Origin of the sequence: Phyllobacterium sp. 1468, assembly GCF_031455525.1 — a bacterium.
GTDB lineage: Bacteria > Pseudomonadota > Alphaproteobacteria > Rhizobiales > Rhizobiaceae > Phyllobacterium.
The window spans coordinates 1-115343 of the sequence record NZ_JAVDSX010000011.1 but is presented as its reverse complement, the minus strand read 5'-3'; the positions used below and the strand labels follow the sequence as shown (position 1 = coordinate 115343).

The following is a 115343-nucleotide window of genomic DNA, read 5'->3' as shown; positions in this document are numbered from 1 at the left end:
ACGTTGCGTTGTCAATCGGCAGGCGTTGGCATTTGGTTGTCGTTGTGACAGATGATTTTGCACGAGGCCACAGGCATGAGCGCGGGTGCTGTAACTGAAGGATATTGCTTGACTAGAGGAGGCTTCGTAACACCTCAGCCGTGCCCTCGGCACCACTGAGATCAAGCATATGCGATGATGGTTTTGGCTGTGCCAATGCGGCTTCAAGGGCATTGCCGAGAATATCCGCGTTGAGACCGTTTTCAGGCAAGGCGATGGCGAGACCGAGGGCTTCCAGCCGTGCGGCCCGTACACTCTGTTCCGTTTCGCCACCGGCCGCGAAAGGGACAAGGATGGAACGGCACTGCGCGCGCAGAATATCGCATACCGTGTTGTATCCTGCCTGCGAAATCGAAAGCTGGGCTGCCTTGAGCAATGATGGAAAATCCTGGCGGAAACGGACAACGCTCACATTGCCGGGCGCTTTTGCCAACAAGGCAGCGAAATCGCGGTCCGGAAGATTGGGTCCGGTGATTAGGCACCATGATCCACGGAATGCCGATTGCATTGCCACCTCCAGACTTGACCGGATTAGATCGAATCCCACGGCGCCACCACCGGCAGACACAACGACATCAAAGACTTCCGTTGGTTCGACTGGGTTAGGACCCGCAACCAGACCGGTATAGATGACCTTGTCGGCGATCTCCCTTGCCAGCGGAAATGTATCGGCAAGAGTTGCAAATGACGGGTCTCCATGAACCAGGATATGGTCGAAGTGTCCCTTGATGATGCCGACCGTCTCTTCATCACGCCCCGGCTTCGTGCGCTCCTGCAGGATATCACGGACCGAACTCAGAAGCTTCGGCCGCGGCGACATCGCCTCGATGGCTCCCAGCAATGGCAATAGTTCGAATCGCATCTGCCTGCGTCCAAAAGGGAACGCTTCGATGATGACGACAGACGGGTTGATTTGGTGAAACGCCTCGAGCAAGAGATCGCGGCGGCGAGCCAGAAATTCATCGTCAACCGAATTACCAAACTCATCTGCCAAGCCGGAAAACCCGGAATTGCCCGCAAGCACTGTGGGCAATGCGACAGATTTAACATCCGATCCTGGAAAACCGGAAACCTTCGATCCACCTGTCACAACCGTCACATCGAACTTGTCTGCGGCCAGCGCCGAGGCTACGCGGCTGGCGCGGGCGAGATGACCTATGCCAAGAAGATGCTGGACGTAAAAAAGGACGCGCGGTTCATTCACGGTTTTTGCCATTCGCTCTCAAAAAGGCGGGTCAACTGGCGGATACTCGCATTATGATCGAAGTGTTCACGTACACGTTTCTCGGCGGCCTTTCCCAAGCTGTATCGAAGATCAGGTTCGCGGATCGCGCGTTCAAGCGCAACCGCCAGCAGTCGTGGATCTTCCGGAGGGACGACGAAACCGTTTTCTCCGCCAGTCAGAAGCTCGGGTATGCCGGAAATATTTGTTGAAATGCAGACAAGGTTTTGACTGGAAGCTTCAAAAAGGACATTCGGTAAGCCGTCGCGGTCTCCATCCGTTGCCACCCGGCAAGCGAGGGCAAATATATCGGCGCTGCGATAGTGGCCAAGGACATCCTCCTGCGCAAGCGCGCCTTTCCAGGTGATGCGGTTTGCGATGCCTAGCTTTTCGGCAAGGGGCCTTAATCGCGCCAGTTCGTCGCCCCCGCCAATATGAACAAACTTCCAGTGTAGACGGGCTGGCAGAAGCGCCAGTGCTTGCAAAAGGATGTCGTAGCCCTTCTTCGGCACGGCACGGCCGACGCTCAATATCTGCACGGGATCCGAGCTGTCCGAACCGTCGCGGCTCGGACGGACACCAGTGAAATATCCGAAGCGGTCAAGATCGAGACCATGATAGCTCAGATGCACCTGTTCCTTTCGATTTGTCAGCTCACGCATGTGTTCGAAGCCAGCGCGCGTACACGTGACGCTCCAGCGAGCCGCGCCGAGTTTCTCGATCAGTTCCCAATCTGGGGAGGTCCATATGTCTTTAGCATGTGCCGAACAGGTCCAAGGCACATCAGTCATAATGCTGGCATAGCGTGCGACGGAAGCCGGCGTATGAATGAAATGGGCATGCAGCCATTCGCCCGCGTCGGGCCATTCATGGGCAAGGACAAGTGCTTGGCCGAGACGACGGATGCGGTTGCGCGAAATATCGCGACGCAGGTCTTTCCAGAACCGCTGGAGAAGCGGCTTGAAATTAGGCTTTTTCCGCGCTGCCATGAGGGCACGAAAGACTCGGACTGGTTCCTCGTGAAGATACTCGGGTAGGTAGACGACACGCGCCTTGATCTCATCGTGGATAGGATGACGTTTCTTGTCCGTCGGCTTTCGCATGGAGATCAATGTCAGGTCGAAGCCGGCGCGCTCCAGTCCGAGCAGTTCCTGCGCGATGAATGTCTCAGAAAGGCGCGGATAACCCTTCAGAATCACCAATGTCTTGAGGCGTACTGACAAGTTAATTCTCTTATTCCGCGACTGCGGGCAATGGCTGTTCGCGCTCGTCCAGCCAGTCGCCGACGATCTCGGAAATATGCACGAGACCCTCCAGCCGCATGCCTTCACCCTTGCCGGTTTGCGATGGCGGCGGACGGTCCGGCAAACGCTTGAGCACCTCTGCAAAGCGCAGAGGGTCCTCGGCTTCCTCTGGCAGCAGCATTTCGATAAGACCAAGTTCGGCGGCGCGTGTGGCCCGGATCAGTTGCTCTTCGCGTGGCAGGACGCGGGGGACGATGAGTGCCGGCTTGTCGAAAGACAGAATCTCGCAGTAGGTGTTATAGCCGCCCATTGCCACCACAGCCTTTGCGCCCGCGATCAATTCCTCCATGCGATTGTCGAATTCGATAACCTGGATGTAGGGAATTTTGCCACCCTTTTTTACCAGTTTAGCTCGCTGCTTCGCTGGCATATAGGGGCCGAGCACGATGAATGCCTTGTGCTGGAGGGTCGGATCTTGTTGATAGGCGTGGATGACGTTATGCACGAGGTCAGCCCCGTCGCCGCCGCCGCCGGTAGTCACCAAAATATAGTCGCCTTCGGGAACATGGGTTGGGGTGTTGTCGTTCGACAGGCTGCGTTGCAGAAACCCGACAAATTTCATCTTGTCGCGTACGGTGACCGGCACGTCCAGATCGACGAGGGGATCGTAGAAATCCGGCGGACCGTAGACCCAAACCGTGTCGTAGAACTGATCGATCTTTCGCATCACATTGTTGTTCTTCCACTCGGCCTCGAGCAGATGCGGCGCATCCATGACCTCACGCAGACCCAGGACAAGTGTCGTGCCGCGAGATTTTAGATAGGCGAGGGTCTCCTCCACTTCACCTTTCAGCCCCATCGGTTCTTTATCGACAATGAAGATATCGGGTTGAAAAGTCTCAGCCGTATGCCGGATGATCGACTGGCGCATCTTGAGTGTTTCATGCAAATCGATGTGGCGTGCAAGGGAGGTGTATTCCCCGTTGCGAAGCTTGATCACACTAGGCACCTTCACAAAATCGACGCGGGCGCGATAGTCGAATGCGCCGGCGATAGTTGCGCCGGATATAATCAGGATATTGAGCCCCCGGTAGTCCTCGACAAGAGAATGGGCGATGGTCCTGCACCGCCGCAAATGACCTAGGCCGAAAGTGTCGTGGCTATACATCAAGATCCGGGCATCGTCGAAACGCCGCATCATGGTCAAAACCCCTTGTTTTGCGGGTTGACCCGCGCAGTGCATTCGAAACGATCGTGAGAATACGCACTCATCGGATTCTCACTTCCCTTATCTGTAGGGATCGGCAGCGTCACGCAAGCCATCTCCCAAGAAATTGAACGCCAGGATAACAAGTATGACAGGAATCATTGGAAACAGCAGCCAGGGATAAAAAGCGATGACACTGACGCTGCGAGCCTCGGTCAAGAGAATACCCCAACTGGTGATCGGGGGTCTGAGGCCAAGCCCAAGGAAACTCAGTGCGGTTTCTCCGAGGATCATCCCGGGTATCGAAATTGTGGCCGTGGCTATCAGGTGCGACATAAAGCCAGGCACCAGGTGCCGCCCGATAATACGGCCGCTCTTGGCACCCATCAACTGCGCCGCGAGCACGTAGTCTTCCTCACGCAGCGAAAGGAGTTTGGAGCGCACGGAACGAGCAAGCCCGGTCCAGTCCAGCATGCCGAGGATGATGGTGATGCCGAAATAGATCAGGATAGGACTCCACGTCACCGGCATAATAGCCGCCAACGCCATCCATAGCGGCAGGCTAGGCAATGATTGCAACACTTCGATGACGCGCTGCACCAGCAGATCGAACAGACCTCCATGATAGCCTGCAAGTCCGCCGATCACGATGCCGAGAACGAAACTGATGGTTATGCCGATGAGCCCGATAGTCAGCGATATGCGCGCACCGTAGATGATTCGGGATAATACATCACGGCCAAGACGATCAGTGCCGAGCAAGAACATCTGGCCATCCTTCGCCGGGCAGACGAGATGGACATTACTCTCGAACAGGCCCCAGAACCGGTAACTGTCACCACGACAAAAGAAACGAAGCGGTTCAACATCGTTGCGATCGTTTGTGTAGATACGCTTAAGCGACTCCATATCAAGTTTCATTTGCCGGCCATAAACAAACGGTCCAACAAATTTTCCGTCGTGGAACAGATGCACCCGCTGTGGGGGCGAATGGATAAAGTCGACGTTACGCGTGTGCAAATTGTAAGGTGCAAGGAATTCCGCAATAATGATCATGCCGTAAAGCAAGAGCAAAAATATGCCTGACGCCAAAGCGAGCTTGTGCCGCTTGAATTTCCACCACATCAAACGCGCCTGCGATGCAAGATGGATTTTCGCCTGCGCGTCCGTCATTACCTCGACCGACATTGGATCGAACGGGGCAGTGGAAACGTAATGTTGCAGGGGCGCGCCGGGCGGGGGAAGCGGTGCCGTCACTTGGTACTCCTGCCTTGCAAGCGGATGCGCGGATCAAGAAACGCGAGCGCAATGTCGGATATGAGCACGCCGATGACCGTCAGGAGCGCGAGAAACATCAGAAAGGAGCCTGCAAGATACATGTCCTGACTTTGCAGAGCCTTGATGAGCATCGGACCGGTTGTTTCCAGTGAAAGAACGATTGCGGTTATTTCAGCGCCGGAGATGATCGAGGGCAAAATGGAACCGATATCGGAAACGAAGAAGTTCAGCGCCATTCGAAGCGGGTACTTGACCAGCGTGCGGAACGGGTGAAGCCCTTTGGCGCGCGCCGTCATCACATATTGCTTTTGTAACTCGTCCAAGAGGTTAGCGCGCAAACGCCGGATCATGCCGGCTGTGCCCGCTGTGCCAACAATAATGACTGGAATCCATAGATGGGAAAGAATAGACCGCGCTTTTTCCCAACTCATGGGTTCGTTTAGAAATTTCTGATCCATCAGATGGCCAATCGATGTGCCGAACCAGATATTGGCGAAGTACATCAGTATAAGCGCCAGCATGAAATTGGGTATAGCAATGCCGAGAAGCCCGAAGAAAGTAAGGCCGTAATCACTCCAGCTATATTGATGTGTTGCTGAGTACATGCCGATAGGAAAGGCGATTACCCAAGTGAACAAGATAGTGACAAAAGAGACGAGGATTGTCAGCCACATCCGTTCTCCTACCACCTCGCTTACGGGCAATTGGTACTCGAAGGAATAGCCGAAATCACCCTGAAGCATGCCGCCAAGCCAATGGAAATAACGCAGCACTGGCGGCTGGTCGAAACCGTATTGATGGCGCAGTTCTTCAATCTCCTGTAGATTGACGGTTTCGCCCTGGGCTCGAAGCTCCGCAATCTGGCTTTCGAAGAAATTGCCCGGTGGCAACTCGATAATGGTAAAGACCAGGGCCGAGATGACCAATAGGGTGGGGATCATCGCGGCAATACGCCAAAGGATATAACGCAGCATTTCTTTAGACCTGCTCCCCGCTCAGCCAGAAAGTATCAGGCATGTAAATGCCAAGATAGGATGTGGGATCAAATCCATAGAGGCCCTTTTCGGGAACGTTCTGCAAACGTGATGTACGCACGATCGGTTGCAGCGTGCCATTCACAAGCCCAATCGAAAATACCTGCTGGGTATAGATGGCCAACATCTGGTGCCAGATTTCAGTGCGCTCCGCCAGGTGACCGGACCGCTGCCAGCGCCCCAAAAGCTCGGTAAGCTCAATCGCTTCAGGAAGATCCGCTGCTTTGCCCTGGCTGCCATGCGACAGGTAATACATTCCCCAGAGCGGCCATTGCAGCTGATCGTCCATCGTTGGCGCCAGCTGTCCCGGGTTCATGTCGGCAGTTGCCACGCCGTTGTCCATGCCATACCAAATCGACATCATGATGCGCCCGCCCATAGCACGGCTGCGGAAAATGTCGCGCTGGGATGTGCGGACGAACAGCGCGATTCCGATCTTGCGCCAGTGATCCGTGACGAGTTCAAGCACATCCGTATCCACGGAGCTCTCGCCCGGCGTTTCGATTGTGATCTCGGCTAGCCGACCGTCCGGGAGCAGGCGAATGCCATCCTCATCCCGATTTTGCAGTCCGGCCTCGTCAAGAAGCGCGTTGGCCTGTTCCGTATCGTGATCGATCCACGCATTAGCGTACTCGGGCTTGAACAGAGGACTTTCGGGCAAAAGTGTATCAGCACTGGGAACGCCGAGACCGTAAAACACCGCCATGTTGATTTCATGCCGGTCGATGGCAAGCGACAAAGCCCGTCGCACCCGCACGTCGCGAAACAACCCACGCCAAACGTCATCGCCGCAATTGAGATTCGGCAGGATTGCGACGCGCGAGCCGCGAGTCATTTTCCACAAATCAACCTTCACAGGATAGCGGTCTTCCGCGTCCTTCAGAAAGGTGTAATCAGCAAAATCGATGCCGGTTGCCTGCAGGTCACTTTCTCCCGCGCCCGTTTTTGCCGGAATGATAGACGACGAACTGACATTGAGCACGAAGCGGTCGATATAGGGCAATTGACGACCGTTCTCGTCGACGCGGTGGAAGAACGGATTGCGTTCGAAGATGAATTGCTCCGCCGGTGGTGCTGTCATGTTTCGCCAAGGATCAAGTGTTGGCAGCTTGGGATTCTCCGGCCGGTACGTTCGTGACATTTTGATATGAAGGTCCGCCCACTTCTTCACTCGCTGTTCCTGCATCAAGGCGGAAAGCCTGAATTGGTCCTGATAGTCTTTGTGAAACTGCTTGAGGTAGGCCGATGGCCCGACGAGAACCAGAGGCTGCGGCCCGGCGAGATTTGGCAAGAAGTCCGGATTTGGCTTGTCCCAAGAGTAGCGGATGGTCCATTCGTCGAGAACTTCAAAGCGGGGCAGATTTCCATCGACACGCAGTACCATCGAGCCACCGCCAGGTGTTAAATCCTTATTGAGCAGGACGTCCTCCCACCAATAGCGGAAATCATCGACGGTAAACGGAGACCCGTCCGACCATTTGTGCCCTTCGCGGAGCGTGAAAGTGAACACGGTGTCGTTTTCGGACTGAAAGCCCGCAAGAATATCAGGCTGGAAAACCAGACGTTCGTCATAGCCAATCAGCCGCGCATAACCATAAATGGTCATGAACCGTATATCTTTGGCACTGCCGATAATCGTGCGGACCGTTCCGCCATATTGCCCGGGGGTTCGCCCCATTGCCTTGAGATTGACAATGCGCGGCCGCTTTGGCAATCGTTGGGAAAGAGGGGGCAAACTGCGGGCGCGCAATTGATCCGCAAGGTATTCCGGCTCAATATCGCGGTCGGCGGCACTTGCCAGCCTCGGCAACACCGCGCAACCCAGAGCACCGAGGCCAAAAGTACCAAGGACAGTGCGGCGCGTTACCACGAACGTAACTCACTTGCATCGACATTGCGACGCGCCAAGACGAGATGGCCGCCACCAAGATCGGCTGGAGCCAGTGTCTCACTGTCGCCATCACCGGCGAACTGGGCACCCCAGGAGTGTTGGTCCGAAGCGCCACTCATCTTCAATGTTTCGAAGTCAAGCGGCCTATCCAGATCGGGAAAAGGCACAGCCGCCAGCAGCGAGCGAGTGTAGGGATGAACCGGGTCACGCAGTATTATTTCGCGCGGTGCTATTTCGACGATCCTTCCTCCACACATGACGGCAATACGGTCCGCCATATAATCGACAACGGCAAGATTGTGGGAAATAAAGAGATAAGTTAGCCCGAGTTCCTTTTGCAGGTCCTTGAGAAGATTGAGGATCTGCGCCTGAACCGAAACGTCCAGTGCTGAGACGGGTTCGTCGCAAATCAGCAGTTGCGGCCCGAGCGCAAGAGCACGGGCGATACCTATGCGCTGGCGCTGACCGCCGGAAAAACTGTGTGGATAGCGGTTGAGATAGCGCTGGTCGAGGCCGATGGCCTGCATGAGCGCGCGCACCTTCTCCAGACGGTAAGCATTGTCGCCGAGTCCATGGATCTCCAGCGGTTCGCTAAGGATGTTCTGCACTGTCATGCGCGGTGAGAGCGATGAGACCGGATCCTGAAACACCATCTGGATGCGGGTGCGCAACTCCATAAGCTCGTCGCCCTCCGCCTTGAGAACATCGATCTTGCCCCTGCCGTCATCAAAGGTGACGGCGCCGCTGTCGGGTGTGATAGCGCGCATCAATATTTTGCTGACCGTGGTTTTGCCGCTGCCGCTCTCGCCGACAAGACCGAGGCATTCGCCGCGCCTGATATCGAAGCTGATGCCGTCCACCGCTCTGACCAAGGTCTTGTCCTGCTTGCCAAACAAGCCCGATTTGCGGATGCGATAGGATTTAACCAGGTCGCGAACGGAAAGAAGAATTTCCGGCGCGTTTTCGATCTGCTTTTTCTTGGCCCACAATGTGTTCGAATTGACTGGGACTTCGCGTAGTGCCTTCAAGCGTTCACCAGGCTTCATGTCAAAATGGGGGACGGCAGCCATGAGGCCTTTCAGATAGGGATGCTGCGGCTTACGGAAGATTGCGTCCACCGGTCCGGCCTCCATGATCTCACCGTGATAGATGACCACCACCTCGTCGGCCATATTGGCGACGACACCGAGATCATGGGTGATGAGCAGCATTGCCATGTTCAGCTTGTGCTGGAGATCGCGCAACAGCTCGAGGATCTGTGCCTGGATAGTCACATCGAGCGCCGTCGTCGGCTCATCGGCGATGAGGAGGGCAGGGCGGCAGATGAGCGCCATAGCAATCATGGCACGCTGGCGCATACCACCAGAAAGCTCGAACGGATACATGTCATATGTGCGACTTGGCTTGGCAAAGCCGACGAGGCCAAGCATTTCTTCGGTTTTAGCCCGACGCTCGTCTTTTGTCGCGTCGGTGTGGATCGCTAGAACTTCGCTGATCTGATTGCCGACGGTGTGCAGCGGAGACAGCGATGTCATCGGCTCCTGAAAAATTTTCGCCATGCGGCTGCCGCGTAATGCCCGAATTTCAGGCCCATCCCGTGACAATTGCAGAATATCCGTGCTTCTGCCGTCGATTGGATCAGTGAACAGTATTTTGCCGGTGACCTTTGCCGTATTGGGCAGGATTCCCATAACTGACTGACTGATAACAGACTTTCCCGAACCGGATTCACCGACGAGAGCAGTTACTTTTCCGGGCAGAACCCGCAGGTTGGCGCCCTTGACGACTTGCAAACGTCCGCCAAGCATCGAAAACGAAATGCCCAGATTTTCGATACGCAACAGATCAGATTCCGACTTCATTCCAGCCAATTGTTCCCTCGGAGCCTTGTTCGTTGCTCACTTAAAATTGAACCTATCGCACGGCCTTGGGGGAGTCTAGCTGGCTCTATGTGCCGATGGCATCGCATACCTTTGGAGGAGGCATTGCGATGACCAGCTTTGCACGCAATTCAAAGCGATATGGCGTCTGGGAGATTCGAGTTCCGATAACAACAATCAAGATGCGGGACAAATGCCCGGCCCAAGCACGTCCTCACAGCGGGGCGATCGGCGGAAATTATCGTAATACAGGGTCCAAACAGTCTTATCGGCAGCTCTGTAAGGGCCAAATTTGAAATACTGATTTTTACCAAGGCCGTTGTCGCCGTGGCCGATATGCCCTTTGACCGTCACAATCCATTTCTTGTTGGCGAAAATCTCGATGTGGCCGGACCCGTCAGGACCGGGCTTCGTGTAAATGGCGAAATCAATCCAGCCGGAATCTGGCGAAGGCAGTTTGTTGCCATGATCGGTCACGGTGATCGCATCGGTGCAACTGTTGAACTGGCTACCGTCCTGGGGTGTCCAGGTCCCGTCAGTCGCTATGAGCGCGCGCATTTGGTCTGTGTCCGGCCGGAACCAAACCGGCGTTTTATTGTTTCCGCAGGCCTGGGTGGAACCTGCCCCTTCCGCTGTGGAAGGCGCGACATAATTGGTTTCGACGGTCGCGAACAACTTACCTTGGTTCAGGCGCAGCGCCAGGAAGGGACTGAAATCACCAACTGCGTCGGGCCCGATCTCACGCTTCCATTGCGCGATAAGATAGCGATGGTCGCCTTTTGGAATTGGATCGGCAAACTTGACGGCAAAACCATACCAAACACCTTCGGTATAGGGCACACGACGGTCGGTTTTCTCCCATATCTCAGCGCGTTCACTGCAGTTCTGTTTGACGTTTGGGCAGAATGGCTTGACGCTCAGCTTCAGCGCGCCAGTTCCGGTCTGCTTGACGTCGGACTGGAACTCGAACGTACCCGCGCGCTGCTCGAAATTCTTGCGGTAGTAAAGTCCGCTGCTTGCCGCAAAATCCTTGCCGTCGAAACCATCAAAAAGCGTATCACCTGGCTCTGCTGCCGCATCAGAAAGGTTAAGGGTTGCGGCAAGGAGAGCCATCGCGACGATCTTTCCTGTCATTGCATGAATTTGTCTATCATGGGCCGCCGTTCCTGAGTCTTGCCATCGCGATGTAACAGCATAACCTGCTCTGCATCTGACAGGCCATCATAGGTGACCTGATCATAAGCATCGTCAAGCTGCGCTGTTTGTTCGAAAGATTTGGGCAAGAGAACCGTCACTTTCTGTCCGATACCGCGCAATTTTTCCTCGCCCAAGGTGACCCAATCGCCACCACAATAGGTGGCAAATGCCTGACTGGCGATAACCTCGCGCGAATATTTTTTTGTGAGTCCCTGCAAGCGCTGCACTTCGTTTACGGCAGAGCCGAAAGCCGAGAAGGTCAAGCGGTCTTTAAGACCGACATTGCCAAACATGACGTTACCGACGTGCAGGCCAATACCATAGCGGATATCGCCTAGACCGTCCTTGCGCCGCTCCTTGTTGAGTTCTGCAACACGTGCCTGTGCCTTGGACACCGCATTCAGAGCGGTTTGGCAAGCAATCTTCGACGGATCCTTATGACGACCGCAGGGATAGACTGCCAAAAAGCCGTCACCCATAAAGCTGAGAATTTCCCCGCCACCCCGATTGAACGGGGCCGCAATAGCATCAAAAAAATGATTGAGTGTATCTATATAGGCCTGTCGGCCCTCTTTTTCGGCCAGGACGGTAGATTCGCGCATGTCACCCATGACGAGCGCGGCCCGGATAGTGTCGCCATCGCCACGTCGTATCTGGCCGTTCAGGACGCGCTTACCGGCATTGCCACCGAGATATGTGGTCAGCATGTTATCGGCGAGTTTGCCGAGGACAGCCATTTTAGCGGCAACCGCCAGATGGTTCTGCAATCGCAGGAGCGCCGCGATCATGGCATCGCTAAACCCTTCCTTGCTGTCGGTTGACCAGGAACCCATCATGCCTTGCGTCGACTGGCCGCCAAAAGGCTGCAAGAAAGCGAGGTAATCGGTGACGCCTTCCTGTTTTAACTCGTCGAGGACCGGGAATTCGAGCTGTCCATCGATGTCGATGCGTCGCCGCAAATGTTCCAGATTGTTGCTGAGAAGATAGAAGTAGGGGCTCAACAGGAAGCGTTCAGGCTTTCCGGCTGGGTCATGCCGGTAACCTTCGACACTCATGCCACTCGCGCGTTTCCAGGTGAATCCTAACGCATCGTAGAGCGGATGCAGCATTGAAAACGAGAGATTGACGCGGGCGATCGGGAGGCCCGCCGCTGCGATACGTTCGCAAAAGCCGCGTACGATAGTCTCCAGATTTTCCCCGGCAAGCGACGTTTGTGTGAGCCAATCGGCTACCTTGTCGAGAAGTATGCTGGATACGTCAAATTCGGTCGTGCTCATCCGTCGTCGTCCTTGCAAATGCGAGCCACGTCCACTTTCCCGCACCCAGTCGTTGCTCCTAAGCAAGCGTGATCAATCGCACGAACTTGTCAGAGAACGGGAGGAAGATGAGCGAATCGGATAGTGGTGTCAACGTCGGCGACAGGTGTGATAACACGCAATCTCGCCGGTCCGATAGAGCTCAGGCGGGTAGTTCGGCGGGAGGTCCTCTGTCAGTCGTTGTTTCCATTTTCTCAAATGGGCATGTTGCCCAATCGAAACAATAGGCAATTGTCACTTGATCGTGAGCTACATGTCGACAGACATGTGGGTTGATTTCTTGAAAAATCTTCGAGACCGTTCGCGACCGTCCACGCTTGACAGCCAACTTCGTAGCGGCCATCTACAACTGACCCGATAGCCGGCAGCGGCGCTTGTACAAGAAAGAACATATTGGCTTCGTCCCCTTTTTCCGACCTCTCCGGTAAGATCTCAACGCGGCAGGCCCACGCCGGTGTTATAGGGCTTGGCTACGTGGGATTGCCGCTTGCGATCACTCTGGCGCACAGCGGTTTTACCGTTACCGGTTTCGATATCGATCCGGGTAAGAAAGTCTCGCTCGATGCGGGGCGCTCCTATATCGAAGCGGTAACGGACGAGGCTCTAAAAACCGAGGTGGCGGCGAAACGGTTTGGTGCGACAAGTGACTTTTCCGAACTTGCAAAGTGCGACGTCATCATCATCTGCGTGCCGACGCCCCTGACGAAGCATCGGGATCCAGATCTTTCTTTTGTCGAGGCGACTTGCCGCTCGATCGCGGCGGCCTTGCGACCCGGGCAACTGGTCGTACTGGAGTCGACGACCTATCCCGGCACGACTGACGAGGTGGTCAAGACGATCCTGGAAAAAACCGGTCTCAAATCCGGCACGGACTTTTTCCTCGGATTTTCGCCGGAGCGCGAGGATCCTGGCAATCGGGACTTCCAGACTGCCACGATTCCGAAAATCGTTGCGGGCGACGGCGAGGAAGCGCGCGAGTTGATGCAGGCATTTTATGGTGCGGCGGTAAAAACCGTGGTGCCGGTTTCGTCCAATGCGACGGCGGAAGCTGTCAAGCTCACGGAAAACATCTTTAGATCGGTCAACATCGCGCTCGTCAACGAACTTAAAACAGTCTACGCGGCGATGGGTATTGATGTCTGGGAGGTCATCGAAGCAGCGAAGACCAAACCTTTTGGCTATATGCCCTTCTATCCTGGGCCAGGACTCGGCGGCCATTGCATTCCCATCGATCCGTTTTATCTGACGTGGAAGTCGCGGGAATATGAGTTACCGACACGGTTCATCGAGCTGGCTGGCGAAATCAATTCCGCCATGCCGCGCCATGTCATAAGCAAGCTTGCAGAGGCACTTGATGTTCGGGCAGGCAAGGCGCTCAGCCGTTCTCGTATCCTTGTCTTGGGACTGGCTTACAAGAAGAACGTGCCGGATATCCGCGAGAGCCCGTCTTTGCGGCTGATCGAGATCATCGAGGAACGTGGTGGAATGGCGGATTATCATGATCCTTTCGTTGCCGAAATCCCGACAACGCGTGAATACATGGCATTGAAAGGTCGCAGGTCGGTGATCTTGGACGAGACTTCAATCAGGTCCTACGACGCTATTCTGATCTCGACCGATCACGACAGCGTTGACTACGCCGCGCTCGCGAGATGGGCACCTCTCATCCTTGACACGCGGAATGTCTTCACCAGGCTGGGACTAATGGCCGACCATGTTGTGAAGGCGTAGCCAGTTGACGTTCTAAGACATTTTTGCTTTCAGATTACTTGCTGCCATAGCATAGCCACCCATGGCGCCATCGATGAAGTGAAGGTGGTCGTGGGCGCGTGGCGTCGGCACGAAACAGGTGATCAGCGCGGCATCCTGCCGGTGCAGGCCATATTGAGCGATGCCCGCTTTTGAAGCGTTTTCGAGCAGCATTTCGATGCGGTGCGAACGCTGACCATCGACATCGATGGTCATCTTTAGCCCGTCGTCAAATTTGCGGAAATCGGAGTTTTGCGACAATTCGATTTTGTAGCGCTTGGGATCGAAGCCGCCCGCAGTAAGTCCGAGCCTGTCGAGCAGAAAAGTCAAAATAATCTGTCCGATAATCGCGAGTTTCCGGGAAATGCGTTTACCCATCGGGGCGGTGGCTCGTGCTTCCACATCGACACCCTTGATGAGCAATTTTATGGGCGGGCCTTCGGCGGGAAGAGGGTGGGCGCCGCGGCTTTGCTCGGCTGTAACGGCAATGATATCGCTGACGAGCGTCTGGAATTCCTTGCTGGCGCCTGATGGCCCCGGCACTGCGATGATGGACACGATTTCACCGTTGCGTGCCTCAATCGGATTCCAGCGGCAGGAAAGGCCGGTCAGGTCAGGTCTCGTACCGGAAGGAGCGGGTTCGATCGCGTAGGCGCCTGCCTTCATCTGCGCTTCCGCCCAGCTCGCCCCACCTCCGGCAAACATCGCGTAAGAAACGTCGGGGCTCACCCTAAAGCGCGCGACGCGCACATCAAGGCCCTCTGCTCGGATATCGCGTATAGGGACAAGGGCGGCACGTAGACTCAACTGCAGTTCGTCGGCAACCCAGGACTGTACAGCTGCCAGCGCTTCACGAGCGAGCGGAATGGTGAGTGCCGGTAGTGCCACCAATGCTCCATCGCCACCGAAAACAAAGGGATAGTTTTTCCTGTCGAGCACGTTGAGGAGAGCAGAGATGACACTCACGCCGGCCATGTTTACGGCCTTGTAGCGTCCCGCCTTAATGGCGAGGGTCGAATCAACAATATCGGCCGTTGCCAACACCCAGTCATCCGGGAGCGGCTTATAGTTGCCGGGGTCGGAAACGCCCTCGAAATGTTCGAAGACAGGGAGCGTTTCGAAGAAGTCGCCAGATGTTTTTGTGATCATGCCTAAGGGTTAGCACAATCCAAGGTGGTGAGCGATGGGGGAACTGTATAGTGCGATGTCTGGAGTTATAACGGAAAAAAATGGCCCTCCTAAACAAGAGAGTAGGAAAGCGACTATTAAGGGTAGATTGCTGTTGCGTTGTAAAAATGTGACAAGAAAGAATACAATAGTTCATCGGCTTGTGCCTCAGGCAAAGGTAGTGCAACCATATACACGTTATTGATTCTGTGACTTTTCAACCAGTTCGAATTTTTAAATTTTAACGAGGATACTGGCAGATTTTGCTGCCAAGAGGAATGGTTCACTCCCACGATGCATTTTGATCTGGCCCACTTTCCGGATTTCGAAGAAGGATTTATCAGTGGGGCCGTCAAGCACGACACACTTGAAATGCTTGTTGGAATCAAACAGCAGCTGCATTGCCGACACATCACGCATGTTGGGCATAGCGATCAGCCAGGCCCTTATCGCGGTCCTGCTCCCGATATATCTGTGCTCACCACTGTGCCGACGAAATGGGTGATTCGTTATGCAGCCAAGAACTACTTCTCGATTGATCCAATCATGCATGCCGTAAAGGCATCTCAACAACACGGAATTGCACCTGGCACCATCCGCAACCTCTCAGCAGAAGATGGATTGCCGATAGAGGTGAGGCACTTTTTGCGCGATTGCGAGTTGCGTGGGTTGGGTAATCTCTACCTAATGGTCAATGTTTGGAATGCACATGGTTTTCGCGGAGTAACGCTTTTTACTTTCGACATTGAACCGGCACATGAAGTTGCGTTCGTGGATGGGATGCGAAAGAGATTAGCAACGGTTTCGACGCGCCTGCACAATGTACTTCACGGCAATCGTAATCCAGGTCTTGCAGCAGCCGTCGCGAAGCTGTTGACGAAACGCGAATTGGATTGTTTGTACTGGGCGGCCAACGGTAAAACCGACGGTGAGATTGGCGAGATTCTCAACATCGCCCGCTGGACCGTAGTGACCTATCTGCAGAACGCCAAAAACAAGCTTGGTTGCTCCAATCGCACATCAACAGTGGCGACAGCGCTGGCCTTGGGCGTCATTGAGATGCCAGCCATTGCCAGCAGATTCTAGAACTTAGTGGGTATGGTCAATTGTGGCAGCCGCGCGTTGTCGAACGCTGCCGCCAGCAGAGCCGTATTATCGGCCGGACTTTTGCCCGCTTCGGAGAACCGAACATGGTGCAAGTCGATCTCCGTGGAATTGGATGACAGGGTCAATCTGAAATAAGCATTCACGCCCATATTGCTGAATTCCAAATCGAGCATCACTTTTGGCGTTGAATTCCAGTCGAGTATATACTCGCCACCAAGGCCGAAGGTAAGCGTATTCGGGTAAAAGGTCAGTTCCGTCGCAGAATTGACGATGTCGGCAATATTGCCGAATAGCTCGCAACGAATGAAGGCGATATAATCTGCGACATCCACCAGGCAAAGATCGTGTATGACTTCCTGCAACTGCGCGGAGATGATCTCGACGCGGGCAACGGAATATTGGGTTCTCTTCATATATTGATCCGCTTGAATTTACGCAGCTATTTACGGCGTCCATTAACAAATTGAATGAGTTCGGCCACCGCCTTATAAAATTCCGGAGCTATCACGTGATTGACCTGGACCTGCTTATAAAGTGACCGCGCCAATTGGATATTCTCGAATATGGGTATGTCATGCGCCTCGGCGATCTCCCTGATCTTGAGAGCGATGATATCTTGACCCTTTGCCACAACTACGGGTGCCCCATCCTTGGCAGGATTGTAACGGAGAGCAACCGAGAAGTGTGTCGGATTTGCGACGATCAGTGTGGCAGTCGGTACTGAAGCAATCATGCGCTGACGGGCCCGGTCCCGGCCGAGTGAACGCAAGCGCGATTTGAGCAGCGGGTCGCCTTCTGCCTGTTTGTGTTCATCTTTGATTTCCTGCCGTGTCATGCGGAGTTCGCTGCGCCAATGGATACGGGTCCAGGCAAGATCGAACGCTGCAAGCACTGTGACGGCAATCGCTACGGAGGAAAGCAGACGCACGATATGCGTGCGGATGAGTTCGGGCAACTGGCTAGGCTCGGTGATGATAGCGTCGACGAAGAAATGGCTGTCCTCGAAGAAGATCATGAAGACGATGATGCTCGCGGCGGCAAATTTTAACGTGGATTTGAGAAATTCGATGCGACCCGCTGAACCGAAAAGACGGGACCAGCCTTTTACAATGGAAACACGCGACGCCTCCGGCTGGATGCGGTCGAAGACAATGCGCGGTGCGTTTTGCAGGACAGATGCGAGGATACCCGCGCCAGGGACAATGATGAGGACAGGCAGCAAGGCCAAGCCGACGGCTGAGCCGATAATGCCAAACAATTCTCGCGCATCGTCGGCACTGTTGAGCCGCCAATCGTCCGATTTATCTAGCAGTTCGGAAAGAAACGAAGAAAGTTTTGCGCCGCTGGGTACAACGACGAACACCATTATGATGAGAAAAGCGATGATCGAAGCGAGGATTGGCGCCTCCCGGGAGAAAGGGAGATTGCCTTTGTCGATTGCATCACTGATTTTTTTCTCAGTGGCATCCTCGGTTTTGCTTTCCTTGTCGGTCGTATCCGACATTGGCTAGCGAACTCGCCTCACGCTGCAGGCTCTTCAGGTTCGAGTTTGAGGTCGCCACGGTCTGCAAGCGCAATAGCCGTTCGCGCGATTGTACGCCGTGCTTCTGTCACCGCATTGGCGTTGATGTTGGTTTGGCTGGAAAGTTCGGTTTCCACCATGCGCCGCCCACGGGTGGATAGCGACTGCAAGATGAGTTCCTGCAACTGCGGTTCGCAGCCGTGCAAGGCTGTCGTGACCACGTCGGTCTGGATTTCGTCAAAAAGAACGAGCCGGGCGCGCTGCGATATGCGGACGATATCCTCGAAGGTGAACAGCCTGGCTTTGATCTTGGCGAGATCATCGGCGCCGAGATCGGTTAGGCCCGCGAGCAATTCGTCGATCTCGGATTTTTCCAGCTGGTTGATGATATTGGCGATCGTTCCATGATGACTCTTTTCGGTACTTGTGTTGTCCTTGCCGGTGACCTCGCGCTGCAGGATGCCCTCCAGCATGGTTGCAACGGCGGGACCGACCTTACGTATATGCAAAGTGCGCTGTACGATGGCACTCCGCTCCGTTGCATCGAAACGAATCAGGAGTTTTGCAGCAATATCGGACGGCAGGCGGGAAATGACATAGGCGCTCACCTGTGAATGCTGTGCGGTCAGATAGGCATGAAGCACGTCGGTTGGAACGCGTGGCAGCTGATCCCACACCGATTCCTGCGTCACCAATTCCGGACGGCGGTTCTCGATGACAGCGCTGGCCTCATCGGCTGAGAGCGTTTCGCGTAACAATCCTTCGAAGCGCATTCCGGCCTCCGATACCGGCGCGCCGTCGGCGAAGGCGTTTTCGAACTGCTTGACCAGCTCTTCGAAATCACCCGGCGTGATCGGTTCGAGCTTGCGCGCGTGGCCGGCTAGCGAACGCAGATCATCGGCGGTGAAGTGCTTGAGAAGCCGCGATGCGGATGGTCGCCCGATGGCGACGAGCAATGCCGCCACCTTTTCAGGACCTGACAGATCCATGATGGCGCTTGAACTTTGAGGTATTTCTTGATCGCTCATGCGGCCCGGCTTCCAAGGGTTGTGGTGTGAGATTTGGATCAGATGCCGCTGCCGATGACCTCGGTCAGGCTGACGCCGAAGCGAGAGGAATCGTCCTCAAGAACGATTACTTCCCCGCGGGCGATAACCCTGCCATTGACGACGATATCGACCGGATCGCCGATCTGCTTGTCCAGGGTGACGACGGCGCCACGGCCAAGCTTCATAAGATTGGCAACGGGCATCGATGTACTGCCGAGCACGACCTGGACATCCACCGGGATGCCCATAATGAGATCGATGTTGGGCTTCGTACTTCCCGATTTGCGGTTTGGCTGTGGATCGTCACGCTTCAAATCTTCGATCGCTTCGTTGAGTTCGTCTTCAATGGAGTTCTTGTCGGATATGGCCATGATTTGGAGAGCCCAGAGTTAGAGGACGGCGCTCGCCACATCGGCACTGCGCACGATGCGGTTAACGAATACAGGGAGATTCTTGGCTGGAGCCACAGGTGCAGCCTTTGCAACGGGCGCGGTCGTTGCTGGGGCAATATCTGATTGCTGGACAGGTGTCGGCATGACCCTGACATTACCCTTGAGATCATTTTTGGCACGTTCGACGAGGTCGATGGCGCGGGCGATTTCGGTACGCACACGATCCGAATCCTTCAGCCTGGCCTCAAGCCGAACGCTCTCGTCGCGGCAGGTTTCTCGCTCCGCTTGGAGGATCGCGAGTGCCTGCTGCAAGTTTGCGGCAGAGCTGGCAACTTGATGCGCCATAATGCGGCTCATAGTTGTGAGGCGGTTGGCCCTGCGCAGCGCCGCAAAGAAGACAACGAGCGATACCGCCGTCAGCGCGATCGAAATGAAGTTAATCAGCGGCAAGCTCATCGAGGAGATCCTCTTCTTCATTGACGGAATCGGTGATCCGTACGGTGAATGCGCTGCCCGCTTTGCCAAGCCGACATTTGTAGAGCGCCTGTTTACCGCTGCGTAGGCGGACCTGGTCGATTGCGTCCTTCGGCAAATTCAGCACCTGCCCGGGCTGCAACAAAGCGATTTGTTCGAGCGTCATCGAGCCTTGCTGCAGATAAGCTTCAACATCGATGCGGGCACGGCTTACTTCGAGCCGCAGTTTCTTGGCCCATGAAGGATCGGAATGATGTGCAGGCTGCCGAAGCAACCGGGCAATTGCGTCCTGCATCGGCTTGAAACTGGACCGCGGCAAAAGGATCGAGATCTGACCGGAGCGGCCAGCAGCCTTCAAAGCGATGGTGCAGCAGATCATGCGCGTTTCCGTGACCGCACCTGGTGCAAGATGCACGGTCTCGACGAGGTCGCCGATCTGGAAGAGCGGCTCACCGCCGGCCGAAAAGATGTGATCGAGCGAAGCGGTAACATCGCTAAAAATTTGTCCGGCGATGCCAAGGTCGACGGAAGTCAGCGGGCGCGCCGCAGCGCCAATGTCGGGACTCGCGCCGGAACCAAACAAAGCTTCAATACCGCAATCGATAAAGTTGCGATCTGCAGCGAGCATCAGGCGTGATCCCCACTTGGCAACCGGAACCATACCGACAAGGCCGGCTCGAAGGAGGTTCTCGCCGATCGCATCCTTCTCGAGCGTTTCAATGCGGATGAATTCCGCACCTATTGCGACATCAGTTTGAGCTGCAACCCTAGAACCGAATGAGCCCGCGAGATCGCGGAAGACCGCTTCCAGCGATTTAAGGTCATCCACCGAGAGGCCCGCCGCCCGCAGAATGTTCTCTGCGAGTGCGTCCGGTCGTCTCTGTTCGACTTCAACCTCCATGATCGTCTTACGCCGCTTGCTGTAACGGGGCAGGGGCGGATGGCGTCAGCGTTTCCTGCTCGACAACATCGATGGACGGGCGGTCATAGGCGGAAATTGTCTTGCGACCGTACTCCAGCGCAATTTGCGGCAGTGCGCCATTCATATAAGCAAGCAATGTCTGCTTGACGATCATGTAGAGACGGTTTTGCTTCTCACGGGTTGTCTTGATCTTGGTGGCGATCGGGCCGACGACGCCATAAGAAAGGAAAATACCGGCGAAGGTTCCTACCAATGCCGCGCCTATCAAATGACCGAGCACCTCCGGCGATTCGTTTAGCGCACCCATGGCCTTGATCACACCGAGTACCGCCGCGACGATGCCCAGTGCTGGGAGGCCCTCGGAGACGCTGATCATGGCATTATAGGGTTTAAGCTTATCACGGGCGATGGTGTGAATTTCTTCGTCCATCAGGGCTTCGATCTCATGCGAGCGTGCATTGCCGATGATAATGAGGCGGCAATAATCGCAGATGAAATGCGTCAGATCGTGGTTCTTGAGGACGCTTGGAAAGGTTTGAAAAATTGTTGATTCAGTTGGGTTGTCGATGTGAACCTCAACCTCGTTGCGCGACTTGGCACGCAATTCCCGCATCAGGGCGTAAAGCACCCCGAGCACATCAAGGTAATCTCGCTGCTTGGGGATCTTGTTGGTGAAGGCTTCCATGCAAGCCCGACCTGTGTCTTTGACCGCCGAAAACGGATTTGCCACGAGGAAGGTGCCGAGTGCAGAGCCTCCGATGATGACGAATTCCCAAGGTTGCATGAGCACGGCAACATGGCCTCCCATGGCGATAAATCCGCCGAGCAGACATCCCATCGTCACGACGAGTCCAACAAGAATACCCAAGACGCTCTCCTGCACGTTTATCGCTAGAGCGCTAACAGCGTCGGCTTGCGTGAACCTTGCAGCGATGGGAGCTTGCCCTGGGGCGCGCGAGGATCAGGTACCGCCAGCTTCAGGCAAGCTTGATTTGACACATATGAGCCAAACGTTTTCAGGAAAGGCGCATCATGATCAATACGATGACGGGCTACAGGCTCATTGCCGCCGATTTGCCGCGCTCACTCGCCCGCGTCTCCAAGGAGCCGGTCGTTCAGCGTGAGAGCGATTACTATCTGAAAAATATTGGCAATGTGAAATCCATCGACGATTTCATGAAAGATACGAAGCTGTATAATTATGCTTTGAAGGCGTTCGGGCTTGAAGATATGGCCTATGCCAAAGCCTTCATTCGCAAGGTGCTTACCGAAGGCATCGATAATCCCGACAGTTTCGCCAACAAGCTTACGGACCCCCGTTACAAGGAACTCGCGACGACGTTCAATTTCGTCAAGCTTGGCGACAAGACAACTGCCCAACCTGGAGTGAAGCAGCCGATCGTCGACAAATATGTGCGCCAGACCCTGGAGGTCGAGACGGGCCAGCAGAATGAAGGCGTGCGGCTGGCGCTATATTTCGCTCGCAAGGCGCCAACCATTACCAATGCTTTCGAGATACTTGGTGACAAGGCGCTTCTGCAGGTCTTCCAGGCTACCTTCAACATGCCGGCGCAGATGTCCAATCTCGATATCGATCGGCAGGCTAAGCTAATCGAGGACAAACTTGATCTGAAGGATCTCAAGGACCCCGCCAAACTCGACAAGCTGCTGACGCGGTTCACTGCCATGTACGAGATGAAGAATCCCTCCACACCGGCGAGCGCACCATCCCTCTTGCTCGGAGGGACCCCCACCATCGGGATCTCAGCGAGTATTCTAGCGACCTTGCAATCCTTCAAGCTGGGTGGTCGTTGATGGAAAATTCGATCTATGTTGGGCTTTCGGCACAAATCTCGCTGGAGCGCCGGCTGGATGCGCTGGCTCACAACGTCGCCAACATGTCGACGCCTGGCTTTCGCGCCACGGGCATGAAGTTCGAGGCAATGGTGTCGAAAGCCGCGGAAAACTCAAGTTTCGTCACGGCCGGTGAGAGCTACATCAAGACCGAAGCCGGTCCGATCACTCAAACGGGCAATCCACTGGATGTGGCTGCAAAAGGCGACGTTTGGTTCTCTGTCCAGTCGCCGGCCGGCCAGGTCTATACGCGCGATGGTCGTATGCAGATGTCGACCACGGGGGAACTCCTTTCCGTGAAGGGCTATCCGATTCTCGATGCGGGTGGGCAGCCGTTGACGATCGATCCAAATGGAGGACCACCTGATATCTCATCGGATGGCGCGGTCTACCAGAACGGCAAGCAACTGGGCGCGATCGGTCTTTTTACCATTAGCCCGAACGCCAAGCTGACCTATTTCGACAATTCCTCGGTCATTCCGAGCGTGGCAGCCCAGCCTGCCATCGACAATCCTAATGCCGGTGTAATTCAGGGTTCGATCGAAGGGTCGAACGTAGACGCAATCAGCGAAATGACGCGGTTGATGAGCGTTTCACGCGCTTTCGAACGCGTTGACGCTTTGCTTCGCGGCAGTGAGAATACTTTCTCCGAAGCCATAAAGACGCTCGGATCGAAGACGTGATCGCCGTTTGACCATGCAGTCATTTGAAGCAGCCTTGCCTACGATACGCCAACGGACGGGCAGCCTGGAGACGCTGGCAAGGATTGTGTCGCAGATTGTCCAGGAGCGAAATCCTGTTGTTGTCGGCGGCTATGTCAATGAGGTATCGCGCTCCGCCATCGGAGTTCGTGGGATATCGGACAAGGTTCAACTCGGCGACATTGTGGCAATCCGCACTGACAGCCAGCTCCACCCGGCAGAGGTCGTCCGGCTCGAACAGACAAGAGTGCTGATCAAGCCGTTCGATGACCGCATCGTACCATCGCTTGGAACACCGGTCTTTCCAGAAGGTCCGCTGCGTATCGCCCCCGCATCCGACTGGAAGGGCAGGGTAATCAGTGCTCTGGGATATCCTCTGGACAAAAAGGGACCGCTATCGGCGGGAACCGATCCGAAACCTGTGGATTGCCCGGCACCGTCAGCGATGAATCGTGGCCGGGTGGAAGGGGGTCTGCGCACCGGCGTCAATGTCGTCGACGTCTTCATGCCGATGTGCTTCGGCCAGCGCATGGGCGTTTTCGCCGGGTCTGGCGTTGGCAAATCCACATTGCTCGCCATGATGACGAAAGCCGCCGACTTCGATACCGTCGTGCTGGCTCTGACAGGCGAACGGGGGCGCGAAGTGCGGGACATGCTTGAAGACACGATGGCTGGGAAGCTCGAAAAGACCATCGCTGTCATCGCCACGGGCGACGAAAGCCCTATGATGCGCCGGCTTGCACCCAACACGGCAACGGCGATTGCGGAATATTTCCGTGATCGTGGCGAGAATGTTCTGCTGATCGTTGATTCCATCACCCGCTTTGCCCATGCGGCGCGGGAAATCGCCATCGCGGCGGGCGAGCCACCGGTATCGCGCGGTTATCCACCAAGCGTCTTCAGTCAGTTGCCGCGCCTGCTCGAACGCGCCGGACCTGGTCTCGAAAGCGGCGGCACCATTACCGGCATCTATGCGGTTCTTGTCGACGGCGACGACCACAATGATCCCATCTCCGATGCCATTCGCGGCACGCTTGACGGTCACATCGTCCTTGACCGTGGCATCGCGGCGCGGGGACGGTTCCCTGCAGTCGATATTCTCGGTTCCATCTCTCGTCTGGCACAGCATAACTGGACCACAGAACAACAGAAATTGGTGACCAGTCTGCGCGGCCTCGTCGCACGCTATGAGGAAACGCGCGATCTGCGCATGATCGGCGCGTATCAGGCGGGTAGCGATCCACTCATCGATCAGGCCGTCAATCTTGTCCCTCTCATCTATGACGCAATGCAGCAAACGCCGACGTCGCCACTCTCGCAAGATCCTTACAACGACCTTGCTGCATCGCTGCGACCAAAGGAGCCATCATGACGAAACAACAGGCGCCCCTCGTAAAATCGGCAGCGGCAGAGCCCAGGGTGGTTCGTCCGCGCGATAAACGCTTTGACGGCTATTTGAAGAGTGCCGGGTTCGTGCTGGCGGTCGGCAGTTTCGTGCTGCCCTTCGTAATGTATTTCGACGTTCTGGACGCGCGTCCGAGGCTTGTATCCTCGGGCCAAAAGGTCAATGATCCGCTCAACCGGACCAATCAGAAGGTCGTACGTGAGACCCATGGCAGAAACGGAGCCTCGCCGGGTACGCCGAGCGAGGAACTTGATCCCATGACAACCGCCACGACTGCGGATCTGAAGGAAGACCGGACGACCAGCATTGATGAGGCTGGCAAGCAGCCGTTTCCCCGCAAACCGGTTTTTCTGTTACGCGAAATCGTCGGTGGATTGGTTATGATCGAAGACGATACGGGCTACTGGTTCGTCGAAAAAGGTGCAACCCTGCCGGATGGAAGCAAGCTTGTCGCCATTGAACGGGGTGATGGCAAGGACAGTTGGCAGATCAAGACGTCTGACGGCGATGTGATCAGTCGCACCAACTAGTGAATGCCGTTTTGAACATAAGTTCCTGGCGGATCGGGCCGCAAGTCTCACGCAAGTTTGAAAGCATAGGTTAAGCCAAGATTAACCGGGTCAGACGTGCGAGGGAAGACATGCAGGGCATCCATCTGTTCGAGCTGGCGTCACGTCAGGCCGAATGGCTCTCGGTGAGGCAGGCGGCGATCTCCGGAAACGTGGCCAATGCGAATACGCCAGGTTTCAAGGCACGCGATGTCGAGCCATTCAAGGATGTGTTGGAACAAACGCAGCTGACCATGGCTGCGACCAATCCCAAACATCTTGAGATCGACGCGTCTGGCATCAGCGCGACAGCGCTGCGCAAGGATGCGGTGACCGAGCAAAATCACTCTAAAAATACGGTCAGCCTCGAGGACGAAATGGTGAAATCCGGCGAGATTAACCGCCAGTTCTCTCTCAACACCAGCATCGTGAAAGCATTTCATCGCATGATGCTGTCAGCGGTAAAGAGCTAAGATGTCAGATCCATTGCAAGCTGCCCTCAAAGTCGCCGCATCCGGTCTTTCCGCCCAATCGACGCGCCTGCGCATTGTTTCGGAAAACCTCGCCAATGCACAGTCGACAGGCAAGACCGCAGGCAGCGACCCCTATCGACGGAAGACGGTTTCCTTTGCGACAGAGCTTGATCGCGCCACCGGCGTCGAAACAGTACGCATTGCAGAGGTCGGTAAGGATACCTCCGCCTTTACCGAAGAATATGACCCGAGCCATCCGGCAGCCGATGCCAATGGCTATGTGAAATTGCCCAATGTCAGCATGGTCGTTGAAATGGCGGACATGCGTGAAGCCAATCGCTCCTATGAAGCCAATCTCCAAGTCGTCAAGCAAGCACGTGAACTGATTGCCATGACTGTCGACCTTTTGAGGAATTCCTGATGATAGACCAACTTCTCAGTGTTTCCACGCGTAACGCCCTCTCGAATTTGACGGAGACCGTAGCCCCAGGCGCAGCGCCTGCAGCCACGGGCCAGTCTTCATTCGGCAATGTTCTGTCACAACTGGCAGGATCGGTCAGTAACAAGCTTGAAGGTGCCGAAGCGGTTTCGATGAAGAGTATGACTAGTGACGTGCCGACCCGCGACGTCGTGAATGCGGTCATGGATGCGGAACAGTCGCTGCAAACGGCCATCGCCATTCGTGACAAGATTGTCCAGGCCTATCTCGAAATCAGCCGCATGCCTATCTAAGGATTAAGAATGAAAGCGCTTACTATTGCTGCAACCGGCATGAATGCTCAGCAGCTCAATCTGGAAGTGATTGCCAATAACATCGCCAACATTAACACAACGGGATTCAAGCGTGCCAAGGCGGAATTTTCGGATCTGCTGTATCAAGCGGAACGTACGGCAGGCGTCCCCAATGCGGCAAACCAAAGTATTATTCCAGAAGGGGCAATGGTCGGGCTCGGCGTTCAGACTTCGGCGGTTCGCAATCTGCATATTCAGGGCGGGCTCAACCAAACCGGCAATCCGTTCGATGTGGCGCTGGTCGGTCGCGGATGGTTCCAAATCCAGAACCCGGCCGGCGAGACGTTGTATAGCCGCGCTGGCACATTCAACACAAATAGTACCGGCCAACTCGTGACACTCGATGGAAATCTGGTCGAACCGAACATCATCGTCCCGACGGATGCGATCGAGGTCAAAATTACCGATACGGGCCAGGTGTTTGCAAAAATGGCCGATCAGACGGCACTTGTCGATCTCGGCCAGCTGACGATCGCGAACTTTGCCAACGAAGCTGGATTGGAGCCGCTTGGCGACAATCTTTACAAGCAGACAGATGCTTCAGGTGATGCGGTTGTCGGTGTTCCGGGCGATCCCGGATTTGCGACATTGAAACAGGCCTATCTGGAGAATTCAAATGTCGATCCGGTAAAGGAAATCACTGATTTGATTACGGCGCAGCGCGCTTATGAGATGAATTCGAAGGTGATTCAGGCTGCCGATGAAATGGCTCAAGTCGTTTCAAAGAACCTGCGCTAAGGAGAATTATGAAGGTGGTGGCAACTTACTCGGCCAAAAATATCATTCGGGTAGTGGCCTTGGCCAGCTGCGTTTGGCCGTTTGCGTTTACCGCCTATGCCGACCGCATAGCGTTTCTCGTTCCATCGCAGATTATCTATCCGGGCGAAATAATCGGCGGTACAGGACTTCACGAAAAATACTTTACTATCAGAGCGAGTGCGGCGGGCCAATATGTCGTGTCTTCGCAACAGCTTGTCGGCAAGGTGGCACGCCGTACTCTGCTGCCGGGACAGCCGATTCTGGTCAATGCATTGAATGAGCCTGATCTGGTCGAGCGCGGTGTTCCGGTAGCTCTGGTGTACAGCACGGGCACATTGGTCATCACGGCCAAAGGCTCGCCCATGGAAGCCGGACACGCTGGCGACTTCATCAAAGTCCGTAATATGGACAGCGGCATCATCGTCTCCGGCACGGTGTTGGCTGACGGCAGCATCCAGGTCGGGATGCAATGATGCGTTTTGCAGCCGCTCTCCTTGTGGGGATACTGGCAGGTACTGTTGTCGTGAAGGCAGCTGAGCCGTCGCCGAACGCCAAGCTTTATGGCACACCCGGCGAAGCCAAGGCTGCATGGCGAAAGGCTGAAGCACAGGCCGCACTGCAGAGGGGCGACGATGGGAACTGGGGCGGTGCCGCTTCGCCTTTGGGGGAAGGCGGGGCGATCGCCCGCTTGAAGGATATCGCCAACATTCAGGGTGTGCGCGAAAATCAGCTCGTCGGCTATGGTCTTGTCATAGGCTTGAATGGGACGGGCGACAGTCTGCGCAGCGCACCCTTCACCGAACAATCCTTACGAGCGATGCTCGACAATCTCGGTATCAGCCCGCCTCCGGGCTCCTCGCGCGTAAAGAACGTCGCGGCGGTTATCGTCACCGCCAATCTGCCACCCTTTGCCGGACGTGGCTCACGCATCGATATTACAGTTTCCTCCCTCGGTGACGCGACATCGCTTGCCGGCGGAACACTCGTAATGACGCCGCTGGCCGCGGCCGATGGCCAGACCTATGCGGTTGCACAGGGCAATATGGTCGTCTCTGGATTCGTGGCTTCGGGACAGGCTGAAACCTTGACCCAAGGCGTCCCTACCAGTGGCCGCATTCCGAACGGCGCGCTCGTTGAAAAGGAAGTGACCGGCAATTTCGGCCAAGACGAACTTGTGGTGGAATTACGCGAGCCGGACTTCACGACAGCCGTACGCATTACCGATACGATCAATGCCTTTGCCAAGCGGCGTTACAACCAGCCGGTTGCCAAAGAACGTGACTCAAAGACGATCCGCCTGCGCAGGCCAAAGAACATCTCAGCAACGCGGTTCCTTGCCGAGATCGAGGGTCTCCCGGTCGTGACCGATGAGGTCGCGCGCGTTGTCGTCGATGAGCGAACCGGCACGGTGGTGATCGGTGAGAAAGTGCGCATTTCACGTGTCGCGATCAGTCATGGCAGCTTGTCGGTGCGCGTCACCGAGACACCGACGATCGTTCAGCCTGAACCTTTTTCCGATGGCGTGACAGCAGTAGAGCCAAACACAACCATTGATGCAACACAGACGTCAAAGCTGGGGATTCTCGGGGGTACCGATCTTGAAAGTCTCGTTAAAGGGCTGAACCAGATCGGCGTCAAACCACAGGGAATTATCGCAATCCTGCAGGGTATCAAGACGGCCGGCGCATTGCATGCGGAGCTGGTGGTTCAATGACTGTAATGTCACCTATGAAGAAATCGGTCAGATCGAGCATTGCTGCACTCGTCTTCAGCTCGGCGCTGTTGCTGCCTATTAGCTATGGTATGTCGCAGGAGCCGGCGGGCAAGGAAGAGAGCGGTCAAGAGATTGACCGCTATTGCACCAACATCAGCGACAGGGCGGCCGATGAACGATATGCAATGCAGACACGCGAATTGGCACAGCTTCGCGCCGATATAGATAGCCGTATCGCGCAGCTCGACGCCAAGCGCAAGGAATATGAAGTCTGGCTGAAGCGACGCGACGAGTTTATCGACAAGGCCGAAGATTCCCTCGTAGGCATCATCTCCAAGATGCGGCCAGACGCAGCGGCAGCGCAAATGGCGCTGCTTGGCGACGAGGCCGCCGCCGCGCTTCTCCTCAAGCTGAATCCTCGGGTCTCCAGCGTCATTTTAAATGAAATGCCTGCGGAAAAATCATCGAAGCTTGCCCGGGTTATCGTCGGGTCACGCGTTGTTCCAGCTGGAGAAAGAACCGCCCAATGAAAAAAGCGGCCCAATCAATCACCCTTGTCGGTGTTCTATGTCTTGCAGGCTGCGCGAACAACCTACGCGATTTCAATCGCGCGCCCGAAATGTCGCCAGTCGGCACAGGCGTTGGCCAAGGCTTCAACGTTACTGACCCGGCTTATTATCCGTCACAACCGCGGCCACAAAAATATTCACTCTGGCGGGATAGTCAGGCCAGCTTCTTCCGTGATCCGCGGGCGACCAATCCCGGTGACGTGCTGACCGTTGATATCACGATTGACGACAAGGCGAAGCTGGACAACAAATCTGATCGATCGCGTGTAGCATCCTCAGGCTATGGATTGTCCGCTGACATAGGCGGTAGCGGAGTGTCGCCGAGCAATATCAGCGGCAATCTTGACCTGAATTCCGACAGCCGCTCCAAGGGCGAAGGCAAGATCGACCGGTCGGAAAAGATCAATCTGCAGGTCGCAGCGATCGTGACCGCTATTCTACCGAACGGAAATATGGTTATCCGGGGCTCCCAGGAAATCGGCGTGAATAATGAGCTGCGCGTTCTCAATGTCGCCGGCGTGGTCCGTCCCCGGGACATCACGAATCTGAATAGAATTCCATATGACAAGATTGCCGAGGCGCGGATTTTCTATGGTGGTCGTGGACGCCAGAGCGAAGTGCAACAGCCGCCTTGGGGCCAGCAGATCCTCGACACCTTCTCCCCGATCTAGGATTGATGATGAGCGTTTCTGACGATCCCCCATCCCCGCCGAAAGGCCCTTCGATCGTCGCATTGATCGGCGTCGTTGCGGTGCTGACGCTTGTCGCAGCGGGTGGTGGATGGTTTCTTGGTGGTCAACTCGGGCTTGCAGAAGCAGCCAGGCCTGAGGGTGAAAAACAACCCGCCGCAGCGGAAATGCCTACCGGCAGCGTCGTTCCGCTGAAACCAATACTTACCAACATCAAGATACCGCAGGACGTGTGGATCAGGCTCGAAGCCGGCGTTGTGGCGCGGCCCGGTGAAAAAGTTTCCGACGAGCTTGCCGCCACGGTCGCCGGCGATTTCACGGCTTTCATGAGAACTGTCAATTTGATGCAGCTGCGTGGCCCCGCAGGTATCGAGTATCTGAGGACTGATTTGCAGGAGCGGGCGGTGATGCGCTCCGAAGGCAAGATCGAAAAAGTCTATATCTGGGCGCTGGTGATGGAATGAAAAGACGCTATTTGACGCCTGCGCTACTCCTGGTTCTCACCGGGACCGCGACGGCGCAGACCTCGCTGCTCGAAGGTTTGCTCCCGCCCGGCAGTGGATCGACCAGCGGTCAGATCATGCAGATGCTGGCGGCGCTTACGGTTCTGTCGATCGCACCGGGCATCTTGATCATGGTGACCAGCTTTACCCGCTTCGCCATTGCCTTTTCGATGCTGCGCTCAGGCTTGGGTCTGCAGACAACGCCGGCTAATCTGGTGATGATCAGTCTTGCCTTGTTCATGACATTCTATGTCATGGCGCCTGTATTCGATCGAGCGTGGCAGAATGGCGTCCAGCCGCTGGTTAACAATCAGATTACACAGGACGTGGCTATCAACGAGATCGCCACCCCGTTCCGCGAGTTCATGCTGCGACAGGTGCGCGACAAGGATCTGCGTCTCTTCGAAGACCTGGCCGACGAGTCATTTCGCACCAAAGCTAATGATGTAGTCGACATGCGCATCCTCATTCCGGCCTTCATGATCTCTGAACTGCGCCGCGGTTTCGAGATCGGTTTCCTGATCGTATTGCCCTTTCTCGTCATAGATCTCATCGTTGCGACGCTGACCATGTCGATGGGCATGATGATGCTGCCGCCAACGGTTTTGTCACTCCCCTTCAAGATCCTGTTTTTCGTGCTCATCGATGGCTGGAATATCCTCGTCGGCAGCCTGATCCGCTCGTTCACCTGAGTATAGACTTAAGTATAATTGAATATTCGGCGCTTCAGGCGCAACATCGGCGCATAACGGGTCGCGATTTTTGAAGGCGACTGGCATCATGCCGCTCCGTTATACCGGTCGATCCGGTATGTCCCTGCCATTTTCAAGAAGGGATTTTTTCCATGTCCAGTATTTTGACCAATGCATCGGCAATGACCGCGCTACAGACACTTGCACAAACCAGCAAAAATCTTGCAACGACCCAAAACCGTATTTCGACGGGTCTGCGTGTTGCCGAGGCTTCGGACAATGCCGCCTACTGGTCGATTGCGACCGGCATGCGGACCCAGAATTCCGTTCTTTCTGCCGTAAAGGACAGTCTTGGTTTGGGTAAGTCAATCGTTGATACGGCTTATACAGCTTTAGAAAAGGCAATTAGCCTCGCCCAAGACATTCAGGCAAAATACGTCACGAAAGAAACGCCCGGGACGGACGCTACTATCATTGACGCAGAAATTAAGGATAAAAAGGACCAGATCATAGAGATTGCCAAAAGTGCAAATTTTCAGGGCGTTAATTTATTGAAGACTGGCGGCACTACGCAGAATGTGGTTACGGGTTATTCAAACGATGCCACCTCGCCTGCCGTTACGACAATGAGTGTTGCCGCCTATGATCTTGAAGCTGCTTTGACGAACGCAACTAAATCGGGAGATGTTGGCACAGCAATTACTGCGATGAAATCCGCCGCCGCTGCACTTGGTTCTTCCAAGGCGCGCATTGTCTCGCAGATGGAGTACACCAGTGATCTGGTCGACGCGCTCAATCGAGGCATCGGCACGCTGGTGGACGCGGATATGAATGCCGAATCTGCCCGCCTGTCGGCGCTGCAGGTTCAGCAGCAGCTCGGTGTCCAGGGCCTGTCCATCGCCAATTCCAGCGCTCAGAGTATCCTGTCGCTGTTCCGCAACTAAGTGGCCTGATCGTCGACAAAAAGGAGGGCCACGCAATGCGGGGCCCTTTCTCATATTTCTAGAGGGCGATCATCTTAAGTTTGCTCGTCATAATGGTGGTCTTGAACGTTACCATGCATTGCAGTGAATCAGGAGAGACGGCAATTCTGTCGCGCTCGTAGCAAGCGGGAGATGTACATTTCCAGACTCCTACACCGGCAAAATTTTCCGTCGTTCAAAAGAATGATCTCAAGGACCAGGTTCGTTCTTTTTCTGCATGGCATAACATATATCCCTGATGAGGATCCGGGATGGGAATTATCGATCATCGCTTTTGGAGAGGGCCACGCGTAACGCGTGGCCTTTTTCATTTTCTCATCTGCAATCGCAGAATTATCCAGAGCGGAGCCCCTTGTTATTCAAACGGTAATACTTTAGTCGTACCCATCACAACCATGACGGGTTGTCGTTGTGACAACAGGCATCATGCCGCTCCGTCATGCCGGTGAGAACCCGGTATGTCCCCACCATTCATATCTCATCAGGGGCTTCATCCTATGACCAGCATTCTTACAAACGCATCAGCAATGACTGCGCTGCAGACACTCAATACCACCAACAAGAACCTTGCTACCACGCAGGATCGCATTGCCACCGGCCAGCGCGTTTCTACCGCTTCCGACAATGCCGCTTACTGGTCAATCGCGACCGGCATGCGCACTCAGAATTCCGCTCTTTCCGCAGTCAAGGACGGTCTGGGTCTCGGCGCTTCGATCGTCGACACTGCTTACACCGCATTGACGAGTGCCATCGACCTCGCCAGCAAGATTCAGGCGAAGTATGTTGCCAAGGAAACGCCTGGCACTGACGGCACGATCATTGACGCCGACATCGCTGAAATGAAGGCTCAGATCGTCGAGATGGCGAAGGGTGCAACATTCCAGGGTGTAAACCTGCTGGAGACCGGTGGTACGGCTCAGAACATCGTGACCGGCTACACATCTGGTACTGGCGTAACAACGATGAGCGTTGCGGCCTATGACCTTGAGGCAGCGTTGACGGCTGCAACATCTTCATCGACGGTTGAAACCGCCGTCAATGCCATGAAGGCTGCTGCTGCTGGCCTTGGCTCTGCCAAGACTCGTATTGATACACAGCAGACATTCACGGGCAATCTGATGGATGCAATCGATCGCGGCGTTGGCCAGCTCGTGGACGCTGACATGAATGCTGAATCAGCACGTTTGTCGGCTCTTCAGGTTCAGCAGCAGTTGGGTATCCAGGCCCTCTCCATTGCCAATTCCAGCAACCAGAGCATCCTGTCGCTGTTCCGCGGCTAATAACGATAATTCTTCTAATTTTAGATTTGGGCCACGCTTCGTGCGTGGCCCTTTTTGTTTTGCAACGATGTTCCGACACGAGGCTCTAACTTCGCGCAAGCTTCGCGCTCTATGGTTCCATCACGCGACGGTGGTGGGAATTGATGGAAAAGAACATAAGACAGACATTTGCGCAGCTCGGCACGGCGATGCAGAAGCTTGGCGCAAGGCGGCTCATTGCTCTTGGTATCATTGGCGTCACGCTGTTCAGCGCCATCCTTGTATCAAGCCTTTACCTCAACCGGCCGCAATACGAGACCCTGTATGTAGGTCTCAGCCGCGACGATGTTAACCGTATGGGCATGGCGCTTGGCGAGGCCGGCATTCCCTTCGATGTGAAATCGGACGGCACTTCCATTCTGGTGGCCTTTGGCAAGGCGGATCAGGCACGCATGTACCTTGCGGAAAAGGGTTTGCCCACCAGCAACAATGCCGGTTACGAGCTGTTCGACAATATGGGCTCGCTAGGCCTCACATCGTTCATGCAGGAGATTACCCGGGTTCGAGCGCTTGAAGGTGAAATTTCCCGCACCATTCAGGCAATTCGCGGTATCAAGGCCGCGCGTGTCCATATCGTCTTGCCGGAAAAGGGAAGCTTCCGTCGTGGCGATCAGGCGCCATCTGCCTCGGTTGTCATTCGTACGGAAGGTGACTTCGCCGTCGAATCAGCACAGTCGATCCGCCAGCTCGTTGCTGCTGCGGTGCCGCAGCTCACCGCTGCGGAAGTCACCATTCTCGATACCAATGGCCGTCTTCTTGCCTCGAAGGATGACGGCACGAATGCGGGTGCCGTGATGTCGGCGACGCTCGAACAAAATGTTTCCGCGTCGGTGGATGAGAGCATCCGCAAGGCTCTTGCGCCCTACCTTGGCGTTGGTCATTTCCAGACGAGTGTTCAGGTGGCGCTCGATACGGATCGCCGGCAGACCAATGAGACGGTATTTGATCCGGAATCACGCGTGGAACGTTCGGTGCGGGTGGTACGCGAAAGCGGCGATTCAAAGAATTCGACCAGCGATAATGCGACGGGTGTCGAACAGAATATTCCGCAAGAAGAAATCGCCAGCAAGAACGGCGATAGTTCTTCAGAAAAGACCGACAAGCGAGAAGAACTGACCAACTACGAGTTGAACTCGAAGACAGTCTCGACGACCAGCGACAGTTATCAGATCAAGCGGCTCTCGATCGCAGTCGTCATTGATCAGGCGCGCCTGCTGGCGACGGCCGGGGTGACGCCGGCGCCGGATAAATTCCTTGAGCAGCAGATAGCAAAAATCACCGAACTTGTCGCAACGGCGGCGGGTCTCGACCAGAAGCGTGGCGACGTCATTAATGTGACTGCAGTCAATTTCATGGAGGCTTCAGACGAACAGCTGGCGCCCGCTTCAACACCGGTATCTGAGATGATCTTCCGCCAAGCCGGCAGTTTCATCAACGCTGCCGCTCTTATAGCGGCAGTCGGGCTTGTGCTTTGGTTCGGGGTCCGCCCCCTGATGCGGGAGATGAACAAGCCCCAAGAGGCTCTGCAACTCGCCGCAAGTGCGAACCTTCCGGTTCCAGGTTTGGCACCCGCAACTAGTCTTCCAGTCGTGGCTCAAGTTCGTGCGGAACATAGCCTGCCGTACGATGATCTGAGCGAACTCAGACGACGCATGCGTGTGCCCGCGCAAAATCGTCTAGAGCAGATGATCGACATGGATGAAGAGCGGGTCGCGGCTATCCTGAAACAATGGGTGCACGAGGCAGCCTGATGGTCGCTCGCTCTGTCGCCAGTGTACTGACTGATTTCACACCGAAGCACGTGCCAGCGGACCGCGTCACCGTCTTTGCGGCCGCGAGCAAGGAACGAGCCGACTCTTTGGCGGAGATCGAGGAGCCATCGGAGGACGTTGTCGAACTTATCGATTACGAGTTGAAGATCCAGGAGGCGTTTGTTGCGGGTCGCGAATCTGGCCAAGCAGAGGCCGCGGTGCTGTTCGAGGCCGAGAAAATCCGGCTTGAGAGGGAGTTCCAGGATCAGCTGGCGGCCGCGGAAGTGCTCTTCATGCAACAAACTGGCGCACGCATGGCGGAGCAGATCGGGGACGGGCTGCTCGCAATCTCATCGGACCTTTCGGGATCGCTCGCTGCTGTCCTCACGCCTTTGGTTGAAGAGCGCTTGCGTGAACGTGCCGTCGAGGCATTTGCTCACGAGGTGAAACGGATGACGAAGGAATTCGCCGCTATTAGCATGGAAATTTCCGGTCCATCCCATCTTCTCGACGTGCTTCGGATGCGACCGGAGATCGATCAGATGCGTTGCACCTTCTGGGAATCGAGCCAATCGGAATTGTCGATGAAACTGGATGATGCAGTGGTCGAGACGCGGCTTGGCCGCCTCATCGACGCGTTGAGAGATACCGCCGATGAACATTGATCCGGAAACGCACCGTGAAATCGTAATTGTGCGGCGCGGCCGTGAACATGAGGAAGGTCATCACGGAGGGGTCTGGAAAATCGCCTATGCGGATTTTATGACCGCGATGATGGCTTTCTTCCTTGTCATGTGGCTCATAAATGCGGCCAATGAAGAAACGAAGGCCGCCGTTGCCGCCTATTTCAATCCGGTCAAACTGATGGATCGGCAATCGAGGCCGAAGGGCATCGAGGAAACCGACAATCAGGAGGGCAAGGTTCGCTTTGAAAGCCTGGATGCGACCGATGCCGAGACCAAAAGCGCGCGCAACGAAAAACAGGTTCAATCACCACCTGCAACAGAAGAACGTCAGATTTTCAAAGATCCGTATGCCGTGCTTGCCGAGATTGCCACCGAGTCCGGTGTGTTGCAAAATCGTTCTGCAGCGGGGGAGGGCGGATCTAATCGGGCGGGTCCATCGACAGGTGCCGAGGGGGGAGACGCCTATAGGGACCCATTTAATCCCAACTACTGGTCGACCCATGTAGAGGATGAGATTTTCCCTCTAACGGACAGTCCGGTAACTCCACCTCCATCCCAGGAAAAGGCGATAGCGCCAAAGCGGAATGAGGCTTCTGATGCAGACGTGCAAGCGAAGCAGGTGGCGCTGGAGAAACGAATGGCCGCTGGCGAGCCGCTGGCCGAAGCGAAAGCTGCTACACCCAATGATGTCAAGCCGACGAACGCGGGAAAAACAGCGGCCGTGAAAGACGAAAAGCCCGGCGCGGTTGAGATCGATGCTGCCCGTGAACTTGCAGCGGAGATTTCGAAGAAAACAGGCGCGAGCTCAGATGAAAAAGCGCCTGACATTTCGGTCGTTCCCACTAAAGACGGCCTCATGATCCAGCTCACCGACAAGGTTGATTATGGCATGTTTGCCATCGGATCGGCCAAGCCTGACAAGCGCGTGGTGCAGGTGCTCGATGAAATCGCCAAGATCATTGCCACGCGCAAGGGCGACGTCGTCATTAGCGGGCATACCGATGCGCGACCGTTCAAAAGCGAAACCTACGACAATTGGCGCCTGTCATCTGCGCGTGCCCATATGGCCTATTATATGCTGACGCGTGGTGGCCTTAACGCCAAACGTATCCTGCGCGTTGAAGGCTATGCCGATCGCGACCCAAAAATCCCAGCAGATCCTTACGCCGCCCAGAACCGGCGCATTGATATCTTTTTGAAGACAGCTTCCAGATGATCACACGGCAAACCATCGGCTGGCTGTTGTTCGGCCTGATCAGTATGCCGCTGACAACGGCGCATGCTGCCATGCCATCACCTGAGCCTTATATGCTGGTGCGATCCATGCGCATGCTGCAGGATCAGGTCGCGTCCGGAAAGCCGGAAGCATTGCCGATGCTTAATCGTGTGCTCGGCCATATTGCTGAACAGCTGCAGGCTGCCAAACCGGAGGTCTGGTCGAAACCGGCAAATGTCTACGCCATATTCATTTATCTCCTTAATGGAGGCAATCCAGAGGTTGTTCGCACTATATTGACCTCGGCCAATCTGGGTGAGGTCGATCCCAAACTTGTAGCGGGGTCGCTGGCTTACGCCGATGGCGATACGCTGCGCATTATCGAAAATTTCCAGGAACTGCCGCCTAATGTTCCCATCGAGCTTGTCGCATCGATCTATCTGGTCACAGCGACACAGCTCGCGGGACTCGATGCAGGAACCGCACTCAAGCGGCTGGATTATATACGCCTCAACGCACCGGGAACACTGCTGGAAGAGGCGGCGCTGCGGCGTGGGCTGATGATCGCGGCGCGACTTGGAGACAAGGACAAGGTCAGGTTATTGGCGCGCAATTATCTTCAGCGTTTCGCCCTTTCCCCCTATTCGGAGGACTTCTTTCGCCAGCTTGTCGACGCCTTGAAGGTGATCAAGGGTAAGATCAGCAATGAGGAGATCCAAGAGGTGGCCTCTTTGGCATGGCCCGGTGCTCGCTTGCCATTCTACCTGCGCATTGCCCGAGGTGCGATCGTGGATGGTGATATGCAGCGCGCAAGATTTGCGTCGGAACAGGCTGACGCCCTTTCAGCGGTGCTCAAGACAGACGACACGCAAGCCAAGCTCTATCTGGCGGTCAGCAAAGTCGGATCCGACAAGACTGGAGACGCCAAGTTCATGCTTTCGAACCTGCCGAAAGACCGTCTGCATGGTCGTGACATCAACCTGCTGGAGGCTGCAATCGCGATGGCAAACAAGATTCTTGCACAACCAATTCCGGGCGTGGAGGGACAGCAGAAAATTCCTGTCGCAGGCAGTGCCAGTGAAATCGCCGAGCCTGGCAGTGCGAAGGCAACTCCGGTCGCCCCCGTCGATCCGATGATAGATGAAACACGCAAGAAACTCGACGCTGTCGACGCGCTTCTCGGGAAGGCTAGGAAATGACCATTGGAGCTCAGATGCCTCTTAAGACGATGCTTGAAGTGATTGTTCGCGACAAGGGCAAGGACGGTACGCCTGACCATAAGCCGGAGAAGGATGCCTCTTCGGATTTCGGTTCATTGGTAAGGGCGGTTGGCTCGAAGCTGAAGCTCGACAAGGAGAATTCAAAACCGGACAAGAGCTTGGCGGAATCGCGGGATACAGAGCCGGATGAGAAGGACAGGGATGTTCCCGAGGCTCCCGCTCAAGCTATCTTCGGGCAGGCGATTCTTGCTTTCGAACAAATGCTCGACCGGCAGCAGCACAAGAATGGCGAACAGCCACAATCCGTCGCCAAAGCCAGGGCGTCATCCAGAGCCGATATTGTTGCAGAACCCATGCAAATCGTCGAGGCGGATCAGGGAAGCGACAGGCCGGCCGAAATGTCCGTGCTCGATGGAATGCCCGGGAAGGCTGCTTTGAAAGCCACAACGGAAACGCAGGTGGCCGCTGCTGTGCAAGACAAACAGGAACCCGGCAAATTAGTCGCGCAAGCGGGGCAAGACCTTGCGCCAGCGCCTCAGGCACTTGAGGCACCGAAACCTAAGGTGAGCACCAGGGCCTCACCGGTAGAATCCGCCGGGCCTGTCGAGCCAGCTGCGCCCGCACTGGCCCCGCCGATTCAGGCCGAGGCAAAACTTGGTGCGACTGCGTCGAATAATTCGGTTCCAGTACAAACCTCGCGCCTGCCGATAACCGATGTTCAGGTTCTTTCGGATCGCAGCATGCCGGGGGCCAGAACGCTGGTGATCCAGCTTCAGCCCATCGAACTTGGAACGGTAACGGCGCGCATGCGTCTGACGCCTGACGGCATGCATATCCAGTTGATGGCGGAAAACCCGGCGATGGCAAAACATCTGGCCAAGGACCATGACATGCTCACTAAGGCCCTGGAGCGGGCGGGCGTGGCGGATGATGCCTCGTCTGTCACCATCTCGGTGATTGATCGCTCCGGCGCTTCCTCGAGCACGCAGGCGGGACAGCAGAACCCGTCCGCGCAGGATCAGCCCGGCGCGCGAGCCAGCGGTCAAGGTCAATCTGGGTTCGACGGCTCGCCCGGTGACCGTTCCGGCAATCGATGGCCCTTTGGAGAGATGCGATCTGATGAGCGTGTGGAAACGGCAACTGATCCGGATTTTGAGTATGGCCGTTCCCGCGGGTTGGTTGTTTAGCCTCTTACTCGGGCTGCAGACAGCTTCGGCGGAAAACCTCTGCGAGCGGCAGATGCACCGTGCGTCGACGAGGTACGATATTCCTATCGGTATTCTCTACGCGGTAGGTTTGACTGAAACCGGGCACAAGGACTCACTCCAGCCCTATGCAATGAATATAGAAGGAAAAGCGTTTTTTATGCCGTCAGCAGCAGCTGCCCTGGCCAAATTCAACGAGGCGCATTCGCGGGGAGCGAAGCTCATCGACATCGGATGCATGCAGATCAATCACTATTTTCACGCCGACAAGTTCCCGTCTGTAGAGGCAATGTTAAACCCTGCCGCCAATGTGGACTACGCCGCGCGATTTCTGAAAGAGCTTAGAACACGCGAAGGAGACTGGACCATGGCGGTTGCGCGCTATCACGCGGGACCCAACAACGACCCTGCCCAGAAGCAATATGTTTGCCGGGTAATTGAGAATATGGTGGCTACCGGTTTCGGTAACTGGACGCCAAAGGCGCGAATGTTTTGCGATAAGTGATTGTGTTAATACTTGGTAATAAAACGTGAATTTGTCCCAGCTGTCCTATTTTGTAGAATTCAAATGGGTCGTGATCCTGCCCGCGCGGGAGCTGCCACCTCCCCCAAGAATTCATCTAATCCGAATTATTTAGGTCTCCCAATAAATTAGGTACAATATATTGGGAATTGTCGCCGAGTCATCGACCCCGCTAGTTGTGTGTTGCTTGGGGCAAAATAAATGATTCGGAAGGTGGGGCAGTGATTGTAGTCGTCGACGAACGAAGTCTGGTGACGAGTGGGTATTCGGCGTGGTTCGCCCGTGAGGGCATAACAACAACAGGTTTTACTCCGGACGATTTCGGCGATTGGGTCGCCACCGTTCAGAAAAACGACATTATGGCGGTCGAGGCATTTCTCATAGGAGAATGTGTCAATCGCAGCCAGTTTCCACAAAAAATTCGAGAGCGTTGTTCAGCGCCAGTCATCGCTGTCAATGAGACCCAGTCATTGGAACATACGCTGGAACTTTTTCAGGCGGGTGTCGACGATGTGGTTCGCAAGCCGATGCATGTGCGAGAGATATTGGCGCGAATCAATGCCATTCGCCGCCGCTATGGTACTGGGGATGCGGGAACCCAGGTGGGTCCGATTCGGGTATTTTCTGACGGCCGCGATCCGCAGGTCAATGGGTTTGATTTTTCCCTGCCGCGGCGAGAACGTCGAATACTTGAATATTTGATCGCCAATCGCGGGCGCCGGCTAAACAAGGCGCAGCTATTCAGCGCGATCTACGGCATTTTCGACAGCGATGTCGAGGAAAGCGTTGTCGAGAGTCACATTAGTAAGCTGCGCAAGAAGCTGCGTGAGCAACTTGGTTATGATCCGATCGATTCCAAGCGCTTTCTCGGCTACTGCATCAATCTGGACTAACTTGCCAGAGCAATTTTGACCGCCGCCGGCGGTCAAGTCGAAATTCAAGTATTCACCAGTGACACCATCTGAACGTCAGCTTCGCGCAAGTATTGCGCGCTAACGATTCTGAACTGAATCACGGTGCAAGGAGACGGAAATGAGCCTCTATGGAATGATGCGAACCGGTGTGTCGGGCATGAATGCTCAGGCCAACAGGCTGTCGACCGTGGCGGACAACATCGCCAACTCCAGCACGACCGGTTACAAGCGCGCCAGCACGCAGTTCGCATCGCTGGTGTTGCCAAGTTCTGGCGGGGCTTATAATTCCGGTGGTGTCGAAACGGTCATTCGCCACCATATTTCGGATGACGGCTCGCAACGCTTTACGACTTCGTCGACCGACCTTGCGCTGAAAGGCAATGGCTTCTTCATCGTCGGCAATGCCGATGATACGCCCTATCTGACGCGTGCCGGTTCATTCGTACCTGATGCGCAAGGCAATCTCGTAAATTCGGCCGGCTACTATCTGATGGGTTATCCCGTGGTCAATGGCAACGTCAATCCGGTTGCCAACGGCTTTCAGGGCCTCGAAAAGGTCAACATCGCTCAAAATGACCTGATCGCTGATCCAAGCAAGACCGGCATATTCACGGCCAATCTTCCGGCCGGCGCTTCGATTGTTGCCGCGGCTGACCGCCCTCCAACAAATACCACCGCGTCAGCTCAATATACGGCCAAGACATCCGTGCAGACATTTGACAATCTCGGTAACGTTGTCGTCGTCGATCTCTACTTCACCAAGACTGCAGACAATACCTGGGAGGTTGCCGCCTATAATCATGCCAATGCATCGGCCGCCGGTGGGTTTCCCTATACTCCTGCCGCTCCGTTGACGACGGAAAATTATACGTTTGATGCCGTCACCGGCAAGCTCACCTCTGCCGACAAGTCGATTTCGATCCCTGTACCAAACGGACAGGCGCTGGAGATCGACTTTTCCGCGACGAAACAGCTGGCAGGCGATTACACGCCTATTGAGGTAAAGATTGACGGCAACACCCCAAGCCCAATCGAAAATGTCAGCATCGCCGACGATGGTACCGTAACCGCCATCTACAAGAACGGTGCGAAGCGGGCGATTTACCAGATTGCGCTGGCCGATGTTCCAAGTCCCGACAACCTGCTTGTCATGACAGGCAATGTGTTCTCGCCAAGCGCAGAATCCGGCGACGTCCAACTCGGCTTTGCCGGTAGTGGCAGCTTTGGCACGTTGACATCCGGGGCACTGGAAGAATCGAATGCCGACATCGCGCAGGAACTGACGGAAATGATTGAATCTCAGAGAAGCTATACCGCAAATTCCAAGGTCTTTCAGACCGGCGCGGATTTGATGGACGTGCTGGTGAATCTGAAAAGATAGCTGAACTCCTAATGGCGAATGGACACAGGGCATGTCACTAACTTCGGCGCTCCTTACTGCTCAGAGTGCTCTCAATACCGTATCGAAACAGACAGCGCTGGTCTCCCGTAACATTGCGGGCGCCAACGATCCTGATTTTACGCGGCGGATTGGTTCCGTCGTCAGCGGGCCAAATGGATCGACCTATCTTTCCATGACCCGCTCCGCCGACTCCGCACTGCTGTCCAAGTTCATTGAAAGTAACAGCCAGTATAACGCTTCCAACACGCTGCAGGCCGGCCTTGACCGGCTTTCCGGAATTTATTCGGCCGATGATGCATCGGGATCACCAAGTTCGCTCCTTGGGGATTTGCGCGATTCATTGCAGCTCTACGCCTCGCAGCCCGGCAACACGTCAGTTGGGGAATCCGCGGTCACCAAGGCGACAGAACTCGCCAACGCCCTGAACAAGGGCACGGAAGAAACGCAGAAGCTGCGCCAGGATGCTGACAACGACATCGGCGATTCAGTAAAGAATCTGAACTCGCTGCTGGCGCAATTCGAGACCGTAAACAACAGGATCATCAACGGCACGCGTTCCGGCACAGACGTCTCGGATTATCTCGACCAGCGCGATGGCCTGCTGAAACAGATGTCGGGCGAGATCGGCATCACGACGCTGGTTCGCGGCGATAATGACATGGTGGTGTTTGCCGAATCCGGTGTGACTCTTTTCGAAGGTTCACCGCGCGCGGTCAGCTTCACACCGACCAGCGCATTCAGCGCGGGTACGGGCGGCAATGATATCTATGTCGATGGCGTGCCGCTATCGCATGGAACATTTCAGCAGCCCTATGGTACCGGCCGCCTCAGCGGTTTGTTGCAACTGCGCGATGACACGGCGCCGGCCTATCAAAACCAACTCGACGAGATAGCGCGCAGCCTCGTCAGCATGTTTGCGGAAAAGGACCAGAAGACACCAGCGACGCTACCGACGGTGCCCGGCCTCTTCACGTATTCAGGGGCGCCGACAATGCCGGCGGACGCGGCGATTCTTCCGGGCATTGCCGGCACAATCAAGGTTTCTGCCGCCTTCATTCTGACCGAAGGTGGCAATCCCGCACTTTTGCGAGATGGCGGGGCGGCCGGTGCAGATTACGTCCAGAATCCCGACGGCTCGGCAGGATTTTCAGCGCGGCTTCAGGGTTTTATCAGCTCTATCTCAGCGCCTCGCAACTACGATCCGGACGCGGCCACCGGTGATGGGAGAAGTCTTCTTGATTTTTCTGCGGCCACTATCAGTTCGCTTGAGACCAAGCGCAAATCGGTAACCCAGACCAACGAGTACAACACCGTTCTGGCATCCCGTGCCGAGGACGCAATTTCCAATACCAGTGGCGTGAATATCGACACGGAAATGGCGTCGATGCTCGATCTCGAACATTCCTATAAGGCATCGGCGCAGATCATCTCCGCTGTCGACGCCATGTTGAACGAACTCTTTCAGGCGGTGAGATAGATATGAAGACCCAGTCGGTTTCATCCTATATGCTATCCAACTCGACACGTAATATCATCGCCAAGGCGCAGGCAGAACTGGTCAAGGCGAATCAGGAAGCCACAACGGGCTTTGTTTTCGACACAGGGCTTACCCTTGGAAGCCGCACAGGCCAGTCGATTTCATTGCGCAAAGAGCACGATCGGCTGACGGTTTTGACCCAGACCAATGGGCTGATCTCCGAACGGATGACGGCCTCTCAAGATGCCTTGAGCAATGTCATCAAGGGATCGCAGGATTTTCTCGGCAATGTGACGGCGATGCGCGGGGCGAGCGAGGGCCGTTCGATTATCGTCGACAAAGCGAAGGGTCTTTTGCAGACTGCCACCGACCTGATCAACACCAGCTACAATGGTGAGTATATTTTCGCGGGTGAGAACACTGACGTTAAGCCGCTTGGTGATTACGGCTCCGCAGGAGATCCAGCGAAGGCCGCCGTTCTGCAGTCGTTTCAGGATTACTTCGGCTTTCCGACCACTGACCCCCAGGTAGCAAATATCAGCGCGGCAGATATGAAAACCTACCTGGACACGTCGCTTGCGGCCGAATTCGATTCCGCTTCGTGGTCGGCCAATTGGTCTTCGGCGTCGGATACGCTCGTCAAGAGCCGGATTGCGCCAACTGAGCTGGCGGAGACGTCGATTAGCGCCAACAATGCGGGATTCCGCCAGCTCGCAATGAGCTATACAATGATGGCGGAACTCGGTGATATCGGTCTCAACCAGGCAGCATTTGACACGGTGATCGACAAGGTCGCGGAGACCACCAACCAGAATTCCACTTTGCTGGCGGGTGCTCAGTCCTTCCTGGGCAATGCCCAAGCCCGGACAAAGGACGCGACCGACCGGCTGACAGTACAGATCAAGGTTCTCAATAGCTCGGTTCTCGATCTGGAAGCGGTAGACCCATATGAGGCCGCCAACCGGGTAGAGGCCTTGAGGACTCAGATTGATGCTTCCTACGCCTTGACCGTGAAGATCCAGAGCCTGAGCCTGCTCAATTACTTGAAGTAACACAACGAACGCGATAGCCGCGTTTGTTAAAAGCCGGAAAAGCACATGTACCAGGCCCGATACGACGACATCATGAACGATGGTGCTGACGAAGCCAAGGAACGGGAACGCTCCTTGTTTGATCAGTCGATCGTGATGCTGGAAGCGGCTCGCGATGAAATCGGCTATTCATATAAAGGTGTTGAGGCCGTGTATTTTACGTCGCGTCTGTGGATGATCGTGATCGAAGACGTTGCTAGTCCCGCCAATGGATTGCCCCAGCAATTGCGCGCGTCACTGATTTCGATCGGTCTGTTCATTTTGAAGGAACTGGAAAAAATTAGGCAGGAGACCTCGCGAGACTACGACAGCATCATTGATATCACCAAAACCATTCGCGATGGGCTTTAATCATGAAACTCTCGTTGCGTGCCGGTGAAAAAGTCTACGTGAATGGGGCTGTCTTGCGCGTTGACCGCAAGGTTTCCATCGAATTCATGAATGATGTCAGCTTTCTTCTCGAAAGCCACGTCATTCAGGCCGATCAGACGACGACGCCTCTACGACAGCTCTATTTCGCCGCACAGATCATGCTGATCAATCCTGCAATGAAGGAGGAGGCCAACCGCACTTTCAAACGTATGTTGGCGTCGCTGCTCGCAACGTTTGAAAACCAGCAGATGTTGAAAGAATTGAAGCTGATAGATGAGATGATGTGCAACGAACGTGTGTTCGACGCTCTGAAATCGATCCGACTACTCTACGCGCTGGAAGCGCAGATTCTTTTTGGTTCAGCCGACCCGACTATTTCCTCTCAAACACAACAGGCCGTCAGGCCGGAGGCAAACGCATGACCACGATCCCTCCCGTAGGTACACAGAGCGATACGACAGATACGTCTAAGGCTACCGGACCTGGCGTCGACTATCAGGCCTTCTTGAAACTTCTGGTTGCAGAAATGAAAAACCAGGATCCGACCGAGCCGATGGATGCGACGCAGCAAATCTCGCAGCTCGCACAGTTTTCAAGCGTTGAACAAGCGGTTCAGACGAACACCAAGCTGGACCAGTTGCTTGCGAGTTCGTCTTTGTCACAGGCCGATGGTATCATCGGCCGGACCGTCACAAGCGCTGACGGTACCGTCAAGGGCGTTGTTGAGTCCGTGCGCATCTACAGCGACGGCATGATTGCAACACTCGTGGGTGGCGCCCAGCTTCCAATCACCGCCGGCATCGTCATTTCGGCCGGCAATGAATGAGGCAGACGCACTCGATATCGTTAATCAGGCTATCTGGACGGTAATCGTTGCCTCTGGCCCGGCAGTCGGAGCTGCGATGTTGGCTGGGGTCTGCATTGCACTGTTTCAGGCACTGACGCAAATACAGGAAATCACACTCACGTTCGTCCCCAAGATCCTTGTGATCCTGGCGGTTCTTGCATTGACCGCTCCGTTTGTTGGCTCACAGATCAACACGCTGACGCTCTTGACCTATTCTCGGATCGAGAAGGGTTTCTAACGCGTTTGCCGCCGGCACTCACGTTGGCTTCGCACAAGCTTCGGTATCTATTGTCCCGGTGACAACAGGAGAATGCCGTGCAGCAAGCCGCAGTAAAACGATTAGGCGACAAGGGCTATCTGACGGGCAGCGATGTTGGCCTTGCTCTCGGCATCGTCATCATCCTGACGGTTCTTTTCCTGCCCGTTTCTCCAATCATTCTTGATATTGGTCTCGCATTCTCCATTGCCCTTTCAGTGCTCATCCTGATGGTGTCGCTGTGGATCCAGCGCCCTCTCGATTTCTCAGCCTTTCCCACGGTGCTTCTGATTGCGACAATGATGCGCCTGTCGCTTAATATTGCGACGACGCGTGTCATCCTGACCCATGGCGATGAAGGGTATGCCGCAGCTGGCCAGGTCATCCATGGCTTTTCGCAGTTTGTCATGGGCGGTGATTTCGTCATCGGTTTGGTGGTCTTCGCCATTCTTATTATCGTCAATTTTCTCGTCATTACGAAGGGCGCCACGCGTATCGCCGAAGTTGGTGCACGCTTCACGCTCGACGCCATTCCCGGCAAGCAGATGGCCATTGATGCGGACCTTTCGTCCGGCCTGATCGACGAGAAGGAAGCGCAGCACCGGCGGCGCGAGCTCGAAGAAGAAAGCGCCTTCTTTGGATCGATGGACGGGGCCTCAAAATTCGTGCGTGGTGATGCCATTGCCGGACTCATCATTACCGCCGTCAACATCTTTGGTGGTATTATCATCGGTGTGACGCGGCATGGCATGGAAGTCGGCGAAGCTGCGGATGTCTTTACAAAGCTCTCTGTCGGCGATGGTCTCGTCACCCAAATCCCGGCACTGATCGTATCTCTGGCAGCCGGTCTTCTTGTCTCTAAAGGCGGGACGCGCGGTTCAACCGACAAGGCCGTCTTTGGTCAGCTTGGTGCTTATCCCAAAGCGCTCTTCGTCGCTGCCGTGTTACTATTCGTGCTCGGCATCTTGCCTGGGCTGCCTGCATTTCCGTTTTTCGTGCTTGCGGCTGGACTTGTCGCGATTGGCGTTGCTGTCCCGCGCAACATCGCCCGGGTGGCCGCTGCCGCGCAAGCCGAAATCGCGCTGAGGCAGCAACATGCGGAACAGGAAGACCGGGATTCTGTCAGGGCCTCGCTTGAAACCGCGCAGATAGAGCTCTGTCTTGGCAAGCAAATTTCGGCAAGACTGCTCGCGTCGCAGCTTGAACTTGCGCATCGCGTCAACAAGATGCGCAAGAAATTTGCGGTTGAGTACGGTTTTGTAGTCCCGGAAATCAAAGTCACGGACGATTTTCTCCTGCCTCCCAAGACCTACCGGATCAAAATCCACGGGACAGTTGTGGCTTCGCATGAGCTGCGGGTCGGTGAAATCCTGGTTATTCCGGGTGACCGGCCACCCCCGCATGTACCGGGCGAAGAGGTGAGGGAACCAGCCTTCGGCATGAAGGCATACTCCGTTCCGGAAATCTTCGCGGCGGACCTCAAGCGCGACAACTACATGACGGTCGATAATCTCTCCGTATTGCTGACGCATCTCAGCGAGATAGTCCGCAACAATCTGGCGCAGCTGCTTTCCTACAAGGACATGCGTGCACTGTTGGACCGTCTTGGACCCGAATACCGCAAGTTGCTTGACGATATTTGCCCTGCGCATCTTTCCTATTCTGGCCTGCAGGCGGTTCTCAAGCTGCTGCTGACGGAACGGGTATCGATCCGCAATTTGAATCTCATCCTCGAAGCAATAGCGGAGGTGGCACCGCATATCCGCCGCTCGGAAATGATCGTGGAACATGTGCGGATGCGAATGGCCCAGCAGATCTGCGGCGACCTTGCCGACAATGGCGTTCTTTCGGTTTTACGTCTCGGCAACCGTTGGGATTTGGTTTTCCACCAGAGCCTCAAACGTGATGCCAAGGGCGAGATTACGGAATTCGATATAGATCCGCGTCTGCTGGAGCAGTTCGGCAATGAGGCTAGTGTCGCGATCCGCAAACACCTAGACGGGGGAGAGCGCTTCGTTCTCGTCGCTTCGCCTGAAGCGCGGCCTTACATTAGAATGATCATCGAGCGCCTGTTCGCGACACTATCGGTCCTGTCGCATGTCGAGATCGCGCGGGGCGTAGAGGTGCGTTCCCTCGGCACCATTTCGTGAGGCTCCCAGCGTGCCGCCACTGAGCGATAGCATCATTGCGGCACTGCTTGTTTTTGCCCGCGTAGGAGCCTGCCTGATGATCATGCCGGGCATCTCCAGTCCACGCATTCCCATGCAAATACGCCTTTTCCTGGCGCTCGCCTGCTCTCTTATGGTCGTGCCGCTGGTACTGCCGCAGGTCACTCCGGCGGCAAAGGCAGCACCGTTGATGCTGATGAGAATAATTGTAATCGAGGCGATCGTTGGCGCGTTCATCGGAATTTTGTCGCGCCTCTATTTTTGGGCACTGCAATTTATGGCCAATGCCATGGCCATGGCTACTGGATACTCGGGCGCACCGGAGCGCGCCATTGAATCGGAAGAACCGCAGGCAGCCATCGCAAGTCTGGTCACGCTCTCCGCGCTGTGTCTGTTCTTCGTCTCAGACCTGCATCTGGAGGTGTTGCGTGCGCTGCTTTCATCCTATTCGACAATTCCGGTGGATGGGATCTTCCAGCCCGCAACGGCGATGGTCAATCTGACCGACACACTGTCCAAGGCGTTCATGAGCACCATACGCATCGCGGCGCCTTTCATCGTCTTTGCCGTCGTGGTCAATATTGCGGTGGGCCTGATTAACAAGCTGACGCCCTCGATTCCTGTTTATTTCATTTCATTGCCCTTCGTCCTCGCGGGCGGGCTGATGCTGCTCTATTTCAGCATGTCCGACCTTCTGCGTTTTTTCAGCAATGAGGCAGGAATGTATCTGAGGAACTTTTGAGCGATGGCAACGAATGACGCAACCCGGGCATCCTATCTCGGATTGATCAGACTGCAAAAGCTCGCCAAAGCGCGCCATGAGTTGGAGCTGTCGCGCATCAATGCAAAGCAAGCTGCGATCCAGGAAGAGAATGACGCTCTCTTTAGGATGCAGGAGGATCGTTTTGCCGTGGATACATCAGCGTTTGTTCCTGTGCATATTATTATGAAGCGCCTAGAAGCCAACAAATCACTTCAGGCTCAGTTGTCGCAACAGATGGTCGAAGCCAAACGGAATCTGCTTAAAACGTCGCGAACGCTCGACACGCTGGATGACCGGCTTCGCGATTTAGCGAAGGAGAAATCGCGAGCAGAAGTTGCGGACGAAACGGACGAATATATGGGACATCTGCTTGCCAGACGCTTGGTCTAAAGACGCAAGGCTCAAGCCTCCCGTAAGTTTGGAAGGGTAGGGTGCATGCAATGAAACAGCATGGGACGGGAATCGATGGCCATTAATCCACCTTCCGATCTGGTATTGGATGTTGCCATGGCAGCCGATCCGGACACGTTGCGAACCTCCCTGGAGAAGTTGCGTAGCATGGCTTCCGACCGCGTCGCGGCGCAGATGCAGTTCTCACGTGAGAACTTTGCCTCCATGCAGCAACCGGCTTCGACAAGCGGCTCTAATGCCGGTAGCGTAACCCATGCACCGAGCGCGGCATTCAAAAAGTTCGAAGCTTTTATGCTGCAATCCTTTGTCGAATCCATGTTCACCGGAGACAATCAGGCAGTCTTCGGCGAAGGAATTGCCGGGGACTACTGGAAATCGATGATGGCCGAAGCTGTCGCCAACAAGATGGCCGATGCCGGCGGCATAGGTGTCGCCCGTATGTTAGAGCAGCAGAGCGCCAAAAAGGCGAAGTCTGAAGCCCCGGCGCAAGCTGGGGGAGCAGCTTCGGGGATGTCCATAGATCAGCAACATTTTCAAAAGCAGGATTCAAATGTCATTTTGTACCAGATCCAACGCCAGCTCATTCATAAGCAATTAAAATCAACGGAAAGCGTTGACAACTCAAGGCAGAGTTAGAGCGCGACTATCAGGCCGATGAGATTGGAGAGATAGATATGGAAATCGAAATAGAATTAATGGCTGATGATCAGAACCGCAGCGATGTGCCCGAACCGGCGCTGGAGCCCGTGCTTTTCGCCATTCGCCGTTTGGAAGATGTCGTGGAGCGCGAGACACGGCTGCTTCTCGAAGGTCAGTTGGTAGATCTTGCAAATATCAACGCCAATAAGAGCCGCGGGTTGCGTGATTTCAACAAGGCGATGGGCAAGGCCGTGAAGACCGTCGATACCCGCGCGCTAAAGACACTCCAGCCGGTTCTCGATAGCCTGCGTCAAAAGCTTGATCGAAATTGCGATGCTATCAAATTGCACTTGCGTGCAGTAACAGAGCTTGCGGGAATTATCCGCGATGTACTTGAGACACAGGAAGCCGACGGAACGTACACTGCGAGCCAGGTCAGAAATGGGCTCGGTGCATGATCCGAATTGTGCTGATCGGTCTGTGGATCTGCGTCGTTGCACTGGGATCCCTGTATTTTGCCGTCCGGCAGAATTCGGCGACAGCAGCCGTTGCACCCAACGCTCAAGAAGCACTGGATGATGGCAAGACCGAAGTCTTCAGTGTCCCGATCATCGTGGACAACGCGGTTCAGGGTTATGTAGTGTCTCAGCTGGCATATACACTGGATCACACCGTGAACGCGTCCTTCAAGATTCCGGTATCATATTTTATCAATGACGAGATTTTCAGCCAGTTTTACGGGCATTACTCGGACGTTAAGAACGTCCAGGAAGTCAAGTTCGATGATGTCAAGAAATCGATCATCGACGGGATCAATGCGCGATTTCCGCAGCCATTGGTGAAGGACCTGCTCGTTGAGCAATTCAACTACATAACTGCCAAGGAAATCCGCGACCAGAACACCAGAGGTTTGGAGCGTCAACAAGCACCTCAAAGTGAATAATACTTGCCGGCTAGCGCGCGCAGAATTGTGTCCGTCAAAGGCGTAACGTCCGGATCCTCGACGAACCGCACGCCAAGTTCCATGTCCTGGCGCCAGACGACTTCGGTAATCAATGCGCCGCTATATTGATCATCGAACAGCCAGAAGCGAGTTGGGACGGTTAATTGGCCGACAACCCTGATCTTGGCGCCGCCACCAGCAATATTATGAAAATGACATTCGGTCAGGAACTGTCCATCGAGCGCGACGAGCTTGCCGGACCGCAATCGTGTTCGCTTGCGCTCCTCGACGCGCTTCTCTGCTTTGCTGTTCGTTTGGTAAAATGGCATGTACGTTCGCTGGCCCGGATTGAAGCCGGTAGGAAGGCGCACGGGCGACTTTCATACCGGCGGTTTTATTCGTAGGCTTGTAGGGGCAAACAATTGCAAATCCGTTATGCTTAGATCGGATACACCCCTTGCGAAGATTTTCTTGCCCGGATCAATGGTGCTTGCGTCGCGGACGTTTTCAAGAGTAGGTACAGCTGAATATTGACAGCCCCTCAGGTGACAGACTTGCCAACCGCCGCCAGGCTCCGGATTGCCTCCTACATTTTGTCGTTCATTGCGCTCGTCGCTGTGCTTGAACTAGGCCTGCTCTCGGCTCTCCTCTCAGGACTGCTCGTCTACAACCTCGTCCATTATTCAGCTCCATTCCTCGGTCGATTAGGCATTTCCGGGCATCTGGCAAAAACCATAGCGTTGGCAATGCTGGCACTGATCTTCATCCTCGTGATTGTTGCCGCCGTCATGAGCAGTATGGCACTGCTCACCGACGGTTCCGACGAAGGTATAGTTTCCCTTTTCCAAAAGATGGCGGAAATCATCGATACAGCGCAGTTACATCTGCCGAATTGGGCCCGCGATTATTTCCCGTCAAATCTGGAGGAACTGGAAACGCTGGCTGCCAAGTGGCTGCGGGAACATGCAGGCCAGCTTCAGCTTGTCGGCAGGGAACTTGGCGTTCTCCTGGTTCGAATCATTGTCGGAATGGTGATCGGCGGAATGATCGCACTCAGTTCTTCCGTTGCGGCATCACCCGAACCGGGCCCACTCGCGATTGCGCTTCGGGAACGTATCGAGCTATTAAGCGCGGCATTTCGCAACATCGTGTTCTCGCAGCTTCGAATCTCGGCATTAAACACAGTTTTCACAGCCATCTATCTTGTTGTAATCTTACCGTTTTTTGGTGTTCACCTACCGCTGGTCAAGACCATGATTGCCGTCACGTTCATTGCCGGTCTACTTCCTGTTATCGGCAATCTGATTTCCAACACGGTGATTGTGGTAGTGGCGCTCAGTGTTTCCTTTGTTGCCGCAGTGGGTTCGCTCGCTTTTCTGGTCATCATCCACAAGCTCGAATATTTCCTTAATGCCAGGATCATCGGATCGAGGATAAAATCGCGGGCATGGGAATTGCTACTCGCAATGATCGTGCTGGAAGCCTGGTTCGGCATCGCTGGCCTCATCGCCGCCCCGATTTACTATGCCTATCTCAAGGACGAACTTAAGAAACAGAGCCTGATCTAAGCCGCAAACTCGCGGTCGCGTGATATAATTTCCCGATGGCAGGGAATAAATCCGCCGCAGGTCCGTATACGCCCTATGGAGAGTCCGAAACCCCGTTTTGATGTTGTTGGCCAGCTTGGATCGCTGCGCCGCTATGCACGTTCGCTAACCCGGAACGAGACCGACGCGGAAGACCTTGTGCACGATACGCTGGTGCGCGCTTACGAGCGGCGCAGTCATTTTCGCGACGGCGGAAACCTGAAGGGTTGGCTTTTGTCGATCCTGCATAACGGTTTTATCGACAGCAAGCGCTCGAGCCAGTCGGAAGCGCGCCGCAGGGATGCTTTGGCGGTCAATGCCGAAACCGTCCTCCAGCCACCGCAGGAGCATTCCATGCGGCTAATGGAGGTCAGGGATGCCTTTTTTTCGCTGCCCGAAGAGCAGCGAGCAGCTCTGCATTTGGTAGCGATCGAAGGTCTCTCCTACGAAGAAGCTGCAGCAACTTTGGGAATACCGATTGGCACGCTGATGTCCAGAATTGGCCGCGCGCGTGCGACGCTGCGTTCTCTCGAGGCTGAGCAACCCGGCAAAGCCGCACATCTGAAAATCGTTGGAGGCCGCGATGAATGACGCGATCGATCCTGTCGTCGAAGCCGATCTTGATGCCTATGTCGACGACCAGCTGGATGCGGGCCGACGCATCGAGATCGCCCGTTATCTCTCCCATCACCCCGAGCAGGCGGCCCGCGTCATGTCGGACCTGCAGGCGAGGGACGAATTGCGGCTGGCGCTAACCGGCATGCACAGCAAGGGATCGCCGGAGACGAGCGATGCGGCGCGTCGCCTTGAACGTGGCCTTGTGCGAAACCGGCTGTTTGGCAATCTGCAACGTGTTGCGGCGGTCGCCGTTCTTGTCGGTTTCGGGTGGCTGGCACATGCCGGCTTTGGGCCGTTGACCATCTCGCAGGTGGTCGCCTCGACACCGCCGCCCGTTTATGTTTCAGATGCGGTGATGGCCCACAAGACGTCCTTGGTCAGGGCGGGGATGAAGTCGCAGTCCGAGGTGAATGGCTACGATCCTGCGGAAATTCGTGCGGCCACCGCCATCACCATGCCACAACTTTTGGACCGTTGGATCGTCAATGACGTCCAGCTTTTCCCATCGGCCTTCGGACCAAGTGTCGAGATGGAAATCACATCAGCGGACATGGGACGGCTCTCGCTTTTCGCGGTTCGCCCCGGCAATTTCGATGTCGTCAAGCCAAAAGCAGTGCGTGTGGGCGATAGCTCAGCGGCTTATTTCCAGATTGGCGATGTTGCCTATGCGCTTGTTTCGAATGCAAGTCCGACCGAACTCGAAACCGCTGCGTCGCAGCTGGTAACGACCCTTTACTGATTAACAAAGAGGATCCACAATCATGAATACACCACTTCGCTATGAAATGGGTACAGCGCGCGGACAGTCGGCTGCATTGTTCGATGAGGGACTGCGCCAGCATATGCTGCGCATCTACAATTATATGGGGTTGGGCCTTGTTCTGACAGGCGTTGTTGCCTTCGTCGTCGCCTCGACACCGGCACTTTATGTTCCCATCTTTTCGACCCCCCTGAAATGGGTCGTCATGCTGGCGCCCCTTGCTTTCGTGATGTTTTTCTCGTTCAAAATGCAAACCATGTCGGCAGCATCAGCGCAGGCCATGTTCTGGGCATTCTGCGGGGTCATGGGGCTTTCGCTGGCATCGATCTTCCTGGTCTTTACCGGAACCAGCATCGCCCGCACATTCTTCATCGCGGCCACGATGTTCGGCGCTACCAGCCTTTATGGTTATACGACGAAGCGTGATCTCTCCCAGTTCAGCTCGTTCCTGATCATGGGACTTATCGGTGTGGTCGTGGCAAGTCTCGTCAACATTTTCCTTGGCTCGTCAATGCTGCAGTTCGTTGTCTCCGTCGCCGGCGTTCTGGTGTTCATCGGTTTGACGGCTTGGGACACGCAATCGATCAAGGAACAGTATGCCGAAAGTTACGATTCGGAATCGCAGCAGAAGCTGGCCGTATTCGGGGCCTTCTCGCTCTACCTCAACTTCATTAACCTCTTCCAGCTGCTGCTCAGCCTGACTGGCCAGCGGGAAGAATAAAGCAACCTAATAGCAATCGAGGCTATGCAGGCGCCCTAAAGGCGTCTGCATAGTGCGATGCAGCCCCACAGCGCGGGGGTCTTTGGCGTTCGTTCTACACAAGGTAACGATTGTTCAGTGAATTTCGTTCATATAGATAACCTGGTGACACAGGAACCAGCCGAGAGATTCGCGCTATATGAATGAGCATGTCGATCATCACGCCGATATCGAAACCTTTGATCTCGCGCCGATCTCGTTATGGCTAGAAGATTTCAGTGGCGTCAAGCATCTGTTCGAGACGTGGAGGCAATTGGGTGTCACCGACATCAGAGCCTATCTGCGCGAGGACGAGAGCCGGATTAGAGAATGCTCAAGTCTGATCCGCGTTCTCAAGGTTAACAAGAAGACCCTCGCTCTATTTGAAGCAAGTGATTTCAACCATCTGACCGGCAATCTCGACTCTATCTTTCGCGACGACATGCTTCAGTCGCACATACAGGAGCTGTCAGCTCTGTGGGATGGCGATACCGAGTTCTCGAGTGACACGGTGAACTACACGCTGACGGGTCGCCGGCTGGATATCCAGCTTCGAGGTGCAGTTTTACCAGGATATGAAGATTCGTGGACACGGGTATTGCTTTCCATCGAAGACGTAACCGAGCGCGAAGATGCGCGGCGGCAACAGATCGAGAGCAAGCGCTACGCGGAAGGTCTGTTCGAATATTCCCCTGTGTCTCTTTGGGTGGAAGATTTCAGCCGCATTAAGCGTTTGCTTGATGAAGTGCGGGGGCAGGGCATTTCCGATTTTCGTGTGTTTACCGATGTCCATCCTGAATTCGTTGGACAATGTGCGAGCGAGATCCGTGTCATCGATGTCAACAACGAGACACTGAGGCTGTTTCTGGCACCCGACAAACTGACATTGCTGCGCAGGCTTCCTGATATTTTCAGGGACGGGATGGATGTGCATTTCAGGGAACAGCTTATCGAACTCTGGAATGGCAACCTCTTCCATCAGCGTGAGACTGTGAATTACGCCCTCGATGGTACCGAACGCCATGTGCTACTGCAATTTTCGGTTCTTCCAGGCCACGAACAGGATTGGTCGTTGGTTCAAATATCCTTGACCGACATTACGGCACGCAAGAAAGCCGAAGCTTATCTAGAATATCTCGGCAAGCATGATGTGCTCACCAAGCTCTACAACCGCGCCTTCTACGTGGATGAGTTGAATAGGTTGGAACGTCGTGAATTCCATCCTGTATCGATCATCATCCTCGACCTGAACGGATTGAAGGTGATCAATGACCAGTGGGGGCATGGCGTTGGCGATGGTCTGTTACGACGGGTTGGTGAAGTGCTGGGTGGAGCCGTCAAGCCTCCGTGCTACGCTGCTCGTATTGGTGGCGATGAATTCGCCGTTCTGCTCCCGGCCGTCGATGAGCTTGGTGCCATAAGCATGATCGACGAAATTCGCAGCCTTATCGAAATAAACAACCAGTATTATTCCAATATACCCCTAAACATATCGATCGGCTGGGCCACGAGTAATGTCGGAGAGAAGATGGAAGCTGTGGCCAAGCGCGCTGATCTGCTGATGTACGAGGATAAGCGTTCGCATTATTCGTCAGAGAACGAGCGTCGCAACCTCGACTAGTTACGACCACCCGTGTTTCAACTAGGCCGTTTGGGGGATTTTAAACAAATCCGCGCGATCCCGGGGTTGGGATCGCCAATATTGTTCGGGAGCAACCACCTGTGCTCCGAGTTCCGCTGCGGCATGCCAAGGCCAGCGGGGATCATAGAGGATTGCGCGTGCAAGTGCGATCGCATCGGCGTCACCGTTGGCAATAATTTCTTCCGCCTGTTTCGCCTCGGTGATTAAGCCGACAGCAATGACGGGCATTTTCACCTCGGCGCTGACGCGCCGCGCGAATGGGACCTGATAGTTGGGTTCAACCGGCATTTTCTGCAAGGCCGAAAGGCCGCCGCTGCTGACGTGGATGGCGGCACAACCGCGCGCCTCCAACTCCTTGGCAAAGATCACGGTACTCTCGACCTCCCATCCTCCTTCGACCCAGTCAGAAGCGGAAACGCGTATCCAGACAGGCTTGTTGGCCGGAAATGCTGCCCGTACTGCCTCGAACACTTCGAGAGGGAAGCGCATTCGGTTTTCCAGACTTCGACCATATTTATCTTCGCGCTTGTTTGAGAGCGGTGACAGGAACTCGTGCAGCAGATATCCATGAGCTGCATGAATTTCGATACCGTCGATACCAATCCTATCAGCGCGTATCGCCGCATTGACGAATGCATCCCGTATGCGATCAAGGCCGGCGCCATCCAGTGCCGTTGGCACATCGTATGCATCCAGATATGGCACCGGCGAAGGGGCTACGGTTTTCCAGCCGGTCGGCTCATTCGGCGCAATTTGTTTTCCGCCTTCCCATGGCACGCGGCTCGATGCCTTTCGCCCGGCGTGGGCCAGCTGCACTGCGATGGGTATCGGCGAATAGTCGCGGATCGCGGCGACAACACGGCCGAGTGCTGCTTCATTGTTGTCGGAGTAAAGTCCGAGATCGCGGGGAGAGATGCGGCCTTCAGGCGTTACTGCAGTAGCTTCCGTGACCAGCAAGCCGGCGCCAGACAGGGCAAGGTGGCCGAGATGCATCATGTGCCAGTCAGACGCCGAGCCATCTTCGGCGGAATACTGGCACATCGGAGCGATTATGATCCTGTTTGGGAGTTCGAGCGAATCCAATCGCAGCGGTTGAAACAACTGGCTCATCTATATGACCTCAACTTTTCGAGCAGCTGCGTCGCGAATGGGAGTTTCGCCGCAGCAGGTTCCTTTTGAATTTGACATTCAACAAATGGAGGCTGCCTGCTGGAAGTCAAGTGGCGGGTTCGTAATGACCAGAAGCGGCTGGTGCTTGGCAGTGACATCTGCACCACTGAGAAGCCCTGACAGACAGCCTTCACCTGTCGAAGCGTTGAAGCAATCCGCTTTCTCTCCAATTTCCGAGCCGGTATCAGAAAATGCAGGAAGGCAGCCGCTGGTTTCACACTGACAATCCCCACTTGACATTTGCTATTACATCGATAAATCCAGATATATGAAAAAAGAAGAAACGATCGAAGCTTTCGCAGCTCTTTCCCAACGAACCCATAAAGATGCGACCGCTAAAGGAAAACCAGGGGCTTCATGCGTGACCTGTCGGATTTGGCGGGCGGCTTGGCGTCCGGACCGAAGTTCGGGAGTGTCGTCGGTTGTATAGATCGCCAACCGCAGCAAAAATTGGTACGAGCGCGACGCCGACTTGCAGAACTTCCAGAAAATCGAAAGGACTGTCTAATGGCCGTGACCATCTATCATAATCCCTCTTGCGGCACGTCACGCAACACACTGGCGCTCATTCGCAACGCGGGCATCGAGCCGATTATCATCGAATATCTCAAGTCGCCCCCTACGCGCCAGGAACTCAAAGATTTGATCCGTAGAGCGGGGTTGACTGTCCGCGAAGCCATTCGCGAAAAGGGTACGCCCTTCACCGAACTTGGTCTTGATGACATGTCGTTGACCGACGAGCAGTTGCTTGACGCAATGGAGGCACATCCGATCCTGATCAATCGCCCATTTGTGGCAACTGAGAAGGGCGTACGATTGAGCCGTCCATCGGAGCTAGTATTGGATATTCTGCCGGAGCCGCAAAAAGGAGCGTTTGCCAAAGAGGATGGCCAGGCGGTCATTGATGCGGAAGGAAAACGCGTTGTCTGATCTGCCGAACGCTCTGGGAGAGGCACTGCACAAGGTCGATGCGTCCAAGTTGGCCGCACCAAAATCCTCGCATGCGCCCAGAATACTCTTGCTCTGCGGTTCATTGCGCGCGATCTCCTATAGCCGGTTTCTGACACAGGAGGCGGCGCGGCTACTGCAACATTTCGGTGCCGAGACCCGGATTTACGATCCAGCCGGATTGCCGCTTCCGGATGACGCTCCAATTGATCACCCGAAGGTGCAGGAGCTGCGGGAGCTTTCATTGTGGTCAGAAGGTCAGGTCTGGACAAGTCCGGAGCGGCATGGGGCGATGACAGGCGTGATGAAATCGCAGATCGATTGGATACCTCTTGCGATGGGTTCGATCCGGCCAACGCAGGGGCGTACGCTCGCAGTCATGCAGGTCTCGGGTGGCTCGCAATCATTCAACGCCGTCAACCAGATGCGTATACTCGGGCGCTGGATGCGTATGATTACAATACCCAACCAGTCATCCGTGGCAAAAGCCTATCAGGAATTCGACGAACAGGGTCGCATGAGGCCATCGGCCTACTACGACCGGGTCGTCGATGTCATGGAAGAGCTGGTCAAGTTCACGCTTCTGACCCGCGACGTGTCGGGCTATTTGACTGACCGGTACAGCGAACGCAAGGAAAGTGCGGCGGAGCTAGAGCAACGAGTGAATTTAACGTCAGCGGTCTGAGCATACTGTCCTGTAGCACCGGACTGCGGCACGCCTGGCGCATCCTATCCGAATTGCCTAACCCAAATTCCTGAATCGCGCATCGTCTAGAACTGTAATAAAATTTTCCTATGGCAAATTTCGAATATCCTGAGTTTGAATGTCAAAACTGCAAAGCGATCATGATCGCGGTGCGGCGCAACGTGTGCGATTCCAGCGCCATCGTTTGCAGTCGCTGCGATAGTTTTCTCGGGGCATTTGTCGATCTGGACAACCAACTTTCGCTGAGGTCACGACAGCTGAAGGATCCTCTGAACTTGCGTTAACGAGGGCGCCAGATCAAAGGGCTGGAGATTGTCGAGATCAGCCCCAAGGTCTTCAGTCCAGCTAAATTGCTTCCATAAGACTGCTCTGACGTAATGACTTGCTACCCCGTTCCCCAGTTTCTTCGTGATTACCTTCCTCCCATTCGACCGCACCCTATGGCGTGGTATAGCTCGAGATGCCTCGCTCTCGGCATAGTCCGGGATGATCAGCACGCCATGGCGGGCAGTTGACCACCGGTCCACGCCATCGGACAAGAGAATGAAGTGATCGTTGATGACCTCAATGCTGGCCTATCGGCATCGCCGCTGGCGGGCCACACCGGTTTCAAGCTGCGATGATGAGCGCCTACGCGAAAGGTTAAATTATGCGAGGGACCGTATCGTCCTGTCGCTCAAGGAACGTACCGAGCGACTGTTCACTTTGGAGTTGGCCCCTGGCTGTTGTCGGAATTGAGAAACCGAACATCGCCCCACCTTCCGGACGGTTTGAAGCAGCTATCTCGCCCCCGTGAGCTTTGATAATCGACTGGCAGATGGCCAGTCCTATGCCCAGCCCGCCTTCCTTTGTCGTAAAGAATCCATCGAATATCTGATCTAAATGATCAACCGGGATACCAGTGCCTGTATCTCTGATCGAGAATAAGACACGAGCGTTGTCGTCCAGTTGCGTTTCGAGATAAATTTCGCGTTGCACTTGAGGTGCCGTCTTCATGGCTTGGATGCTGTTAACGATCAAGTTGACGATCACCTGTTGCAGCTGGATGCGATCACCCCGGACAGAGGGAAGATCCGGTTGCAGCTTTGTCGTAATCACGACGCCCTTATCCTCGCTTTCGTGGCGAAGGAACACCACGCACTGACGAACGACCTCATTGAAATCGAGCAAAGTAGACGTGGCCTCACGCTTGCCGGCCATATCCTGAATCCTCCCGATGATATCGCCTGCGCGCTGTGCGCTTTCAACGACACGGGATGTGAGGATGTCTACCTTGTCAAGATTTGGCTCGGCTCGCCTGAGATATCGCAGGCTCGTCTGAGCGTTCATCAGGATGGCCGAAAGCGGCTGCTTGATTTCATGCGCTATCGATGTCGTCATTTCGCCCAATGTGGAAAGACGCGCTGCATGCGAAAAGTCGGCTTCGATTTTTCGTAATTTTGCCTCTGCTTCAAGGCGAGCGGTGTTGTCGATCATCATGAGGATTGTCGTATCGAGGCGCTCGCCCGGTACCGGGAAGGTCATCAACAACAGTACATCGAGCAGCCGGCCATCGAAGGTCCTTACCTTCAATTCTTCCACGTGATTCCTGACGCCTGAAAAATGCGCCAGCATCACGCGTTTCGTCGCGCCGGGTGTAGTTGAAAACAGGTATTTTACCGATCTGATGAATTCTGAGCGGTGCTTCCCGCCGAAAAGGACCATGGCCTCTTTGTTGACGTCGAAGACTTGTACAATATCGCATGCGAGTTGGACGATCTCAGGATGTTCATCGGAGTACGAAGCCATGTCAGTGATGCCATTGGCCCGAAGGCGATCAAATATGCGCCCTGCCGGCCTTGCGTCGATTTGCCAAACAGGAATGGGCAGCGAGGATATCATGTTCCGATAGCGCTTCTGGCTCGCTTCGAGTTCGATGACAGCATTAGGTGCATTCAAGGTTGCCCGGACAGAGACGAATACGGTGTCCGCGCATCTCGGTTCAAAAGCCTTCCAGCCTGTCAGAACGACATGCTGTAACCGCCCCACGCTGGGGATTTCTCGTGCTACCGTTCCTTTGTGAGCAGAGGTGGCGACGGTCGTGAGCAGATCGCCGAGGGCGGCACGGCTTTGTTCGGGCCAGAGGCTTGCAATTGGACGGTCCAATACTTTGTCCCGGTCTGCGGGCAGGCCGAACAGACGGATTGCTTCATCGTTGACGTCCACAATCCGGACGGCAGAGAGCAACATATCCAATCGATCCGGTTGCCATTCCTGATCCCCGCCGGGGCAGGCGGCATCCATGCTTTCAAGCAAAGCTCGTGCGCGCGTCACATTGAATTGCCAGTAAGCAACCTGTCCGATGGCAGCCGGCATAGGCGGTTCGCCAGCTTCTGTGGGATAATCGACTGATTTCATTGGCGACCTCTCTCCAGGCGATGGTCGATATTCAATTCTATGAAACGGTCTTGTTACGGCTCGCGCGGCAAATCATCGGGCTTATCCATTGTCCCTCGACTGAGAGCGGAGATGATATGCCTGTGCAGAACATCGTCACTGATGGGCTTGCTCAGAAAGGCGACCGCGCCCAGACGCAGTGCCTCGGACTTTGCTTCGGGAGCCGACTGGGCCGATATGAAGATAATGGGCAGATCGGGATCGGCGGCAGACAGCTTTTGCTGGAGCTCCAATCCCGACATGCCTTTCATGTTGAGATCGGTAATGAGGCAGTCGAACCGCCCCCTCATATATGCGGCTAGAAACTTTTCCGGATGGTCGAAGATCTGGCACTTGAAATCGAATACCTCGAGCAATTCGGCTAAGGCGTTGCAGATGCTCACATCGTCGTCTACGACTGCAATGGTTGGAATAAGGGTCAATTCGCAAACTTTCACACAGCGGACTCTCGTCACAATGCTTTAGTATCTGCCGGATCACTGCCTTATCAAATCCATACGAAAGTCTAGGCCTGGTAGTCATCACGTATATCCGGGGGTATCGATTGCCAAGCACGCACAAGATGGGTGATGAAGGGCGTCTTCATCTTGCGCATCACACTGCTTCGATGAAGCTTGACCGTGATTTCCGAAATGTTGAGATCGAATGCGATCTGTTTGCTTAGCGCACCCCGGACAACGGCTTCCATGACTTGGCGCTCACGAACGGTAAGCGTCGCATAAAGCGCGATGTTGGTCTTGGCTGTGAGGTGTTCGGCGCGCCTCCCCTTGTCAATTTCAATGGCTTTGTTCACCGCATCGAGCAGAGTCTGATCGCGCACGGGCTTGGTCAGAAATTCGACCGCACCTGCCTTCATCGCCTGAACTGTCATGGGAATGTCGCCATGACCGGTCAGAAAGATGATGGAGGCAGAGATACCATTGGCGGCCAGACGGGCCTGGAAATCAAGACCGCTTGCACCTGGCATTCGTACGTCGAGAATCATGCAGCCCGGTCGGTCCAGAATGTCCGCGTCCAACAATGCCTGGGTTGAGCCAAACCCCGCGGTCTCGATATCCACCGATTCCAGAAGTTCACAGATCGAGAGCCGCACCGACTCATCATCGTCCACGACCAGCACCAGAGGGGCCGTCTCGGGACGAGCTTCAATGGTGCCGACTGCATTCCCCAAAGAAATGTTCATTTTCCATTCTCCAGTGTCTTGCCAAGCCCTACGGCCGCGACGCCTAGCTCTGACCGCGCCGTACTCTTTTCCTTGAACTGTCCCTGACTGCCGAAATACGCGTAACTTCCCGGCTGACCGCGCGATGGTCGAGCCACTCACCCACGTCTTCTTCAAATTCTGCCGGGGCCCGACGACCGAAGGCCCCGGAAAGGTCTTCAAGCGTTGTGCGCGCCATCTCTTCGCGCATGCTTTTTTGGGCGCGAAGCATTACGGCATGAATACCGCACACACCGCTGGTCATCCATGTGGGCGCGTCACCGGCAAACAGAATGCAATTCTTGCGTACGTCCTTGCAGTCGAAAACATTTTTTCGGCCATCGATGGCATCGACAATATCGAGCACCGTTATCTCCCGCGGGTCCTTGGCAAGCCTATATCCGCCATTGATGCCGCTGGTCGAAACAACGATCCCGGCCTTTTCAAGCCGGGGCATAATTCTCGCCATCAACGTCACTGGAACACCCTGCAGTTCGGCAAGATCACGGCTGCTCACGGGCTTTGCGCGCGACTGGATCAAATACATCATGCAGTGGATGCCGTATTCGACCGTGGCGCCATACAGGCTCGGCGGCCTGTTGCTGTGGGCCGCTGTATCATTGGGATGCCTGGGCTTTGTCGGGTTCGCAATCATAACACCTCTCCTACACGTACGTGTTATAAAACGCCAGAGTTTTTTGTGCTGTGGCTTCTCGTTCAGCAGACGAATCTGGAGAGGGCTCCGATGATCCTGGGCAATTTGGCAGGCGAGCACAGCATTGAAGCAGCTGCACATCGCAACACAGGCGGTGCGGACGAGGGTCGCGACGAAAACCGATGGCCCGCGCTATGGGCCCTTATGCTGCAATCCACACCGCGCAGAGACATCACGAAATCGACTGCTCGCGCCCCGATCGCTAGCACTCGTGTCACACGTTCCTAGACTTGAGGATGGGTCGGCTAACCCCGGCGATTAGAGCGACCCACCCCCTTGCACGATGGAATGATTTCGTCTCCCCAGCCATGCTCCAAAGGAATAGAGTCATGAGCCTCAACGGCCACAACGAGGAGATAAGTTATGAAAATTGTTATTATCGGTGGAACCGGGCTCATCGGTTCCAAGACCGCCATGCGTCTGCGTAATATGGGCCACGAAGTTCTCGCCGTATCACCAAACACCGGCGTCAATACCATCACTGGAGAAGGTCTGGCCGAAGCGCTGGTCGGCGCCGAGGTGGTCGTCGACCTTGCAAATGCGCCTTCGTGGGAAGACAAGGCTGTGCTCGAATTCTTCGAGACATCGGGCCGTAATCTGCTCGCCGCAGAAGCCAAGGCAGGTGTAAAGCACCACATTGCCCTTTCTATCGTGGGAACGGAGCGGCTGCCGGAGAATGGCTATTTCAGGGCTAAACTTGCCCAGGAGAGGCTCATCAAGGAATCGCCTATTCCATACACGATCGTTCATTCCACGCAATTTATGGAATTTCTGAAGGGCATTGCCGACGAAGCAACCGTCGGTACTGTTGCTCGCCTGTCTCCTGCAGCCTTCCAGCCCATCGCGTCGGACGACGTTGCGGACGCGATGGCAGACGTAGCCGTCGGGAAGCCGCTCAACGGAACGATCGAGATTGCGGGTCCCGAGCGCGGTCCCATGAATGAAATCATTGCCCGTTATCTGAAAGCTGCCAACGATCCGCGGACGGTCGAGGCAGATGTCCATGCGCGTTATTTCGGGTCCGAACTCAATGATCAGTCGATTGTGCCAGGCGAAGGTGCGCGGCTCGGCAAAGTAGGCTTTGAGGATTGGCTCCGTCACTCTCAACAGCCGAATTGAGCCAACCATCGAACAGCCTGTCAGATGAATCAACAACCTAAGGAATTACGACAATGAAGTCAGCTTTGTTAATACTGTTTGTGTCGGCTTCAGCTTGCGTGCTCGGCACCTTGCCAGCCGTTGCTGCAGAAGATAGTGCAAAAGTCACGCCTCTCATGCAAAAGGACCTGCCGAATTACCCCGGAAAGGAGGGCCTGATGATTTCGGTGGTGTATGAGGGTGGGGGGTCTTCACCGATCCACAAGCACGACGCAAATGCATTCGTCTATGTCCTCGAGGGCTCGATCGTGATGCAGGTCAAGGGAGAAAAGGAGGTCACCTTGTCACCCGGAGACACTTTCTACGAAAGCCCATCCGACATTCACCTGGTCAGCCGCAATGCGAGCAAGACTGACCCCGCGAAATTCATCGTCGTTTTGCTCAAGACCAAGGACGCTCCGGTTGTCATGCCGGTTGAGTGACATTCGGTGCGGCGGCGAAGATCCAGTGGTATGATGGTCGTCGCTTCATATCGGGCGCGCCAAGGAACACCAGCGAGAGGGAGCAAGTTGATGAAAGTCACTGTTATGGGAGCGACAGGACGGGTCGGGATCCACCTCGTAGAAAGACTTGAACAGGCAGGCCTCGAAGTGGCGGCGGCATCCACTTCCCTCGGGATCAACAGTGTGACCGGGAAAGGCCTCAGAGAAGCTATGACCGGAGCCGAAATTGTCATCGACGTCACCAACGCCGAGTCATTCGGCGATGATTCGGCCCTGGATTTCTTTAAAACGTCTACCCGGAACTTGTTGGCTGCCTCAGCAGAGACCGGAGTTAGGCACTACGTCGCGCTTTCCGTGGTGGGGACACCTCGCCTTGTCGAGAGCGATTACTTCCGTGCGAAGATGGTGCAGGAAAATCTTATCCGGGCAGCGAGGAGACCCTTCACCATCGTCCATTCCACGCAATTCTTCGAGTTTATCAGCGGCGTGGTCGACATGGGAGCAGAGGGAGATGTCTTTCGGTTCTCGTCGGCATTGGTAAGGCCAATAGCCGCCTACAACGTCGCCGAGATGCTGACAGAATTGGCGATGGGGGCGGCAAGGAACGGTACCGTGGAGATCAGCGGGCCCGAGCAGTTTGGGCTCGATGAAATTGCTCGGATCCACCTCGCAGCAAACGAAGATCCGCGCGAGGTCATTACCGACAACAGCGCGCGCTACTATGGCGTTGAATTAAATGACGACACACTGCTTCCACTCAACGACGCGCATATTGGTTCGATACGCTACGGTGACTGGCTGTACCGCTCCATGGCTTGAGCTTCCGGATCGTTCGGGGGCAACGCGGACCAAAGGCTGAACCGCCAAAAAGATTTGCCGGCTCCGTTCTTCCTCTCCCGGATGACAATCATGACTACCCACAGTTGCAAGCTTCTTGATCATGACAAGCAGTTGATGGAGTATTCCAAAGCATGATTTAAGAGCGCGGAGGGCTAAGGTGGAGCGCCTTGAGAATGGTTGGCTGAATACCGCAGACCCCAATTCGGTGATTTCCATAACCACAATTGATTGGGCCACTGCGGGCCATCAGCCCGCCGTCAATATCACGCGCTTGGTCCCGGCCAATGGTGTGCTCGACCGCGACCATCGACATGAAAATCTTCCTGTTCTCGACGCGCGACTCGGTAGCACCGGTTTGCGTCTTGTCGAAACCTTGAACGATGCCTTCGCACCTAACCGTCGCACGCTGGGACAGGAATAGGCGATCCGATGGCGAGAAAAACCCCAGAAAACAAGCATCGGCTTTCGCCGGAAACACGCCGGAGGCTTTATGGTGCACGGCGTTTCTTGCCACTGGAGGTGCAGAAGGACACCGCCCTGCGCCTGCAGATCGATGTCTATTTCAAAGACCCGCTCGTGGCGAAGAACAATCCTGCTGCGGCCATCGATCAGAACTTCTTTGTGCCGTGGGAGCCGGGCTTGCGGGACGGACCGACCAGTGCCCGTTTTGCGGTGGTCGATTACGATGCCACCTCCAACACGCTTATGCCGCCAGCAGTATGGGACAGCAAGGGCAATGTCTTCGTCGCACCGAACGGGAGAGTTCTTGATGAGGACACCAGAAAGCTGCCGCAGTTTCGCCAGCTCAGCGTGTGGGCAACCGTCCAGCACACGCTCGACTTTTTCGAGAGCGGCTTTGCTCTTGGCCGCCGTATTACCTGGGCTTTCGAAGGCAACCGGCTGATTTTGGTGCCGCATGCCGGCTATGGCAAAAACGCCTATTATGATCGTCAGAGCAAATCGTTGCAATTTTATTGGTTTGACGGGGAGGATGGGCGCATCTTCACCTGCCAGTCCAGCGACATCGTCAATCACGAATTCGGTCACGCAGTTCTGGACGGATTGAGACCCTGTTACTATGAAACGGTCTTGCCGCAAACGGCAGGCTTCCATGAGTTCGTTGGCGATTTGATCGCTATCCTCATGGCCTTCCGCAACAATGATTTCCGTAAAGCGATGATCAAGGAGAGCGCTGACCTCGCTGGTGGAACCCTGTTGTCATCCTTGGCACAGGAGTTCGGCAACGCGGTCATCGGTCAGCCTTATCTGCGTACCGCCGCTAACAAATTGACGATGAGTGACATACAGAACGATCTCCAGCCTCACCGCGTTTCGCAGGTGCTGACGGGAGCCTGTTTTGACATCATGGTAAGGCTCTTAGGCAAGTACAAAGAACGGATGGATCAACGCTTTAAGCTTGATCCGAAGAGCAAGCCATCCTTGCCAAATGCTTTCTGGTACACGATCCAGCGCATGCAGATGATGGCGATACAACCGCTGGATTTTCTGCCGCCATGCGAAGTTGAGTTCCGGGACTATGCTTTGGCGGTGCTGCGCGCCGAAGAGGTGTCCAATCCAACTGATCCCGATAGCTATCGCGAGATGATGTTCAATGTATTCGTCGAGCGCGGTGTTCTCGATGAAGCGGATCGCGCGTCCCTCTTGGAACCGGATGCTGTCTTCAATCGTCCCGAACTGACCATCTACCATGACATTGACTCGATCGGTGCATCGCGCGGGGGTGCCTATCGTTTTCTCGATGACAATCGTGCCGATCTTTTCATTCCCCTCAACGCCGACCTCATCATCACCGAGATCGTTCGCGCCAAAAAACTGACGACGGAATCGCGGCAACTACCCGAGCAGATCGTCGTGCAATACATATGGCGGGAAGATGTCGCACTCGAGGGCGAACGCTTCGGTCGCTTTGCCGGTGAGCGAACGAGTATGCTGTGTGGTGCAACGCTCGTCCTGGACCAGAATGGCAACCAGATCCATTGGGCGCGCAAACCCGGCAGCGAGGAACTTGGTAACAGCTCCGAGCAACGCGCCGAGCGCAACGTCGGGCGCAAGCGTCGCGAGGCATTTCTCGATGCTTTGGCAGCACGGATCAAATCGGGCATGATCGGAGAGACTGTCGGCGGCGAGCTTGGTCTCCTGGCTCGTGCCATCCCGCCATTCGGTTTCAACCGCGTCGATGGCGAAGTGCGTTTTCAGCTTTCGCCGCATTTTGCCATTCATGATGATATCGAGGATGACGACATTGGAGGCCGGCAATGGCAGGTAAGCTCCTGATACGCATGTTTGACGTAGGCCTTGGCGACTGCATCTATTGCCGGATTCCTGAAGGGCATGAGGATGGCGGCGATTTTCACATTCTCATCGATTGCGGATCGCTGAGCGGCATGGACTATCTCACAGCCGCGCTCGAAAAGCTGAAGACCATGCTGCCTGACGATGGAGCCAAGAAGCGGCTTGATCTGCTCATTGTCACGCATCAGCACAAGGATCATATGCTGGGTTTCACGCCGGATCTCTGGGCCGATTTTTCGGTCGGCTCTTTGTGGATGAGCGCCGCGATGGATCCCGATCATCCGGAGGCCGAGAACGCCCGACAGCTCCATGCCTTCGCCGGCGGCATGATCGAGCAGGCGCAGCGCCTCAACTTCAGTCCGGAACTCGAAGGTCTCTTCGCGGCCTATACCGCAACGAACGATGTGGCGATGGAGACATTGCAAAACATCATTCCCGTAAAAAACAATATCAAGCCGGTCTATGTTCATGCTGGGATGGACACCGATGATAAGCTCAAGCTGCCCTTGAAAAATGCAGCATTGCGGATTCTTGGACCGGAAAACGACATTGACCTTTACTATCTGGGCAAACCCGAAAACCCGATAATGCACGGTGTCAGATCGGTCATGGACGTCGTTGCAAAATCCATACCGCCGACCATGGCGCCTTCGAAATCAACAACTCTCGCCCCCAATATCGCCCCGGCGGATTTTCGGCGGTTGCAGTCGCGAATGCTGTCGACAGCACTCGCCTTCGCCGATCTCGATGGCAGGGTGACGAACAATACAAGTGTCGTTCTGCTCATAGAATGGAAGGGCAAGCGGCTTTTATTTGTCGGCGATGCTGAATGGGACGCGCGTTATGATGAAGGCGAGGCCAACGGTTCATGGAATGTCATGTGGAACAAGAGACATGCCGCGTTGGCCAAGCCGCTGGATTTTCTGAAAATCGGCCACCATGGCAGCGAAAACGCCACACCATGGAATGACAATCCGCTGCGCGATCCCGCCAAGCCAAATGAGCCGCTCCACATTCTCAATGCCATCCTGCCGAAGAATGGTACCCCAATCACGTCCGCCGGCGTTTCTACCCGTCGGGGTCAATACCAAACCATACCAAAGGCGGATTTGCTCGTTGAGATCGGCACCCGGGTTGCGACCAAGCGAGACTATGCGAGGGCGTTCAAAAGCGCTCATATCGATACCTCGCAGATCAACAAGTTCGGCGAGTTCGAGCAAACCTGGTTTGCCTCCCCTCAGCCTCTACGCACGGATTTGGAAGATATGTTGGGCGATCAGGGTTTTACCGATATCGAGATTTCAGCTTGATGTTATTCTGAGGCTGTTGAAGTTGAGGCATAGTCGCTCATGGGTATCTGCACTTTAGAAAACCGGGTACGCGGTTGGATTTGCTCAGGGTAGCCATGGGGTGCTGGCGCAAAGCGGACACCAGGCACTGACACTATTAAAGGCGCGGGGCGTACTCAAAAAAAGACCCTCCCAGAAGAGGGAGGGTCAGATGCAGGAGCGGCCCCCGTCGCCCCCAACGGCGTTCTATTTTTGCTCCGAACGACGCCTCTATGCGATCTCATCAAACATGACGTTGATTTTGTAAATTGCTTCCGCCCGGTTCGTCGCCCGAACCTTCTTGAGGATATTTCGGACGTGAACTTTCACAGTGTTCGGAGCAAGCCTCAGGGCATAGGCAATCGTCTTGTTCGCCTTTCCCTGCCGCAGGATTTCGATGACCTCACGTTCCCGTCGTGTGAACATTTCCAAGCGCTTGGACTGATGATGGTTGGTTCCGAGGATGCTTTGAATATCATGCAGGTTTTTGGCCGCGACGAAAACTCCTCCTGCCAACGCCATCGAAATTGCTTCGATGCAAACGGATATCCCGGCATTGCCTGGAAGGTAACCATGGACACCTTGCTGGAGAACGCTCAGGATTTGCTGAAATCCGCATAGTTCTGCCTGAACGATGACTGGGACTTTCGGAAATCTTCGTACAAGCGCCCCGATTTCGAGCACAATGGAATTATCCATAAATCTGGTGTCGTCGACGCATACAAGGATGACTGAAAATGCCGCGGCTTCATATGCCTCTATATCTTTCACAGAGCCGTATGTGGCCAAGCGCAGTCCAAGTCCATTCGATACAAGCCCGCGCGCAAGGTGTTCTCGAGCAATGGCACGTCCGTCAATGATGGCAAGCGTCCGTTGTGGACGGAGTTCTGTCGATGCAATGTGGAACGCTGCCCGGCGGGCCGCCGCATGCCGATTGTAAACGGCATGATCGGCATCCGGTATTCGTTCGTACATAATTCCTGACATTTTCTTATCCCCCAGAACACTCATTGACACACGCGCGCAACCTTGAATTTAATTGCACCAGGTTTGACTATTGCGATTTCGCGCGCGGCTGATGCGTGCCATGCGTTCGATCAAGAGCTGTATTGCAGCGTAAGAGAGTTCCACTTCGCCTCTCTTGGTTTGCAGGGCGCCGATGGCAGCAAGGCGTTTGACTGTTTGACCGTTTATTTGCCGGATGGTTTCGCCCTGTGACAGGCGTTTCAGTGCTTCCCATTCGTCCGTCGATATCTCACTCATTAAAACCATTTCCGTCGAGCTCCATGAATTGTCGGGCAGTACCTAGCTGCCGGAACTATCTCATCGAAAATAACGGGAACTTCCGCGGCAGGTTCGCTGCGAACGGGATTGCCCCTTCAAGTTATTGACAATTGGACATGGTTGAAAGGCAGGCTTACACACCGGAGTTAAGATCGAAATATGAATGACACGGATTTCCTGCTCCATTGTTGCTTTGAGCCTCTTGTAGGTAAGGCGCAGACCCGCAGGAAGTTTCGGTCGCTTGATCAACTTGGCAAATGATGACCACCGGTATTTTCTTGTAAGAACTGTTGACATCGATTTTTCCTCCTACAGATCGATTGATCTCCGGATCGATTGTTTTACCGGAGTATTGGTCGATATTACCGGAGGAGGCGTCGCTCAAGCGCTGTCTGACCGTCAATGCACCGTCAAAAATGAAGGACAAAACGTAAAAAGGACCCGCTGGCGGGTCCTTTTTCGGTGTTTTTTGGGCTCCGCGTCAACTGTTCAGCACAACATCGACAGCCGCGGCGGCATTGAGAAGTCCCGCTCCAAAAAAGTATCGAGAATCGATGACATCTTCATTGTCCGCATTCATGCAGTCGGGTGTGAGCGGACGAAAACCCGGTCCGACGTTACGGTTTCGGCTGGACGCTTCCTCGAGGATAGACTTGACAGCTATACCGTCGAGCTTGCTTGACCCGCCGTGAACGGCACGATGGGCCCGTTGGACCAGAGCCGCAACGCCGCCGACCAAGGCTGCAGCCCCGGACGTACCGCCAAAACTGGTATAGTAGCCGCCGCCAATGCCGGGATTGTTTGCAGAAGGAAGCAGTGAGGACCAGGGGGCTTTCCCCTCATCATAACCAAAGACCCCCGGAAGGTCCGTACTCAGAAGGCTGAACTGGGAATAACAATATTCCTTCCCGGGATCTGCGTTATATTGATGCTTGGCGATCAAGGGAGACAGACGATTGATCCGCAATTGATGGCGATTGAATATCTCGCCATCATCAGAAGGTGCAACGAGAGTCAGACCTTCGCCATAGTTGCTATAGCCGGACCGGAAGCCTTCAACTGTGACGGCGCCGACCGCGATAATCCCGTTATCGGGCGTTGCAAGGCTCGCCGGATAGATCAGCTGGCTTTCGCCACTGTTGCCGGCAGCGCAGATCACGGGAATCTTTCGGCTCACACCAATGATCAAATGTTCCAGGATCGTCCATATGCGATCCGGGTTGGAACCAGACTGCGTTGCCTTGGGATCGAGTTCCGTTGGTCCCTGTTCTGCCAAGGCGATGCGCGCGAATAAATCTGCCGCATCGCGGTTGGCCCAGCGTTCCAGGTCCGCCTTCAATTCGTTCTTGGGCTCCATGGCGCTTCGCTTCGGATCGGGTATACCCCGCGGCATGACGATGACATCAACGTTCTGCGAATATGCATAAAGGAATGCAGCAATGTACTGCACGGCATTGTCTTCGAACGAAGTCGTAATGTTGACGAGCCGCGAAAAAGGATCAGCACCGAAATACGGTAACAGGTTGGGATTTTTGTTGGGATGGGCCTCGGTCGAATCCGGGCGCGTGAAGATATTTTCTGGCGGAGATGCGATTTCGCTATCCTCCGATGGCAACGCTGCAGGCTCGGCGACAATCAAACCAGCACAGGCGGTACCATGAGCTGCAAACATCGTGTTCGAATCGAGTATCCGGCGCAACACGCCATATGAACCAGCGTACTCCGCCACAATATCATCCAGGTATTCCTTGTCATCGACCGAAAGTCCGAGGTTCCCGAGTCCGGATATGTCCAGATCGGCGAAGAACGCCTGTTTTCCCTCTTTATAGGAACTATTTGTATCGTCGAGAATGGCCAGCGCACGCGCACCGTATCTGTGCGTTGCCAGGTCAATTGAGGCATTGTGATCGATCCGAGTTGCCAGATTTGGGTGATCTGGAGATATGCCGACGTCAATGAGCGCGACCCTCGCGGGCGAAATCGAAGCCACCTCCGCGATGGTGTCCCAGACAGAACCGGAAATAACCGGAGAAGGAGTGGCGCGCAGCGCACTTTCGTTGTTGGGGGGAATCGGACCACTCGGGGATCCGAAGTCTGCGGTAATCACTCCCAAGGCGGCCAAATGCCAGAGATAATAATAGCTGGCAGGTGCAGGGGTTGTGTTATCGGATTGGAGGGTCATCTTTAACCTCATTTACGCTGGAGGGATCACTGAAGCTGAACACATCCTTCAAACCCATTCCTTGTGTACCGCGTTATACGTCGCTGCAAATGCATCTCTCAAATAAGGCGCGAACCGGCGCGCCAGATCACGGCCTGCTTTCGTATCGCTTGGGTAGTGAAGGCCGGCCCATTCACGATTTTCCGCAACATTTTGGGCAATTCGCGCCAACTCTTCGGTCGCGGGATGCTCGGGAAGGATCGTGTTGAATGCGAACACAATGGAAAAGCATTGGAATGAATGATTGCTTTGGTACGACTCGTGCGCGGGAACTGCCAGAAGAGGCCGTAGCCGCGGTTCAAACTGACTGGGCCGCAGGCGATTGAACTTGTTCTTGTAGATCAGACCCACATATTCGCACGCCGTCAGTATATTTTGAAAAAGTGCCTCCGTCTGTTCGAACCCTGCTATGTTCTCGATATAGAGCGGCCGTGTAAACTCGCCGACCGATAACGAGGCTTCCTGTTGAATATCCGGGAGTCGTCTGGCCCGTTCGCGGTCACGCTTCTGCATCGACAGCATCACTTTGGTTTCAAGACGCGTAAAATCGGGACCCGGCGGCGGGGTGATGTCCAGCATTTCCCATGTGAAGCGGTCAGCAGCGGTAAAAGCGTTCCGGGAAGGTTGTTGGTGAAGTCTTCGCAGTTGGAATGCCGGTATCAATTGTGCATTGCTGGTGTTGATTCCGCCGAATGAGGTTTTGTTCTTGTTCTTGTTTTTGTTTAGGGAGGATTTGTTCAGTACCGATTTGTTGGCAACACCGCCGCTCGCCGTCGCGGCTGCGGCTCCAGGCGCGCCCGGGATTTCGATACCGGCTCCATCCACCGCTGGGCCAACCTCAGCGAACGTCGAAGGCGGGCAGGGCGATACATGATCGGCGTCTACCTCAAATCGAAAATTGTTCAGGAATTGTATCAGCGGTGATTGCGAAGCAATGTTGACCATTTCGCGTATCCTTCATCCATTCGAGCCGAATTTTGATTGAGGAAGAATTACCGGAGCTTGACCCCGGCCTTGGTAAGGCCGGCGATAAGCATCTTGCCTCCCCCAGTTCTTAACAGCGGGTAGCGATTGTCCTTGAGCGACTCGATCGAGAAATTCGGTTCGACGGCCTCTAGTCGCTCAACATACTTTCCCGCCAACTCCATCTCATCCCGATGCGCATGACTGGCTGCCATGTAACGCAAGAGAGAATTGAAATCCGGCCGCATCTTCAGCGCGTCTTCACCCGCAGAAATGGCGGCCGCATGATCGCCTGCCAGAGCTGCACTGATGCACTTGGTCGTGTCGAAGTAGTATTTGTGCACGCTGTAGAATCCAAGGTTCTGGACCCACTTAGCCATAGCCAACGCCTTTTCAGGCTGTCCGGCATAACAGTGCAACATGGAATAAAGATCCCAACCGAGCGGTTGTGCTGGATTGAGCTTGATTGCCCGCTCGAATAGCCCGGCGGCATAGTCGTATTCGCAAAACAAGAATGAATGCACGTGTCCAACGAGAGCGAGGGCGATGGAATTGTTAGCATCCAACTCCAATGCCTTACGGGCGTAGAATTGGGCTTCTTCGACGATCGTTGAGTCGTAGGCATTGAAACGCTGTCCAACGCGGAAAGTCCTGATAAAGGCGAGCCACGCATAGACCGAGGAAGAGGGCCGCTCCGCCGCAATGTTGTGAAGGATGCGCTCGGCTCTATCGAGGTCCTCCCGAGACAAGCGAAAGACCGAGTTAACCGCCTCGATCATTGTGGTTTCCCGCTCGAGCTTTCCTCCTTCGCTCCGGAAAAGAAAGCAACCGTTGACTTCATCGATCAAGTGATTGAGCAGCCCATGCAACTGATTGGTTTCGCCTCTTTCCAAGGGCGCGCGATCAGCGATACAACTGTCTTTCCAGATCAGGCTGTGATCCGCCAGACGGAGAATGCTCACCACGATAAGGGCGGTCTGACTGGCGAGCGTCAGTTCCAGCTGTATCCCGAGGGGTGTCGCAAGCGAGATTTCGTTGCCCACTCCAATGTTCGACAGGTTCGCCCCAGGCCCTCCGCCGAAGGAAAAATCAGTGACACGGATATCAGTTCCCTCAACAAGCGATTTCGCGATGAGATTCGTCACTCCCGCCGCAAGTATCTGTCCATTTTCGCTTTGTCCGGCGATGCGCGAGGGCAAGATCGCGACAACCCATTGTCTCGAATTGACGTTCGAACTCGAGTCACTCGCCGTATCGTTCGCCGCTCCGTTTCCAGTCCCACCACTATTCTTGCCCGGATTGATTGCCGTTAAAGGAACGAGTGGAGTCGGTTCCTGGTTCTGACGCGCCAGCTCAAGCTTAGGTTCAAATTTTTGCTGGAATTGTCCCTCGTCATACCGACGCTGCCAGACCTGCCGCTCCAGGGTAAGCCACTCCTCGAATTCGGGGTCTCTGACGTCGACCCCTTCGAGAAAATGTTCAGCAGCCAGTTCGTCATTACCTGCTGTATTGCCCTCGGTCAGGATTTCGTCGATATCGAGCCGTATGCGGTCCATGCGAAGCGAGACGGTGTTCTTGTCAGCCACCAGCACATCTCGTGCATCACCGAGGCATTTCCGGATATCGAGCAGTGCCTGGCGAAGACTGGCTGAGGCCTGGTCCTCAGGCCTGTCGCTCCAAAGCTTGTCACGGAGCCAGACCCTTGAACGTGATCCCCTTAGGGAGACCGCCAGCATGGCAAGGATCGCTTGGGACTTTTGGGATTTGGGCGTCAGAACCTTGCCCTCCGGATCAGTGATCGCGAAGGGTCCAATAAGATACATGCGATAAGCCGCTTCGCTGTGCTGACTGCGGTCCATCAGCGTGGGTCCCCGAGTAGCCTCATGAATTGCTTTATTATGCGTGGGCTCTCGCTCTAACTTTGGCACAAAACACAACTTTGGCAATACGTTTGCGTGTATTGGGAGCCCACGCGGGTAAACAGGAACGCTTATTCCCGGAAAGTTGTACACCATTCAGCTCCCATAAAAATTTTTGACGTCAGCTAAGCTGGCTGACTTACGCGGAATACAATTCCACTGTCATTGCAGCGTGAAATCAGCGTGAATTGTGTTCAAAAAAATAAGGAAGGTGCGGGTTACTGGAGCATTTATATCGGTTGGTTCGGTGCAAATTCGTTAGAATGCCAGCAACTCGCCGACGTCGCGCAGTATTTTTTCCAAACGGTGTCGGATTGGCAAAGTCTCGCTCGTCCTAAGGGCCTATTCCGGCAAATTCAGGAGGATCACACATGCCGAATACCATACGTCTGCACCGCGTTCTGCCAACAAGTCCGGATAAGGTTTATCGGGCCTTCATCGAGGCTGACGCGCTTGCCAAATGGCTTCCCCCCAACGGTTTTGCTTGCACTGTGCACCACTCGGAAGCAAAGGTCGGCGGAACATTCAAAATGTCCTTCCGGAACTTCACGACTGGCAATAGTCACGCTTTTGGCGGCGAATATCTCGAGCTGGTTCCAGGTGAACGTTTGCGTTACACGGACAAGTTCGACGACCCCAACCTGCCTGGCGAAATGGAAGTGACTGTGACGCTGACCAAAGTGTCGGTCGGGACCGAGCTCCATATAACGCAGGCGGGCGTGCCAGACGTCATTCCACCGGAGGCTTGCTATCTCGGCTGGCAGGAATCGCTGAAAAACTTGGCAAGGCTAGTCGAGCCGGAGATCAACGAATAGCGGAGATGCTCGAGGTAATGGCTATTCGTCGCCCAATAGACAGGCAGGCGGTTTCACCGCCTGCCCCTTCTTAATTGACGCCTTTGTCCGTCATATATTGTTGAAGGTCGCTCAATTCCTCACAACCCCCGGGACAAAGCGCTGCCAACGACGCCAGCTGCTCGCCGGCCTTGTCCATTTTTCCGGTATCTACGTATAATTCACCAAGATATTCGTGCGCGGCCTTGTGATCCGGCTGGAGATCCAATGCTTTTTGGTAGTAGGTCAGTGACGTGTCGAAATCGCCGGTCTTGCGCAGTGTAAAGCCAAGCAGATTGTAGACGTCGGCCTGCTGGTTATTCTCCGCCAGTTCACGCAGTTGAACCAATGCGCTGGCATAATCCTTTGCGGCGATCTTTGCGCGAACAGAGCTGAGATCTACCGTCGCCGTTGTTTCCATATTATCCACGGCGAATGCCGGGGAGTGGTTTGATGCAGAGGCAATCGTAGCAAGGGCCAAGCCGAGTATGCCGGCAATTTTGTTTCTGTTCATGATGGATTCTCCTTGAGATTTCAGGCTTGAATGGTGGGAGTAAACCCGTAGGCATTCCCGTCCTTGACGAAAGTACCTGAGCCGGGGAAGGGGAAATGGGAGCCGCAGATTTTTATCTGGTCAGCGATCACGCGGTCGATCAATTTGCGCCGGGTGGAAACTGCGGTCGGCCCGTCCTGATCGTAGCTGCCCTGCCATTCCGGATGGGGTGCGAGCAGAGCCGGAACGTACATCGTGTCCGCGGAAACGAGGAGCTGCTCTTTTCCAGAGGTCACAAGGAAGACTGAGTGTCCGGGTGTGTGACCGGGCGCTGCGATCAACTGGATGCCCGGGGCAACTTCCGTACCATCCTTCGCCAAGCTCCAATTCTTCCACGTAGGAAATACGCTGGCGATACGTCGACCGGCGGGCTTTCGACCTTCCGCGAGCTTTTCAACCCGCCCAGGGTCCGTCCACCACCTGTATTCGACTTCATTGACGATCAGTTCCGCATTGCCGAACACAGGCGCGTTCGTCTCTTTTTCCATCAGGCCCCAAACATGATCCGGATGGAAATGTGAAATGATCACCGTATCGATTTTCGTATAGTCTATTCCGGCGGCTTTCATATTTGCTGGTAGATGTGTCGCATTGGCCTGCCATTGACCGACGCCCGAACCCGCGTCCATCATGATTAGACGATCGCCAATCTTGAGCACGACAACGGTCAAGGGGATCGGCATAAATTCAGTTGTCAGACCTGACTTTGCAAGCGCATCCTTGGTTTGCTGCACCGAGGCGTTGCTGATGAACGCCGGGTCGTGCGGTTTTCGCCAGATTCCGTCGTAGACGGCGGTGATCTCGATCGAACCGACCGAATACTTGTAGTATCCAATTGACGGCTCAATTTGCGCGGCAGCAGAAGCCGGGAGGATGAGTTCGAGTTTCCGCGAGATACCAAACGCAGCGGCGGCCGCGGTTGATCCCAGAACTGCGCGGCGTGTAATATCAAACATGTGCATGTCTCCTTTTTTCGATTGGCAAGTGCCGGCGGAGAACATGATTTGAAAAACGCCTCCGCTGACAAAGGAGACTGGGAAAGCCGTCCGCTTATTCTTGCGACATGCGGCTATTTCTGTAAGCCACTGGAATAGCTTTGTTATTTTTACTCCAGAGTCGATCACATCTTCTGGCCAACGCCGCTTTCAGGTTTGCGGTTTCTGGGCGGGAAATAAATATTTGTAATCGGGAATATTTCGGAGGTTAGTTCGATCTATTCGGTAGATGCCTTGGGAAGGGTCCCTTGCACAAATCTGAAGAACTTGCCCAACCAGGCGGGAAAACAAGATGACAGTCATATCTTCATCCGCAGTCAGTATTCCGAATTTCATTGTACAAGTCATGGCCAGCATGCGGCGATTTAGTACTCGGCCTGTCGTGACGTTTCTCCCGATCCACGCGCGTTTTGGTGCCGCTTCGTCGCCAGCCTCCAGCTTTGCACCAACCCTCATGGTGCTTTCAAGTGACCGCGCTGATTCACAATCTGCGCTTGGCGATAGATCGGCGCGCTTTCACGCAGCAATCCTTCCCCAACTCGACGCAGCTTACAACTTCGCTCGCTACCTCAGTCGCGACGCCGATGCAGCGCAGGACATAGTACAAGAAGCGTTCCTGCGCGCCTATCGCAGTTTCGACGGCTACATGGGGGGCGACGCACGCTCTTGGATCTTTGCTATCGTAAGAAATTGTTTTCTTGTCTGGTCTCAGGAGACCAAGCGGAAGCGCCGGTTTGAGATGCCGCTTTCGAGCAGCCACGAGGAGACAGAACCGGGAGCGTCGGTCGAGGATATTGCAACCGAGGATGATACGCCGGAGATCGCACTGATCCGCACGTCCCAATCCAAATGCGTCCGTTTGGTCATCAATTCACTGCCGGACGATCTGCGTGAAATACTGGTGCTGCGGGAACTTGAACAACTTTCCTATCGGCAAATAGCGGAAGTCATTGACCTGCCTCTTGGCACGGTCATGTCTCGCTTGGCCCGTGCGCGGCGGACGTTTGGCAGACTGTGGCAAAACGCAACCGGTGGCGGAGAATAAGATGACACATTCCGCTGAAACTTGCCCCGACTGGATCGTTATGATGCACGGTTATATGGACGGGGAACTCGACGCCGCTCATTCCCTCACATTCGAACAACATCTGGCAACGTGCGAGAATTGCTCGGCACAACTTGAGAGGTTCAGAGCGCTGCGCCGCACTATCGGTCAGGATGGCGTCAGCTGGGATCTGCCCCCCGAGGTGCGAGAACACGTTTTACATACGATCTCTCAGGAACAGATCGCGCCGTCTACCGCGATAGGATACAGACGTGCCGTCGCCAATTGCCTTAACTTCATCAAGCGCTGGAGCTATATTCCTTCACTCGCTGGTATAGCAGCCAGCCTGTTCCTTGTACTTTCCTTGCCGCCAAGGGAAGCTTCGCTTCAGGATGAACTTGTAGCAAGTCACGTTCGTTCGTTGTTGGCCAGTCATTTGACGGATGTGCAAACGTCCGATCAGCATACTGTAAAGCCATGGTTTAATGGCAAGATTGACTATTCGCCACCCGTAGTAGATCTCGCTGCACAAGGGTTCCCTTTGGTGGGAGGGCGCGTCGATTATGTCAAGGGGAAAGTCGTTGCGGCGCTTGTCTATCGTCGCCACGCGCATGTCATCAATCTGTTCATTTGGCCCGAGGCGAATCCGGATTTGAACAGCGCTTCCTACGACGGTTACAATCTTGTCAAATGGTCAGAGAAGGGGTTGGCATTCTGGGCGGTTTCCGATGTTGAACCTTTAGAACTCGCAAAGTTTGGTCAATTGTTTTCTGCCGCTTCGAAGCACTTGAACTGAACACAACAGTGTCGCGTAGCCACCAGTTTGGTTCTCTTCAAGTCGCTCATGGGAATCATCAGCACTATTTGGCGCGCCGTGCTTTTAAAACGCCACTGCCATAGGGAAGGTCAAAAAGGATGCGCTTGGAAGAAGGCCAGGACCGCGCCGACGGCTATACCAATCAGCGGTGCTATTATTCCCCCGAGCTTTGCTTTTCGGAGGGCGCGGGCTTGCCGTTCGCTCACCCGGTGGTTCGTCCGGTACCGTTCTTTGAAGATTTCGAGATACTGGCGGGAAAATGTCGGCCGGTCGTTTTCATTATCGGCCGCGAGTAGCCAGAATTCGGCATTGCGACCAGGCAGATCGATGTCCCCGACTTCGAGGGCCTGAAAGCACTGCCAGGACGACCACACCAAAACCAGCGTCAAGGACGCAAGTTCCCAGCCAACCGTTGGAGAAAACTCGCCTGCAGCAAGGGAGGTAACAGCGCCGGTCGCCGTCGCAAGGGCGATGACGGAAAATAGCCGGAGAAGACCCAGTGCTTGGTTGTTGCCCGAAGATATGAGCGCAACGATAGCATTCTGCCGAAATCGCGTATCTTCGATAGCGAGCTTCCAGTCGTCATTTTCAAACATCGAACTCACCCCTTCGGTATCGCGGACAAGGCGGTCAAAAATGCACAATTTCAACCGTTGGTAGCACGGCCCCTAATACAGGAACCAACCAATTCCGATCGCAGCTGCAACACCGATCAGGAACACTACGGTGAACGTGAAGGGCCCGACGTTCACGCCTAGTTTTCTCAGCCGCTCGTCCAGATCATCATGACGCATCGAAAACCTCATCGTTGGTGCAGATCAACCGTGAAGCTTGCGGAGCAGCAAACCGAGGCGTTCTTCAGGAGCTGCGGTGGCGATTTCACCGGCTGGCCTTGTCGGCACGCGGCTCTTGCGGCCGGCTCTCACTTCGCTTGGCGTATAGCCGAACTCCCTTTTGAAGGCTCGGCTGAACTCCGCGCCGTCGCTGAAGCAGCGTTGCTCGGCGATCTCGATGATACGGCGTTTGTCGTTCGGGTCGGCCAATGCTGCGTGTGCATCGAGGAGCCGCTGGTGCTGCAGGTAATGCATCACGCCGCCGAATGGCTCGAACATTCGATAAAGCCCGGTGCGCGAAATCGCGAGATCACGCCGCAAGACCTTGGCATTGAAGGATGGATCGAACAATCTGGCTTGCACTATGCGGCGTGCCTTTTCGAGCAACACGCGGGCGATAGGTGCCTGAGCCTCTTCGATGTTGCCTGGAGAAGGCAGCAGGCACGCCCGGATCATCGCTTGCGTCGCGCCAACGAGTTCAGGGAGATTGTCAGCCTCGACCGCCGGCAGCCGCTTGGCCAGTCCGAGGAAATAGTCGGACAAAAGCCGCCCCATGGCCGTATCGACCGAGGAGAACTCGCAAGCACCAAGGACATGCGCCACTTCCGGATCGGAGTCCCGGGGAACGAAAAGCATCAGCATTTCGCTATCTGTCACACGCCCTTCAAACCAGCGCCCGAGCGAATGGACCTGGACGATGCCGGCACCGCCTTGAAAGCTTCCGGCCGGGCCCTCGGTGCTGATCGAACCGTCGAGTGGAAGGGTCAAGGTCCAGTGGTCGAGCGCTTCCCTTCGCGTATGACCGGGGATACTTGCAAACTCAAGGGCGCTGGTTCTGATCCGCGAGAATGCCAGGCTGCCGAGATCCCAGACCGTTTGCTTTCCTTCAAAGCCGCGGGACCTGTCTCTGCGTTCGCCCAACTCGAGCATCGACGAGAAGCTGGTGCGCCAGGCTTCATACTGATGGTCAATCGGCACGCCGCTGGTATCAAACTTGAACGCGGGAATGGAAAACGCGCCGGAAGACGGCCGCTTCGGTTGTGGAGGAGGGCAGGTGATGGCAGACCCGGCTGCCGCATGTGCAAAGTTTCGATCGAGCGATACAGCCGATGGGACGACGTGATCATGCGCATTCATGATTTCACCATGTGCCGTACCCGGAACAGCGTGCAAACAGGTGGCGCTGTCTCATTGCGAGAGACGGGCATATGCAGACTTCGAGGCATTTTGTCGGGGAACGTACAGGCATTGGTGCTCCAAAAAACCACAGGAGTAAGGTATCGCGCGATTACAAAGGCTCGACTTCCCCAGTGTGGCACAACCACTGCAGTCTGTTCAGTACGTAACTGTTACGAAACAAGTTGCATAACTGACAGGGCTTCTGCCTGCCGCAACTCGCTATCACGGCGAATCTGTACCGGAACTGCTAAAGGGCCTGGCCGACAGGAGCACGGCGATCCATTTTGCCACGGACGATTTCTCGCAGTAGATGATAAACGCGATGAGAATGGGCACGCCAATGAATGCACCTGGTACCCCCCACATGAAGCTCCAGAAGAACACCGAAAAAATGACGGCGAAAGGCGAGATCGCCAAGGATGCGCCCGTTAAACGGGGTTCAAGATAGCTACCGATCAGAAACTGGATCAGGTTCAATCCTACAAAGACAGCCAGAGCCATCTGCCAGGAATCAAATTGGCCTATGGCAAAAAGCGTCGGAAGGACAGTCGCTACGAATGGTCCAAGGAACGGTATGTAGTTGAGGGTGAAGGCAATTGCGCCCCAGGCACCCGCCAGTTCGAGGCCTGCGAAATAGGCGAATGCCCAGACGATCAACCCGGTCAAGATGCTGGCAAACGTGCGCACAAGCATGAACCGGCGTAGTTTATTTGAAATTTCACGATTGGCATGGAGCATTTTCATGCCCTGCGGTTGTAGTGCGGGAGAACGAAGACGCTTGCCGAAATCCTCTACTTCCAAGAGGCCGAGCATGATGAAAACAAAGACCAGCAAGGCGAATCCAGCGAAACTATTGAGCCGCCCGGCCAGCCCTTGGGTAAAGCTCACCAGCCATGTCACGTCGAAACGGTCGGCGAGTGGACCTGCGATGGCAATCCCGTGTTCCTCTAGCCAGTCAGTCCAGTGGACATAGACATCCTGGAATCTGCGGGCATTGACGAAAAGCCATTGGCCCAGCCTGGTCAGGCCCCAAGTCACCGAGGATCCGACGACAACGATGATGAGGATTGTTGAAGACAGCGTCACAAACAGGGCAAGTAGCTTGGGCATCCAGCGCTGCAACCTGATCTGAAGTGGCGCGACGAGGGCGATGACGAAAAGGGAGAAGGCGAAGGGCACGAAGATTGCCTGGCCGAACCGAAGCAGCGCAAGAACCAGAATTCCGGTCGCGAGGTAGCCGATCATCGGTTTTGGATATTGAACCGCCATGCCCTGCCTATCCGCCCCATACCCAATGATCCTAATCTATCCGGGAGCGCAAGGCGAAAAATCTTCGGCCAATGGACTGCCGTCCCCCCGACGGCTCCGCAAACCATTCCCGTAACTACCTGGAAGATGGGTCCTGCGGTGAGCTGATCGATTGTGTCTTCTGTCTAAAGGTCAGGATGTTGCCTTTTGCAAAGCGTCGCGCAGAACCTGCTCCTTGGTTTCATCCAACGAAGTTTTGAGAACAACACCGCCATAATGCGAGATATCCTTCAGGACCTTGTCAGCTGTCATCGATTGCACGAGTACGAACAGGGCGGCGTTTCCAGGCTGAATATTGGCAGCGAGATCCTTCATGAAGTTGTCGTTTATACCCACATCCGTCAACGCCCCGCCGAGGGCACCTGATGCCGCGCCGACCGCGGCGCCGATCAGCGGATTGAGAAAGAGGACGCCAATCAGTAGACCCCAGAAACTACCAGATACCGCGCCGGCTGCTGTTGTGCTCACCAACTGGTTGAGCTTGATTTTGCCCGCATCTGTCTTTGTGGCGATGACAGCGTCACCGAGTGTGATGAGATATTCTTTCTGGAGTTCGAGGAGACGATTGCGCACCTCTTCCGCTTTGGGCTCGGTGGGATAGACGATCACGATAAGATCAGACATGTTGCCTCCAGTTCTCTACGGTGACTACGCTGGGACGCGCTGCAAAAAACTATATCGTGTCCGACAGGTCGAAGAGATTAGCCCTGAATCCCACAGCTATGCATTGTGTTTCTTTTTCCATCGAAGAGCGGCCGAACCTGAACGGTCAATCGTTTGGAGGCGGGTTGTCAGCGCTCCGAGACTGCTCTGCAAAGAAAGCCTTCAGGCGAGAAATATCTTCCGGCCGAATATTTTGTGGAACGGTGACGGCAACCCAGCCGTCGATGTAATGCTCCGGGGCGTAGACATGCCCGTATCCCATAGGCGAGGTCGTGGCGATTGCCATGTCGAACAGAAGCTGCAGCATCGTCACACCTGGAATCCAGCGGAGGCTTGGCGAGACATCCGGACCACGGGGACTCTTCATCCAATCCGGCTCCCGATAGAGCGCGTGAAAATCGAAGAACGTCACGGGATCGCTGGCATATTGGAGATAGACGATGCGAAGGGGTCCCCAGACGGCACCAGGGATATCGAGCGCATTGTTCTGGTTCGTGAACCGTATGATTGAACCGTCGCGGAAGCGCGGCAGCCATGCCGGCGAACCAGGATTTCGGTCTGCCGTCACGGAGTTCCAAATGCGGCTCTGGAAAGGAGGACCGCTCCACAGGGCGCCTTGGAAAGGATCGCCGATAATATCGTAGAGATGGGCCGAAAGTTCGGAATTCATCGCGCCCAGGCTCAGGCCATACAGGTACAGTTTGGGTCGGCTGTCACGCGGGAGCGTCGTCCAGTGGCGGTATACTTCGCGAAAGAGCGCTTGGCCTGCTTCGGCGCCGTAGCCCGGTTCCACGAGCAAGGATAACCAACTGCTGAGGTAGGAATATTGCACGGCGACGCTGGCGATATCGCCATGATGCAGATACTCGACGGTGTCGATACCCTCAGGATCGACCCATCCTGTTCCCGTTGGAACGATGACAATCAACGCCGATCGCTCGAACCCGCCATCGCGCTTCAATTCTTCGAGCGCGAGACGCGCTCGTTCATCGACTGTTTCTGCGGAATTCAACCCGACGTAGACCCGTATGGGATCAAGCGCTTTTGCGTTGAAGAAACTGCCAATCTGCGAACCGGTAGGTCCAGATGCAATAAACGCGCGCCCTTGCCGTCCGAGGTCCTGCCAGTCGAGGACCGAGCCGGGACCGCCGGGTTTTGTGGGATCCGTGGGGCGTATCGAGCCGTCATCGATCCTGGCATCGAGTTCGCGAAAGGAGGTATCGACCATGCGCAAGACGACCTTGAACAGAACGCCCTGGGCCACCGACCAGAAGAGTGCTACCGCCAGAACACCTCCAACGACCTTGGATATGCGACGCGGCACGATGCGGTTCAACCAGCGCGAGAAAAGCCGGAATGTCCGCTTGAAGAGGCGGGCGAGGAGAATGACCAGCAGAAAAATAGCAAGCGCAATAGCTGCAAGCTCAATAGGTTCCACGCTTTCGACCGGCCCAAGTCCCATGAGGCTTCGCACTGTGTTTTGCCATTCGGCGGCCTTCCACAGAAAAACGGCGACGATTCCGATACACAGGATGACAGCAATCCATTTGGCCACCTGCTGAACCCGCGCGCGTGGAACTGGAATTTCCAGATAGCGCCAGAGCCACACCGCCGCCACGCCCACGCCATAGCCGAGCGCTGCGCAAAACCCGGAGAGCGCACCCTGAACCAGGAAAGACCGTGGCATGAGGCTAGGCGTAAGGGATGTGGCAAAGAAGAGAATACCGACAAGCAAACCAACGGTGGAGAACGATTTTGCCAATCCGGAAATATAAGCTTTCATCGGATTCCCCCTCGACGAGACACGGCAGTTCGAAGTCGACCGCAGTCACGCAATGTATAGATCCCCCTGTCTTGGTGAAGCGTTGACGTCAATTTCCAACTGATATCACGGTTATATTAACGATCCAGTCGTCAATTATTCGTTGTTGAAGCGATGGACCTTAATAGGCGATCCTGCCACGGGCGAGATACCCTCGATGCGGATCACCGCATGAAATACGGGAAATTTGAACTGAGAGCTTGTTTTTGGGATTCCATGCCTATCACAGATAATTGGAGGGCCACTATATTCACCCCATTGGGCTTGCGGCGCTTGTCGCACAGCGGGAAATTGGTGACCTTCAAGGGGTAGAGGGGGTGTTTCAGTTTCATCTTTCGGCGTTTGTCGGGCGCCGCTGAATTGGAACCGGCATCCGTGCCTGATCCGGCCATTCGCGGTTCAACAACGAACGATTTCTACGATGCTCTGGCGGGATTTAGCAGGAGGGCGCCGTTGGCCACGGCTCGCCGTCTTGGCGACCACAGATTGAGCAAGCCAGAAAACCACGCCATCACACCTTGGTGTCCTTCGAACAACTCGTCGTAATCCGTTGGCAAACGGGAGACATGAAATGACCACTGCCAATATCGCGCCAAAGACCGTGATGCAAAGACTGCTGGATGGCGTCGAGAGAGTGGGAAACATGGTTCCCCATCCCGTCATCATCTTCCTCATCCTGATCGGCGTTGTTATCGTCCTATCGGCAATTCTAAGTGCCTTCGGGGCGGCGGTCAGCTTTGAGCGCATCAATCCGGACACCCACGAGATCGAAACCGCTTCAACGGAAATACGCAGTCTTCTGAACGTGGAAGGTATCCGCTTCCTCTACGCCTCGCTCATTCCCAACTTCATGAGTTTCACGGCGGTGGGACTGATGATCGCCGCCATGATCGGTGCAGGTGTCGCCGAAGAATCCGGTCTGGTCACGGCGCTGATACGCAAGCTCGTCATCGTTTCACCGCGTTGGGCACTGACCTATATCCTGGCCTTCGTGGGTATCCTTGCAAGTATCGCAGCAGATGCCGGTTATCTGGTCCTCATACCGCTCGCCGGCGTCGCCTATCTGGCAGTCGGAAGACATCCGCTGGCTGGTCTGGCGCTCGGTTTTGCAGCGGTTGCCGGTGCTTTCACGGTCAATATGCTGATTAAACCACTTGATGCGGTCCTCGTGGAATTCACCAACGACGCGGCCCGGCTGGTTGATCCCGAGCGGACTATCGGATTGGCATCAAACGTCTGGTTCTCCATCGCGTCTGTGATCTTCCTCACTTTCCTCATTGCATTCATCACCGATCGCATGATCTCGCCGCGGCTGGGGGAATACAGGCCGGAGGCAGCAACTGACGGCGCTGTTCCAGATCAAGGCGCAGTGCTGAGCGAACAGGAATCGCGCGGTTTGCGGTTTGCTCTCTACGGGCTTGTAGGTCTGGTGGTGGTTTTCCTGCTGTTGACGCTTCCCAGCGGCGCGCCGTTGCGCAATCCTGAAACGGGCGAGCTGATTGGCAATTCTCCATTCATGAACGGCCTGATCGCGCTTATCATGCTCATGTTTCTGGTGACGGGTTGGACCTACGGCATTGGCGCAGGCACCTTGCGGACACTGTCGGAAGTGATAGCTGCCATCGAGAAATCGATCAAGAATATGGGCGGCACCATCTTCCTGTTCTTCGTCCTCAGCCAGTTTGTCGCCTATTTTACGTATACCAACATAGGCACGGTTATGGCACTCAGCCTTTCCGGCGCGCTCCAGGCGGCTAATATTGGCGCTCTGCCACTGCTGATTGGGTTTATCGTCGTCGTCGCGATCATCGATCTGTTGCTGACCGGCGCAATTGCAAAGTGGGCGATCTTCGCTCCCGTCTTCGTACCACTGCTGATGAAGCTCGGAGTGGAGCCCGAGGCTGTGCTCGCAGCCTATCGCGTTGGTGACTCGCCAATGAACGCAATCACCCCACTCAACGCCTATTTCGCGCTGGTCGTCGGCTTCGCCCAGAAATACGACAAGTCGGCCGGTGTTGGCACCATAGTCTCATTGATGCTGCCCTATGTCGTTTTGATATTCGTTCTGTGGACGGCTTTGTTTGCTGTCTGGAAGGCCCTCGGGCTGCCGTGGGGCCTGTGACGCACGGCTAATTCAGCGATTACAACAAAATGATCGGATGGATATTATGAGCAACAACTCTATTCCCCTCGACGTTGCGGCGGCGGAAGATCACCTGATGCGGTTCCTCTCGGTCGAGGGCGTAACCGGACAAGAAGCGAACATTGCCGCTGCGGTCATCGACGCTCTGAAGAAGGTCGGCGTGCCGGAGTCGGCCATTCGTTTTGACGACGCCAACAAACGTATTCCGCTACCGACGGAAACGGGCAATCTGATCGTGCAGCTGCCCGGAACACGGCCAGGACCGCGGCTTCTCTTTTCCACCCACCTCGACACCGTGCCGCTCTGTGCCGGCGCAAAGCCGCGTCGCGAGGGCGACCGCATCGTCTCGGACGGCACCACCGCGCTCGGCGGCGATGCACGGACTGGCGTCGCGGTTCTCGTCGTGGTTGCCGAAACAATTATCAAGAACAAGCTGCCGCATCCGCCAATAACGCTGTTGTTCACCGTCCGCGAGGAAAGCGGACTGCATGGTGCGCGGGAACTCAACCCGGCCGATCTCGGCGGCGCGGTCATGTGCATCAATGTCGATGGCCAGATGGCATCCGACCTGATTATCGGTGCGGTTGGCCAGGAGAATTGGGAGGCCGAGATAACCGGCCGCGCCTCCCACGCCGGCGTTGCGCCCGAAAAGGGCATTTCAGCGACGATGGTGGGTGCGATGGCTCTTGCTGAAGCACGCCGGGCTGGCTGGTTCGGCAAGGTTGTCAAATCAGACGGTCGCGGCACAAGCAATGTAGGTATCTTCGGCGGCAAGGATAACAAGCCCGCAGGTGATGCGACAAACGTCGTAACTGACTATGCCTTCATCAAGGGCGAGGCCCGCAGTCCCGAATCCGCCTTCGCGACGAAAATCGCCAAAGGTTACGAAGAAGCGTTCGTCAAAGCGCAGAGTGAGGTCACGGATGATACGGGCGGCACGGCGGAGCTGAAATTCAGCCATGTGACTTCCTATCCTCCGTTCGAACTGGGCAAGGACACTCCGATCGTAAAACGGGCAACCACAGTGCTCAAGGCGCTCGGCATCGAGCCAGTCTTGGTTTTCTCCAACGGCGGCCTAGACGCCAACTGGCTCGATAAGCACGGCGTTCCCACCATTACCATCGGTTCCGGCCAAGCTGAGATTCATACCATCAAGGAGTATGTGAACCTTCCGGAGTTTGAAAAAGGCTGCCGTATCGGCGTGCTCATGGCGACGCTTGATGACTGATAATCCTTCGAGGCCGTCTGGCGGGGGAGGTCATCCGTGAAGGAAAAACTCGGATGCCAGCGGTCACCGACGGCCAAACTGCTGGGCCGTCAGGGCCAAATGAGGAAATTGAGCGATTGAGCCCGATAGCATACACAGCCACCATTATAGCCGTTGCCGTCGTTTTGTTCGTCTGGAACAAGTTGCCAGTCGTCGTTGTGGCCATGCTGACCACGTTGGCACTATGGGCGACCGGCGTGCTGACGATTAACCAGGCGCTTGGCGGCTTCGGTGATCCGGCGGTGGTCTTCATTGCGTCGCTCTTTGTGGTCAGCTCCGGGCTGGAGGTGACTGGAGTCACCGCCTGGGCCGGACAGTTGCTCATCCGTGGTGCTGGCGAAGAAAGCCGGACGCGCCTTTTGCTGTTGAAGATGGGGCTGGTTTCGCTGCTGACCGCACTGATCAGCGTCAACGGCGCTGTCGCAGCGCTCCTGCCTGTGGTGGTCGTCATCGCCGTCCGGCTCAAGCGCAATTCGTCGCAATTGCTCATGCCGCTGGTCTTCGCCGCCCATGCCGGTTCAATGCTGGCGTTGACGGGGACGCCGGTGAACGTGCTGGTTTCAGAGGCAGGTTTTGACGCGGGGGTCGGCGGCTTCGGCTTCTTCGAGTTCGCGCTTGTGGGCGTGCCACTTCTGGCAGGAACCATGGCCATCATCGTGCTGTTCGGAAAACAGCTGCTTCCCGAGCGTAACGGCGCCACCATGCCAGCCGATTTTAGCCGTCACGCCAAAACCCTGGTAGAGCAATATGGGCTAGCGAGCGGAATCTACCAGTTACGGGTCCGGGCAAGCTCACCTTTTGTCGGCGTACAATCGTCTGAAGTCGATCTTTCCGCGCATCCGGGGCTGCAACTGGTCGCCATACAGGAGGGCGAAACAGGCGGGCCGCTGCGCAGGACCTTGGTCGCTGAGGGAGACCATCTTCTGATACGCGGCGAAGGTGAAGCGGCCGCCGCGTTCGCCGCCCAGATGCATCTTGCGTTTCGGGATGAGAAGGCAGCCGGCCACGGCGAGGACACGCTCTTCAATCGCAGTTCCGGACTTGCCGAAGTTGTCATCCCCCCACGCTCAGGTCTCATCGGGGAGAGGGTTTTTCCTGGGATGGTCACCGAAAGTGGCGATCTGATCGTTCTGGCGGTGCAACGCCCGGGCTTGGAAACCGCGGCCCTGAAAGCCAAGGGCTCCGGCGGTATCGAGCTGCAAGCAGGTGACACCATGCTGCTCCAGGGAACCTGGAAAGCTCTTGATGTTCACCTCGACGATCCAGATGTTCTTGTGGTCAATTCACCGGAGCTGGTACGTCGTCAGGCCGTTCCCATGGGGCCTGGCGCCCGCCAGGCCATCATCATCTTGACCGCAATGGTTTTGCTTCTTGCGACGGGCATTGTGCCGCCGGCGGTATCCGGATTGCTTGCTGCCGGTGCGATCGTCCTGTCAGGGATCATGAATGTTGAGCAAGCCTATCGCGCGATCGGCTGGACCACGGTCATCCTTGTGGGCGCGATGATGCCGCTTTCCACTGCGATGGTGGAAACTGGAGCGGCAAAGCTGATGGCCGAACATCTCGTCAATCTCGTCGGTGATGCCGGACCGGTAGCGCTGCTTGCTGGCTTGTTCATCCTGACCGCGATCATGGGCCAGCTCATCAGTAACACGGCAACCGCTCTGATCGTCATCCCGATCGGTGTGGCGGCTGCCACTGCAATGGGCATTTCGCCCCGTCCCGTGCTCATGAGCACGGCGGTGGCGGCGGCAGCGGCGTTCCTGACACCCATCGCTACGCCCACCAACCTGATGGTTATGGGACCGGGCGGCTACGCTTTCAGCGATTACTGGAAACTTGGCTTGCCACTGCTGATCTGGTTTTTTGTGGTTTCTGTCTTCATCGTGCCCCTGATCTGGCGTTTCTAATAACAGTTCTTCACGTGCAAGGTCGGGAGCTGTTCGTAGCCAGTTCCTGGCAATAATCTTGTCCGCAACCGCCGTTTCTGGGATGACGCGAATGTCGCTCACTTCCGTTGCCTGGTGGCCATCGGGCTCGAACACGTGGTCACAACGTTACCCGCACCCGCATTCAATCGTTACAAGGCTGTCCTGCTATTTCTCGGGGAATATCTGTTTCCAGTCGGCCTTCATGTCGACGACGGTCCACTGGTTCACGGACGCAGCATCGAGCGCCGTGTCGAGGCGGCCGAAGTCCGTATTCCGGTCGTAGGCATATTCGCGTTCGGCATCCGTGTGATGCACGATCAGCCCGAAACGGGGCTTGTCACCAATTGTCGTATACTGCAGCATCTGGAGGTCGCCATCGGAATTGCCGAAAGCGGCAATCGGCCTACGGCCGATGTGTTCATTGATTCCGACCGGTTTGCCGGCTTTGTCATCAATGAAATTGACCTGCGGTAGGCGCATCAGGGTTGGAGTGCCGTCGCGCATTTCGAACTGTGTCTTGATCGACGAGCCGACGACCTGTTCGGGTGGAACGCCATAAGCTTTCTCTGTCCAGGGCCGCATGAATTCGATTCCGCCACCCGATACAATGAAGGTCTTGAAGCCATTGGCACGCAGATAAGCAAGCAGTTCGACCATCGGCTGATAGACCAGATCCGTGTAGGGCCTCTTGAACCGGGGGTCGCGCGCCGTTGCGATCCAGTCGGTCACGATCGTCTGAAACTCTTCGGCCGTCATTCCGGCGTGTGTGGTCATGAGGAGTTCCACCAAGCCCTTTTCTCCCAGGGCAGCCAGCGTCTTCATGTCACTCTCAAGCACCGCCTTGAATGGTTGTGTATCTTTCCATTCGGGGTGCGATGCCGCTTCGGCCTTCACGCGGTCGATGACGAAGGCCAGCTGAACGTACATCGGATGCTCGGTCCACAATGTGCCATCATTGTCGAACACAGCGATGCGCTCAGGCCCGGGGACGAAATCCGGCGAATTTTCAGTGGTAACCTTTTTAACGAACTCGACAATTGCCGCTTTTGGTGCTGTGTCGTTCCATGACGGAAGCGGATCGTTTTGCGCCAATGCCGGGACAGCGGCAAGAAGAATGGCCGCTATGCCGAAGGTCGCCCTATAGACGACTTTAGCAAGATGAGCTTTGAACATCATGTCGTCCTCCAAACGCAAGTTGCGGGCTCTCAAGACGCGCAGGGGAGCGAGCGAGAGGACCCCGGTTCAAACAGGGGGTCATTCGAGCTCTCTGCGAGGCGACAGATCCGACCCTGTCGACACCGCGTCATGTCGTAGCTGCGAAAATGATAGGGTTCTCCCGGTCATTTTTAGCTTCTCCGTTTGACATTCGTGTTTTATTTGACGAGATAACCGGACCGCGCCGCGCAGTCAGGTCCCGTCCGTTGGAACGCCGACAAAGTAGTATTGTCGTCAAGGGTATGCGTGTTGGATCAGCTGCCAGGGAAGTACGTAACAGTTACAAACACAAAAGTTGTCGGCAGACTCCTGATGTTCTCATTATTCAACCTGTATGCGGGCGGTCGCCGGTAGCTATTCATTGACCCGCTTCGGGATCTTCTGACGAAGCGGCATCGCCCGATCCCTTGGCCCGGTCCCTATCGAGCCTGCCAAACTCGGTCATGATGCTGACGAGCACGCTGCCTGTCCAGCCGAAGGTGAATAAACCGGATATCGCAATAACGGGTCCGAGCAACCGCCACTGATCGGGCAATCTTACGTTGCCTTCGCCGAGCGTGGTGTAGTTTTCCAATACGAAATAGTAGCTGTCTCGCATCGAGGGAATTAAACCCCGCACCGAAATCGGAATGGCCCATATGAGGGTTTCTGCGAAATGCAACATGGCCAGGGACGCGATGGTCACTGCCAGCAGCAGGTTTGGCCGCCAATATGGCGTGCTTCTTGTCATACGAATCCAGGATCTGCTGAAGCGCCGGTTTATAACTCTGATGCCTGCGCCATGTACGAAAATGACAACGATTAATATCAGCGTGCCAACCGCAATTTCGAGAACCGGCGTTGTGGTTGAAAGTTCGTCCATCCTTTTATCCCCATGGGTTCAAGAAGAGTTGCAGCCAGGTTGTCCTCATTAGATGTCTTGCAGGTCCGGTCCAATCCGTCCCAAGTCGAAAATCAGATGCGAATTCCTGAGGTCAAACGCACTTCAGACAAACTCCTGTAACCGTTACGTACTTCACTTCTGCGATCCGGAACGAACCTATGGGTTGCGTGTATTGCAGGAGCCGCCTCAACGTTGTTTCCAACTAATCGAAGAATAGGAGGTACGAATGACTTTTTTCCATAGGATTCTTGGGTGTGCCGCCGCGTTCATTCCTTTTGATGCAAGTGCGGAATCTGCCCAGATCGGCATGCTCGCCTGTGACGTGTCCAAAGGGATAGGTATGTTTGTCGTGGAGAAGCAAAAACTCTCCTGCACATTCAAGCAAGACAAAGGCGGTAACACCGACAACTACACCGGGTCAATCGATGAATTTGGGGTCGCGCTGGGCGAAGTCGCATCGGGACACCTGATCTGGGGCGTCGTCGCTGCAACCAGCGGACTTGAGGCAGGAGCGCTCGCCGGTACTTATGCCGGTGTCGGAGCAAACGCTTCGGTTGGACCCGGCGCCGGTGCGAACATTCTCGTAGGCGGCACAGGTAAAGCATTTTCCCTGCAACCTATTGCGGTTGAGGGACAGGAGGGCATCAACTTCGCCGGAGGGGTTACAACTGTCACTTTAAATCCAGCACCTTGATGTGATTAGCAGCCATAGAGCCGGGGGAGAGAATGTTTGTTCGAATGCGCGCCGCAATTGCAATATCGATACTGGTGACAACACTGGCAGGATGTCAGTCGACCGGCGGCGGCACCGACGGCGTGCCGGCATCAATGGTGCCGCCCGCCATGGATGCAACCGCTACCACTGCAGGAGGCGCGCCGGCTGATATTGCCGATCTGGTAAATGCGCCTGCCACTCGCGCTCAAGGCCAGATGCAGGCTCGAGGCTATGCGTTTACGCAGCAGCAAGGTTCGACCACATACTGGTGGAATCCCAAAACGACGATCTGCGCGACAACGGTAACGAGCAACGGCAAGTTCCAGATCATAGGAACAGCAACGGCTCACTACTGCGGCCAGCAATAGGCACGGATGTTTAGATCCTCGCGGTTGGCTCAAGCTTCGGGTGATCGGCAAGCCTACTCAGTAGTCTTGCCCATGCGATAAGGCCCATGCGGAAATTCGACAACCGGAAGAATTCATTCGGGGCGTGGTAATCCTCGTCCGACGTGGAGAATGAAAAAAAGATGGCCTCCGCGCCGAGATGCTTGCGAAATGCCGTGCCAATCGGGATGGTGGCACCCATGGCAACGCGCAAGGGGCTACTGCCAAGCAGTTCGGCAAGCACTGACTCGGCGGCAATGAGGCCGGGCAGGTTAGGATCGACCGAAAAGGCTTCGCTGCCAAAGCCATGCGGCTCGATTTCCAAGCTGTAGCCGCTGGGCAAGCTGGTTTCCAGATAGCGGGTGATAGCCTCGACTACCTTGGAAGGTTTTTGACCAGCGACAAGGCGGCAGGTGATTTTTACGCTGGCGGAGGAGGGGATGACCGTTTTCGTACCCGGTCCCTGATATCCGCCGTAGATACCGTTGAATTCGAGCGTAGGTTCCAGCCATTGCCGCACCAGCAGCTGGTCGCCATTCTCAATAGGATCGGGTTTTGGCGAGCCAATATCGCGGTAGTAGGCGTCAGCGTCGAAATTCGCCGCATCGATTGCTGTGAGGATCGTCGGGTCCAAGGGTTTCGCGCCTTCCATGAAACCGGGAACTTTGACCCGGCCCTCTGCGTCGTGCAGCAAGGCGATCAGCCTGGAAAGCGCTCGGATCGGATTTGGCGCGCTGCCGCCGTGGCGGCCGGAATGCAAATCCTTTGAGGCGCCAGTGATTGTCACGTCGAGTGCTGCCATTCCACGGCTCGCAACCGTCATCGACGGGCGGTCCGGCCGCCACATGGCACCATCAGCCGAGACGACCAGATCGCAGTCGAGGCGATCGCGGTTGCGCTCGAGCGTGGGTTCGAAATGCTCGCTGCCGGATTCCTCCTCGCCTTCTATCAGTATCTTAAGATTGACCGGCAATCGGCCCTCGTTCTTCAGGTAAGCTTCGACTACGAGGATCGGGATCAGCAGCGGGCCCTTGTCATCGGAAACGCCGCGCGCATAGAGGCGGTCGTCGCGTATTGTCGGCTCAAAGGGTGGCGTCGTCCATTTGTCGAGCGGATCGGGGGGCTGCACGTCGTAATGGCCATAAACGAGGATGGTTGGAAGCGCCGGGTCGCTGATGACCTCGCCATAAACGGCAGGGTGTCCGCCAGTATCCCATACTTCGACCGAAGCGAAGCCTGCCTTCTTGAGACGGTTCGCCACGAACTCGGCGGCCTCCCGGATTCCCTTACGAAAAGCCGGATCGGTGCTGACGCTGGGGATGCGGCAGAACGCTTTCAAATCCTCGAGGGCATGCTCGTAATTGTCGGTAAGGTATTTCTCGACGGAATTCATTTGCCACCGTCCACACTGATGACCTGTCCGCTGATCCATTGCGCATGGTCCGATGCGAAAAACAGAACCATGTTGGCGATGTCATCGGGCCTGCCAAGTCGCTTCAGGGCGATATTGTCGAGAAGTCGTTTTTGGCCCTCTTCCCCCATTGCCTCCCACTGCCTTTCGGTTGTCGGGTTCGACAGCACGAAGCCGGGCGCAACATTGTTCACTGTGATGTTCCAAGGACCGAGTTCATGCGCGAGCTGACGCGTCAGCCCGATCTGTCCAGCCTTCGCACTTGCATAGGCCTGTATCCCTGTAAGTGAAATGCCAAGGCCGGCACCGCTGGAAATATTGATGACCCGGCCAAATTTCCGTTGTTTCATGCTTGGGGCGACGGCTTGCGCCATGAAGAAAGCGCCGGACAGATTGACGTCGAAAATTGTCTGCCAGTCGCTCTCGGAAATCTCCTCGATGGGACGACCCACTTGTCCTCGTACACCGCCGGCATTGTTGACTAGGATATCTACGGCGCCATCGGCAGCCTCGATTTTTGCGACTGTTGCTTGAACCGCGCTTCTGTCGCCCACATCCAGCACATGCGCAACGGCCGATGCGCCTCCGCAAAGTGCAACGGTTTCCTCGATCCCGGCTTCGTTGACGTCGCAGACATGCACGCTCGCGCCACGGCTGGCGAATGCCTGCGCGATTGCACGGCCAAAGCCGTGAGCGGCACCCGTAACGATAACGGTTTTGCCGCTGAACTCGATGTTCATGTGCCGGCCTCCGTTCGCGCAAGCAGATCGAGATTGGCAAGCTCAAGCGAGCGGGTCCCGGCCTCGATCTGATGGATCAATTCGACGACTTTAGCTGCCAGGGGGGTCGGTACACCGAGTGATCGCCCGATTTCGACGACCGGCCCGACCTGGGCATCGACCTCGGTCTTGCGCTTGCGGATGGCAAGATCGCGCCAAATGCCGGAATGCGACTTTGCCGAGCGGCGGTTGTGGATCACCATTTCGTCGAAGGAACGTGCGGTGTCAGCAGCGGAGGCGGTAGGGGCGAACGCCGCCGGATCGAACCCGTCGAATGCCTCGGGCACCACGTCGTTGGCGTTGGCGACCGAGCCGACTTCAAGCGCAAGTTTTGTCAGGATGGGCCGATATCGCTCGTTGGCCAGCACATCCGCGATACTGTCGTTGGTGAGTGCGGTACCGAAAAGCAATGTCCCGTAGATGAGCTTGCCCCACAGGTAGCCCCAGATATTGTCCGTCAAAATGGCTTTCGGTTCGAACGCCTGCATCAACGCATAAATTTGCTCGATGCGGGCTGTACGCTTACCGTCCAATTCCCCAACCACGACTGCTCCGTGGCCGCTATAATGGACGACGCCCGGCTCGAGATAGTCTGCGCCGAAATTGACGAAACACCCGATAACCCGATGCTCACCTATGACCTTGCTGATGACCATTTCGTTGAGGCCGTTTTGTGCCGACACCACACAGCCATCGTCAGCAACATGCGGCAGCAGAGCTTTCGCAGCAGCTTCGGTATGGTGGGCCTTTACGCAGAGGAAAATACGATCGAACTTGCCCTTCAGGGGCTCCGGGATGAAGGCTTTGGCCATTACGGTGTCCTGAAAGATCGGTCCCTCGATCCTTAGACCGTTGGCATTGATTGCAGCGACATGATCAGCCGCGCTGTCGACGAAAATCACCTCATGTCCCGCCCGGATAAACGCCGCTCCAAGAGTGCCGCCTATTGCGCCAGCGCCCCAGATGAGGATGGGGCCGCTCATGCCCATGCTCCTTCCAGCAGGGCCCGCGTCTCCTCAACAGCGACATCCCAAATTGCCTGCATCTCCTCATCCGGACGCTCATAGTAGCCGCCAAAATTACCGTCGCCGAGGTAAGCTCTGACGCCTTCCGGATCCATGACGCGCAAGCGCGCAAGGTCAATCATTGGCTTCTGCTGTGTTGGCATGTGCGTGCCAGGCAGCCGTGTCCAAGGAAAATTCTCCATCCACGACGCGTGGGAGGCCACTTTGTCGATTTCCTGCACCTTGGCAAAGGTTGCCGGTGCGTTCCACCAATTGTGAAACTTGACGGCTGTCCCCGGATTATCCGCCATCCATTCGATAGCCAGACTGCCTGCTGGCTGATTACCGCCATGGCCGTTGACTATCAGGATTCGACGAAATCCCTGTGCCTTCAGCCCGTCCAATATATCGCGAACGATGCGAACATACGTCTCCAGGCGAAGACTGATCGTGCCGGGATAGGCCGTGAAATAGGGAGTGAGACCGTAGGCAACGACTGGAAATACCGGTATGCCGAGTGGTTCTGCTGCATCCGCGGCGACTTTTTCTGACAGGATGGAGTCGACTGAAAGCGATAACTGGGCGTGTTGTTCTGTGCTTCCCAAGGGGAGAATGGCGCGGTCGTCGCTGCGTAGATACTCTTCGATTTGCTGCCAGTTTGCTTGTGAAACTTTCACGATGGTTCCCTTCTTTATTTATCCATGCTGGCCACGCGCAGCGCATTTTCAGATGCGGGTGGCGGAAGTCCGCCCGCTGCCCGGATGATGGGCAAGATCACTTTTTCGATATCGGCTACATCAGGAGCGTGGCGGTATTCAATCGCGTGAGCACCAGGGCGCAGTCGGCTCGTGACCTCCTCGGCACCCGACGCGAAGATCACAACGCCGGCATGCGCGATAATCGTGTCGAGCCCCGGGGTTTCCAGCGTCGCTCCCGCAATCTCGTGGACATGCGGCGCAAACCTTTGAACGCCCGCTTTCATGATCGGCAGGAAGTCGGGGAACCGCGAAACCACAGCGATGGAGGCCAGAGAATCGAGTGAAGCCAGTGCCATTCGTGTCTCCTCCGAAGGGGTAAAGCTGATGGTGACCACCTTTGTGTTGGGCACCAGGGCGGCCACTTCCCGGTGCCGGTTGGCAAAGGTTATCGCGAGGTCGGCCGAATTTGCTCGGGCGCGCGTTACCGGGTCGCGCTCGATTGCCGAGATCGTCAAGGGTTCCACCGCTACGCCTTTCCCGAGACGGGCAGCGATAAAACGCGCATAGCTGGCGGTCGCCTCCGGAAATAGCCCTATCATGACGATCCGCATACGTTGGCCAAGGCTTTCGCGGTAGAAGACCCTCGAGCTAACCAATGAGACAAACTCGGCAGAGCGAATGCCAAGGGCGCGGCTCTGCTCGATCAACGCATCGATGTGACGGTGCAGATTCGTTTGGTCCGCACGACCGGCGAGCCGTGCCTGCAAACTGTCGCTGACAAATGTACCTGAACCCGGACGTGCGTCGATCAATCCTTCGGCTTTCAAATCAGCATAAACCTGGCTGACCGTCATCGGTGCGACGCCGATCTTCTCCGCAAGCTCGCGCACGGAAGGAAGGGCCTCGCCCGGAAGCAATTCCCCACAGGCGATGCCGTACTCTATGAGCCCATGGAGTTGTGTCCGGAGCGGAACGGGCAAATCGCGGTCGATGAAGAATTCCATGAACCCAGTCTTCGGCTGTTCTAGTAGGCTATTACGATTATACCGGGCACGTCTTAATCGCAAGGCCGTAGTAGGGCCAGTCACCGAATTATAAACTGTTGACAGCGCCGGAGGTAAGTGAAATCGTTATAGCCAATGAGAACACTTTAGGTAGTTCACAACAAAGGGGAATACGAATGAAAAAGATCGCCAAGGCGGCTCTTGCCGCCGTATTGCTCGTCGGTACGAGCCTTTCCGCCGCTGCGGTGGAAAGGGGTGGTGTCATGACTTATGGGCGTTATGCCGACAGCCTCTTTCTTGATCCGGTGCTCAACGACGCCAACGTCGACATTTGGATTCTGTCCAACCTCTACGACACGCTACTCCTTCCCACAGATGATGGCAAAGGGGTTCAGGCAGGACTTGCCACCGAATGGAAGGTTTCCGATGACGGGATGAGCGTCAATCTCACATTGCGTGACGGCATCCAATTTTCCGACGGCTCACCCATCACACCCGCCGACGTGGCCTGGTCGCTGAAGCGTGCCGCCAACAAGGACAACGGCATTTGGAACTTCCTCGTAAGTTCCATCGATGATGTAACGACGGAAGGCGACAAAACGGTCGTCCTCAAGTTGAAGCATCCGGATCCGGCGATCCTTGCTGCGTTGACCGTGTTCAACACCGCGATCTTGCCTCAGAAGGTATTTGAGGCTGCTGCCGGTGCCACCGACGCGGACAAAGCAAAGGTGTTTGCCGAGCATCCGGTCAGTTCCGGCCCATTCGTGCTGCAATCCTGGGATCGTGGATCAACGATGAAGCTCGTTCGCAACGAGCACTACTGGGGAAAGGGGGAAGACGGTAAACCTTTGCCATATCTTGACGGTGTTACCTTCGAAGTCCTGCCGGATGACGCCACGCGTATTTTGAAGCTGAATTCCGGCGAGATCGACGGGGCAGAATTCATTCCCTATTCGCGCGTCGAAGAATTGAAGTCCGCCGGCAACCTCAATATGGAACTGTTCCCTTCGACCCGCGTGCAATATGTCACGATGAATGCACGGCCGCAGGTCAATGGTAAGGACAATCCGCTATCCAATCCAAAAGTGCGTCAGGCAATGAACTATGCCGTCAACAAGGATGCAATCATTGCGATCGTAACCCACGGCGTCGGCAAGCCTATGACGTCCTACATGTCTTCGGCCACGCCGATGCATACGGGCGACAAGCCGCTCTATGCCTATGATATTGAAAAAGCGAAGAGCCTGATGAAGGAAGCCGGATTCGAAAAAGGGTTCGATACGAGCATCCTCGTCCTTGCGGGCAATCAGGATGAAATCGGCATTGCGACTGCGCTCCAGCAGATGTGGGCGGAACTCGGTATCAAACTTGAGTTGCAGCAGGTAGATAATGCCACCCGCACCCAGCAATATCGCGACGGCGTTTTCACTATGCGTGAGGCAGCATGGACCGACGATATTGCAGATCCAAATGAGATCACATCGTATTTCGTCTATTCGCCCACCATCGATGCCCTGCACACCGGTTGGAAGAATGAGGAGGCGGACAAGCTCTTCGATGCTTCGCAGAAGGAGATCGATGCTACCAAACGTGCGGCCCAGTACGCCCGGATTCAGGAAATCTACAATGCCGAGGGCCCGATCGTACCCCTCTATGAGACACCTTATCCTGTGGCTCTGAGCAAGAAGGTGCACGGCTTCCTGCAGATACCGCTTGGCAACAATTTCTTTGGTCGTGCGTGGCTGGATAAATAACAGGAGTTCGGGTGTATAACGCGTGTGACGGAGGTGTCGCACGCGTTCATAGTCGATACTCATGCAAAATATCGGGAGCGGCGCATTGCCACTTTTCAGTTTCGTTCTGCGTCGCATTCTTCAAATGATCCCGACTGTGGTGTTTATCCTCGTCGTCACATTCGTCCTGGTGAGACTTCTGCCCGGTGATCCAGCAAGCGCCATGCTTGGCGATCGCGCGATTGATGCCGACGTTGAGCGCATCAATGCCAGTTTGGGGTTGGACAAACCGATACCCATCCAATTTCTGTACTTCGTCAAGAACGTGTTCACGGGTGATCTTGGTACGTCAATCGCACTGAAGCTGCCTGTGACAACCATCATCATGCAACGCTTGCCGGTGACACTGATGCTGACCTTGATGGCAGCGCTGCTGGCCCTCATTCTGGCCGTACCACTGGCGTTCCTCGCCGCGCTGAAGCGGGAACAGACCGCCGACGCGGTCATTCGAGGCACATTCCAGGTCGGATTGTCGATGCCTGTGTTTTACGTCGGTATCCTGATGCTGACCGTCTTCGGTGCAACGCTAAAGTGGTTCCCGGTCGGCGGCTATGGCGACACGTTCGGCGACAGGCTCTATCACCTGTTTCTGCCGGCTTTGACACTGGCGTTCAGCTTTTCGGCCGTATTGATGCGCAATTTGCGGTCCTCCGTCATAGGCGTCATCAACGCTGAATACGTCGATTTCGCCCGGGCCAAGGGGCTGCGACCCCGCACTATCATGATCAGACACGTGCTGCGCAACGCTCTGATATCGACGGTCACTTTGTTTGGCCTGCAGATCGGTACGCTCTTTGGTGGCGCTGTCATCACCGAAACGGTTTTTGCCGTGCCTGGCGCCGGCCGCCTTATGATCGACAGCATTTACGGACGCGACTATCCCGTGCTGCAAGGATTGACGATCGCGCTCGCTGTTCTGGTGTCGCTGACATTTCTGGCAACCGACATATTTCAAGCCTGGCTTGACCCGCGGATTGCCCGATGAGTATGGCGATCGAGAAAATGGGAACGTATGCGAGATTCAGGCAGCTTGCATTACCGCGTACCTTGATCTGCGGCATGGTAATCATCGGTGTGAGCTTGCTCATCGCATTCTTTCCAGCACTCTTTGCTCCCTATGATCCCATTGCGTTTGACTATAAGGCCTTGCTGAAGGGGCCAACATTGGCGCATCCGTTCGGAACGGACAGTTTTGGCCGCGATGTCCTGTCCCGTGTGATCCACGCCTATACGATCGATATGCAGATAGCCGTGTTCGCAACGGTCGGGCCGTTCATATTCGGGACGATTGTTGGAGCCTATGTCGGCTATGCGGGCGGTTTGGCGGAGGCAACTTTCGGCCGCGTCGTCGATGCGGTCATCACATTCCCATTTCTGGTTCTCGTTATCGCAATCGTTTCGGTTCTCGGGCCCGGCCTCGCCAATATGTACATTGCCGTCGGCATTGTTGGCTGGGTATTCTATGCCCGTCTGGTCGCGGCCGAAGTCAAGGTACAGAAACGTCTGGACTACGCCGATGCGGGACGGGTCATGGGATATACGCCGATGCGGATCGTCTTTCGCCACCTCCTGCCCAATGCAATCACCCCTGCTATCGTCTATTGGATGACCGATATGGCGCTGGCGATCCTTTTGGGCTCAAGTCTTGGCTACCTCGGACTTGGCGCCCAGCCGCCCGCTGCCGAATGGGGCGTGCAGATCGCCGATGGCAAGAATTTCATGAGCACCGCGTGGTGGATTTCTGTCTTTCCCGGCATTGCCATTGTCATCACCGGTCTTGGTTTCAGTCTCCTCGGCGACGGGCTGGCCCAGCTTATGAGGGTACGCCGATGAGAGTGGGAATCGGCACCGGTCTTGGCCTGACCGTTCGTGGTTTGACAACGCTTTTCGACACGCCTCGCGGCACGGCGCTCGCCGTCGCTGATGTCGATCTCGACGTTGCGCCCGGAGAAATGGTCGGACTGGTCGGCGAATCCGGTTCAGGCAAAAGCGTGACTCTGCGCTCGATAATGGGTCTCGTTCAGACACCGGGTCATGTCACGGGCAGGGTCGAGTGGGGCGGACGCGATCTGGTTGCCATGCCGTCGGAAGAGCTCCGGCGCATCCGCGGCAGTGAAATTGCGATGATTTTTCAGGAGCCGATGACCGCCCTCAATCCCGTCTTGCCTGTTGGGCTGCAACTTGAGGAAAACCTTGTGGCGCATACGCGGCTGAATGCGCGCGAACGACGGGCGAGGGCATTGGAGTTGATGACTATCGTCGGCATACCGGCGGCGGAACGGCGGCTCAATGAATTTCCGCACCAGTTTTCCGGCGGTATGCGTCAGCGCGCTATGATCGCTATCGCGCTGGCCTGTTCACCAAAGCTTCTTCTGGCCGACGAACCGACAACTGCTCTCGACGTCACAATCCAGGATCAGATCCTCAAATTGTTACTCGACCTGCGCGACAGACTGGCGATGAGTGTCCTGCTCGTTACTCACGATCTCGGTGTCATTGCCGGCACGTGCGATCGCATGGCGGTGATGTATGCCGGGCGCATCGTCGAGATGGGGTCCGTGGTCGATGTGTTCAGCCAACCTCACCATCCGTATACGCGGGGATTGCTTGGGTCTGTACCGCGTGCAGGCGCCGTCCGAACCATGCTTTCATCGATCGAGGGGACGCCGCCGAGCCTGACGCATCTTCCTGCAGGATGCGCATTCCACCCGCGTTGCAGCTTTGCAACCGAGATCTGCAGGCAGGAGCGGCCGCCGCTGACGTCGATTGGTCATGAACGGAAGGCGGCCTGTTTCCACCATGATCGCGTTGCAGCCGCGGAGGCGATCCTTTGAACGCTGTTCCAATCATATCCGTCGAGGGAGTCTCCAAGGAATTTGCCGCATCGCATCCTTTGATGCGGCGCTTGGCTGGCGAGCCGCGATTGGCAGTCCATGCGTTGAACAATATCAGCTTCGAGGTGGATCGCGGTGAAACGCTCGGTATCGTCGGCGAATCCGGTTGCGGCAAATCCACCTTGGCAAGGTGCTTGGTGCGTTTGCTGGATCCGGATGACGGCGCCATCCGTTTTGAGGGCAGGGACATCTCGACTTTGCGATCTGCCGAGCGCCGCGCCTTCAACAAACGTGTGCAAATGATATTCCAGGACCCGTACGGCTCGCTCAATCCACGGATGACAGTCAGTCAAGTCTTACATGAAGCTCTGTCGGTCCATCGCATGCGACCGAAGAAGGATGTTCCGGCCCGCATTGTCGAACTTCTCGATCTCGTGCGGCTACCTCACGATGCGGCATCCCGCTATCCGCATGAGTTTTCCGGAGGTCAGCGTCAGCGCATCGGTATCGCCCGAGCGCTTGCAGTGGAACCCGATGTGATTGTGGCAGACGAACTCGTCTCGGCGCTTGATGTGTCTGTCCAGGCGCAGGTTATCAATCTGCTGTTGCGGCTGCAGGAGGAGTTGCACCTCACGCTGATTTTCGTCGCCCATGATTTGCGGCTGGTACGCCATATCTCTCATCGCGTCGCGGTCATGTATCTCGGACAGATAATGGAAATAGGGCCGTCCGAAGGCGTGTTTGCGTCGCCGCGTCATCCTTATTCGAAAGCGCTGCTCGATGCGGCGCCCGAACTTGACCCGACTCGTCGATCAAGGGTCGTCGCCGCACGCGGCGAATTGCCAAGCCCGCTGAATGTTCCGCCCGGTTGCCCGTTCGCCAGCCGCTGTCCGCATGTATTCGATCGCTGCCGCGTCGAAAGGCCGGCACTGACCAAGCGGGCTCCCACCCATAGCGCCGCCTGCCATCTTGTCGATTTCGGCGCCATGCCATCGGCGCTGGCGGACGCGGTCTGATTACCGCTTCATTGTCGAACTTGAGGAACCCCGGATGAGCTTTACCGCCTTTGAAAGCGAAGTCGCCAAGGTTAACGATATCCTGTGCGCGGTTAACCTGTTGACTTGGGATTCGCGCACGATGATGCCGCCTGGGGGTGTCGATGCGCGCGGCAAGCAGATTGCGACGCTGGTTGATCTGGCCCGCGATCTCGCGACCGGCGACCGGATGATGAAAGCAATTGAAACCGCACGCGCCGATACAGATGGCGATCCCTTGCAGCACGCCGCCGTCGAGCAGGCGGCGGCATCCATAGGCGTGCTGTCGCGGATCCCGGCAGGACTTGTCTCGGCCGCCGCCGAACTTAAAACAAAGGCACAAGCAGCATGGAAACAGGCGCGCAGCGTGGATGATTTCGCGGCCTTCGCGCCATGGCTCGAATCGACCATGGAGATGCAGCGCGAGATCGCGTCGGCGATTGGCTATGATGCGCATCCCTATGATGCGCTGGTTTCGACGTACGAACCGGAAATGACTTGGGCAAGGTTGCGTGAACTGTATGGCGACCTGCAGAAATCGCTCGTTCCGCTTCTGGCCGCGGCGCGGCAAGCCCCGCCAGTGCGCACGGAGATCCTTGAACGTTCCTACCCGATCGAACGTCAGCGCGCGTTTTCCAGCATGATTTCCCAGCGTTTCGGTTACGATTTCAACAGGGGACGCCTGGACGATACGGTCCATCCGTTCGAGATATCCTTCACAAGTGCCGATGTCCGTATCACTGGCCGGTTCCGGGAGGACTGGCTTCCGGGAGGGCTTTTCGCCGTTTGGCACGAGGCCGGTCACGGCATGTACGAGCAAGGGGTAGGGGAGCGCTTTAGCCGCTCAGCATTCACAACCGATTTCATCAACCTTTATGCTGTGGGCGGCAGCAGCTTCGGTACTCACGAGTCCCAGTCGCGCCTTTGGGAAAATCGCGTTGGCCGCTCTCGCCGTTTTTGGGAGATCCACTTCGAAGAATTGCGCAGCTACTTTCCCGCACAACTTGCCGATGTTTCGGTCCACGAATTCTGGCGTGTCGTCAATGCACCGCGTCCCAGCCTAATTCGGGTCGAGGCAGATGAACTCACCTATGATCTCCACATCATGTTGCGGTCGGAAATAGAGGCGGGGCTCATCGCCGGAGAAATCCGGGTGAGCGATTTGCCGGCCATCTGGCGGGATAAGATGCGGTCCTATCTTGGGTTGGAAGTTCCAAACGATACGCTTGGCGTACTTCAGGACGTGCATTGGTCATCGGGTATGGTGGGATCGTTCCCGACCTATACGATCGGCAACATCATGTCCTCGCAATTCTTCGCCAGTGCGACGGCTGTTCCTGCCGTGAAAGAGGGGTTGGATAGGGGCGACTACACTCCTTTGAAGACTTGGCTGAACGAGAATATTCATCAATACGGGCGGTCGCGGACACCGGGCGAATTGCTGCAGCAGGCGACCGGTTCGCCACTGTCAGTTGCTAATTATGTCGCTGATCTGAAGCGCAAGGTTGCCGATCTCACACTGTAAGAGCCGCTTGGCATCTAGACAGAGGATTGCGGCGATGGACCGGGGCGCCGGAATCGATATCGTCGCTCCTTGTCAATCGAAAGATGGACGCGACTTAAAGCGATGAAGCGGTTACAGTCCGACGTTCGTGCATTTAAACCACAATCTGGGGGTCATTTGGAACGCCGGCTTAGCGCTATACTCGCTGCTGACATCGTGGGCTACAGTCGTCTGATGGGAGTTGATGAAGAAGGTACGTTGAACAGGATCAAGTGCCATCGCAGTGAACTGATTGACCCTTTGATCAATGACCATAAAGGCCGAACTTTTAAGCTGACCGGTGATGGAATGCTGGTTGAGTTCGCCAGCGTGATCAACGCTGTCGCCTGCGCCGCCGATATTCAGCGCGGCATGGCAGAACGTAACCAAAGCGTGCCTAAGGACCACCGCATCGATTTGCGAATAGGAATTAATCTCGGTGATATAATCGTTGAGGACGGCGATATTTTTGGAGACGGTGTCAACGTTGCTGCCCGTCTGGAAGGCATTGCCGACGCCGGTTGTATTGCAGTGGCAGCATCAGTACGCGATCAAGTGGGCTCCCGGTTAAATTTGAAGTTCATAGACAAAGGTGAGCATGCACTTAAGAACATTAAGCAAAATATTCGTGTTTATACGATCGGTTTTGGCAGTCCATCGGGTATAGAAGCCACCACGCAGACCATGACCGGCCCGCTTGACCAGCTCCAAAAAACCATTGCCGTTTTGCCATTTACGAACATGAGTCAAGATCCCGAACAGGAGTATTTTTCTGATGGTATCACTGAAGATATCATTACGGATTTATCAAAGATTTCCAGTCTTCACGTCGTGGCACGTAATACTGTGTTCACTTACAAGGGCAGGTCTGTGAAGATTAAACAGGTCGGGCTGGATCTTGGCGTCCGTTATGTTTTGGAAGGCAGTGTGCGCAAGGTCGGAGAGCGGGTCCGGATAACCGGACAGCTTATCGACGCGCTGTACGGTGGCCACATGTGGGCCGAACGATATGACCGGGACCTGACCGACATTTTTGCCATACAGGATGAAATAACCCACGCGATCGTAAGCCAACTCAAAATCAAGCTCTTGCCAGAAGAGAGAAAAGCCATCGACACTGAGCCAACTGGGAATGTCGAAGCTTATACCTATTATCTACGGGGGCGGCAGTTTTCGCACGCCTGGACCAAATCTTACCTTCATTTGGCGCTGCGCATGTTCTGCAAGGCAGTGGAATTGGACCCAGACTATGCTCGGGCCTATGCAGGCATTGCTGACTGCGAGGCAGCATTGCGCGACTGGCAACCGGATGACTTCCCGCTCGAAAGAATTTCAGCTATGGCCGCTAAAGCGCTCGAGCTGGATCCAAATTTAGCCGAAGCGCACGCATCCCGGGGATTGGCTCTACATCAAGCCGGTCATGATGAAGAGGCCGCGGCCTCTTTCGAGCGAGCACTCGCGATCGACCGGGGACTTCACGAAGCCAATTTCCACTATGCTCGCTTCTTTTACATGCGCGGTAACTTCGAGTCTGCGGTGCACTATTTTAGACAAGCCGCCGAGTTGAAGCCGGATGATTACCTCTCGCCTATCCATTTGATGAGCGCATATAGCTCACTCGGTCAAATGGCGGAAACCGAGAGCTGGGCTCGTGTTGGAGTATGGCGGGCGGAACAGGCTCTGGCCAAAAATCCGGAAAACTCCGGACCAGCCCATCGTGGGGCCTTGGCTTGGGCGCACCTGGGTGACCCTCAACGAGCCCGGGAGTGGGCTGACCGGGCACTGGCGATCGATCCAGATGATGTGGTAGCGCAATACAACGTTGCCTGCGTGTACTCGATCATGGGCGAGATCGAGAAAGCTATCCAATTGCTACAGGGCGTCCTACCAAAAAGTTCGTACTATCAGACGATGTGGTTCAAAAATGATTCTGATTTAAACCCTATCAGAGCCGATGCACGATTCTTGAAAATGTTTGAACGCATTGAGGAGGAGAACCGCCTTACCGTGTGAATACCTAATGGTGATTTGCAAGGAGCAGTTTTCTCATCACGAAGCAACAATAACCGTTGACGCCTTAAAGACGCGGGGGGCGTCACTCCGCGCCAAGCCATTGAGATGGAAGGGTGTCTTTTGCGTATGACCAACTCACATCCGAGACGGCTGCATAGGCTCGGTCATGCGGGTGTTGGCTCCATATATCCGCAATGCCACTATCCTCCTGATCAAGTCCAGCACGCCGCACCTCAAATCAGGTTTGGCATACGTTCCTCCTAGAATGACAAGGAGGGCGCATAGCGACCGTTCCCCAAATACAGATAGTAGCGTTCAGGACGTTGACAGAACCGCGAAACGAAAATACGTTTCTAGATGTGGACCGACGTTCCGCATATAAGAACAACGCGGGAACCGGAAGGGCAAGGAAACAGCTCGCGGGTTCTTAGGAGCACTTGATCCACAGGAACGAAGGTTGAAGCTTTCGCCTACGGCGGAGGCGTGGCGACTGGCCGGCGGAAGCCGGGGGGAGGGCGGCGACGCGTTTCCGGGGTTGCTTTGGGAGGAGGGCCGATGATCGACCGCGACCAACAAGACGCCGAGGGCGGACACACCCTGAACGATCATCTGTACGACGACACACTTGCGCATGAACACGGGCCGGATGCCGATCACGATCACGATGACTACGGTCCGCCCGAGCCGCTTTCGAGCAATCCCATCTGGATTCAAGACAATGTTTTTCTGACAAGCGTGGGCATCGACATCGGTTCGTCCGGAACACAGGTAATTTTTTCGAAGATTCATCTTCGACGCAGTGGCGAAGACCTGACGAGCCGGTACATCATCGTTTCGCGCGAAACACTCTATCAATCGCCGGTACGGTTTACACCCTACGAAAGTGAAACGCTGATAGATGCCCGGGCGCTGGGAGAAATTATCGACGACGCCTACGCCGGCGCGCAACTCTCCCCAGATGTCATCGACACCGGCGCAGTCATTTTGACGGGAGAGGCACTTCGCCGGGAGAATGCCAATGCGATCGCATCGATCCTCGCAGCACAGGGTGGCCAGTTCGTTTGTGCTGCGGCCGGCCATCATATGGAAGCGATGCTCGCTGCCTATGGATCCGGTGCCGCGCGGCGCAGTTTCGACCAGGGAACGCGGCTCCTTAACATTGATATTGGCGGCGGCACGACAAAGCTCGCGCTGGTGGATCATGGCCGGATTTTGGCGACGGCGGCCTTTCACGTCGGTGGTCGTCTTCAGGTCGTGGATGAGGGCGGCCGGATCATACGGCTTGATCCAGCTGGCCGACACCACGCACAGCGCGCAGGCTTCGATTGGTCAGAAGGTGACCGGATCGACCTCGTTGATCTCGACCGCGTCGCGTCCATCATGGCTGATACGCTCATCGCGGCAATTGTCAGTCGGGACCCGGACGAGGAGGTGACTCATCTCTTTCTCACGGACCGCCTGCCGGAACTCGGCGACCTCGACGGGGTCGTTTTCTCTGGAGGTGTTGGCGAATTCGTCTATGGCCGGGAAATGCGGGATTTCGGCGATTTGGGCTCTCGGCTTGGCCCAGCCTTGCGGTTTCGGCTGGACAACGGCGTGATACCTTGGCCGCTTGTCGAGGCCGGCGAGTGCATTCGTGCTACCGCGCTCGGCGCTTCCGAGTACAGCATCCAGCTCAGCGGTAACACTTGTTTCTTGTCGGCCCCTGGCACTCTGCTGCCGCAGCGGAATCTTCAGGTCCTGCGTCCGCCGGTCGATCTCTCCGATGAAATCGATGCGGTCGGGATCGGGCAGACGATCCAGCGGCATCTTCAAATGTTCGACATCGTTGCTACCAGCCCGAACGTTGCGGTCGCCTTCGAATGGGGCGGTACACCTGAATATGCGCGTATCCGCGCCTTCGCAGAGGCGATCGAAACCGGCCTTCGTGTACTGATCGATTCAGGTCAACCGTTATTTGTGATGCTCGATGGGGACATTGCCATGACGCTCGGTGCGATCCTCAAAGAGGAACTTGGCGTGCCCGGCGAAGTACTCGTGCTCGACGGCCTCGCATTGCGGGATTTTGATTTTGTCGATCTTGGCCGTCTCCGGCTCCCATCGAGGACGGTGCCAGTGACGGTGAAATCCCTCGTGTTCAATGAAAGCGCCTCAAACCCGGACAAGCCTCAGCGCTTGCACCACCGGGAAAGGGAGGTGAGTCCTGCGCATCCGTGCGCATGCGACGCACCATCATCACCATCATCATTCCGATCATCATGATCATGGCCCCGATCACGATCACCACCACGGCCATTCTCACAGCACGCCATCCGAATTGCAGACGGACGTGGCAATGAAAAAAAGCCGATAGATACCTGCAGTACCAAGAAAGGAAAGCCAGATGGCGAAAGACGCGCTCGTTTCCGAGGACATGGCAAACAAGTTCGCCACCGAAAAGGAAACGCCTTATACGCGCTGGATAAGAGATGAGGGGCTTGATATCATCCCCGCGCTCTACGTACGAAATCTCAGGACTGTACCCCTGAAGCCCTGGGCGCGACGTGGCGGCAATGCCGTCTTTGTCAATCACGATGCATCGCGGACCTCCAACGACAGCTACATAATGGAAATCCCCGCGGGCAAATCGCTTGCGCCACATCGCCAGCTTTACGAAGAAATGATTCTTGTGCTTGAGGGGCGTGGATCCACTACCGTATGGAACGACGCCGGTAAAAAGATCAGCTTCGAGTGGCGGGCAGGTTCGCTCTTTGCCATTCCTCTTAATACACTGCACCAACATTTCAACGGTTCGGGTCAGCAGCCTGCGCGATACATCGGCGTTACGAATGCGCCTCCTATCATCAATCTCTATGAAGACCTCGATTTCGTCTTCAATTCAAAGCACGACTTTCCTAATCGTTTCTCTGGCGAACCGGATTATTTCAGTAACAAGGGCGAGCAAAAGGGTCTGCTGCTCGAGACTAACTTTGTCGCGGATGCAGTGAGCCTGCCATTGATCAGTGCCAAGGAACGCGGCGCCGGGGGCGGTCACATCCGCTTCAATATGGCGAAGGGCTCGATGAACAGCCACATTTCGCAGTTTCCGGTCGGGACGTACAAGAAGGGGCATGCCCATGGTCCCGGTGCGTATGTCATCATTCTCAGTGGTGAAGGCTACTCCTTGATGTGGCCGGAGGGCGAGGAACCGAGGCGCTACGAATGGGAGGTGGGCACGCTGATCGTTCCGCCGAACATGTGGTTCCATCAGCATTTCAACACGGGCACGACCCCGGCGCGCTATCTCGCTTTCAAGCACGAGGTCGTTTCCATACGCAATGCGCAAGGCGTTCCTAAAGCATGGATCAGCCGGCGTCTTGGCGGGGATCAGATCGACTATGCCGACGAGAGCGAATTGGTGCGGACGATGTTTGCCGATTCGCTGGCTAAAAACGGCCTGTCGCCACGAATGGAATCTACCTACGCGACCGAGCTTGCGGATTTGCCGCCGAGGTAGACACCCACCACAGAAGACTCAGAAATCCAGTAGGGAGGAACAATGATGAATAAGCATTCTTGTGAGCGCCAAACGATATCCCGGCGTCAGATTTTGTGGAGTTTCGCCACTACGTTACTGACATCGCTTCTGATCGCGACGCCCGTCTTGGCGCAGACCAGCATCGCGGAACTTGCCGCATATGACGGTGCGGACCGCATGCAAAAACTGATCGATGGCGCCAAACAGGAAGGCACGCTGACCATCTACACGTCCGCGCCCGTAGATGACATGACAGCGCTCACAAGCGCTTTCACCGAGAAATACGGTGTAAAGGTCGAGGTCTGGCGCGGCAGCTCCGAAGACGTTCTTCAACGCGGCGTCGCGGAGACCCGCGCGGGCCGTTATACTGCCGACATTCTCGAAACCAATGGCCCGGAACTCGAGGCCTTGACGCGAGAGAACATATTGCAGCCGGTCTCCTCACCGACGTTCAACCAGATATTGCCCTCGGCCCTTTTCGAGCATCGCAGCTGGATCGGAACGCGGCTCAACGTCATCACCTCGGCGTACAATACCAATCTGGTGCAGGCCGCTGATGTACCGAAGGCGTGGACCGACTTCCTGAACCCGGCATTCAAGGGCAAATTGGGCATCGAGGCCGAGGATTTCGACTGGCTCGCCGCCGTAGTGAAGAACTTTCCTTCAGAGGCCGAGGGAATCGATTTCTTCAAGAAACTTGCCGCCACCAATGGTCTTTCGGTCCGCAAGGGTCACACTTTGCTGACCAATCTTACAGCGTCGGGCGAGGTGCCCATGTCAATGACCGTCTACCAGTACAAGGCGCAGCAACTGAAACAGGACGGCGCCCCGATAGAATGGTTCGGGATCGCGCCTATTCCAGCTCGCGTCAATGGCATCGGGGTTTCACGTCACTCGACCCATCCGCACGCGGCGCTCCTTTTTTATGAGTTCGAACTGACCGATGCTCAATCGATCCTGGCGAAGCGCGGCTTCACTCCGACGAACATATCGCTGTTTCCTTTGCCGGAGAATCTCAAGCTCAGCGTGATCGATTCAAAAATCGTCCTCGATGAGGGGAAGAAATGGCGGAGCGTCTTCGACGAAGTCGTTTCTGCAAAGCCATAGAACAGAGGCCATTGAACAATGGAGCGGCGCGTGCCGCTCATGGCCGCTTCCCCCAGCCAGAAGCGTTTTTTCCAGGGATCATGGACCAATCTCAAGTCGCAGAAACCGCAGCGATCGCTGCTCCCTCGCAGGAGCGTACCGGAGGAAGGTCCTATCTCGAGGCATGGGTGATAACGGCGGGGCACGCGCTTACCCACTGGTACCCGGCAACATTTTATCTGTTGTTGCCTGTCATCGGAAAAGAGCTCGGCCTCAACTACGGCGAGATCGGAACCATTCTCACGGTCCAGTATATTGCCGGTGCCTTGTCGAATATTCCGGGCGGTCTTGTCGTCGATGCGATCGGCCGCAAGGGGGTTCTGATGGCCCTGTCACTTTTCTGGATCGGTTTTCCTTATCTTATCATGGGCTTTGCCAACGCCTATTGGATGCTTGTCGTCTGCACGATGCTGATCGGCATCGGCAATAATTTGTGGCATCCGACAGCCATACCGTTGTTGGCGAGGCGCTTTCCGGAGCGCAAGGGTTTGGTTGTTGCTATGCATGGCATGGGCGGCAATGTCGGTGACGCTGTAGCGCCACTCGTAGCCGGCGCTATGCTTCTTTTGTTTTCCTGGCGGCAGGTCGTCGTAATGAATGTAATCCCCGGCGTCGCGATGTCGGCGTTGATCCTGTTTTATCTTGGCCGCCTCAAAATCGAGGATGATAAACCGCGGCAGGGTCGCACTATCCCCGAAGCTCTTGCCGGCACGCTACGCGGTTTCGGCACGTTGATCATGAATCGGACGCTCGTGTTGCTCTCTGTCAGCTCCGCCTTCCGGTCCATGACGCAAGGTTCACTGCTGGCCTTTTTGCCGATTTTTCTCGGTCAGCAGATGGGATATTCGCCAGTACTGATTGGCGCATGCATGTTTGGCTTGCAGGCAGCCGGCTTTGCCGCCGCTCCGCTTGCGGGTCACTTCTCGGACAGAGTGGGGCGACGAAGCATCATGATGTCGAGCATGCTAATGACTGGCGTAACACTGCTTTTCATGGCCGTTGCCGGCCAATCTGCGGTCTTCGTGGTTTTCGTAGCGATCCTTGGCTTTTTCCTTTTCGCAATCCGGGCGGTTCTGCAAGCCTGGGTTCTGGATGCTGCGCCTGCGAAAATGGGAGGAACAGCCATCGGCTTTCTGTTCGCAGTGCAAACCATGGGAGTTGCGATAGGACCTATCGTCAGCGGAATCCTGGCCGACACGTATGGACTTGCGGCCGTCTTTTACTTTCTCGCAGGTACGATCGCCGTAGCAAACATGTTCGTATTCTTCACTCCGGCTGAAGAGAGCGCAAAACGGGGAATTGTTAGGTGAAGTCGCGCACTGTGGGTTCTACTTCAAATGCAACGGCGGGCGAGGGTAGGCTATAGTGGTGGCGATATGATTTCAACAAGCTGGTCTCTGAACACTTCGGTTGG

At 55.5% G+C, this 115343-nt stretch carries 112 protein-coding genes; 70 read left to right on the top strand and 42 right to left on the bottom strand.

What is annotated here, in order from left to right; all coding sequences use genetic code 11:
* Positions 1 to 112: 112 nt before the first annotated feature.
* The 9 genes from J2X72_RS22665 to J2X72_RS22625 all read right to left on the bottom strand — a co-directional run bounded on the left by J2X72_RS22665 (position 113) and on the right by J2X72_RS22625 (position 12269).
* On the bottom strand, positions 113 to 1243 hold the full coding sequence (locus tag J2X72_RS22665; RefSeq protein WP_310075719.1) for a glycosyltransferase: 1131 nt from the start codon (positions 1241 to 1243) through the stop codon (positions 113 to 115).
* Positions 1240 to 2484, bottom strand: a complete 1245-nt coding sequence (locus tag J2X72_RS22660) for a glycosyltransferase (protein ID WP_310075670.1) — start codon at positions 2482 to 2484, stop codon at positions 1240 to 1242. Before J2X72_RS22660 ends, J2X72_RS22665 begins: the two co-directional genes overlap by 4 nt.
* Positions 2485 to 2494: 10 nt before the next feature.
* Positions 2495 to 3706 (bottom strand): glycosyltransferase family protein, encoded by a 1212-nt coding sequence (locus J2X72_RS22655; protein ID WP_210004852.1) that lies wholly within the window; start codon positions 3704 to 3706, stop codon positions 2495 to 2497.
* An 87-nt stretch (positions 3707 to 3793) separates the two neighbouring features.
* Positions 3794 to 4969: an ABC transporter permease gene (locus J2X72_RS22650; protein WP_210004854.1), complete on the bottom strand. Its 1176-nt coding sequence runs from the start codon at positions 4967 to 4969 to the stop codon at positions 3794 to 3796.
* Positions 4966 to 5964: an ABC transporter permease gene (locus J2X72_RS22645; RefSeq protein ID WP_210004858.1), complete on the bottom strand. Its 999-nt coding sequence runs from the start codon at positions 5962 to 5964 to the stop codon at positions 4966 to 4968. Before J2X72_RS22645 ends, J2X72_RS22650 begins: the two co-directional genes overlap by 4 nt.
* A 4-nt stretch (positions 5965 to 5968) precedes the next feature.
* The gene (locus J2X72_RS22640; RefSeq protein ID WP_210004859.1) at positions 5969 to 7894 is read right to left on the bottom strand and encodes an ABC transporter substrate-binding protein; all 1926 of its coding nucleotides are present in this window, start codon (positions 7892 to 7894) and stop codon (positions 5969 to 5971) included.
* Complete coding sequence (locus J2X72_RS22635; protein WP_210004860.1) at positions 7888 to 9777, bottom strand: ABC transporter ATP-binding protein; 1890 nt, start codon at positions 9775 to 9777, stop codon at positions 7888 to 7890. Before J2X72_RS22635 ends, J2X72_RS22640 begins: the two co-directional genes overlap by 7 nt.
* A 195-nt stretch (positions 9778 to 9972) precedes the next feature.
* Positions 9973 to 10908 carry a polysaccharide lyase gene (locus J2X72_RS22630; RefSeq protein ID WP_310075717.1) on the bottom strand — a complete coding sequence of 312 codons (936 nt, stop codon included), beginning with the start codon at positions 10906 to 10908 and terminating at the stop codon, positions 9973 to 9975.
* 17 nt (positions 10909 to 10925) lie between these two features.
* Positions 10926 to 12269 carry an adenylate/guanylate cyclase domain-containing protein gene (locus J2X72_RS22625; RefSeq protein WP_210004862.1) on the bottom strand — a complete coding sequence of 448 codons (1344 nt, stop codon included), beginning with the start codon at positions 12267 to 12269 and terminating at the stop codon, positions 10926 to 10928.
* 432 nt (positions 12270 to 12701) lie between these two features.
* On the opposite strand from J2X72_RS22625, the gene J2X72_RS22620 reads away from it, so the two are divergent.
* Entirely contained in the window at positions 12702 to 14039 is a 1338-nt protein-coding gene (locus J2X72_RS22620; RefSeq protein ID WP_210004864.1) for a nucleotide sugar dehydrogenase, read from the top strand.
* A 12-nt stretch (positions 14040 to 14051) separates the two neighbouring features.
* Here J2X72_RS22620 and J2X72_RS22615 read toward each other — a convergent pair whose 3' ends face one another.
* Positions 14052 to 15206, bottom strand: a complete 1155-nt coding sequence (locus tag J2X72_RS22615) for a DUF3095 domain-containing protein (RefSeq protein ID WP_310075665.1) — start codon at positions 15204 to 15206, stop codon at positions 14052 to 14054.
* A 312-nt stretch (positions 15207 to 15518) separates the two neighbouring features.
* Between J2X72_RS22615 and J2X72_RS22610 the strand changes: the two genes are divergently transcribed.
* Positions 15519 to 16310: a LuxR C-terminal-related transcriptional regulator gene (locus J2X72_RS22610; protein WP_210004868.1), complete on the top strand. Its 792-nt coding sequence runs from the start codon at positions 15519 to 15521 to the stop codon at positions 16308 to 16310.
* Here J2X72_RS22610 and J2X72_RS22605 read toward each other — a convergent pair.
* From J2X72_RS22605 to motA, 7 genes are read right to left on the bottom strand one after another with little or no spacing between them, the layout of a single operon-like run.
* Positions 16307 to 16744, bottom strand: a complete 438-nt coding sequence (locus tag J2X72_RS22605) for a hypothetical protein (protein ID WP_210004870.1) — start codon at positions 16742 to 16744, stop codon at positions 16307 to 16309. The two genes, J2X72_RS22610 and J2X72_RS22605, sit on opposite strands and share 4 nt — an antisense overlap.
* A gap of 26 nt (positions 16745 to 16770) precedes the next feature.
* Positions 16771 to 17835 (bottom strand): EscU/YscU/HrcU family type III secretion system export apparatus switch protein, encoded by a 1065-nt coding sequence (locus tag J2X72_RS22600; RefSeq protein WP_210004872.1) that lies wholly within the window; start codon positions 17833 to 17835, stop codon positions 16771 to 16773.
* A 17-nt stretch (positions 17836 to 17852) separates the two neighbouring features.
* Entirely contained in the window at positions 17853 to 18881 is a 1029-nt protein-coding gene (locus J2X72_RS22595; RefSeq protein ID WP_210004874.1) for a flagellar motor switch protein FliG, read from the bottom strand.
* A gap of 38 nt (positions 18882 to 18919) precedes the next feature.
* Positions 18920 to 19273, bottom strand: coding sequence for a flagellar motor switch protein FliN (fliN, locus tag J2X72_RS22590; protein ID WP_210004876.1), 354 nt, complete (start codon positions 19271 to 19273; stop codon positions 18920 to 18922).
* Between the two features lie 18 nt (positions 19274 to 19291).
* A complete protein-coding gene (locus J2X72_RS22585; protein ID WP_210004878.1) occupies positions 19292 to 19750 on the bottom strand; it encodes a BAB2_0123 family type IV secretion system effector in 459 nt (152 codons plus the stop codon).
* Entirely contained in the window at positions 19731 to 20669 is a 939-nt protein-coding gene (locus tag J2X72_RS22580; protein ID WP_210004890.1) for a FliM/FliN family flagellar motor switch protein, read from the bottom strand. The genes J2X72_RS22585 and J2X72_RS22580 overlap by 20 nt, the downstream gene beginning before the upstream one ends.
* A gap of 7 nt (positions 20670 to 20676) precedes the next feature.
* The gene (motA, locus tag J2X72_RS22575) at positions 20677 to 21558 is read right to left on the bottom strand and encodes a flagellar motor stator protein MotA (RefSeq protein ID WP_210004891.1); all 882 of its coding nucleotides are present in this window, start codon (positions 21556 to 21558) and stop codon (positions 20677 to 20679) included.
* 164 nt (positions 21559 to 21722) lie between these two features.
* Between motA and J2X72_RS22570 the strand changes: the two genes are divergently transcribed.
* From J2X72_RS22570 to J2X72_RS22395, 36 genes are all read left to right on the top strand, one after another.
* Positions 21723 to 22505 (top strand): DUF1217 domain-containing protein, encoded by a 783-nt coding sequence (locus J2X72_RS22570; RefSeq protein WP_210004892.1) that lies wholly within the window; start codon positions 21723 to 21725, stop codon positions 22503 to 22505.
* The gene (gene flgF, locus J2X72_RS22565; protein ID WP_210004895.1) at positions 22502 to 23227 is read left to right on the top strand and encodes a flagellar basal-body rod protein FlgF; all 726 of its coding nucleotides are present in this window, start codon (positions 22502 to 22504) and stop codon (positions 23225 to 23227) included. Before J2X72_RS22570 ends, flgF begins: the two co-directional genes overlap by 4 nt.
* A 13-nt stretch (positions 23228 to 23240) precedes the next feature.
* Positions 23241 to 24617 carry a flagellar protein export ATPase FliI gene (gene fliI, locus J2X72_RS22560; RefSeq protein ID WP_310075654.1) on the top strand — a complete coding sequence of 459 codons (1377 nt, stop codon included), beginning with the start codon at positions 23241 to 23243 and terminating at the stop codon, positions 24615 to 24617.
* Positions 24614 to 25180, top strand: coding sequence for a hypothetical protein (locus tag J2X72_RS22555; protein ID WP_310075650.1), 567 nt, complete (start codon positions 24614 to 24616; stop codon positions 25178 to 25180). Before fliI ends, J2X72_RS22555 begins: the two co-directional genes overlap by 4 nt.
* 110 nt (positions 25181 to 25290) lie before the next feature.
* Positions 25291 to 25671, top strand: a complete 381-nt coding sequence (gene flgB / locus J2X72_RS22550) for a flagellar basal body rod protein FlgB (RefSeq protein ID WP_210004902.1) — start codon at positions 25291 to 25293, stop codon at positions 25669 to 25671.
* Position 25672: 1 nt separating this feature from the next.
* The gene (gene flgC, locus J2X72_RS22545) at positions 25673 to 26092 is read left to right on the top strand and encodes a flagellar basal body rod protein FlgC (protein WP_112532380.1); all 420 of its coding nucleotides are present in this window, start codon (positions 25673 to 25675) and stop codon (positions 26090 to 26092) included.
* A complete protein-coding gene (locus J2X72_RS22540; RefSeq protein ID WP_210004904.1) occupies positions 26092 to 26403 on the top strand; it encodes a flagellar hook-basal body complex protein FliE in 312 nt (103 codons plus the stop codon). The genes flgC and J2X72_RS22540 overlap by 1 nt, the downstream gene beginning before the upstream one ends.
* 9 nt (positions 26404 to 26412) lie before the next feature.
* Positions 26413 to 27201, top strand: coding sequence for a flagellar basal-body rod protein FlgG (gene flgG, locus J2X72_RS22535; protein WP_210004905.1), 789 nt, complete (start codon positions 26413 to 26415; stop codon positions 27199 to 27201).
* An 8-nt stretch (positions 27202 to 27209) separates the two neighbouring features.
* Positions 27210 to 27695, top strand: coding sequence for a flagellar basal body P-ring formation chaperone FlgA (gene flgA, locus J2X72_RS22530; protein WP_210004906.1), 486 nt, complete (start codon positions 27210 to 27212; stop codon positions 27693 to 27695).
* Positions 27695 to 28936 carry a flagellar basal body P-ring protein FlgI gene (locus tag J2X72_RS22525; protein ID WP_310075715.1) on the top strand — a complete coding sequence of 414 codons (1242 nt, stop codon included), beginning with the start codon at positions 27695 to 27697 and terminating at the stop codon, positions 28934 to 28936. Before flgA ends, J2X72_RS22525 begins: the two co-directional genes overlap by 1 nt.
* A gap of 89 nt (positions 28937 to 29025) precedes the next feature.
* Complete coding sequence (locus tag J2X72_RS22520; protein ID WP_310075714.1) at positions 29026 to 29466, top strand: MotE family protein; 441 nt, start codon at positions 29026 to 29028, stop codon at positions 29464 to 29466.
* The gene (gene flgH, locus J2X72_RS22515) at positions 29463 to 30176 is read left to right on the top strand and encodes a flagellar basal body L-ring protein FlgH (protein WP_210004908.1); all 714 of its coding nucleotides are present in this window, start codon (positions 29463 to 29465) and stop codon (positions 30174 to 30176) included. The genes J2X72_RS22520 and flgH overlap by 4 nt, the downstream gene beginning before the upstream one ends.
* Before the next feature lie 8 nt (positions 30177 to 30184).
* Entirely contained in the window at positions 30185 to 30658 is a 474-nt protein-coding gene (locus tag J2X72_RS22510; RefSeq protein WP_405044764.1) for a flagellar basal body-associated FliL family protein, read from the top strand.
* A complete protein-coding gene (fliP, locus tag J2X72_RS22505; RefSeq protein WP_310075640.1) occupies positions 30655 to 31389 on the top strand; it encodes a flagellar type III secretion system pore protein FliP in 735 nt (244 codons plus the stop codon). Before J2X72_RS22510 ends, fliP begins: the two co-directional genes overlap by 4 nt.
* A gap of 152 nt (positions 31390 to 31541) precedes the next feature.
* Positions 31542 to 32333 (top strand): flagellin, encoded by a 792-nt coding sequence (locus J2X72_RS22500; protein ID WP_310075637.1) that lies wholly within the window; start codon positions 31542 to 31544, stop codon positions 32331 to 32333.
* 536 nt (positions 32334 to 32869) lie between these two features.
* Positions 32870 to 33652, top strand: a complete 783-nt coding sequence (locus tag J2X72_RS22495; RefSeq protein ID WP_210004916.1) for a flagellin — start codon at positions 32870 to 32872, stop codon at positions 33650 to 33652.
* Between the two features lie 143 nt (positions 33653 to 33795).
* Positions 33796 to 35442, top strand: a complete 1647-nt coding sequence (gene fliF / locus J2X72_RS22490) for a flagellar basal-body MS-ring/collar protein FliF (protein ID WP_210004918.1) — start codon at positions 33796 to 33798, stop codon at positions 35440 to 35442.
* Positions 35442 to 36107: a hypothetical protein gene (locus J2X72_RS22485; protein ID WP_210004920.1), complete on the top strand. Its 666-nt coding sequence runs from the start codon at positions 35442 to 35444 to the stop codon at positions 36105 to 36107. Before fliF ends, J2X72_RS22485 begins: the two co-directional genes overlap by 1 nt.
* Positions 36097 to 37344 carry a MotB family protein gene (locus J2X72_RS22480; RefSeq protein ID WP_210004922.1) on the top strand — a complete coding sequence of 416 codons (1248 nt, stop codon included), beginning with the start codon at positions 36097 to 36099 and terminating at the stop codon, positions 37342 to 37344. The genes J2X72_RS22485 and J2X72_RS22480 overlap by 11 nt, the downstream gene beginning before the upstream one ends.
* On the top strand, positions 37341 to 38543 hold the full coding sequence (locus J2X72_RS22475) for a chemotaxis protein MotC (protein ID WP_310075633.1): 1203 nt from the start codon (positions 37341 to 37343) through the stop codon (positions 38541 to 38543). The genes J2X72_RS22480 and J2X72_RS22475 overlap by 4 nt, the downstream gene beginning before the upstream one ends.
* A complete protein-coding gene (locus tag J2X72_RS22470; RefSeq protein WP_310075630.1) occupies positions 38540 to 39751 on the top strand; it encodes a flagellar hook-length control protein FliK in 1212 nt (403 codons plus the stop codon). Before J2X72_RS22475 ends, J2X72_RS22470 begins: the two co-directional genes overlap by 4 nt.
* Complete coding sequence (locus tag J2X72_RS22465; RefSeq protein ID WP_210004931.1) at positions 39723 to 40274, top strand: transglycosylase SLT domain-containing protein; 552 nt, start codon at positions 39723 to 39725, stop codon at positions 40272 to 40274. Before J2X72_RS22470 ends, J2X72_RS22465 begins: the two co-directional genes overlap by 29 nt.
* 239 nt (positions 40275 to 40513) lie before the next feature.
* A complete protein-coding gene (ftcR, locus tag J2X72_RS22460) occupies positions 40514 to 41185 on the top strand; it encodes a flagellar transcriptional regulator FtcR (RefSeq protein WP_210004933.1) in 672 nt (223 codons plus the stop codon).
* A gap of 139 nt (positions 41186 to 41324) precedes the next feature.
* On the top strand, positions 41325 to 42587 hold the full coding sequence (locus tag J2X72_RS22455; protein ID WP_210004940.1) for a flagellar hook protein FlgE: 1263 nt from the start codon (positions 41325 to 41327) through the stop codon (positions 42585 to 42587).
* Positions 42588 to 42618: 31 nt separating this feature from the next.
* Complete coding sequence (flgK, locus tag J2X72_RS22450) at positions 42619 to 44085, top strand: flagellar hook-associated protein FlgK (RefSeq protein WP_310075625.1); 1467 nt, start codon at positions 42619 to 42621, stop codon at positions 44083 to 44085.
* A 2-nt stretch (positions 44086 to 44087) separates the two neighbouring features.
* Positions 44088 to 45137, top strand: a complete 1050-nt coding sequence (locus J2X72_RS22445; RefSeq protein WP_310075624.1) for a flagellar hook-associated family protein — start codon at positions 44088 to 44090, stop codon at positions 45135 to 45137.
* Positions 45138 to 45182: 45 nt separating this feature from the next.
* A complete protein-coding gene (flaF, locus tag J2X72_RS22440; protein ID WP_210004945.1) occupies positions 45183 to 45527 on the top strand; it encodes a flagellar biosynthesis regulator FlaF in 345 nt (114 codons plus the stop codon).
* 2 nt (positions 45528 to 45529) lie between these two features.
* Positions 45530 to 45970 carry a flagellar biosynthesis repressor FlbT gene (flbT, locus tag J2X72_RS22435; RefSeq protein WP_210004946.1) on the top strand — a complete coding sequence of 147 codons (441 nt, stop codon included), beginning with the start codon at positions 45530 to 45532 and terminating at the stop codon, positions 45968 to 45970.
* A complete protein-coding gene (gene flgD / locus J2X72_RS22430; protein WP_310075620.1) occupies positions 45967 to 46374 on the top strand; it encodes a flagellar hook assembly protein FlgD in 408 nt (135 codons plus the stop codon). The genes flbT and flgD overlap by 4 nt, the downstream gene beginning before the upstream one ends.
* On the top strand, positions 46367 to 46633 hold the full coding sequence (locus J2X72_RS22425; protein ID WP_106718371.1) for a flagellar biosynthetic protein FliQ: 267 nt from the start codon (positions 46367 to 46369) through the stop codon (positions 46631 to 46633). The genes flgD and J2X72_RS22425 overlap by 8 nt, the downstream gene beginning before the upstream one ends.
* 77 nt (positions 46634 to 46710) lie before the next feature.
* Entirely contained in the window at positions 46711 to 48801 is a 2091-nt protein-coding gene (gene flhA / locus J2X72_RS22420; RefSeq protein ID WP_310075617.1) for a flagellar biosynthesis protein FlhA, read from the top strand.
* A 10-nt stretch (positions 48802 to 48811) separates the two neighbouring features.
* Entirely contained in the window at positions 48812 to 49561 is a 750-nt protein-coding gene (gene fliR, locus J2X72_RS22415) for a flagellar biosynthetic protein FliR (protein WP_310075615.1), read from the top strand.
* Between the two features lie 42 nt (positions 49562 to 49603).
* A complete protein-coding gene (locus J2X72_RS22410) occupies positions 49604 to 49972 on the top strand; it encodes a hypothetical protein (protein ID WP_210004951.1) in 369 nt (122 codons plus the stop codon).
* 75 nt (positions 49973 to 50047) lie between these two features.
* The gene (locus tag J2X72_RS22405) at positions 50048 to 50629 is read left to right on the top strand and encodes a rod-binding protein (protein ID WP_210004954.1); all 582 of its coding nucleotides are present in this window, start codon (positions 50048 to 50050) and stop codon (positions 50627 to 50629) included.
* Between the two features lie 38 nt (positions 50630 to 50667).
* Complete coding sequence (locus tag J2X72_RS22400) at positions 50668 to 51090, top strand: flagellar protein FlgN (protein WP_310075612.1); 423 nt, start codon at positions 50668 to 50670, stop codon at positions 51088 to 51090.
* Entirely contained in the window at positions 51087 to 51575 is a 489-nt protein-coding gene (locus J2X72_RS22395; protein WP_210004956.1) for a hypothetical protein, read from the top strand. The genes J2X72_RS22400 and J2X72_RS22395 overlap by 4 nt, the downstream gene beginning before the upstream one ends.
* Here the strand turns inward: J2X72_RS22395 and J2X72_RS22390 are convergent.
* A complete protein-coding gene (locus J2X72_RS22390; protein ID WP_210005076.1) occupies positions 51563 to 51904 on the bottom strand; it encodes a PilZ domain-containing protein in 342 nt (113 codons plus the stop codon). The genes J2X72_RS22395 and J2X72_RS22390 overlap by 13 nt on opposite strands.
* Before the next feature lie 216 nt (positions 51905 to 52120).
* Between J2X72_RS22390 and J2X72_RS22385 the strand changes: the two genes are divergently transcribed.
* The 5 genes from J2X72_RS22385 (at position 52121) to J2X72_RS22365 (ending at position 56899) form a co-directional block, all read left to right on the top strand.
* Positions 52121 to 53143 (top strand): AI-2E family transporter, encoded by a 1023-nt coding sequence (locus tag J2X72_RS22385; RefSeq protein ID WP_310075610.1) that lies wholly within the window; start codon positions 52121 to 52123, stop codon positions 53141 to 53143.
* Positions 53144 to 53218: 75 nt separating this feature from the next.
* The gene (locus J2X72_RS22380) at positions 53219 to 53752 is read left to right on the top strand and encodes a sigma-70 family RNA polymerase sigma factor (protein WP_310075608.1); all 534 of its coding nucleotides are present in this window, start codon (positions 53219 to 53221) and stop codon (positions 53750 to 53752) included.
* The gene (locus J2X72_RS22375) at positions 53745 to 54518 is read left to right on the top strand and encodes an anti-sigma factor (RefSeq protein ID WP_210004960.1); all 774 of its coding nucleotides are present in this window, start codon (positions 53745 to 53747) and stop codon (positions 54516 to 54518) included. The genes J2X72_RS22380 and J2X72_RS22375 overlap by 8 nt, the downstream gene beginning before the upstream one ends.
* A 22-nt stretch (positions 54519 to 54540) precedes the next feature.
* Positions 54541 to 55260 (top strand): Bax inhibitor-1/YccA family protein, encoded by a 720-nt coding sequence (locus J2X72_RS22370; protein ID WP_210004962.1) that lies wholly within the window; start codon positions 54541 to 54543, stop codon positions 55258 to 55260.
* Between the two features lie 178 nt (positions 55261 to 55438).
* The gene (locus J2X72_RS22365; RefSeq protein ID WP_310075605.1) at positions 55439 to 56899 is read left to right on the top strand and encodes a diguanylate cyclase domain-containing protein; all 1461 of its coding nucleotides are present in this window, start codon (positions 55439 to 55441) and stop codon (positions 56897 to 56899) included.
* Positions 56900 to 56920: 21 nt separating this feature from the next.
* On the opposite strand, the gene J2X72_RS22360 is transcribed toward J2X72_RS22365, so the two are convergent.
* Positions 56921 to 58030 (bottom strand): NADH:flavin oxidoreductase/NADH oxidase, encoded by a 1110-nt coding sequence (locus J2X72_RS22360; protein ID WP_310075603.1) that lies wholly within the window; start codon positions 58028 to 58030, stop codon positions 56921 to 56923.
* A 567-nt stretch (positions 58031 to 58597) separates the two neighbouring features.
* Between J2X72_RS22360 and arsC the strand changes: the two genes are divergently transcribed.
* Together arsC and arsH are read left to right on the top strand one after the other, a co-directional pair.
* Positions 58598 to 59020, top strand: a complete 423-nt coding sequence (gene arsC / locus J2X72_RS22355; RefSeq protein ID WP_310075601.1) for an arsenate reductase (glutaredoxin) — start codon at positions 58598 to 58600, stop codon at positions 59018 to 59020.
* Complete coding sequence (gene arsH, locus J2X72_RS22350; RefSeq protein WP_310075598.1) at positions 58995 to 59723, top strand: arsenical resistance protein ArsH; 729 nt, start codon at positions 58995 to 58997, stop codon at positions 59721 to 59723. Before arsC ends, arsH begins: the two co-directional genes overlap by 26 nt.
* 663 nt (positions 59724 to 60386) lie before the next feature.
* On the opposite strand, the gene J2X72_RS22345 is transcribed toward arsH, so the two are convergent.
* From J2X72_RS22345 to J2X72_RS22330, 4 genes are all read right to left on the bottom strand, one after another.
* Entirely contained in the window at positions 60387 to 62141 is a 1755-nt protein-coding gene (locus J2X72_RS22345; protein ID WP_310075596.1) for an ATP-binding protein, read from the bottom strand.
* Between the two features lie 53 nt (positions 62142 to 62194).
* Positions 62195 to 62602: a response regulator transcription factor gene (locus tag J2X72_RS22340; RefSeq protein WP_210004974.1), complete on the bottom strand. Its 408-nt coding sequence runs from the start codon at positions 62600 to 62602 to the stop codon at positions 62195 to 62197.
* A gap of 83 nt (positions 62603 to 62685) precedes the next feature.
* Complete coding sequence (locus J2X72_RS22335; RefSeq protein WP_210004976.1) at positions 62686 to 63363, bottom strand: response regulator transcription factor; 678 nt, start codon at positions 63361 to 63363, stop codon at positions 62686 to 62688.
* Between the two features lie 43 nt (positions 63364 to 63406).
* Positions 63407 to 64036 carry an Rrf2 family transcriptional regulator gene (locus J2X72_RS22330; RefSeq protein WP_310075594.1) on the bottom strand — a complete coding sequence of 210 codons (630 nt, stop codon included), beginning with the start codon at positions 64034 to 64036 and terminating at the stop codon, positions 63407 to 63409.
* Between the two features lie 423 nt (positions 64037 to 64459).
* Between J2X72_RS22330 and J2X72_RS22325 the strand changes: the two genes are divergently transcribed.
* The 6 genes from J2X72_RS22325 (at position 64460) to J2X72_RS22300 (ending at position 70160) form a co-directional block, all read left to right on the top strand.
* Positions 64460 to 65215, top strand: coding sequence for an SDR family oxidoreductase (locus tag J2X72_RS22325; RefSeq protein ID WP_310075592.1), 756 nt, complete (start codon positions 64460 to 64462; stop codon positions 65213 to 65215).
* 53 nt (positions 65216 to 65268) lie between these two features.
* Positions 65269 to 65676 (top strand): cupin domain-containing protein, encoded by a 408-nt coding sequence (locus tag J2X72_RS22320; RefSeq protein ID WP_310075591.1) that lies wholly within the window; start codon positions 65269 to 65271, stop codon positions 65674 to 65676.
* Positions 65677 to 65766: 90 nt separating this feature from the next.
* Positions 65767 to 66516 carry an NAD(P)H-binding protein gene (locus J2X72_RS22315; RefSeq protein ID WP_310075589.1) on the top strand — a complete coding sequence of 250 codons (750 nt, stop codon included), beginning with the start codon at positions 65767 to 65769 and terminating at the stop codon, positions 66514 to 66516.
* Between the two features lie 178 nt (positions 66517 to 66694).
* Positions 66695 to 66958, top strand: a complete 264-nt coding sequence (locus J2X72_RS22310) for a hypothetical protein (protein WP_310075587.1) — start codon at positions 66695 to 66697, stop codon at positions 66956 to 66958.
* A gap of 8 nt (positions 66959 to 66966) precedes the next feature.
* Positions 66967 to 68832 (top strand): serine protease, encoded by a 1866-nt coding sequence (locus J2X72_RS22305; protein ID WP_310075585.1) that lies wholly within the window; start codon positions 66967 to 66969, stop codon positions 68830 to 68832.
* On the top strand, positions 68814 to 70160 hold the full coding sequence (locus J2X72_RS22300) for a metallohydrolase (protein WP_310075583.1): 1347 nt from the start codon (positions 68814 to 68816) through the stop codon (positions 70158 to 70160). The genes J2X72_RS22305 and J2X72_RS22300 overlap by 19 nt, the downstream gene beginning before the upstream one ends.
* Before the next feature lie 249 nt (positions 70161 to 70409).
* Here J2X72_RS22300 and J2X72_RS22295 read toward each other — a convergent pair whose 3' ends face one another.
* The 5 genes from J2X72_RS22295 to J2X72_RS22275 form a co-directional block, all read right to left on the bottom strand.
* Positions 70410 to 71165, bottom strand: coding sequence for a response regulator transcription factor (locus J2X72_RS22295; RefSeq protein WP_310075581.1), 756 nt, complete (start codon positions 71163 to 71165; stop codon positions 70410 to 70412).
* Positions 71166 to 71213: 48 nt separating this feature from the next.
* Positions 71214 to 71441 (bottom strand): hypothetical protein, encoded by a 228-nt coding sequence (locus tag J2X72_RS22290; protein WP_210005005.1) that lies wholly within the window; start codon positions 71439 to 71441, stop codon positions 71214 to 71216.
* Between the two features lie 502 nt (positions 71442 to 71943).
* Positions 71944 to 73644 carry a S8 family serine peptidase gene (locus J2X72_RS22285; RefSeq protein ID WP_310075578.1) on the bottom strand — a complete coding sequence of 567 codons (1701 nt, stop codon included), beginning with the start codon at positions 73642 to 73644 and terminating at the stop codon, positions 71944 to 71946.
* A gap of 48 nt (positions 73645 to 73692) precedes the next feature.
* A complete protein-coding gene (locus J2X72_RS22280) occupies positions 73693 to 74628 on the bottom strand; it encodes a phospholipid phosphatase (protein ID WP_310075577.1) in 936 nt (311 codons plus the stop codon).
* Between the two features lie 47 nt (positions 74629 to 74675).
* Positions 74676 to 76505, bottom strand: a complete 1830-nt coding sequence (locus tag J2X72_RS22275; RefSeq protein WP_310075575.1) for an SARP family transcriptional regulator — start codon at positions 76503 to 76505, stop codon at positions 74676 to 74678.
* A gap of 431 nt (positions 76506 to 76936) precedes the next feature.
* Between J2X72_RS22275 and J2X72_RS22270 the strand changes: the two genes are divergently transcribed.
* Positions 76937 to 77380: an SRPBCC family protein gene (locus tag J2X72_RS22270; RefSeq protein WP_310075573.1), complete on the top strand. Its 444-nt coding sequence runs from the start codon at positions 76937 to 76939 to the stop codon at positions 77378 to 77380.
* A gap of 70 nt (positions 77381 to 77450) precedes the next feature.
* On the opposite strand, the gene J2X72_RS22265 is transcribed toward J2X72_RS22270, so the two are convergent.
* A complete protein-coding gene (locus tag J2X72_RS22265) occupies positions 77451 to 77912 on the bottom strand; it encodes a tetratricopeptide repeat protein (protein WP_310075572.1) in 462 nt (153 codons plus the stop codon).
* A gap of 20 nt (positions 77913 to 77932) precedes the next feature.
* Positions 77933 to 78907 carry an MBL fold metallo-hydrolase gene (locus tag J2X72_RS22260; protein WP_310075570.1) on the bottom strand — a complete coding sequence of 325 codons (975 nt, stop codon included), beginning with the start codon at positions 78905 to 78907 and terminating at the stop codon, positions 77933 to 77935.
* A gap of 331 nt (positions 78908 to 79238) precedes the next feature.
* Between J2X72_RS22260 and J2X72_RS22255 the strand changes: the two genes are divergently transcribed.
* Both J2X72_RS22255 and J2X72_RS22250 read left to right on the top strand, forming a co-directional pair.
* Positions 79239 to 79991: a sigma-70 family RNA polymerase sigma factor gene (locus tag J2X72_RS22255; protein WP_310075568.1), complete on the top strand. Its 753-nt coding sequence runs from the start codon at positions 79239 to 79241 to the stop codon at positions 79989 to 79991.
* Position 79992: 1 nt separating this feature from the next.
* A complete protein-coding gene (locus J2X72_RS22250; protein WP_310075566.1) occupies positions 79993 to 80787 on the top strand; it encodes an anti-sigma factor in 795 nt (264 codons plus the stop codon).
* Positions 80788 to 80897: 110 nt separating this feature from the next.
* Here J2X72_RS22250 and J2X72_RS22245 read toward each other — a convergent pair whose 3' ends face one another.
* The 5 genes from J2X72_RS22245 to J2X72_RS22225 form a co-directional block, all read right to left on the bottom strand.
* Positions 80898 to 81404, bottom strand: coding sequence for a hypothetical protein (locus J2X72_RS22245; protein ID WP_210005016.1), 507 nt, complete (start codon positions 81402 to 81404; stop codon positions 80898 to 80900).
* Between the two features lie 222 nt (positions 81405 to 81626).
* Positions 81627 to 82778: a helix-turn-helix domain-containing protein gene (locus J2X72_RS22240; protein WP_210005017.1), complete on the bottom strand. Its 1152-nt coding sequence runs from the start codon at positions 82776 to 82778 to the stop codon at positions 81627 to 81629.
* A gap of 264 nt (positions 82779 to 83042) precedes the next feature.
* Entirely contained in the window at positions 83043 to 84089 is a 1047-nt protein-coding gene (locus J2X72_RS22235; protein ID WP_310075564.1) for an AI-2E family transporter, read from the bottom strand.
* Positions 84090 to 84260: 171 nt separating this feature from the next.
* Positions 84261 to 84752 (bottom strand): DUF1269 domain-containing protein, encoded by a 492-nt coding sequence (locus tag J2X72_RS22230; protein WP_183662177.1) that lies wholly within the window; start codon positions 84750 to 84752, stop codon positions 84261 to 84263.
* A 145-nt stretch (positions 84753 to 84897) separates the two neighbouring features.
* A complete protein-coding gene (locus tag J2X72_RS22225; protein ID WP_210005023.1) occupies positions 84898 to 86574 on the bottom strand; it encodes an alpha/beta-hydrolase family protein in 1677 nt (558 codons plus the stop codon).
* Between the two features lie 610 nt (positions 86575 to 87184).
* Between J2X72_RS22225 and J2X72_RS22220 the strand changes: the two genes are divergently transcribed.
* The 3 genes from J2X72_RS22220 to J2X72_RS22210 all read left to right on the top strand — a co-directional run bounded on the left by J2X72_RS22220 (position 87185) and on the right by J2X72_RS22210 (position 91933).
* On the top strand, positions 87185 to 88735 hold the full coding sequence (locus tag J2X72_RS22220) for an AbgT family transporter (RefSeq protein ID WP_310075561.1): 1551 nt from the start codon (positions 87185 to 87187) through the stop codon (positions 88733 to 88735).
* A gap of 46 nt (positions 88736 to 88781) precedes the next feature.
* A complete protein-coding gene (locus J2X72_RS22215) occupies positions 88782 to 89984 on the top strand; it encodes a M20/M25/M40 family metallo-hydrolase (RefSeq protein WP_405044763.1) in 1203 nt (400 codons plus the stop codon).
* Positions 89985 to 90100: 116 nt separating this feature from the next.
* The gene (locus tag J2X72_RS22210; RefSeq protein WP_310075557.1) at positions 90101 to 91933 is read left to right on the top strand and encodes an SLC13 family permease; all 1833 of its coding nucleotides are present in this window, start codon (positions 90101 to 90103) and stop codon (positions 91931 to 91933) included.
* A 186-nt stretch (positions 91934 to 92119) separates the two neighbouring features.
* On the opposite strand, the gene J2X72_RS22205 is transcribed toward J2X72_RS22210, so the two are convergent.
* A complete protein-coding gene (locus J2X72_RS22205; RefSeq protein WP_210005092.1) occupies positions 92120 to 93127 on the bottom strand; it encodes a haloacid dehalogenase-like hydrolase in 1008 nt (335 codons plus the stop codon).
* A 400-nt stretch (positions 93128 to 93527) separates the two neighbouring features.
* Positions 93528 to 94031, bottom strand: a complete 504-nt coding sequence (locus J2X72_RS22200) for an ion channel (protein WP_210005031.1) — start codon at positions 94029 to 94031, stop codon at positions 93528 to 93530.
* A 247-nt stretch (positions 94032 to 94278) separates the two neighbouring features.
* Between J2X72_RS22200 and J2X72_RS22195 the strand changes: the two genes are divergently transcribed.
* On the top strand, positions 94279 to 94746 hold the full coding sequence (locus J2X72_RS22195) for a DUF992 domain-containing protein (RefSeq protein WP_310075554.1): 468 nt from the start codon (positions 94279 to 94281) through the stop codon (positions 94744 to 94746).
* 32 nt (positions 94747 to 94778) lie between these two features.
* Positions 94779 to 95135 (top strand): hypothetical protein, encoded by a 357-nt coding sequence (locus tag J2X72_RS22190; protein WP_210005035.1) that lies wholly within the window; start codon positions 94779 to 94781, stop codon positions 95133 to 95135.
* Positions 95136 to 95145: 10 nt separating this feature from the next.
* Here J2X72_RS22190 and J2X72_RS22185 read toward each other — a convergent pair whose 3' ends face one another.
* Genes J2X72_RS22185 through J2X72_RS22165 form a run of 5 tightly spaced genes read right to left on the bottom strand, consistent with a single transcriptional unit; the run spans position 95146 to position 100049 of the window.
* Entirely contained in the window at positions 95146 to 96546 is a 1401-nt protein-coding gene (locus tag J2X72_RS22185) for a dipeptidase (RefSeq protein WP_310075552.1), read from the bottom strand.
* Complete coding sequence (locus J2X72_RS22180) at positions 96543 to 97304, bottom strand: SDR family NAD(P)-dependent oxidoreductase (protein ID WP_210005046.1); 762 nt, start codon at positions 97302 to 97304, stop codon at positions 96543 to 96545. Before J2X72_RS22180 ends, J2X72_RS22185 begins: the two co-directional genes overlap by 4 nt.
* Positions 97301 to 98326 (bottom strand): 2-dehydropantoate 2-reductase, encoded by a 1026-nt coding sequence (locus J2X72_RS22175; RefSeq protein ID WP_310075550.1) that lies wholly within the window; start codon positions 98324 to 98326, stop codon positions 97301 to 97303. Before J2X72_RS22175 ends, J2X72_RS22180 begins: the two co-directional genes overlap by 4 nt.
* On the bottom strand, positions 98323 to 99024 hold the full coding sequence (locus J2X72_RS22170; RefSeq protein WP_310075548.1) for a creatininase family protein: 702 nt from the start codon (positions 99022 to 99024) through the stop codon (positions 98323 to 98325). Before J2X72_RS22170 ends, J2X72_RS22175 begins: the two co-directional genes overlap by 4 nt.
* A 14-nt stretch (positions 99025 to 99038) precedes the next feature.
* On the bottom strand, positions 99039 to 100049 hold the full coding sequence (locus tag J2X72_RS22165; RefSeq protein ID WP_310075546.1) for a GntR family transcriptional regulator: 1011 nt from the start codon (positions 100047 to 100049) through the stop codon (positions 99039 to 99041).
* Between the two features lie 176 nt (positions 100050 to 100225).
* Here J2X72_RS22165 and J2X72_RS22160 point away from each other — a divergent pair, with 176 nt between their 5' ends.
* From J2X72_RS22160 to J2X72_RS22110, 11 genes are all read left to right on the top strand, one after another.
* The gene (locus J2X72_RS22160) at positions 100226 to 101803 is read left to right on the top strand and encodes an ABC transporter substrate-binding protein (protein WP_310075544.1); all 1578 of its coding nucleotides are present in this window, start codon (positions 100226 to 100228) and stop codon (positions 101801 to 101803) included.
* Positions 101804 to 101888: 85 nt separating this feature from the next.
* The gene (locus J2X72_RS22155) at positions 101889 to 102827 is read left to right on the top strand and encodes an ABC transporter permease (protein ID WP_310075542.1); all 939 of its coding nucleotides are present in this window, start codon (positions 101889 to 101891) and stop codon (positions 102825 to 102827) included.
* Positions 102824 to 103675 (top strand): ABC transporter permease, encoded by an 852-nt coding sequence (locus tag J2X72_RS22150; RefSeq protein ID WP_405044762.1) that lies wholly within the window; start codon positions 102824 to 102826, stop codon positions 103673 to 103675. The genes J2X72_RS22155 and J2X72_RS22150 overlap by 4 nt, the downstream gene beginning before the upstream one ends.
* A complete protein-coding gene (locus J2X72_RS22145) occupies positions 103672 to 104676 on the top strand; it encodes an ABC transporter ATP-binding protein (protein ID WP_310075540.1) in 1005 nt (334 codons plus the stop codon). The genes J2X72_RS22150 and J2X72_RS22145 overlap by 4 nt, the downstream gene beginning before the upstream one ends.
* The gene (locus J2X72_RS22140; RefSeq protein ID WP_310075538.1) at positions 104673 to 105692 is read left to right on the top strand and encodes an ABC transporter ATP-binding protein; all 1020 of its coding nucleotides are present in this window, start codon (positions 104673 to 104675) and stop codon (positions 105690 to 105692) included. Before J2X72_RS22145 ends, J2X72_RS22140 begins: the two co-directional genes overlap by 4 nt.
* Positions 105693 to 105726: 34 nt before the next feature.
* Entirely contained in the window at positions 105727 to 107235 is a 1509-nt protein-coding gene (locus tag J2X72_RS22135; protein ID WP_310075535.1) for a carboxypeptidase M32, read from the top strand.
* A gap of 156 nt (positions 107236 to 107391) precedes the next feature.
* Complete coding sequence (locus J2X72_RS22130) at positions 107392 to 109266, top strand: TPR end-of-group domain-containing protein (RefSeq protein ID WP_310075533.1); 1875 nt, start codon at positions 107392 to 107394, stop codon at positions 109264 to 109266.
* A gap of 555 nt (positions 109267 to 109821) precedes the next feature.
* Positions 109822 to 111528, top strand: coding sequence for an ethanolamine ammonia-lyase reactivating factor EutA (locus tag J2X72_RS22125; protein WP_310075531.1), 1707 nt, complete (start codon positions 109822 to 109824; stop codon positions 111526 to 111528).
* A gap of 121 nt (positions 111529 to 111649) precedes the next feature.
* Entirely contained in the window at positions 111650 to 112762 is a 1113-nt protein-coding gene (locus J2X72_RS22120) for a cupin domain-containing protein (protein WP_310075529.1), read from the top strand.
* A gap of 42 nt (positions 112763 to 112804) precedes the next feature.
* Positions 112805 to 113890, top strand: a complete 1086-nt coding sequence (locus J2X72_RS22115; RefSeq protein WP_310075527.1) for an extracellular solute-binding protein — start codon at positions 112805 to 112807, stop codon at positions 113888 to 113890.
* Positions 113891 to 113970: 80 nt separating this feature from the next.
* Positions 113971 to 115239 carry an MFS transporter gene (locus J2X72_RS22110; protein WP_310075525.1) on the top strand — a complete coding sequence of 423 codons (1269 nt, stop codon included), beginning with the start codon at positions 113971 to 113973 and terminating at the stop codon, positions 115237 to 115239.
* The last annotated feature ends 104 nt before the right edge of the window (positions 115240 to 115343 follow it).

Excerpts from the sequence above, each read along its gene's own strand:
- J2X72_RS22655 (WP_210004852.1), bottom strand. The coding sequence starts at position 3,706 with ATGATGCGGCGTTTCGACGATGCCCGGATCTTGATGTATAGCCACGAC.
- J2X72_RS22645 (WP_210004858.1), bottom strand. The coding sequence starts at position 5,964 with ATGCTGCGTTATATCCTTTGGCGTATTGCCGCGATGATCCCCACCCTA.
- J2X72_RS22635 (WP_210004860.1), bottom strand. The coding sequence starts at position 9,777 with ATGAAGTCGGAATCTGATCTGTTGCGTATCGAAAATCTGGGCATTTCG.
- J2X72_RS22630 (WP_310075717.1), bottom strand. The coding sequence starts at position 10,908 with ATGGCTCTCCTTGCCGCAACCCTTAACCTTTCTGATGCGGCAGCAGAG.
- J2X72_RS22625 (WP_210004862.1), bottom strand. The coding sequence starts at position 12,269 with ATGAGCACGACCGAATTTGACGTATCCAGCATACTTCTCGACAAGGTA.
- J2X72_RS22615 (WP_310075665.1), bottom strand. The coding sequence starts at position 15,206 with ATGATCACAAAAACATCTGGCGACTTCTTCGAAACGCTCCCTGTCTTC.
- J2X72_RS22610 (WP_210004868.1), top strand. The coding sequence starts at position 15,519 with ATGCATTTTGATCTGGCCCACTTTCCGGATTTCGAAGAAGGATTTATC.
- J2X72_RS22605 (WP_210004870.1), bottom strand. The coding sequence starts at position 16,744 with ATGAAGAGAACCCAATATTCCGTTGCCCGCGTCGAGATCATCTCCGCG.
- J2X72_RS22600 (WP_210004872.1), bottom strand. The coding sequence starts at position 17,835 with ATGTCGGATACGACCGACAAGGAAAGCAAAACCGAGGATGCCACTGAG.
- J2X72_RS22595 (WP_210004874.1), bottom strand. The coding sequence starts at position 18,881 with ATGAGCGATCAAGAAATACCTCAAAGTTCAAGCGCCATCATGGATCTG.
- fliN (WP_210004876.1), bottom strand. The coding sequence starts at position 19,273 with ATGGCCATATCCGACAAGAACTCCATTGAAGACGAACTCAACGAAGCG.
- J2X72_RS22585 (WP_210004878.1), bottom strand. The coding sequence starts at position 19,750 with ATGAGCTTGCCGCTGATTAACTTCATTTCGATCGCGCTGACGGCGGTA.
- J2X72_RS22580 (WP_210004890.1), bottom strand. The coding sequence starts at position 20,669 with ATGGAGGTTGAAGTCGAACAGAGACGACCGGACGCACTCGCAGAGAAC.
- J2X72_RS22570 (WP_210004892.1), top strand. The coding sequence starts at position 21,723 with ATGATCAATACGATGACGGGCTACAGGCTCATTGCCGCCGATTTGCCG.
- fliI (WP_310075654.1), top strand. The coding sequence starts at position 23,241 with ATGCAGTCATTTGAAGCAGCCTTGCCTACGATACGCCAACGGACGGGC.
- J2X72_RS22555 (WP_310075650.1), top strand. The coding sequence starts at position 24,614 with ATGACGAAACAACAGGCGCCCCTCGTAAAATCGGCAGCGGCAGAGCCC.
- flgB (WP_210004902.1), top strand. The coding sequence starts at position 25,291 with ATGCAGGGCATCCATCTGTTCGAGCTGGCGTCACGTCAGGCCGAATGG.
- flgC (WP_112532380.1), top strand. The coding sequence starts at position 25,673 with ATGTCAGATCCATTGCAAGCTGCCCTCAAAGTCGCCGCATCCGGTCTT.
- J2X72_RS22540 (WP_210004904.1), top strand. The coding sequence starts at position 26,092 with ATGATAGACCAACTTCTCAGTGTTTCCACGCGTAACGCCCTCTCGAAT.
- flgG (WP_210004905.1), top strand. The coding sequence starts at position 26,413 with ATGAAAGCGCTTACTATTGCTGCAACCGGCATGAATGCTCAGCAGCTC.
- flgA (WP_210004906.1), top strand. The coding sequence starts at position 27,210 with ATGAAGGTGGTGGCAACTTACTCGGCCAAAAATATCATTCGGGTAGTG.
- J2X72_RS22525 (WP_310075715.1), top strand. The coding sequence starts at position 27,695 with ATGCGTTTTGCAGCCGCTCTCCTTGTGGGGATACTGGCAGGTACTGTT.
- J2X72_RS22520 (WP_310075714.1), top strand. The coding sequence starts at position 29,026 with ATGTCGCAGGAGCCGGCGGGCAAGGAAGAGAGCGGTCAAGAGATTGAC.
- flgH (WP_210004908.1), top strand. The coding sequence starts at position 29,463 with ATGAAAAAAGCGGCCCAATCAATCACCCTTGTCGGTGTTCTATGTCTT.
- J2X72_RS22510 (WP_405044764.1), top strand. The coding sequence starts at position 30,185 with ATGAGCGTTTCTGACGATCCCCCATCCCCGCCGAAAGGCCCTTCGATC.
- fliP (WP_310075640.1), top strand. The coding sequence starts at position 30,655 with ATGAAAAGACGCTATTTGACGCCTGCGCTACTCCTGGTTCTCACCGGG.
- J2X72_RS22500 (WP_310075637.1), top strand. The coding sequence starts at position 31,542 with ATGTCCAGTATTTTGACCAATGCATCGGCAATGACCGCGCTACAGACA.
- J2X72_RS22495 (WP_210004916.1), top strand. The coding sequence starts at position 32,870 with ATGACCAGCATTCTTACAAACGCATCAGCAATGACTGCGCTGCAGACA.
- fliF (WP_210004918.1), top strand. The coding sequence starts at position 33,796 with ATGGAAAAGAACATAAGACAGACATTTGCGCAGCTCGGCACGGCGATG.
- J2X72_RS22485 (WP_210004920.1), top strand. The coding sequence starts at position 35,442 with ATGGTCGCTCGCTCTGTCGCCAGTGTACTGACTGATTTCACACCGAAG.
- J2X72_RS22480 (WP_210004922.1), top strand. The coding sequence starts at position 36,097 with ATGAACATTGATCCGGAAACGCACCGTGAAATCGTAATTGTGCGGCGC.
- J2X72_RS22475 (WP_310075633.1), top strand. The coding sequence starts at position 37,341 with ATGATCACACGGCAAACCATCGGCTGGCTGTTGTTCGGCCTGATCAGT.
- J2X72_RS22470 (WP_310075630.1), top strand. The coding sequence starts at position 38,540 with ATGACCATTGGAGCTCAGATGCCTCTTAAGACGATGCTTGAAGTGATT.
- J2X72_RS22465 (WP_210004931.1), top strand. The coding sequence starts at position 39,723 with ATGGCCGTTCCCGCGGGTTGGTTGTTTAGCCTCTTACTCGGGCTGCAG.
- J2X72_RS22455 (WP_210004940.1), top strand. The coding sequence starts at position 41,325 with ATGAGCCTCTATGGAATGATGCGAACCGGTGTGTCGGGCATGAATGCT.
- flgK (WP_310075625.1), top strand. The coding sequence starts at position 42,619 with ATGTCACTAACTTCGGCGCTCCTTACTGCTCAGAGTGCTCTCAATACC.
- J2X72_RS22445 (WP_310075624.1), top strand. The coding sequence starts at position 44,088 with ATGAAGACCCAGTCGGTTTCATCCTATATGCTATCCAACTCGACACGT.
- flaF (WP_210004945.1), top strand. The coding sequence starts at position 45,183 with ATGTACCAGGCCCGATACGACGACATCATGAACGATGGTGCTGACGAA.
- flbT (WP_210004946.1), top strand. The coding sequence starts at position 45,530 with ATGAAACTCTCGTTGCGTGCCGGTGAAAAAGTCTACGTGAATGGGGCT.
- flgD (WP_310075620.1), top strand. The coding sequence starts at position 45,967 with ATGACCACGATCCCTCCCGTAGGTACACAGAGCGATACGACAGATACG.
- J2X72_RS22425 (WP_106718371.1), top strand. The coding sequence starts at position 46,367 with ATGAATGAGGCAGACGCACTCGATATCGTTAATCAGGCTATCTGGACG.
- J2X72_RS22405 (WP_210004954.1), top strand. The coding sequence starts at position 50,048 with ATGGCCATTAATCCACCTTCCGATCTGGTATTGGATGTTGCCATGGCA.
- J2X72_RS22400 (WP_310075612.1), top strand. The coding sequence starts at position 50,668 with ATGGAAATCGAAATAGAATTAATGGCTGATGATCAGAACCGCAGCGAT.
- J2X72_RS22395 (WP_210004956.1), top strand. The coding sequence starts at position 51,087 with ATGATCCGAATTGTGCTGATCGGTCTGTGGATCTGCGTCGTTGCACTG.
- J2X72_RS22390 (WP_210005076.1), bottom strand. The coding sequence starts at position 51,904 with ATGCCATTTTACCAAACGAACAGCAAAGCAGAGAAGCGCGTCGAGGAG.
- J2X72_RS22380 (WP_310075608.1), top strand. The coding sequence starts at position 53,219 with ATGGAGAGTCCGAAACCCCGTTTTGATGTTGTTGGCCAGCTTGGATCG.
- J2X72_RS22375 (WP_210004960.1), top strand. The coding sequence starts at position 53,745 with ATGAATGACGCGATCGATCCTGTCGTCGAAGCCGATCTTGATGCCTAT.
- J2X72_RS22370 (WP_210004962.1), top strand. The coding sequence starts at position 54,541 with ATGAATACACCACTTCGCTATGAAATGGGTACAGCGCGCGGACAGTCG.
- J2X72_RS22365 (WP_310075605.1), top strand. The coding sequence starts at position 55,439 with ATGAATGAGCATGTCGATCATCACGCCGATATCGAAACCTTTGATCTC.
- J2X72_RS22360 (WP_310075603.1), bottom strand. The coding sequence starts at position 58,030 with ATGAGCCAGTTGTTTCAACCGCTGCGATTGGATTCGCTCGAACTCCCA.
- arsC (WP_310075601.1), top strand. The coding sequence starts at position 58,598 with ATGGCCGTGACCATCTATCATAATCCCTCTTGCGGCACGTCACGCAAC.
- arsH (WP_310075598.1), top strand. The coding sequence starts at position 58,995 with ATGCGGAAGGAAAACGCGTTGTCTGATCTGCCGAACGCTCTGGGAGAG.
- J2X72_RS22345 (WP_310075596.1), bottom strand. The coding sequence starts at position 62,141 with ATGAAATCAGTCGATTATCCCACAGAAGCTGGCGAACCGCCTATGCCG.
- J2X72_RS22335 (WP_210004976.1), bottom strand. The coding sequence starts at position 63,363 with ATGAACATTTCTTTGGGGAATGCAGTCGGCACCATTGAAGCTCGTCCC.
- J2X72_RS22330 (WP_310075594.1), bottom strand. The coding sequence starts at position 64,036 with ATGATTGCGAACCCGACAAAGCCCAGGCATCCCAATGATACAGCGGCC.
- J2X72_RS22325 (WP_310075592.1), top strand. The coding sequence starts at position 64,460 with ATGAAAATTGTTATTATCGGTGGAACCGGGCTCATCGGTTCCAAGACC.
- J2X72_RS22320 (WP_310075591.1), top strand. The coding sequence starts at position 65,269 with ATGAAGTCAGCTTTGTTAATACTGTTTGTGTCGGCTTCAGCTTGCGTG.
- J2X72_RS22315 (WP_310075589.1), top strand. The coding sequence starts at position 65,767 with ATGAAAGTCACTGTTATGGGAGCGACAGGACGGGTCGGGATCCACCTC.
- J2X72_RS22305 (WP_310075585.1), top strand. The coding sequence starts at position 66,967 with ATGGCGAGAAAAACCCCAGAAAACAAGCATCGGCTTTCGCCGGAAACA.
- J2X72_RS22300 (WP_310075583.1), top strand. The coding sequence starts at position 68,814 with ATGGCAGGTAAGCTCCTGATACGCATGTTTGACGTAGGCCTTGGCGAC.
- J2X72_RS22295 (WP_310075581.1), bottom strand. The coding sequence starts at position 71,165 with ATGTCAGGAATTATGTACGAACGAATACCGGATGCCGATCATGCCGTT.
- J2X72_RS22290 (WP_210005005.1), bottom strand. The coding sequence starts at position 71,441 with ATGAGTGAGATATCGACGGACGAATGGGAAGCACTGAAACGCCTGTCA.
- J2X72_RS22285 (WP_310075578.1), bottom strand. The coding sequence starts at position 73,644 with ATGACCCTCCAATCCGATAACACAACCCCTGCACCTGCCAGCTATTAT.
- J2X72_RS22280 (WP_310075577.1), bottom strand. The coding sequence starts at position 74,628 with ATGGTCAACATTGCTTCGCAATCACCGCTGATACAATTCCTGAACAAT.
- J2X72_RS22275 (WP_310075575.1), bottom strand. The coding sequence starts at position 76,505 with ATGGACCGCAGTCAGCACAGCGAAGCGGCTTATCGCATGTATCTTATT.
- J2X72_RS22270 (WP_310075573.1), top strand. The coding sequence starts at position 76,937 with ATGCCGAATACCATACGTCTGCACCGCGTTCTGCCAACAAGTCCGGAT.
- J2X72_RS22265 (WP_310075572.1), bottom strand. The coding sequence starts at position 77,912 with ATGAACAGAAACAAAATTGCCGGCATACTCGGCTTGGCCCTTGCTACG.
- J2X72_RS22260 (WP_310075570.1), bottom strand. The coding sequence starts at position 78,907 with ATGTTTGATATTACACGCCGCGCAGTTCTGGGATCAACCGCGGCCGCC.
- J2X72_RS22255 (WP_310075568.1), top strand. The coding sequence starts at position 79,239 with ATGACAGTCATATCTTCATCCGCAGTCAGTATTCCGAATTTCATTGTA.
- J2X72_RS22250 (WP_310075566.1), top strand. The coding sequence starts at position 79,993 with ATGACACATTCCGCTGAAACTTGCCCCGACTGGATCGTTATGATGCAC.
- J2X72_RS22245 (WP_210005016.1), bottom strand. The coding sequence starts at position 81,404 with ATGTTTGAAAATGACGACTGGAAGCTCGCTATCGAAGATACGCGATTT.
- J2X72_RS22240 (WP_210005017.1), bottom strand. The coding sequence starts at position 82,778 with ATGAATGCGCATGATCACGTCGTCCCATCGGCTGTATCGCTCGATCGA.
- J2X72_RS22235 (WP_310075564.1), bottom strand. The coding sequence starts at position 84,089 with ATGGCGGTTCAATATCCAAAACCGATGATCGGCTACCTCGCGACCGGA.
- J2X72_RS22230 (WP_183662177.1), bottom strand. The coding sequence starts at position 84,752 with ATGTCTGATCTTATCGTGATCGTCTATCCCACCGAGCCCAAAGCGGAA.
- J2X72_RS22225 (WP_210005023.1), bottom strand. The coding sequence starts at position 86,574 with ATGAAAGCTTATATTTCCGGATTGGCAAAATCGTTCTCCACCGTTGGT.
- J2X72_RS22220 (WP_310075561.1), top strand. The coding sequence starts at position 87,185 with ATGACCACTGCCAATATCGCGCCAAAGACCGTGATGCAAAGACTGCTG.
- J2X72_RS22215 (WP_405044763.1), top strand. The coding sequence starts at position 88,782 with ATGAGCAACAACTCTATTCCCCTCGACGTTGCGGCGGCGGAAGATCAC.
- J2X72_RS22205 (WP_210005092.1), bottom strand. The coding sequence starts at position 93,127 with ATGTTCAAAGCTCATCTTGCTAAAGTCGTCTATAGGGCGACCTTCGGC.
- J2X72_RS22200 (WP_210005031.1), bottom strand. The coding sequence starts at position 94,031 with ATGGACGAACTTTCAACCACAACGCCGGTTCTCGAAATTGCGGTTGGC.
- J2X72_RS22195 (WP_310075554.1), top strand. The coding sequence starts at position 94,279 with ATGACTTTTTTCCATAGGATTCTTGGGTGTGCCGCCGCGTTCATTCCT.
- J2X72_RS22190 (WP_210005035.1), top strand. The coding sequence starts at position 94,779 with ATGTTTGTTCGAATGCGCGCCGCAATTGCAATATCGATACTGGTGACA.
- J2X72_RS22185 (WP_310075552.1), bottom strand. The coding sequence starts at position 96,546 with ATGAATTCCGTCGAGAAATACCTTACCGACAATTACGAGCATGCCCTC.
- J2X72_RS22180 (WP_210005046.1), bottom strand. The coding sequence starts at position 97,304 with ATGAACATCGAGTTCAGCGGCAAAACCGTTATCGTTACGGGTGCCGCT.
- J2X72_RS22175 (WP_310075550.1), bottom strand. The coding sequence starts at position 98,326 with ATGAGCGGCCCCATCCTCATCTGGGGCGCTGGCGCAATAGGCGGCACT.
- J2X72_RS22165 (WP_310075546.1), bottom strand. The coding sequence starts at position 100,049 with ATGGAATTCTTCATCGACCGCGATTTGCCCGTTCCGCTCCGGACACAA.
- J2X72_RS22160 (WP_310075544.1), top strand. The coding sequence starts at position 100,226 with ATGAAAAAGATCGCCAAGGCGGCTCTTGCCGCCGTATTGCTCGTCGGT.
- J2X72_RS22150 (WP_405044762.1), top strand. The coding sequence starts at position 102,824 with ATGAGTATGGCGATCGAGAAAATGGGAACGTATGCGAGATTCAGGCAG.
- J2X72_RS22145 (WP_310075540.1), top strand. The coding sequence starts at position 103,672 with ATGAGAGTGGGAATCGGCACCGGTCTTGGCCTGACCGTTCGTGGTTTG.
- J2X72_RS22135 (WP_310075535.1), top strand. The coding sequence starts at position 105,727 with ATGAGCTTTACCGCCTTTGAAAGCGAAGTCGCCAAGGTTAACGATATC.
- J2X72_RS22125 (WP_310075531.1), top strand. The coding sequence starts at position 109,822 with ATGATCGACCGCGACCAACAAGACGCCGAGGGCGGACACACCCTGAAC.
- J2X72_RS22120 (WP_310075529.1), top strand. The coding sequence starts at position 111,650 with ATGGCGAAAGACGCGCTCGTTTCCGAGGACATGGCAAACAAGTTCGCC.
- J2X72_RS22115 (WP_310075527.1), top strand. The coding sequence starts at position 112,805 with ATGATGAATAAGCATTCTTGTGAGCGCCAAACGATATCCCGGCGTCAG.
- J2X72_RS22110 (WP_310075525.1), top strand. The coding sequence starts at position 113,971 with ATGGACCAATCTCAAGTCGCAGAAACCGCAGCGATCGCTGCTCCCTCG.